Origin of the sequence: Streptomyces sp. NPDC000348 (assembly GCF_042898795.1) — a bacterium.
In the GTDB taxonomy this organism is placed as follows: domain Bacteria; phylum Actinomycetota; class Actinomycetes; order Streptomycetales; family Streptomycetaceae; genus Streptomyces.
Genome location: NZ_JBIAZD010000025.1, coordinates 1 through 83829, shown reverse-complemented (window position 1 = coordinate 83829; position 83829 = coordinate 1). Strand labels below are relative to the sequence as shown.

77 protein-coding genes and 7 pseudogenes are annotated in these 83829 nt (G+C 73.3%); 41 read left to right on the top strand and 43 right to left on the bottom strand.

Translation table 11 applies throughout. The features are described 5' to 3' along the window. Positions 1–358: 358 nt before the first annotated feature. From ACFY3N_RS33245 to ACFY3N_RS33235, 3 genes are all read left to right on the top strand, one after another. Positions 359–1132 carry a DoxX family protein gene (locus ACFY3N_RS33245; protein ID WP_390820531.1) on the top strand — a complete coding sequence of 258 codons (774 nt, stop codon included), beginning with the start codon at positions 359–361 and terminating at the stop codon, positions 1130–1132. Positions 1133–1193: 61 nt separating this feature from the next. Next, positions 1194–2369 carry an MBL fold metallo-hydrolase gene (locus ACFY3N_RS33240; RefSeq protein WP_390820530.1) on the top strand — a complete coding sequence of 392 codons (1176 nt, stop codon included), beginning with the start codon at positions 1194–1196 and terminating at the stop codon, positions 2367–2369. An 883-nt stretch (positions 2370–3252) separates the two neighbouring features. Next, entirely contained in the window at positions 3253–4788 is a 1536-nt protein-coding gene (locus tag ACFY3N_RS33235; protein WP_390820529.1) for a DUF1254 domain-containing protein, read from the top strand. A gap of 118 nt (positions 4789–4906) precedes the next feature. Here the strand turns inward: ACFY3N_RS33235 and ACFY3N_RS33230 are convergent. From ACFY3N_RS33230 to ACFY3N_RS33220, 3 genes and pseudogenes are all read right to left on the bottom strand, one after another. Further along, a pseudogene (locus tag ACFY3N_RS33230) lies at positions 4907–5175 on the bottom strand (hypothetical protein). Further along, the gene (locus tag ACFY3N_RS33225) at positions 5063–5491 is read right to left on the bottom strand and encodes a hypothetical protein (RefSeq protein WP_390820553.1); all 429 of its coding nucleotides are present in this window, start codon (positions 5489–5491) and stop codon (positions 5063–5065) included. The pseudogene ACFY3N_RS33230 and the gene ACFY3N_RS33225 overlap by 113 nt, the downstream one beginning before the upstream one ends. A 478-nt stretch (positions 5492–5969) precedes the next feature. Continuing rightward, positions 5970–6806 (bottom strand): universal stress protein, encoded by an 837-nt coding sequence (locus ACFY3N_RS33220; protein ID WP_390820528.1) that lies wholly within the window; start codon positions 6804–6806, stop codon positions 5970–5972. A 280-nt stretch (positions 6807–7086) separates the two neighbouring features. On the opposite strand from ACFY3N_RS33220, the gene ACFY3N_RS33215 reads away from it, so the two are divergent. Together ACFY3N_RS33215 and ACFY3N_RS33210 are read left to right on the top strand one after the other, a co-directional pair. Further along, entirely contained in the window at positions 7087–7557 is a 471-nt protein-coding gene (locus tag ACFY3N_RS33215) for a cation:proton antiporter regulatory subunit (RefSeq protein ID WP_390820527.1), read from the top strand. A gap of 4 nt (positions 7558–7561) precedes the next feature. Next, positions 7562–8809, top strand: a complete 1248-nt coding sequence (locus ACFY3N_RS33210; RefSeq protein ID WP_390820526.1) for a cation:proton antiporter — start codon at positions 7562–7564, stop codon at positions 8807–8809. A gap of 31 nt (positions 8810–8840) precedes the next feature. On the opposite strand, the pseudogene ACFY3N_RS33205 reads toward ACFY3N_RS33210, so the two are convergent. From ACFY3N_RS33205 to ACFY3N_RS33195, 3 genes and pseudogenes are all read right to left on the bottom strand, one after another. Beyond that, positions 8841–9926 (bottom strand): annotated as a pseudogene (locus ACFY3N_RS33205) (MerR family transcriptional regulator). A 162-nt stretch (positions 9927–10088) separates the two neighbouring features. Continuing rightward, positions 10089–10577 carry a hypothetical protein gene (locus tag ACFY3N_RS33200; RefSeq protein WP_390820525.1) on the bottom strand — a complete coding sequence of 163 codons (489 nt, stop codon included), beginning with the start codon at positions 10575–10577 and terminating at the stop codon, positions 10089–10091. A gap of 101 nt (positions 10578–10678) precedes the next feature. After that, the gene (locus ACFY3N_RS33195; RefSeq protein ID WP_390820524.1) at positions 10679–11077 is read right to left on the bottom strand and encodes a DUF5997 family protein; all 399 of its coding nucleotides are present in this window, start codon (positions 11075–11077) and stop codon (positions 10679–10681) included. Positions 11078–11135: 58 nt separating this feature from the next. Here ACFY3N_RS33195 and ACFY3N_RS33190 point away from each other — a divergent pair, with 58 nt between their 5' ends. Further along, entirely contained in the window at positions 11136–11909 is a 774-nt protein-coding gene (locus tag ACFY3N_RS33190) for a LysR family transcriptional regulator substrate-binding protein (protein WP_390820523.1), read from the top strand. 5 nt (positions 11910–11914) lie between these two features. On the opposite strand, the gene ACFY3N_RS33185 is transcribed toward ACFY3N_RS33190, so the two are convergent. From ACFY3N_RS33185 to ACFY3N_RS33170, 4 genes and pseudogenes are all read right to left on the bottom strand, one after another. Further along, on the bottom strand, positions 11915–12664 hold the full coding sequence (locus tag ACFY3N_RS33185) for a DUF4142 domain-containing protein (RefSeq protein WP_390820522.1): 750 nt from the start codon (positions 12662–12664) through the stop codon (positions 11915–11917). Positions 12665–12756: 92 nt separating this feature from the next. Further along, positions 12757–15566, bottom strand: a pseudogene (locus ACFY3N_RS33180) (beta-L-arabinofuranosidase domain-containing protein). Between the two features lie 137 nt (positions 15567–15703). Continuing rightward, positions 15704–16399: an HAD family hydrolase gene (locus ACFY3N_RS33175; protein ID WP_390820521.1), complete on the bottom strand. Its 696-nt coding sequence runs from the start codon at positions 16397–16399 to the stop codon at positions 15704–15706. A 20-nt stretch (positions 16400–16419) separates the two neighbouring features. Then, positions 16420–16896 (bottom strand): Lrp/AsnC family transcriptional regulator, encoded by a 477-nt coding sequence (locus tag ACFY3N_RS33170; protein WP_390820520.1) that lies wholly within the window; start codon positions 16894–16896, stop codon positions 16420–16422. A gap of 203 nt (positions 16897–17099) precedes the next feature. Here ACFY3N_RS33170 and ACFY3N_RS33165 point away from each other — a divergent pair, with 203 nt between their 5' ends. Beyond that, positions 17100–18587 carry an FUSC family protein gene (locus tag ACFY3N_RS33165; protein WP_390820519.1) on the top strand — a complete coding sequence of 496 codons (1488 nt, stop codon included), beginning with the start codon at positions 17100–17102 and terminating at the stop codon, positions 18585–18587. A 94-nt stretch (positions 18588–18681) separates the two neighbouring features. Beyond that, positions 18682–19722, top strand: a complete 1041-nt coding sequence (locus ACFY3N_RS33160; protein WP_390820518.1) for a lactonase family protein — start codon at positions 18682–18684, stop codon at positions 19720–19722. Between the two features lie 71 nt (positions 19723–19793). Here the strand turns inward: ACFY3N_RS33160 and ACFY3N_RS33155 are convergent, their stop codons facing one another. The 5 genes and pseudogenes from ACFY3N_RS33155 to ACFY3N_RS33135 all read right to left on the bottom strand — a co-directional run bounded on the left by ACFY3N_RS33155 (position 19794) and on the right by ACFY3N_RS33135 (position 25490). Then, positions 19794–20717, bottom strand: coding sequence for a sirohydrochlorin chelatase (locus tag ACFY3N_RS33155; RefSeq protein WP_390820517.1), 924 nt, complete (start codon positions 20715–20717; stop codon positions 19794–19796). An 84-nt stretch (positions 20718–20801) separates the two neighbouring features. Further along, positions 20802–21809 (bottom strand): N-acetylglucosamine kinase, encoded by a 1008-nt coding sequence (locus ACFY3N_RS33150; protein ID WP_390820516.1) that lies wholly within the window; start codon positions 21807–21809, stop codon positions 20802–20804. Continuing rightward, positions 21806–22483: a uracil-DNA glycosylase gene (locus ACFY3N_RS33145; RefSeq protein ID WP_390820515.1), complete on the bottom strand. Its 678-nt coding sequence runs from the start codon at positions 22481–22483 to the stop codon at positions 21806–21808. Before ACFY3N_RS33145 ends, ACFY3N_RS33150 begins: the two co-directional genes overlap by 4 nt. An 82-nt stretch (positions 22484–22565) precedes the next feature. Continuing rightward, positions 22566–23721, bottom strand: a pseudogene (locus ACFY3N_RS33140) (WD40/YVTN/BNR-like repeat-containing protein). 89 nt (positions 23722–23810) lie between these two features. Then, positions 23811–25490, bottom strand: coding sequence for an acyl-CoA dehydrogenase family protein (locus ACFY3N_RS33135; RefSeq protein ID WP_390820514.1), 1680 nt, complete (start codon positions 25488–25490; stop codon positions 23811–23813). Positions 25491–25562: 72 nt separating this feature from the next. Here ACFY3N_RS33135 and ACFY3N_RS33130 point away from each other — a divergent pair, with 72 nt between their 5' ends. Then, positions 25563–26321, top strand: a complete 759-nt coding sequence (locus ACFY3N_RS33130; RefSeq protein WP_390820513.1) for a PaaX family transcriptional regulator C-terminal domain-containing protein — start codon at positions 25563–25565, stop codon at positions 26319–26321. Between the two features lie 73 nt (positions 26322–26394). On the opposite strand, the gene ACFY3N_RS33125 is transcribed toward ACFY3N_RS33130, so the two are convergent. Together ACFY3N_RS33125 and ACFY3N_RS33120 are read right to left on the bottom strand one after the other, a co-directional pair. Next, the gene (locus ACFY3N_RS33125; protein WP_390820512.1) at positions 26395–27192 is read right to left on the bottom strand and encodes a pectate lyase; all 798 of its coding nucleotides are present in this window, start codon (positions 27190–27192) and stop codon (positions 26395–26397) included. A gap of 234 nt (positions 27193–27426) precedes the next feature. Continuing rightward, positions 27427–28506 (bottom strand): NADH:flavin oxidoreductase/NADH oxidase, encoded by a 1080-nt coding sequence (locus ACFY3N_RS33120; RefSeq protein WP_390820511.1) that lies wholly within the window; start codon positions 28504–28506, stop codon positions 27427–27429. Between the two features lie 124 nt (positions 28507–28630). On the opposite strand from ACFY3N_RS33120, the gene ACFY3N_RS33115 reads away from it, so the two are divergent. Continuing rightward, positions 28631–28990: an ArsR/SmtB family transcription factor gene (locus ACFY3N_RS33115; protein WP_390820510.1), complete on the top strand. Its 360-nt coding sequence runs from the start codon at positions 28631–28633 to the stop codon at positions 28988–28990. Between the two features lie 9 nt (positions 28991–28999). Here ACFY3N_RS33115 and ACFY3N_RS33110 read toward each other — a convergent pair whose 3' ends face one another. Then, on the bottom strand, positions 29000–30343 hold the full coding sequence (locus tag ACFY3N_RS33110; RefSeq protein WP_390820509.1) for an FAD-dependent oxidoreductase: 1344 nt from the start codon (positions 30341–30343) through the stop codon (positions 29000–29002). A 199-nt stretch (positions 30344–30542) separates the two neighbouring features. On the opposite strand from ACFY3N_RS33110, the gene ACFY3N_RS33105 reads away from it, so the two are divergent. After that, complete coding sequence (locus ACFY3N_RS33105) at positions 30543–31010, top strand: DUF6214 family protein (protein ID WP_390820508.1); 468 nt, start codon at positions 30543–30545, stop codon at positions 31008–31010. Positions 31011–31046: 36 nt separating this feature from the next. Here ACFY3N_RS33105 and ACFY3N_RS33100 read toward each other — a convergent pair whose 3' ends face one another. Continuing rightward, positions 31047–31709, bottom strand: a complete 663-nt coding sequence (locus ACFY3N_RS33100) for a DUF305 domain-containing protein (RefSeq protein WP_390820507.1) — start codon at positions 31707–31709, stop codon at positions 31047–31049. Between the two features lie 191 nt (positions 31710–31900). Here ACFY3N_RS33100 and ACFY3N_RS33095 point away from each other — a divergent pair, with 191 nt between their 5' ends. Beyond that, on the top strand, positions 31901–33403 hold the full coding sequence (locus ACFY3N_RS33095; RefSeq protein ID WP_390820506.1) for an LVIVD repeat-containing protein: 1503 nt from the start codon (positions 31901–31903) through the stop codon (positions 33401–33403). Here ACFY3N_RS33095 and ACFY3N_RS33090 read toward each other — a convergent pair. From ACFY3N_RS33090 to ACFY3N_RS33075, 4 genes are all read right to left on the bottom strand, one after another. Continuing rightward, complete coding sequence (locus ACFY3N_RS33090; protein WP_390820505.1) at positions 33391–34068, bottom strand: TetR/AcrR family transcriptional regulator; 678 nt, start codon at positions 34066–34068, stop codon at positions 33391–33393. The genes ACFY3N_RS33095 and ACFY3N_RS33090 overlap by 13 nt on opposite strands. Before the next feature lie 176 nt (positions 34069–34244). Continuing rightward, positions 34245–34925, bottom strand: coding sequence for a phosphatase PAP2 family protein (locus ACFY3N_RS33085; protein ID WP_390820504.1), 681 nt, complete (start codon positions 34923–34925; stop codon positions 34245–34247). Positions 34926–35167: 242 nt separating this feature from the next. Further along, complete coding sequence (locus tag ACFY3N_RS33080) at positions 35168–35539, bottom strand: MerR family transcriptional regulator (RefSeq protein WP_390820503.1); 372 nt, start codon at positions 35537–35539, stop codon at positions 35168–35170. A 26-nt stretch (positions 35540–35565) separates the two neighbouring features. Beyond that, positions 35566–36333 carry an SDR family NAD(P)-dependent oxidoreductase gene (locus tag ACFY3N_RS33075; protein ID WP_390820502.1) on the bottom strand — a complete coding sequence of 256 codons (768 nt, stop codon included), beginning with the start codon at positions 36331–36333 and terminating at the stop codon, positions 35566–35568. Positions 36334–36605: 272 nt separating this feature from the next. On the opposite strand from ACFY3N_RS33075, the gene ACFY3N_RS33070 reads away from it, so the two are divergent. Continuing rightward, positions 36606–37343, top strand: coding sequence for a dienelactone hydrolase family protein (locus ACFY3N_RS33070; protein WP_390820501.1), 738 nt, complete (start codon positions 36606–36608; stop codon positions 37341–37343). A 547-nt stretch (positions 37344–37890) separates the two neighbouring features. Here ACFY3N_RS33070 and ACFY3N_RS33065 read toward each other — a convergent pair. Both ACFY3N_RS33065 and ACFY3N_RS33060 read right to left on the bottom strand, forming a co-directional pair. Beyond that, positions 37891–38826 carry a M56 family metallopeptidase gene (locus ACFY3N_RS33065; RefSeq protein ID WP_390820500.1) on the bottom strand — a complete coding sequence of 312 codons (936 nt, stop codon included), beginning with the start codon at positions 38824–38826 and terminating at the stop codon, positions 37891–37893. Between the two features lie 104 nt (positions 38827–38930). Further along, complete coding sequence (locus tag ACFY3N_RS33060; RefSeq protein WP_390820499.1) at positions 38931–39479, bottom strand: DUF5134 domain-containing protein; 549 nt, start codon at positions 39477–39479, stop codon at positions 38931–38933. Between the two features lie 158 nt (positions 39480–39637). Between ACFY3N_RS33060 and ACFY3N_RS33055 the strand changes: the two genes are divergently transcribed. Further along, a complete protein-coding gene (locus ACFY3N_RS33055; protein WP_390820498.1) occupies positions 39638–41323 on the top strand; it encodes an FUSC family protein in 1686 nt (561 codons plus the stop codon). Continuing rightward, positions 41320–41901 carry a MarR family winged helix-turn-helix transcriptional regulator gene (locus ACFY3N_RS33050; protein WP_390820497.1) on the top strand — a complete coding sequence of 194 codons (582 nt, stop codon included), beginning with the start codon at positions 41320–41322 and terminating at the stop codon, positions 41899–41901. The genes ACFY3N_RS33055 and ACFY3N_RS33050 overlap by 4 nt, the downstream gene beginning before the upstream one ends. 217 nt (positions 41902–42118) lie before the next feature. Here the strand turns inward: ACFY3N_RS33050 and ACFY3N_RS33045 are convergent, their stop codons facing one another. Then, the gene (locus ACFY3N_RS33045) at positions 42119–42517 is read right to left on the bottom strand and encodes a VOC family protein (protein WP_390820496.1); all 399 of its coding nucleotides are present in this window, start codon (positions 42515–42517) and stop codon (positions 42119–42121) included. An 82-nt stretch (positions 42518–42599) separates the two neighbouring features. On the opposite strand from ACFY3N_RS33045, the gene ACFY3N_RS33040 reads away from it, so the two are divergent. Beyond that, positions 42600–43142, top strand: coding sequence for a GNAT family N-acetyltransferase (locus ACFY3N_RS33040; RefSeq protein WP_390820495.1), 543 nt, complete (start codon positions 42600–42602; stop codon positions 43140–43142). 4 nt (positions 43143–43146) lie between these two features. On the opposite strand, the gene ACFY3N_RS33035 is transcribed toward ACFY3N_RS33040, so the two are convergent. Continuing rightward, complete coding sequence (locus tag ACFY3N_RS33035; protein ID WP_390820494.1) at positions 43147–43830, bottom strand: glycerophosphodiester phosphodiesterase; 684 nt, start codon at positions 43828–43830, stop codon at positions 43147–43149. A 253-nt stretch (positions 43831–44083) separates the two neighbouring features. Here ACFY3N_RS33035 and ACFY3N_RS33030 point away from each other — a divergent pair, with 253 nt between their 5' ends. The 4 genes from ACFY3N_RS33030 to ACFY3N_RS33015 all read left to right on the top strand — a co-directional run bounded on the left by ACFY3N_RS33030 (position 44084) and on the right by ACFY3N_RS33015 (position 47981). Then, complete coding sequence (locus ACFY3N_RS33030; protein WP_390820493.1) at positions 44084–45481, top strand: DUF6421 family protein; 1398 nt, start codon at positions 44084–44086, stop codon at positions 45479–45481. Positions 45482–45519: 38 nt separating this feature from the next. Then, the gene (locus ACFY3N_RS33025) at positions 45520–46266 is read left to right on the top strand and encodes an SDR family NAD(P)-dependent oxidoreductase (RefSeq protein ID WP_390820492.1); all 747 of its coding nucleotides are present in this window, start codon (positions 45520–45522) and stop codon (positions 46264–46266) included. After that, complete coding sequence (locus tag ACFY3N_RS33020; protein ID WP_390820491.1) at positions 46263–47333, top strand: threonine aldolase family protein; 1071 nt, start codon at positions 46263–46265, stop codon at positions 47331–47333. The genes ACFY3N_RS33025 and ACFY3N_RS33020 overlap by 4 nt, the downstream gene beginning before the upstream one ends. 75 nt (positions 47334–47408) lie before the next feature. Then, the gene (locus ACFY3N_RS33015; protein ID WP_390820490.1) at positions 47409–47981 is read left to right on the top strand and encodes a transglutaminase family protein; all 573 of its coding nucleotides are present in this window, start codon (positions 47409–47411) and stop codon (positions 47979–47981) included. Between the two features lie 24 nt (positions 47982–48005). On the opposite strand, the gene ACFY3N_RS33010 is transcribed toward ACFY3N_RS33015, so the two are convergent. Then, a complete protein-coding gene (locus ACFY3N_RS33010) occupies positions 48006–48734 on the bottom strand; it encodes a lysophospholipid acyltransferase family protein (protein WP_390820489.1) in 729 nt (242 codons plus the stop codon). A 231-nt stretch (positions 48735–48965) separates the two neighbouring features. Between ACFY3N_RS33010 and ACFY3N_RS33005 the strand changes: the two genes are divergently transcribed. The 4 genes from ACFY3N_RS33005 (at position 48966) to ACFY3N_RS32990 (ending at position 52083) form a co-directional block, all read left to right on the top strand. Further along, on the top strand, positions 48966–49325 hold the full coding sequence (locus ACFY3N_RS33005; RefSeq protein ID WP_390820552.1) for a thioredoxin family protein: 360 nt from the start codon (positions 48966–48968) through the stop codon (positions 49323–49325). A gap of 217 nt (positions 49326–49542) precedes the next feature. Continuing rightward, a complete protein-coding gene (locus tag ACFY3N_RS33000; RefSeq protein WP_390820488.1) occupies positions 49543–50052 on the top strand; it encodes a flavin reductase family protein in 510 nt (169 codons plus the stop codon). Positions 50053–50270: 218 nt separating this feature from the next. Then, the gene (locus ACFY3N_RS32995) at positions 50271–51059 is read left to right on the top strand and encodes an electron transfer flavoprotein subunit beta/FixA family protein (RefSeq protein WP_390820487.1); all 789 of its coding nucleotides are present in this window, start codon (positions 50271–50273) and stop codon (positions 51057–51059) included. 61 nt (positions 51060–51120) lie between these two features. Further along, positions 51121–52083 (top strand): electron transfer flavoprotein subunit alpha/FixB family protein, encoded by a 963-nt coding sequence (locus tag ACFY3N_RS32990; protein ID WP_390820486.1) that lies wholly within the window; start codon positions 51121–51123, stop codon positions 52081–52083. 255 nt (positions 52084–52338) lie between these two features. Here ACFY3N_RS32990 and ACFY3N_RS32985 read toward each other — a convergent pair whose 3' ends face one another. Next, the gene (locus ACFY3N_RS32985) at positions 52339–53829 is read right to left on the bottom strand and encodes a hypothetical protein (protein ID WP_390820551.1); all 1491 of its coding nucleotides are present in this window, start codon (positions 53827–53829) and stop codon (positions 52339–52341) included. Between the two features lie 491 nt (positions 53830–54320). Between ACFY3N_RS32985 and ACFY3N_RS32980 the strand changes: the two genes are divergently transcribed. From ACFY3N_RS32980 to ACFY3N_RS32970, 3 genes are all read left to right on the top strand, one after another. Then, complete coding sequence (locus ACFY3N_RS32980) at positions 54321–55442, top strand: sensor histidine kinase (protein ID WP_390820485.1); 1122 nt, start codon at positions 54321–54323, stop codon at positions 55440–55442. Next, positions 55439–56101 (top strand): response regulator, encoded by a 663-nt coding sequence (locus ACFY3N_RS32975; RefSeq protein WP_390820484.1) that lies wholly within the window; start codon positions 55439–55441, stop codon positions 56099–56101. The genes ACFY3N_RS32980 and ACFY3N_RS32975 overlap by 4 nt, the downstream gene beginning before the upstream one ends. A 391-nt stretch (positions 56102–56492) precedes the next feature. Beyond that, positions 56493–57797: a DUF6986 family protein gene (locus ACFY3N_RS32970; protein ID WP_390820483.1), complete on the top strand. Its 1305-nt coding sequence runs from the start codon at positions 56493–56495 to the stop codon at positions 57795–57797. A gap of 191 nt (positions 57798–57988) precedes the next feature. Here the strand turns inward: ACFY3N_RS32970 and ACFY3N_RS32965 are convergent, their stop codons facing one another. Next, complete coding sequence (locus ACFY3N_RS32965; protein ID WP_390820482.1) at positions 57989–58804, bottom strand: hypothetical protein; 816 nt, start codon at positions 58802–58804, stop codon at positions 57989–57991. A gap of 9 nt (positions 58805–58813) precedes the next feature. Next, complete coding sequence (locus ACFY3N_RS32960; protein ID WP_390820481.1) at positions 58814–59908, bottom strand: LacI family DNA-binding transcriptional regulator; 1095 nt, start codon at positions 59906–59908, stop codon at positions 58814–58816. Between the two features lie 197 nt (positions 59909–60105). Between ACFY3N_RS32960 and ACFY3N_RS32955 the strand changes: the two genes are divergently transcribed. The 3 genes from ACFY3N_RS32955 (at position 60106) to ACFY3N_RS32945 (ending at position 62743) form a co-directional block, all read left to right on the top strand. After that, entirely contained in the window at positions 60106–61059 is a 954-nt protein-coding gene (locus tag ACFY3N_RS32955; protein WP_390820480.1) for an ROK family protein, read from the top strand. Between the two features lie 305 nt (positions 61060–61364). Continuing rightward, on the top strand, positions 61365–61556 hold the full coding sequence (locus tag ACFY3N_RS32950) for a hypothetical protein (protein ID WP_390820479.1): 192 nt from the start codon (positions 61365–61367) through the stop codon (positions 61554–61556). Positions 61557–61702: 146 nt separating this feature from the next. Next, the gene (locus tag ACFY3N_RS32945; RefSeq protein WP_390820478.1) at positions 61703–62743 is read left to right on the top strand and encodes an NUDIX domain-containing protein; all 1041 of its coding nucleotides are present in this window, start codon (positions 61703–61705) and stop codon (positions 62741–62743) included. 9 nt (positions 62744–62752) lie between these two features. On the opposite strand, the gene ACFY3N_RS32940 is transcribed toward ACFY3N_RS32945, so the two are convergent. Together ACFY3N_RS32940 and ACFY3N_RS32935 are read right to left on the bottom strand one after the other, a co-directional pair. After that, positions 62753–63517 (bottom strand): MBL fold metallo-hydrolase, encoded by a 765-nt coding sequence (locus tag ACFY3N_RS32940; protein WP_390820477.1) that lies wholly within the window; start codon positions 63515–63517, stop codon positions 62753–62755. 80 nt (positions 63518–63597) lie between these two features. After that, positions 63598–64959, bottom strand: a complete 1362-nt coding sequence (locus tag ACFY3N_RS32935; RefSeq protein ID WP_390820476.1) for a dipeptidase — start codon at positions 64957–64959, stop codon at positions 63598–63600. Positions 64960–65153: 194 nt separating this feature from the next. On the opposite strand from ACFY3N_RS32935, the gene ACFY3N_RS32930 reads away from it, so the two are divergent. Beyond that, entirely contained in the window at positions 65154–66386 is a 1233-nt protein-coding gene (locus ACFY3N_RS32930) for a geranylgeranyl reductase family protein (RefSeq protein ID WP_390820475.1), read from the top strand. Here ACFY3N_RS32930 and ACFY3N_RS32925 read toward each other — a convergent pair. Next, the gene (locus tag ACFY3N_RS32925; protein ID WP_390820474.1) at positions 66376–66831 is read right to left on the bottom strand and encodes a nitroreductase family deazaflavin-dependent oxidoreductase; all 456 of its coding nucleotides are present in this window, start codon (positions 66829–66831) and stop codon (positions 66376–66378) included. The genes ACFY3N_RS32930 and ACFY3N_RS32925 overlap by 11 nt on opposite strands. Before the next feature lie 196 nt (positions 66832–67027). On the opposite strand from ACFY3N_RS32925, the gene ACFY3N_RS32920 reads away from it, so the two are divergent. The 3 genes and pseudogenes from ACFY3N_RS32920 to ACFY3N_RS32910 all read left to right on the top strand — a co-directional run. Next, positions 67028–67780, top strand: coding sequence for a TetR/AcrR family transcriptional regulator (locus ACFY3N_RS32920; RefSeq protein WP_390820473.1), 753 nt, complete (start codon positions 67028–67030; stop codon positions 67778–67780). A 74-nt stretch (positions 67781–67854) separates the two neighbouring features. Further along, positions 67855–68199 (top strand): annotated as a pseudogene (locus ACFY3N_RS32915) (sensor histidine kinase); the annotation flags it as partial. Between the two features lie 65 nt (positions 68200–68264). Beyond that, positions 68265–68462 (top strand): annotated as a pseudogene (locus tag ACFY3N_RS32910) (response regulator transcription factor); the annotation flags it as partial. Here the strand turns inward: ACFY3N_RS32910 and ACFY3N_RS32905 are convergent. After that, positions 68423–68707 carry a DUF6332 family protein gene (locus ACFY3N_RS32905; RefSeq protein ID WP_390820550.1) on the bottom strand — a complete coding sequence of 95 codons (285 nt, stop codon included), beginning with the start codon at positions 68705–68707 and terminating at the stop codon, positions 68423–68425. The pseudogene ACFY3N_RS32910 and the gene ACFY3N_RS32905 sit on opposite strands and share 40 nt — an antisense overlap. A 387-nt stretch (positions 68708–69094) precedes the next feature. Here ACFY3N_RS32905 and ACFY3N_RS32900 point away from each other — a divergent pair, with 387 nt between their 5' ends. Further along, positions 69095–69490, top strand: a complete 396-nt coding sequence (locus ACFY3N_RS32900; protein ID WP_390820472.1) for a MarR family winged helix-turn-helix transcriptional regulator — start codon at positions 69095–69097, stop codon at positions 69488–69490. 19 nt (positions 69491–69509) lie between these two features. Here ACFY3N_RS32900 and ACFY3N_RS32895 read toward each other — a convergent pair whose 3' ends face one another. The 3 genes and pseudogenes from ACFY3N_RS32895 to ACFY3N_RS32885 all read right to left on the bottom strand — a co-directional run. Beyond that, positions 69510–70247, bottom strand: a complete 738-nt coding sequence (locus ACFY3N_RS32895) for a maleylpyruvate isomerase family mycothiol-dependent enzyme (protein WP_390820471.1) — start codon at positions 70245–70247, stop codon at positions 69510–69512. A 35-nt stretch (positions 70248–70282) separates the two neighbouring features. Then, positions 70283–71173, bottom strand: a complete 891-nt coding sequence (locus ACFY3N_RS32890) for an SDR family oxidoreductase (protein ID WP_390820470.1) — start codon at positions 71171–71173, stop codon at positions 70283–70285. Positions 71174–71423: 250 nt separating this feature from the next. Beyond that, a pseudogene (locus ACFY3N_RS32885) lies at positions 71424–71634 on the bottom strand (MFS transporter); the annotation flags it as partial. Positions 71635–71896: 262 nt separating this feature from the next. Between ACFY3N_RS32885 and ACFY3N_RS32880 the strand changes: the two are divergent. Continuing rightward, the gene (locus ACFY3N_RS32880; protein ID WP_390820469.1) at positions 71897–72685 is read left to right on the top strand and encodes a hypothetical protein; all 789 of its coding nucleotides are present in this window, start codon (positions 71897–71899) and stop codon (positions 72683–72685) included. Between the two features lie 174 nt (positions 72686–72859). Further along, complete coding sequence (locus ACFY3N_RS32875) at positions 72860–73501, top strand: class F sortase (RefSeq protein ID WP_390820468.1); 642 nt, start codon at positions 72860–72862, stop codon at positions 73499–73501. Between the two features lie 58 nt (positions 73502–73559). Here ACFY3N_RS32875 and ACFY3N_RS32870 read toward each other — a convergent pair whose 3' ends face one another. The 5 genes from ACFY3N_RS32870 to ACFY3N_RS32850 form a co-directional block, all read right to left on the bottom strand. Then, on the bottom strand, positions 73560–75197 hold the full coding sequence (locus tag ACFY3N_RS32870) for a cellulase family glycosylhydrolase (RefSeq protein WP_390820467.1): 1638 nt from the start codon (positions 75195–75197) through the stop codon (positions 73560–73562). A gap of 141 nt (positions 75198–75338) precedes the next feature. Beyond that, a complete protein-coding gene (locus ACFY3N_RS32865; RefSeq protein ID WP_390820466.1) occupies positions 75339–76448 on the bottom strand; it encodes a GDSL-type esterase/lipase family protein in 1110 nt (369 codons plus the stop codon). Between the two features lie 172 nt (positions 76449–76620). Then, positions 76621–78114 (bottom strand): tripartite tricarboxylate transporter permease, encoded by a 1494-nt coding sequence (locus ACFY3N_RS32860; RefSeq protein ID WP_390820465.1) that lies wholly within the window; start codon positions 78112–78114, stop codon positions 76621–76623. Between the two features lies 1 nt (position 78115). Beyond that, positions 78116–78655: a tripartite tricarboxylate transporter TctB family protein gene (locus ACFY3N_RS32855; RefSeq protein WP_390820464.1), complete on the bottom strand. Its 540-nt coding sequence runs from the start codon at positions 78653–78655 to the stop codon at positions 78116–78118. Further along, complete coding sequence (locus ACFY3N_RS32850; RefSeq protein WP_390820463.1) at positions 78652–79635, bottom strand: Bug family tripartite tricarboxylate transporter substrate binding protein; 984 nt, start codon at positions 79633–79635, stop codon at positions 78652–78654. Before ACFY3N_RS32850 ends, ACFY3N_RS32855 begins: the two co-directional genes overlap by 4 nt. 296 nt (positions 79636–79931) lie before the next feature. Here ACFY3N_RS32850 and ACFY3N_RS32845 point away from each other — a divergent pair, with 296 nt between their 5' ends. From ACFY3N_RS32845 to ACFY3N_RS32830, 4 genes are all read left to right on the top strand, one after another. Further along, the gene (locus ACFY3N_RS32845) at positions 79932–80687 is read left to right on the top strand and encodes a response regulator (protein ID WP_390820462.1); all 756 of its coding nucleotides are present in this window, start codon (positions 79932–79934) and stop codon (positions 80685–80687) included. 185 nt (positions 80688–80872) lie between these two features. Next, on the top strand, positions 80873–81985 hold the full coding sequence (locus ACFY3N_RS32840) for a Gfo/Idh/MocA family protein (protein WP_390820461.1): 1113 nt from the start codon (positions 80873–80875) through the stop codon (positions 81983–81985). After that, positions 81985–82929: a PmoA family protein gene (locus ACFY3N_RS32835; protein ID WP_390820460.1), complete on the top strand. Its 945-nt coding sequence runs from the start codon at positions 81985–81987 to the stop codon at positions 82927–82929. The genes ACFY3N_RS32840 and ACFY3N_RS32835 overlap by 1 nt, the downstream gene beginning before the upstream one ends. Continuing rightward, positions 82926–83645 (top strand): cupin, encoded by a 720-nt coding sequence (locus tag ACFY3N_RS32830; protein WP_390820549.1) that lies wholly within the window; start codon positions 82926–82928, stop codon positions 83643–83645. Before ACFY3N_RS32835 ends, ACFY3N_RS32830 begins: the two co-directional genes overlap by 4 nt. Positions 83646–83829: the final 184 nt, after the last annotated feature.

Below are 83829 nucleotides of genomic sequence, written 5' to 3'. Positions count from 1 at the left end.
GGGCGGCCCGGGTGTCCCCGGGGGGGCGCCCCCCCGGGGCGCCCCCCCCCCCGGGGGGGGGGGGGGGGGGGGGGGGGGGGGGGCGGCCCCCCCCCCCCCCCCCCGCGCCGGGGACAGACCACATGAGAGAAGAGTGGCGGCGCCCCATCCACCCCGTGGATGTCAGGCATCGGTACTTTCGATGATCCCGGGGATTCCGCTGGGCGGAGGCACACTGCACAGTGGCGCATACGTCACCGACCAGTGGGGTTCGCGACGGCACGCTGCCGTGTTCGCCAGGGCGCAGCCCCGGCTGCCGGGTTGCGCCGCCGACCGGCGGTGACGTACACACCCGTCACCTGTGCGAGAGGAATCCGTCATGCCCGCTTACCGGTCGGACAGCCTGAGGCGCGGCGTCGGTGTCGCCCCCGCCCACCGATTCCCGTCTGCCGCGCCAGTCGTCGCACGGCTCATCGCGGGAGCCGTCATGATGGTTCACGGCCTCGACAAACTCGTCGACGGACCGGCCGGGTTCGGCACGTTCCTGAGCGGTGAGGGTGTGCCCGTGCCGACCGTGACGGCATGGGCGGTCACGCTGGGGGAGACAGCCGGCGGGCTCTTCCTCGTCCTGGGGCTGCTGTCACGGTTGACCGCGCTGCTGCTGACGGTCCACCTGTGCCTGGCGATGGCGCTGGTCAACGCGGACACCGGGTTCATGACACCCCAGCAGGGGGCCGCGAGTGGTTCGGGGATCGAGTTCCCGCTCATGATGGTGGCGGCCTTCCTCGTTGTGCTGCTCGCCGGGCCGGGACCGCTCGCGCTCGACCGCGTTCTCGGTGTCGAGGCAGCCGTACCGGGTCGTCGCAGGCCCGCGTCCGACCGGCCGTCCGCAGTGCGCGCATCGGTCATCAGCGGCGCGATCGGGGGTGCGATCGGCGCGGTGATGAGCGCCCTGGTCAACTACCTGGCCGTCGGGCTGCCTTCCAGCGCCGGAGCGAACGCCGCCAACCACGCCGTGTCCGGACTGATCAGTGGCTTCCTCGCCGGGTTCCTCGGGCTGCTGACGCACCAGCGTCGCCACGGCCCCGAGGCGCGGCCCGCGGCCGGCGAAACCCCGCCCGCACCCGCCGCTTCGGTATTGCCCGAGATCTGACGGACGACCACCGAGAACCCTGTGCCAGACACTTCACGTCCTCTTAGGGAGAGACCCACCTGTGTGCCACGTTCTGAACCGAGCCGCTCAGCAGCCCGCACCGTCCGAGGGGCCCGGCCGTCGCCACCTCCTGAAGACGCTGGGCGCGGCCACGGCGGCCGGTGCGCTGCTGCCTCTGAGCTCCATCGGCACGGCAGCCGCAGCCTCACGCCGCCACCGCACCCGCCTCGTGCTGCTGGGCACGGCAGGCGGCCCGGCCTGGCTCGACGGCGGACGCTGCGGTGTCTCCAGCGCGGTTGTGTACGGGGACCGGGTCTACCTCGTCGATCTGGGACACGGCGCGATGCACCGGCTGGTGCAGAGCGGGCTCGGCGCCGGAGACGGGCTGGGGTCCGCCCTGTCACCCGTGCGCGGCATCTTCTTGACCCACCTGCACAGTGACCACGTCGCGGACTGGCCCGCGCTGTATGCCACGGGCCCCACGAACATCGTCGGCCGCGGCGACGACGCGATCCAGGTCTTCGGCCCGGGCGACCGCGGCGTACTGCCCGCCATGTTCCCTCCCGGTGCTCCCGCACCCGCCGTCTTCAACCCGGAGCGACCCACTCCAGGCATCTCCGCGATGACCGCCTACCTCGGGCAAGCCTTCGCCACCGACTTCAACGGACGATCAAGAGAGAGCGGCTTCACCCGCCCCGACGACCTGTTCTCCGTACACGACATAGACCTGGGCGGCGTCTGGACCGTCGACCCGGCTGGGAAGCCGCCGCGTCTCAAGGCGCCCCTGCCGCTCTGGGAGGACGGGGACGTCCGCGTCACCGCCACGCTGGTCGACCACGCCCCGACCGCCCCGGCCTTCGCCTTCCGCTTCGACACACCCGACGGATCGATCGTCTTCTCCGGCGACACCTGCGTCAGCGCCAACCTGATCGACCTGGCCCAGGACGCCGACGTTCTCGTCCATGAGGTGATCGACCCGCGATTCGTCGATCAACTCGTGGCCTCCCTGCCCGCATCCCAACGTGACGCCATGCGCGAGCACCTCCTCACCAGTCACACCACGATCGACCAAGTCGGACGGGACGTCGCCGAACCGGCCGGAGCCAGACAGTTGGTCCTCAACCATCTGGTCCCCGCCACGAATCCGGCCCGCCGCTGGAGAGCCGCGCAGCGCGGCTACTCCGGCAAACTCGTCGTGGGCGAGGACCTGCTCACCCTCGGTGTCGGACGGGCGTGACCGTGAACTCGTGGTGGTGAGGAACCAGGAAGGCGTCCCACGGCGCCCGACCACGTCGCATGCCCTTCGGCGGCCGGCCGAGGCTTTGAGAAGTTTCCGCCCTCACGGTGCGCCCATTCGCCTCGGCCGGGCAGGCCCGCTACGCCTCAGTGACCGGCCGTCTCTGGATTGCGGCGTACGCCCGACGCAGCGAGCAGAGCGCCGAGCCCACACCAGCATGGCGCTGTGGACGCCGTTCATGAACGTCTGGTGACTGTCCTCGACAACCGCCGACTTGAACGAGGCGGGCATGTAGCCGGATACCGGGGCGACGTCCAGGTCTACCGCGCCGTGCCTGAACCAGGCCGCGGGCCCGTCGCGGACGAGAACCGGAATGTCAAAGCCGTCTTGCCACCGAGAGGGCTTGGATCGCCAGCCGCTTCTCCCCGCGATGATCAACTATTCTCGGATTGCCTTAACGGAAGCTGGCGGACACGAACAAGGACAACCCCCGCCGCCAGGTGCGGTTGTCGTTCCTCGCGTGACGAGGATGCCGACTGTAGGCCTGCAGTCCGGCCGAACCAAACGGGTACGACACCCTCTGCACGCGACCCTCCGCCCGGATCGCCTCCACACCACGTGACCGACCCGTGAACACGCTGAGCGGCAGATCGGGGCCGTCGTGACCTACGAGCCCCATTTGCCGGTGTATGGACGTGGTGATCTACTCGAAGAGCAGGTGCTTGTTCGAGCACCGGCCCGGCAACCCCATGAAGCAGGGCGCGGAATGCCGCCGCGTGGCGCACCGGGAGGAGGCGGGACGCGTCGTCGACGATCGCCGGTTTCCCCAGTTCGCGTGGTGGCTGCAGACTGTGCCGTTCAGCCTCAGGAGAGGAACGCGGTGATGGCATCCTCAGCCGACAGCAACCATCCCGGGCGAGGTCTGCGCCACGATCTCGCCGCGGTGGCAGCCGGCATCGGCCAAGCGACGGTCGTCACCGGAAAGGCCACCGCGGCGGCCGTACGTCACCCGGGGGACACCATCGACCGCGTTCGGAAGGTGACGCGGGCCCTGCCCGTGGCGTGGCACTCGGTGAAGCCGGCGCTGACCGGCCGGGTGGACGACTGGCGCCGCGAGTACGCGTATACGTTGGGGGAGCAGGCCTTCATCTATGGCTTCCCCTACATCTACAACACAGAGCTCCGCCACCGTTGGGTGACCCAGAGGCCCGAGACGGAAACGACGCCCTACATGGCCGTCAACCACTTCTGGCATGCGAGCAGACTCTGGGACGTCTCGGACAGGGAGGGCGTGTCACCCAACATCGACACGCTGTATTCCTGGGCGTGGGTGGACCTGCGGGAAGAGCCCCTCGTTCTCTCGCATCCGGACATGGGCGCTCGCTACTTCACCTTCGAACTGGTCGCCTTCACCTCCGACAACTACGACTACGTGGGCATGCGGGCGACCGGATCGCAGGCCGGTGACTTCGCCCTCATCGGCCCGGGCTGGAGCGGGGACCTCCCGGAGGGCGTGCGCCGCACGGCGACCGCCCCCACCCCGTGGGTCCTGATCGTCGGGCGAACCCTCGTCGAGGGCGAGGAGGACCTCCCTGCCGTCCACGCGCTGCAGCAGCAGTACCGGCTGACACCGCTCCACCTGTTCGGCAAGGAGGGCGCCACGCTCCCGGAACGCCACGACGTACCGGTACCGGTCGACCCCGCCGAGGATCCGCTCGGTCCGTGGAAGACACTCAACGCGGCGCTGGCCGAGAACCCTCTGCCGAAGCACCACGATGTCCTGCTCCGGCAGTTCGCGGAGATCGGCATCGGCCCGGGGCTGGACGTCGAGGCACAGCCGGAGCCGGTGAAGGAGGGCCTGATCCGGGCCGCCGCCACTGCTGTGCCCATGCTCGAACAGCAGCTGCTCAGCGGCCAGTGGGCCGAGTTGGTCAACGGCTGGCGCTACCCTCACGGGGAGGTCGGGCACTACGGGGACGACTTTCTCAGGCGGGCCGCGGAGCAGTCCCTGGTGGGCATCGCCGTCAACGATCCCGAGGAAGCGGTTTACCTGACGGCCTTCACCGACGACGCCGGCGAGACGCTGACCACCGGTCGCTACGAGCTGCGCTTCGAGGCGGGGACGCTGCCCCCGATCGACGCGTTCTGGTCGCTGACCGCCTACGACGAGGACCGGAACCTGGTCCCGAACCCGATCAACCGGTACTCCGTCGGAGACCGCACCCGAGGGTTGGTCACAGACGATGACGGGGATTTGACCCTCTATCTGCAGCCGGACTCGCCGGGGCCGGAGCGGGAGTCCAACTGGCTGCCCACGCCGCAGCAGGGCATCTGGTACGCCGCGCTGCGCATGTACCTCCCGCGCCCCGAGGTCATCGACGCGCGATGGCAATGCCCGCCCATCAACCGCGTCGGTTGACGGAAGGCGGCCCATGGCCCGGAAGTTCCGCACCACCTCCCCGTGTCGGCGCGGAATGAGGGACTCACGTTGCTGATCACCGGGTGCCGGAGGCCCTTGGTACCGAACGACTCCTCCCTTACCTCCTGTGACGCCCACATACCTCCCGTGACGCCCACAGGGAACGGAACTCCTCACTGCGGCGGCTCAGGCCGGTGACGATCCGGGCCAGCCGCGCGTCACCGGGACGGCGTCCGGCGGAAGGCGCAAGAACCCCACGTTTCGGCAGGCCACGTCACCCCACCGCCGGTACAGTTCCCGCGCGGCGGCGTCCAGGAACACATGCCCGGCGAGGTTGAGCCGCCCGGCGGGCATCCGGCTCGGGTCGCCCACGGTGGCACGGGCCAGGTGGTTGGCGGCCAGGACGCCCACCGTGGGACTCAGGACGTAGGCCGGGACGGCCCCCGCCGCGGCCGGAGCCGCCGCGGCCCGTCCCGTACGGGTACCCCGTCCTCCGTGCCTGCGACCTCGAACGGGGGCCGGGTCGGCCGCGCTCCGCAGACCGCGGGCCCGGTGCGCGAGGTCGTGCAAGCTCCACACGCCCCGTCGCGTCGAGCCGCAGTGCGCGGTCCGGCGCGTCGAGCACGGCGTCAGAGGGGTTGCGGGCACGGCCCTGCTCGAGACGCGTGTAGTGGACGGCGCTGACTGCCGCGAGGTCGGCCACCTCTTCGCGGCGCAGTCCCGCGACCCGAGGCCGGTCGAGGACGGGGAGCCCGGCCTCCTCCGGCGTCACCCGGGAGCGCCGCGACTTCTCCCCGGTGTGCGCCCGTTGACACGGCGGTCGTCCTGTGCAGGCGGTCGCCTCGGTGGGGCGTACGCTGGGGTTGTCCCAACGGAGTTTGGCGGACACCAACCGCGACAACCCCGACCGCCGGGTGCGGCTGAGCTTCCTCGGCTGAGCCGGGCCCCCGCGGGCCGGAGAAGAGGGCTGTGCGGGTCCACCTGCACGGGGCGGCCGAGTCTTCTCCCGTCCGCACCGGACGGGCACCCGGTGTACCGAATGCCCCTGCCGGGGGGACGCGCGGGCGCACCGGGGTGCACGGGACTTCAGGCGCTCGCCTCCACGAAACGGGCGAGCCGGGCCGGCGCCGGGCGTGTGCCCGCGTCACCGTCGGCGGCGGGAACCGCACCGGGGGCGCCCCTCACTCCGGGCCGCGGACGACGGTGACGGGACAGTCGGCGTGGTACAGCAGCGCCTGGCTGACCGAACCGAGCAGCATCCCGGTGAAGCCGCCGTGGCCGCGGGCCCCGGAGACCACCAGTTGAGCTTCCCGGCTCGCGTCGAGCAGCGTGTGCCGCACCCGCGCCCGCTCCAGCCGCAGCTCCACGGCGACGCCGGGACGGGCGTCCCGGTGCCGCGCCACCGCCTCCTCCAGCAGCCGTTGGTGCCGCTCACGGAGCCGGTCGAGATCCACCACCACGTTCAGCGGATCGGCGGGACCCTCGTACGGCGTCGGCTCGCTCCAGGTGTTCCACACGTGCATCGCGACCAGCGGCACCCCGCGCAGCGCGGCCTCGGCGAAGGCGAACTCCGCCGCCGCGTCCCCGGCCGGCGAGCCGTCCGCGGCGAGGAGTACGGGGCCCCCGGGATCCGGACGGCCGCGGACCACCATCAGCGGACCGTGCCCGTGCGCGGCCAGCTGCACGACCGTCGAGCCCAGCAGCAGTTCCCCGAACCCACTGCGGCCCCGCCCGCCGACCACCGTCAGCACCGCGTGCCGCGACGCGCTCCGCAACACCGTCAGCGTCTCGCCGGACGCCACGGTCCGGGCGATCTCCAGCCCGGGTGCACGGTCGTGGGCACGCTGCTCGGCCTGCGCCAGCACACCGTGGATCATCGGTTCGAGGTCGGCCGGGCGGCTGAACGCGTGCACGATCCGCAGGCGCGCGTCGCGCAGCCGGGCCTCGTGCGCCGCGACGTCGACCGCGGCGAGACTGGACGGCGAACCGTCCACTCCTACGATCACCGTGTCGTTCACCACTCGCTCCCGTTCCCGGCGGTATATCCGGGTACCCGCCCGGGGCCGCCCGTACTCACCCTTCCGACCTGCGACGACACGGGCTCTCCGGACATCCTCGGCTCCGTCGCGCCCTCTGTCCATCCGTCGCAACACCCATGTTCCGGCCGAATGGCGGGATGGCACCATGGCCCTCGTGGGAGTGGATCACCCGTGCCGTCCGACGGCCCGGCCGACACCACATCCTCGGACGACATCGACAAGAGAACCGGGAAGGGGACGGGCTGTGCCTGCTCCACGGATGAGCGCCACGCCGCTGCCGGGCATCGGCGTGAAATACGACCTCACCACGCGTGAGCACGAGCACCTGTCCGTGATCGCGCACCGGGACGGTGCCCGCACGGTCAACGTCTACCGCTCCGACGACCCGGACGCCTGCGCCCGCTCGATGCGGCTGACCGTCGCCGAGTCGGCCGCGCTGATCGACGCGCTCATGCCCGCCCACCACAGCCCCAACCTGCTGCACACCACCGACCTGGGACTGGTCGCCGAGCGCATCGAACTGTCCGCCGTCTCCCACTGGAACGGCCGGCTGCTGGGCGACACCCGGATGCGCACCGACACCGGGGCCTCGATCGTGGCCGTGCTGCGGCGGGCCGGGGCGATCCCGTCCCCCGCGCCGGACTTCCGGCTGGCCGGCGGTGACACGCTGATCCTCATCGGCACCCGCGAGGGCATCGACGCCGCCGCCGAGATACTCGGTCGGGAGTGAGCGCGTGCACTCTTCCGCGATCTTCCTGATCGAGTTCGGCGCGATCATCCTCGGGCTCGGCCTGCTGGGACGCCTCGCCGGACGCCTCCGGTTCTCCCCGATCCCCCTCTATCTGCTGGCCGGCCTCGCCTTCGGCGAGGGCGGGCTGCTGCCGCTCGGCGCGAGCGAGGAGTTCGTCGCGATCGGCGCCGAGATCGGCGTCATCCTGCTGCTGCTCATGCTCGGCCTGGAGTACACGGCCAGCGACCTCGTCTCCAACCTCAAGACCCAGTACCCGGCCGGCCTCGTCGACATGGCGCTGAACGCACTGCCCGGCGCCGCCCTGGCCCTGCTGCTCGGCTGGGGCCCGGTCGCCGCGGTGGTGCTGGCCGGCGTCACCTGGATCTCCTCCTCCGGCGTCATCGCGAAGGTCCTCGGCGACCTCGGGCGGCTCGGCAACCGCGAGACCCCGGTCATCCTCAGCATCCTGGTGCTCGAGGACCTGGCCATGGCGGTCTACCTGCCGATCATCACCGCCCTGCTGGCCGGAGTCAGCCTCGCCGCGGGCAGCGTCACGCTGGCCATCGCGCTGGGCGTCGCCGGACTCGTGCTGTTCGTCGCCGTCCGCTACGGGCGGGTGATCTCCCGCTTCGTCTCCAGCGACGACCCGGAGAAGCTGCTGCTGGTCGTGCTGGGCCTGACCCTGCTCATCGCGGGACTCGCCCAGCAACTGCAGGTCTCGGCGGCCGTGGGCGCGTTCCTCGTCGGCATCGCCCTGTCCGGGGAGGTCGCCGAGGGCGCGCACAACCTGCTGGCGCCGCTGCGGGACCTGTTCGCCGCCGTGTTCTTCGTCTTCTTCGGACTGCACACCGACCCCCAGTCCATTCCGCCGGTGATCCTGCCCGCCCTCGCGCTCGCCGTCGTCACCGCGCTGACGAAGATCGCCACCGGCTACTGGGCCGCCCGCCGGGCCGGGATATCCCCCAAGGGCCGCTGGCGCGCGGGCGGCGCCCTGGTCGCCCGCGGCGAGTTCTCCATCGTCATCGCCGGACTCGCGGTCACCGCCGGCATCGAACCGGACCTCGGCCCGCTGGCCACGGCGTACGTCCTGGTCCTGGTCGTGCTGGGCCCGCTCACGGCCCGCTACACCGAGCCCGTCGCGCTGCGCCTGGCCGCCCGGCGCGCCGCGTCCGCCGGCGCCGTGCCCGCACGGGCCTCGGCGCCTGCCGCGGAGACGCTGGAACCGGTGGACGAGAGCCGGCCCGAACGCTGAGCCGGCCGACGCCCCCCACCGGCGCGAGAGGCTAGTCCTCCAGCCGCACCGGCATCAGGAGCGAGAACGTGTGCGCGTCGTCCGGCCGGCGGATCGCGAGGGGCGCCGTGGGGGCGCCGACCTCGAGGACCAGCCGGTCGCCGGCTCCGGCGGCGAGCGCCTCCAGCAGGAACGCGCGGTTCACGGCGACGAGATCCCGGCCGTCGGCACCGTCCCCGGCCAGGGCGACCGAGCCGTCCTCCGCCACCTCCAGCACGCTGAGGTCGCAGGACGTCCCGCCCTCTCCGCGCGCCTCGCCCGCGCGGACGGGGCCGGTGCGCAGCGCCTACCGGAAGGCCGGCACGTCCACCACGGCGCGCCGCCCCGCCGGGAGGCGGACCAGCCGCCGGTAGTCCGGGAAGTCGTGGCCGAGGCACCGGTCGGCCGTCTGCCGGTCCCCGGTCTCCAGGGTCACGCGGTCACCGTCCACGGCGAGCCGGACCTCTCCCTCGCCGTCCAGCAACGCCCGCATCGCGTCGGCGAGCGGAAGGGGCACGGTGACCTGGACACGGACCCCCTCGTGCCCCTCGGCGGCGACGCGCGCCACGGCCATCCGGTACCGGTCGGTGGCCACCAGGCGCAGCGCGTCGCCCTCGACGTCGAAGAGGATCCCGCCGAGCACCGGCAGCTCCGGATCGGTGCCGGCCGCGAACCGGACCGCGTCCAGCGCGGCGGCCAGCCCGGGTCCGGACAGGGACAGCCGTACGGGGGTGCCGGTGCGGAGCGAGGTCATGGGGTTCTCCCTGTGGTCGAGTAGGGCTCGGAGCGCGGAGAACTCGGCGCGGGCATCGGACAGCCCCTGCTCCAGCCGGCGCAGATGCGCCTGGAGCAGCTGCCGGACGAGATCGGTGTCGCCGCCCGCCCGGCCGGCCAGCACCAGCCGGATGTCCGCCAGCGGCATCCCGGCCCGGCGCAGCCGGGCCAGCAGCCGGGCCTCGTCCAGCTGCCCGGGGGCGTACCAGCGGTAGCCGCTGACCGGATCCACCCGGTCGGGGACCAGGACACCGGCACGGTCGTAGAACCGCAGGGCACTCACGCCCAGCCCGCTGTCCCGGGCCAGCTCACCGATGCTGCGCATCTCGCTCTCCACGCCCGCCACCCTGACCCCTCGACAAGGTCGAGGGTCAATCCCGGCCCGCCCCGCCCGGCAACGGCTGTCCGGCGGGAGCCGTAGGGGTGACGCCTTCCCCCGCCCCGGTCCCCCTGCCGCGGCCGCCCGCCGAGGAGATCCGCGGGGGACTCACCAGCCCTCCGGACCCGCCGGCTCCGCGCCGGCCGGCGCCAGCACGGCGAGCGTGCCGGTCGCCCCGCGCAGCGCCCGTTCGAGCGGGCCGGGGGAGTGCAGGGTGCCGGTGCCGTCCGGCGGGACCAGCCACTCCAGACGCCCGGCCGGGCGGTACGGCGGCGGTACGGCGACCCAGGACCCCCGCCCCACGTGCCGCACCCCGAAACCGACCCACTCGCTGACCGGGTCGGGCGGCAGGAAGAACCCCACCCTGCGGGCCGTGACGTCCACCAGCGTGGGTCCGGGCACCTTCAGGGGGTCGCGCCACAGGATGTCCAGGGCGAGCAGCCCGAGGCGGTCGGGCACGCTCAGCACGTCCCAGTACCGGCCCGCCGCGAGCAGCGCCGTGCCCTTTCCGTGGTCCCACTCGCGCTTGCACTCCTGTGGGTCCGTGGCCGCCGCGGCCAGCCACTCGACGGCTTGCTTCCACATGGCGCTGTGCATGTCCCACCCCGGGCACGGTCGGCTGCGCCGTTGCGGGCGCGTGCGGTACGGACATGCTGGTGGATATTTCTATCCGCCGGAAGGGTGGCGCGGGCTGGCGTTTAGGGGGTGTCGTCGCCTTCCGCGCGCTCCGCGTTCCGCTTCCTGATCCGGGCCGCCTCCTTGCGGACCTCGGCCTGGGTGGCGCGCTCCCGCTCCAGCCACTCGGGGCGCTCCTCCTTCAGCGCCTCGATCTGCTCGGTGGTGAGGGCCTCGGTGACCCCGCCGCGCGCGAGGCCGGCGATGGACACGCCCAGCTTCGCCGCGACCACCGGGCGGGGGTGGGGGCCGTCGCGCCGCAGGTCCCGCAGCCACTGCGGCGGGTCCGCCTGGAGCGCGTCGAGCTCGGCGCGTGAGACGACACCGTCCCGGAAGTCGGCGGGGGTGGCGTCGAGGTACACACCCAGCTTCTTCGCCGCGGTCGCGGGCTTCATCGTCTGGGTGCTCTGGTGCTGCGTCATGGAGTCCAGGGTATCGAGCGTGTGCACGGCCCCCGACCACGGCCGGTAACCTGGCCAGGTGACAGGCTCGGAAGTGTCCCCCCCGTTCCGGCTCGTGTACGTACCCGGGGTGATGCCCGACAAATGGGTGCGCATCTGGAACGAGCGGCTGCCCGGCGTCCCGCTGACCCTCACCCAGGTCCCCGCCGGGGCGGCGCAGGGCCTGCTGCTGAGCGGTGACGCCGACGCGGGCCTCGTCCGGCTGCCCGTCGACCGTACGGTCCTCAGCGCCATCCCCCTCTACACCGAGCAGACGGTCGTCGTGGTGCCCAAGGACCACCTCGTCACGGCGGCCGACACGGTGTCCCCCGAGGACCTGGCCGACGACATCGTGCTGTACCCCCTGGACGACGTCCTCGCCTGGGAGAGCCTGCCCGGGCGGCCCGCGCTGGAACGCCCCGCCACCACCGCCGACGCGATCGAGCTCGTCGCGGCCGGGATCGGCGTGCTCGTGGTGCCGCTGTCGCTCGCCCGGCTGCACCACCGCAAGGACCTCACCCACCGGCCGCTCGAACAGGCACCCGAGTCGAGCGTGGCGCTGTCCTGGCCCGAGGCGGCGACGACGGACCGGGTCGAGGACCTCATCGGGATCGTCCGCGGACGGACCGTCAACAGCACCCGCGGCCGCAGGCAGCAGCCCGCACCGGAGAAGAAGCCCGCACCGGAGAAGAAGCCCGAACGCGCCGCCCGGCGGCAGCAGCCGGCCGGCGGATCGGCCGGCCGCAGCCGCCGGGGAGGCACCGGCGGCACGACGAAGAGCCCGCGGCGGGGCAAGCCCCGCCGCAGGTCATGACCCGGCTACCCGACCGTCGGCGACGGTGACGGCGCCGGGGACGCCGTGTTGAGGTCCTCCAGCCCCTTGGGGATCTCCAGCACGAGGACCGGCGCACCCGCCTGCGGAGCCGGCGGGGTCACCTGCTCCTGCGGCATCTTCGGCGGGCTGGTCTGCTGGAAGTTGACCTGCTCGTGATTGACCAGCCCCGTCTTCTCCAGCACCGTGATGTGGTCGAGCACCGTGTCGTTGGCCTGGTCGGCCAGCTGCCGCACGAGGGTGTTCCTGGTGTTGGCCCGGATGTTGGCGATGGCGGGGAAGATCTGCCCGTGCGTCACGCGCATGATGTTCACCGCCGTGGAGTCGAACTCCTTGCCACTGGCGGACTTCACGGTCTCCACGAACCCCTGCTGCTGCGGCGAGGCCTGGTTCGGCAGCGTGATGCCGAGATCCAGGGAGATCTTGCGGCAGGACGCGTCGAGCCGGCCGTGGCCGACGACCAGGTGCTCGCCCGCCTCCTTCATCTCCGGCGTCGTCCCCCGCTCCATCGCCAGCAGCCCCAGCGGGTGCTCCCACAGCCCCGCCGCGCGCACCTTCACCACGAAGTCGCGGTCCGCCTCGGTCAGCGGGCCGTAGTTCGTGTTGGCCACCACCCGGTCCTGCTTGGTCGACGTGTTCTGTACGCCCAGCATGGTGGGATAGGCGAGCGCGGTGAGGGTGAGGACCATGGCTCCGCCCACGAACGCGGTTCCTGCCGTGCTGCGCGAGATGCGCATCGTGCCTCCTGGGATGTGAACGGCCCAACAGCAGGAAGTACGGACGCCGGGCGCGGGACAATCACCGTTCGGGGAAGAATTTCCGGCCGGTGTCAGCGGGCGTAGGTGGCCTTCCGCGCCGTGCTCACCACCTTGTCGCCGTCGGCGCGGCTCAGCAGGCCGGCTTCCACCCAGGCGTCCGCGGTGGACCGCACCCGTGTCACCAGCGCTCCCTTGTCCCGGAAGGGCGCCCCGGCCCAGATCTCGTCGAGCAGGGTCGTACCGTCGCTCCGGGCGGGGTTGGCGACGCCGGAGTCCGACGTGCCGAAGATCACACGTGGTTCCGAGCGCCGGACGTAGGCGTGGGTCGGGTCCTCGGTCCCCTCCGCGAAGGGCGCCAGCTCGACGCCGTCCAGGGTGTAGTGCAGGGGTCTGCCCGCGACCGGCGTGAGGGAGGGCAGCAGATCGCCGGAGAGGCCGGCGTTGCGGTACAGCCCCAGCCGCACCGCGTCCGGCCCCGGCCGGCGGGCGACCAGGTTGACCGGGCCGTGGAACAGGGCCTGCAGCGTGGGGTCGTCGAGGGCCCGCTCCACCCGCAGCCGGAAGGGCACGGAGATCCGTACGGTGTCGCCGTCGCGCCAGGTCCGCGCGACCTCGAAGTAGCGGCCGGGGACCGGAGTGCCGGGCACGGCCCGCCCGTTGACGGTCACCCGGAAGCCCGCGGTCGCCCAGGACGGCACCCGCAGCAGCAGCGTGAAGGCGGCCCGGCCGCCGCCGACGGTGAGCGTGCTGCCCTGTTCCTCCGGATAGCGGGTGGTCTGCGTGACCGTGACGCCCTTCTCCGCCCAGGTCAGCCGGGAGGCGCTGTAGAGGTTGACGTACAGGGCGCTCCCGTCGGCCCGCGCGAAGTACACCGAGTCCTGGTACTTCGTGGCGCTCTCCATGCCGGTGCCCTCGCAGCAGGTCGTCCCCTGCTTGGGCGTGTAGTCGCGCACATGACCGGGCGTCAGGCCGATGAAGTAGGTGACGAGCGGCTTCTCCGCGTCCGGCCGGTCCTGTTTGGAGCCGAGCACCTGGTTGAACAGGGCCCGCTCGTAGTAGTCCATGTACGCCGGATCCTGCTCGTGGAAGAACAGCGTCCGGCTCAGCTTGAGCATGTTGTACGCGCAGCAGGACTCGGCGGTGGTCTCGGTGATCGTGCCCGCGATCGCGTCGCGGGCCCTCCAGAACTCGCCGCTGCTGGTGCCGCCGATCGCGTACATGCGGTGGGGTACGACCATGCCCCAGAAGTTCTTCGCGGCCGTGAGGTAGCGCTGCTCGCCCGTCTCGTCGTGCAGCCGCACCAGGCCGGTGAAGATCGGGATGTGCTGGTTGGCGTGCAGCCCGTCGAGGACGTCGGTGCCGGCGGCGCAGGCGTCGATCAGCCGGTCCAGGTCGAACAACCTGGCGAGGGCGAGGTGCTCGGCCCGCCCGGTGACCGCGTGCAGGTCGCAGACCGCCTCGACGACACCGCCGAACTCCCCGCTGGAGAACAGCCCCCACATCCGCTGCAGGGTGGCCGCCGGCAGCACGGACAGCCGCGCGTGCATCCAGTCGCACATGCCGGACGCCAGATCGAGCGCCCGGCCGTCGTCCGTGGCGAGATACGCGTCCAGCAGCCCTCTGAGGATCTTGTGCGCGGTGTAGTACGGCGCCCACACCCGGGTGTAGTCGCTGCGGGTCATCGACTCCAGCTCGATGAACTGCGTCTCCGGGTACGCGGCGAGGAAGCCCGGATGGCTGGGCGCGCCCCAGGTGCGGCGCAGGGTGGCGTCGAGACCCCGGCCGGAGGCGTCCGCGAAGCCGGCCCCGGCCGTCTCGTCGAAGGCGTACGACGCCAGGTCGCCCCGGCCGGCGTGTCGGCGGCCCGGCGGCTCCCCAGGTCGGCGACCTCGGCGGCGGTCAGCGCCCGCGCGTAGACGTTGACGTCCTCGAACGCGCCCGCGAAGACCGGATCGGCGGGGAAGTGGGAGCGCCCCAGCCAGGTGCCCGTGAGGGCGCCGAGCGCGGCCGGGGTCAGGGTGATGCCCGTGCTCCGGGCCACGGCGGTGCCGTCGACGTAGAGGGTGCCGGTGCCGTCGGAGAGGGTCACGGCCAGATGGCTCCACTCGCCGACCGGCAGCGGCGCGGTGCCGTCGAGGCCCTGCTCGCCGCCCGGCCCCGAGACGGTGACGGCGAACCGCGGCACCCCGTTCGCGTTGCGGGCGGCCAGGTACAGGTAGCGGGTGGTGTCGTCGCCGAAGTCGAAGATCCTGGCCCAGGCGGCGTCGTGGGCCGGCCGCACCCACGCGGACAGGGTGAGCGCCGGGGCGCCGGCGAGAACGGCCGCCGGAAGGTCCACGTACTGGTACGAGCCGCGCACGGTCTCCGCCGCGCGGCCGAACCGTCCCTCGACGCTCAGCACGGCCGGGTCGCGCCGCAGCGCCTCCCGCACCTCGGTCAGGGCTCCGACCACGGTGGCGATCCGGTCCGCGAAGACCTGCTCGCCGGTGCCGCGGTACGCCTGCGCCAGCATGGTCAGGAAATGGCCGGTGTAGTGGCCGCGCAGATTGCCGTTGGCCTCCCCGTCCAGCCCTTCCCAGCCGCCGGGCGCGACCGCGCCCCGGGTGGGCAGGCCGGCGTTGGCGCGGAAGACCTGGAGCAGCCGGTGCACGTCGTAGCCGCGGGCGTGGTCGAGCATCAACCGCTGTTTGTCGGCGAAGACGCCCGGTCCGAGCGTCACGTCCTCCAGCCCGAAGGGCCGTACGGTCCACGCCGCCGGCGGGCCGGAAGCGGCGGCCGGCGCGCCGGGTGCGGCGACGGCGGGCCCGGTGGCCGCGGCGGAGCCCGCGGTCGCCGTCAGGGCGGCCCGGAAGAGGGTTCGTCTGGAGAGGGGCGGTGCCATGGATGCTCCTCTGTTCGATATAGCGAACGTCGTACGAACAATCGGCCAGACGATAGGGAGGAGGCGGGAGGGCGTCAACGGTTCGGGAGCGATCGCTTCCGGACGTTCGCCGGGGACGCGCGGACGGCGGGCGCCGGTCAGGGGCGCCGGGCGGAGTCCGTCAGCCAGGCGCGCGCGGCCCGCGCCGTGAACTCCTCCTGCCCGCCGCGCAGCAGCAGGCCGGCGGTGGCGAACCCGGGGGTGTCGGCCTGCGCGGTGATGTAGGGGACCGCGATGCAGCGCATCCCGGCCGCGTGCGCGGCGGCGACGCCCGGGGCCGCGTCCTCGACCACCACGCAGTCGGCCGGGTCCGCGCCGAGCCTGCGGGCCGCCTCCAGGAAGATGTCGGGGGCCGGCTTGCCGCGTGCGACCTCGTCGGCCGACACGACCGTGCGCAGACACCCGTCCAGGCCCGTGCCGGCCAGGATCGCCCCGATCGCCTCGGGCGAGGAGCCGGACGCCACGGCCATCGGCACCCCCTCGGCCGCCAGCAGCTCGACGAACGCCCGCATCTGCGGGTACACCCGCGTCGAGGCGCCGGCCAGCAGCAGGTAGTGGCGGTTCTTGACCGCGAGCAGTTCCTCCGGCGGGGCGGACAGGCCGTACCGCTCGCGCCAGTCGGCGATCGTCTCCCGGGTGCTGATCCCGACGTAGCGCTCGTGCTCGGCCCAGGAGAAGTCCGGCACGCCGTATTCGGCGAGGGTCCGCCGGCCCGCCTCGTAGTAGTTCGGCTCGCTGTCCACGAGCGTTCCGTCGAGATCGAAGATGACCGAGAGGGTACCGGGCGCGTCCATGGGGTCCAGGATGGCAGGGCTCACTTCCGTGCCGTGCGGCCGATCGACTCCACGAGCGGCAGCAGCCGGTGCGGGACGCGTTCGCGCAGCGCCACCTCGCTGCGGGTGCGGACCACTCCGGGCAGGCTGATCAGCTTCTGGATCACGTCCTCCAGGTGCGCGTTGTCGCGCGCCACGACCCGGGTCAGCAGATCGCCGCCGCCCGTGATGGAGAACGCCTCGACGATCTCCGGCACGGCGGCCAGCGCGTCGCCCACCTCGTCCAGATGTCCCTGGGTGACCTCGATGTGCACGAACGCCAGTACCGGATGGCCCAGCGCGGCGGGGGAGAGGGCGGGGCCGGTGCCGGTGATCACGCCCTCGCGCTCCATGCGGTCCAGGCGGGCCTGCAGGGTGCCGCGGGCGACCCCGAGGATCCGGGCGTACTCCCGCACGCTGGTGCGCGGCTGTTCCAGCAGCAGCCGCAGGATGCGGGTGTCGAGCTCGTCCACGGTCATGAGGTCCCACGTCCCCGCGTCGGCCATTGGCACCTCGGTGGCCGTAGGAATGCCGAGAACACTGTACCAATGGCCCACTTCCGCAAGAGGCTGTTGAGCCACTGGTGGAACAGATGCTGATATGGAGGTGTCGATGGCGCTGCGAACCCCGCGGCGCCTTTTTCGTGCCACCGCGCACACCGGCGAATCCCAGGGGGCGATAAGTGCTGAAGAAGGTGTTCACGGCTCCGGACCCGGGCCGGACGCGGCTGCGTTTCGCGGCGCGGGCCGTGCTCGGCATCGGTCTGGCCGTCGTCGTCTGCGGTCTGGCCGGGCACTCGCTCACCGGTGCCGTCACCGGTGGGCTCGCCGCGCTGCTCGCCCTGTTCACCGTCACCGACGCCACCGTCCGCGGACAGGCCGTCACCACGGCGCTGCTGCCCGTCGTCGGCCTGCCGGTGCTCGCCGCCGCGGCCGTGCTGCACGACCACCCGGTCGCCCGCGACCTCACCTTCCTCGCCGTGGTCGGACTCGGCGTGTACGCGCGGCGCTGTGGCCCGCGCGGCCACAGCCTCGGCGTCTTCGGGTTCATGACCTACTTCGTGGCGCAGTTCCTGCACGCGGGGACCGCCCAGCTGCCCGAGCTGTACGCCTCCGTCCTGCTGTCCGTGCTCGCCGCGGCCACGGTGCGCTTCGGGCTGTGGTGCTACGAGCGCCGGCTGCCCCCGGCCGTCGTGCCGGCGCCGCCCGGCGGCACCGGGCTGGCCCGCGTGACCACCCGCCAGGCGGTCCAGGCGACCGCGGGCGCGGGCTTCGCCCTGGTCGTGGGCCAGCTGGTGTCCGGGCAGCGCTGGTACTGGGCCGTCGGCGCCACCTGGTGGGTCTTCGTCAACACCACCTCGCGCGGCGAGACCCTGGTGCGCGGCTTCCGGCGGGTGCTCGGCACCGTCATCGGCATCGGGCTCGCGCTGTTCGTCGCCGTCCCCGCGCACGGGGACGGGCCTGTGACCGCGCTGGTCGTCGCCGCCGCCGTCTTCGGCATCTTCTACACGGCCGCCGTGTCCTACACCTGGATGATGCTCTGGGTGACGGTGCTCGCCGCCATGCTCTACGGCCTGCTGGGCGTGCTCACCCCCGGTCTGCTGGCGCTCCGGCTCGCGGAGACCGCCGTCGGCGCGCTCGGCGCCGTGCTGGCGGTGGCGTTCGTCCTGCCCGTGACCACGCACAGCATCACCGACACCTGGATCCAGCGGGCCCTGCGCTGCGTCCACGCGTGCACCGCCCGTACGGCCGCACGGCTGGCCGGGACCGCGGACGCCGACCCGGCGCCGATGGTGACGGAGCTGGAACAGCTGCTCGCCCGGGTGCGGCTCTCGGTCGCCCCGCTGGTGCATCCGCTGAACCCCATGCGCGGCCGCAAGCGGCGCGCCCGGCGGGTGCTCGCCCTGCTCGACGACTGCGCCCGGGAGATCCGGGGCCTCGTCGCCGTCGCCGCCGACCCGGAGGCCTCGCACGACGCCCGGCTGGCCGCCGCCTGCTGGCGCGTCGAGGCCGCCGTCCAGGCGCTCACCGAGGGCCGGGACATCGCCGTACGGACCTCCCCGGCCGGGACGGAACCCGCCCTGGCCCACCTGCACGGTCTGGAACGCGCCCTCGCCGAGCTGGCCGTGCCGCTGCGGGCGCCGTCCGGCTCCCCGCTGGTCGGGGCCTGACCCGCGCGGACGCACCGGACGGGCGTGCGGTCTAGACCTTGCGTGGTCCGCTGCTACTGTCACCCCGGTCGGCATCGGGTGAGAGGGGACAGTCGTGGCGGACGGCGGGCGGCGGGCGTTCATCGGGTCGTTCACGGCGGCGGGAGGGCCGGGCATCGTCACCGCGGCCATCGCCCCCGGCAGCGGCGCACTGACCGTCCTGAGCACCGTGAACGCCGTACCCGACCCCTCCTGCCTGGCCCTGTCGCCCGACGGCCGCATGCTGTACGCGGTCAGCGAGACGGCCGAGGGCGCCGTGGCCGCGTTCCGCGTGACCGCGGACGGGCCGCAGCCCGCCGGGCGCCGGGTGCGGGTGGACGGCGGCGGACCGACCCACCTCAGCCTCTTCGCCGGACACGTCCTCACCGCGAACTACGGCTCCGGCAGCGTCAGCGCCGTCCCCGTCCGCCCGGACGGGGGCCTCGCGCCGGTGTCCGGGGTGTTCCGGCACAGCGGCTCGGGTCCCCATCCGCAGCGCCAGCGGGGCCCGCACCCCCACCAGGTGCAGCCCGACCCGAGCGGCCGCTGGGTGGTCGGTGTCGACCTCGGCACGGACTCGGTGCGGGTCTGCACCCTGGCCGGCGGCGTGCTCGCACCGCACCGGGAGATCGCCCTGCGCCCGGGCTCGGGCCCGCGGCACCTGGCCTTCCACCCGGACGGGTCGTGCGCGTACGTCCTCAACGAGCTCAGCCCCACCCTGGTGGTCTGCCGCTGGGACGCCGCCGACGGCACGCTCGGGCCGCTCGCCGAGATCCCGGTCCTGCCCGGCGCCCCGGCCGGCGACGCCTATCCGTCCGGGGTGGCCGTCTCCCCCGACGGCCGCTTCGTGTGGACCGCCACCCGAGGCGAGGACGTCCTGTCGGTGTTCGCGGCCGAGGGGGAGGGCACGATGCTGACCCCGCTCACCACGGTCCCCTGCGGCGGTCACTGGCCCCGCGCGATCACCGAGTCCGACGGCGTCCTGTACGTCGCCAACGAGCGCTCCGGGGACGTGACCTGGTTCGCGCTCGACCCGGACACGGGAGTGCCGCGGCGCGCCGGCTCCGTCCCGGTGACCGCGGCCTCCTGCGTGGTCACCGGCCGGCCGGGAGCCTGAAGGGGGACGACGAAGGGCCCGCTCCGTGAACCGGAACGGGCCCTTTCGGCGTCCTGCGCGAGCCGGCCGGGTCAGTGGGCCGGGGTGCTCTGCGCCTGCTGCGGGGCGATGCCCAGCGCGGTCGTGTACTTGGCCAGCGCCAGCTTGCCGATCGCCGGGTACGGGCCGAGCGCCTCGGCGGCGGAGCAGCCCGCCTCCTTCGCGGCCTCCTCGATCAGGCTCGCGTCGATCTCCGGGCCGATCAGGTACGGCGCGAGCGCCAGCTGCTGCGAACCGGAATCCCGCAGCTGCTCGGCCACGGAGGAGATGGAACCCTCCTGGTCCAGGGCCGCCGCCATCACCGGCACGGCGAGGCGCGCGGCGAGCAGCATGCCGGTGATCCCGGCCGCCTGCACGGCCTCGTCACCGCCCACGGAGGCCAGGATGATGCCGTCCGCCGCGGTCGCCACGGTGAACAGGCGGGCACGGTCGGCGCGGGCCAGACCGGCCTCGGAGAGCCGCACGTGCAGCGCCTCGGCGAGCAGCGGGTGCGGGCCCAGCACATCGGTCAGCTCGGCGGCGACCCGGCTGTCCATCACGGCCTGGCGGACCTGGCGCAGCAGCGAGCCGTCCGGACCGGCGAGCAGCGGCACGACGACGGCGACGGGGCCGTCGGGCTCCTTGACGTCCATGCCGGCGGCGCGGGCCTGCTCGAAGCGGGCGGTGCGCTCCTCGGCCGCGTACGTGAGGACGGACCGCAGCGTCGGGAATTCCTCGTTGTCGCCGTCGAGGTAGCCGATCCGGGCGTCCAGGCCGGGCAGCTCGGAACGGGCGATGCTCACGACCTCTTCGGCGAGTGAGCGGGTGGCACTACTGGGCGTACCCGGCACGGCGAGGACGAGCGCGGGCGCGCCCTCGGGAGCCACCAGGGGTTCGGGACGGCGGTGCCGTCCGGGCTGGCGGGGGCGCGGCATTCGTACGGGCAGGCCGGACGCGGGCCCAGTGGGGGTGCTCATGCTGCCGCATGTTAGTGGTTTCCCGGGCTCCCCTGTTCGGGGAGGGTGCAGGTGAGCGGTATCCGTCCGGTTTTGTCTGATGAGTCATGTACGGACGTCGGCCGCGGAGGTGACCTCCCCACCTGCCGGGCTCGTCATGTACAGCATCTTCTCGTCCTCCGGAAGGGTGAACGAGCCGGCGATGAGGTCCTCCGCGATGCGGACCGCCCCGTGCAGGGGGTCCCCTTCGGCCGCGATCCGCCGCGCCCCCGGCAGCCGCTCGGCCAGCTCCTCGTCCAGGGGGTCGAGCAGCGCGGCACCCATCCGGAACAGGCCTCCGGTGAGACCGACCACCGGTGCGTCCGCCGCCGGGCACACGGCCGCGGCGGAGTCGGCCATGTGCCGGGCCGCGGCCCGCAGCACCCCCACGGCGACGGGGTCGCCGCCGGCCGCGCACTCGCCCACCCGGGGCGCGAAGGAGGCGAGCACGGCCGGCCGGTCGGTCCGCGGATACAGCCGCCCGGGCAGTCCGGCCGCCGGACCGAACAGGTCCTCGGCGCTCGCCAGCAGCCGCGCGGAGCCGCCCCGCCGCCCGTCGTGCGCGCGCAGCGCCGCCTCCAGTCCCGCCCGTCCGATCCAGGCACCGCCGCCGCAGTCGCCGAGCAGGTGCCCCCAGCCGTCCGCCCGGCGCCAGCCGGTCAGGTCGGTGCCGATCGCGATCAGGCCCGTACCGGCGGCGATCACCGCACCGGGCCGCGGCCCGAGCGCACCGACGTACGCGGTGACGGCGTCCGCGGCCAGCGCCGCCCGCCGTACGCCCAGCTCACGACGGAGCGCGCCCGGCAGCTCCGCGCGCAGCGCGTCCCCCAGGCCGGCCAGCCCGGCCGCCCCGACGACGGCCACCTCCAGCCGCTCGATCCCGGCCTCGGCACACAGGGCCCGCGCCATCGGCACCAGCCGCTCCATGAAGTGCCCCGGGTCGATGCCCCGCTCACCGGTCCGTACCGGTTCCCCCGAAGCGGCCCGCGCCGGCGCACCGTGTCCGCCGGCTCCGACGGCCACCCGCAGACCGGAGCCCCCGGAGTCCACGGCGAGGAAACCGGGCCCGGTCACGGCAGGCGCCAGTCCACCGGTTGGCCGCCCTGACGGATCAGCAGGTCGTTGGCCCGGCTGAACGGGCGGGAGCCGAAGAAGCCGCGGTCGGCCGACATCGGTGACGGATGGGCCGACTCCACCGCGGGCAGATCGCCCAGCAGCGGACGGCAGTTGCGGGCGTCCCGCCCCCACAGGATGGAGACCAGGGGCTTGCCCCGGCCGGCCAGCGCCCGTATCGCCTGCTCGGTGACCTCCTCCCAGCCCTTGCCGCGGTGGGCGCCCGGCTTGCGCGGGGCCGTCGTCAGCGCCCTGTTGAGCAGCAGTACGCCCTGCCGGGTCCACGGCGTGAGATCACCGCTCGACGGCTGGGGCAGCCCCAGGTCGGTGTTCAGCTCCCGGAAGATGTTGATGAGGCTGCCCGGCAGCGGCCGCACCTCGGGCGCGACCGAGAACGACAGTCCCACCGCGTGCCCCGGGGTGGGGTACGGGTCCTGCCCGACGATCAGGACGCGTACCTCGTCGAAGGGCTGCTGGAAGGCCCGCAGGACGTTCGCTCCGGCCGGAAGGTAGGTGCGTCCCGCGGCGATCTCCGCGCGCAGGAAGTCCCCCATTCCGGCGACCCGTTCGGCCACCGGCTCCAGGGCCTTCGCCCAGCCCGCTTCGACGATTTCATTCAAGGGTCGTGGTGCCACGGGCGTCACCCTACTGCCGCGACGGCCGCGGGGATCAACCCCTGGCCGGGACCGGACGGGATCCTCGTACGGCTCATGGGGCTCATGCGACGACCGCCGCCCGTACGCACAGCACGTCCGGCAGATGCGACGCCAACCGCCGCCAGCCGTCGCCGTCGTCGGCGGACGCGTACACCTCGCCGTTGCGGTTGCCGAAGTAGACGCCCGCCGGGTCCGCTCCGTCGTGACACATCGCGTCGCGCAGCACCGTGCCGTAGTGGTCCTCCCGCGGCAGTCCCGCCGTGAGCGGCTCCCAGCTCCCGCCCGCGTCCGTGGTCCGGTAGACCCGGCAGCGCCGGCCGGCCGGTACCCGGTCGGAGTCGGCGTTGATCGGGAACACGTACGCCGTGCCGCCGCGGTGGGGGTGCGCCACGACCGCGAAGCCGAACGTCGACGGCAGGCCCTCGCCGATGTCCGTCCAGCTCCCGCCCGCGTCGTCGCTGCGGTAGACCCCCCAGTGGTTCTGCAGGTACAGCCGGTCCGGGTCGGCCGCGTCCCGGGCGACCTTGTGCACGCACTGCCCGAACTCCGGGTTCGGGTCCGGCAGGAACACCGCGGACACCCCCGAGTTGGACGGAGACCAGCTCGCGCCGCCGTCCAGGGTGCGGAACACGCCCGCGGCGGAGACGGCCACCGTCACGGCCCGCGGGTCACGGGCGTCGGTCAGCACCGTGTGCAGTCCCTCACCGCCGCCGCCCGGCACCCACTTCGCACGCGTGGGGTGCTCCCACAGCGGCCGGACCAGCTCGAAGGTCTCCCCGCGGTCCTCCGAGCGGTACAGCGCGGCCGGTTCCGTCCCCGCGTACACCACGTCCGGTTCGGCCTCGGACGGGTGCAACTGCCAGACCCGCTCCAGCGAGGCCCCGGTGTCCTTGGGGAACTTGACGGCGGGCCGGGCCGGTTCGGTCCAGCTGCGCCCCAGGTCGTCGGAGTGGAACACCGACGGGCCCCAGTGCGCGCTGTCCCCGCCGGCCAGCAGCCGCGGGCTCCCGCCGCGGGTGTCGACGGCGACCGAGTACACGGCCTGCGCGTTGAAGTGGGGATTCTCGTCGAACGCCCAGGAGCCACCTCGCCGACGGCCGATGAACAGGCCCTTGCGGGTGCCCACGGCGAGCAGTACCTCGGTCATGCCGACCACCTCCGCGACGTCTTCGTCGACGTCCTCGTTCCAGGACACCGGCCAGTCTGCACCCCACCACTGACAGTCACCCCCGGACCGGCTTCGTCGCAGGCCGGGCCCGGTGCCGTCGCGTACGGGGAGGACCGTGCGCGGTGACCCGCCGGCGGGTCAGCAGCCGTCCGGCAGCGCGCGGCCGAGGACCGCGTCCACCCCGGCCGCCGCGGGCAGCGTGCCGAAGGCGTGCCCCCAGTCGCCGCCCAGCCGGGTCGCGCAGAAGGCGTCGGCGACCGCGGGCGGGGCGTGCCGGACGAGGAGGGAGCCCTGGAGGGTCAGGGCCATCCGCTCCACCAGCCGCCGGGCGCCCGCCTGCGACCCCTCGGCCAGCCGGTCCTTCAGCCCGGCCACGGCCGCGTCCAGCCGGGCGTCCGCCCCGCGGGTCAGGGCGAGCTCGTCGAAGAACGCCTGCGCGGTGGCCGGGTCCCGGCCGAGCGCCCGCAGCACGTCGAGCGCGTTGACGTTCCCCGAACCCTCCCAGACCGACAGCAGCGGGGCCTCGCGGTAGTGCCGGGGCATGCCCGACTCCTCGACGTAACCGTTGCCGCCCAGGCACTCCAGGGCCTCGGCGGTGAAGGCCGGACCCCGCTTGGTGACCCAGTACTTGCCGGCCGCGGTCGCGATCCGGCGGAACGCGGCCTCCCCGGCGTCCCCGCGCACCGCGCGGTCGGCCGCTCCGGCCAGGCGCAGGGTGAGGGCCGTGGCGGCCTCGGACTCCAGGGCCAGATCGGCCAGGACATTGCGCATCAGCGGCTGGTCCACCAGCCGCGCCCCGAACGCGCTGCGGTGGCGCACATGGTGCCCCGCCTCCACGAGCGTCTTGCGCATCAGCGCCGCCGACATCATCACGCAGTCCAGCCGGGTGCAGTTGACCATCTCGACGATGGTTTTCACGCCCTGCCCCTCGGGGCCGACCAGCCAGGCCACCGTCCCGTCGAACTCGGGCTCGCAGGAGGCGTTGGAGCGGTTGCCCAGTTTCTCCTTCAGCCGCTGGATGCGGAACGGGTTGCGCGTGCCGTCGGGCAGCACGCGTGGCACCAGGAAGCACGACAGACCGCCCGGGGCCTGCGCCAGGACCAGGAACACGTCGCACATCGGCGCCGACGTGAACCACTTGTGCCCGCGCAGGGTGTACACGCCCGGCTCGGCGGACGGAGCGGCCGACGTGGTGTTCGTCCGGACGTCGGAGCCGCCCTGCTTCTCGGTCATCCCCATGCCGGCCAGCAGTCCGCGCTTCCCGGCCGGCGCGCGCAGCCCCGGCTCGTACTCCCTGCCGGTCAGCCCCGGCTCGTACGCCTTCGCCAGCTCAGGCTGCCGCCGCAGCGCCGGAACGGCCGCGTACGTCATGGACGTCGGGCAGCCGTGCCCCGCCTCGGTGTGCCCCCACACCAGTCCCTTGGCGGTGCGGACGACATGGGCGCCGGGACGGTCGTCGGCCCAGGGCGCGGCGGCCAGCCCCTCGGCGACGGCCGCGCGCATCAGGTGGTGCCAGCTCGGGTGGAACTCCACCTCGTCGACGCGGTGCCCGTACCGGTCGTGGGTGCGCAGTTCGGGCTCGTGGCGGTTGGCCTGATCGCTCCACTCCTGCACCTGCGCGCTGCCGGCCCGCCTGCCGAGCCGGCGCAGCTCCTCCTCGGCCCAGCCGGCGCCCTCCCGCCGCAGGCCCTCCAGCAGGGCGGTGTCGTCGGAGGCGTCGTAGGGGGTCAGCGGAGGTGGCTGATTGGTGACGTCGTGCGTGGCGCCGCCGTGCGCGCCGGAGTCCTGCCGCGGCTCGTCCGCGAGTGGGGTGGCCATGACGTGAGTGTTGCACTTTCCATGCAGTCGCAGCAATCGCGCAACGCGATCGGCGCCGTAGAGTACGGACCCATGCGGAGGAACGACCCGGCGGTACCGGACGCCCCCCGGCCGCGCCCGCTGTCCGCGCGGTCGGTCGTGCTGAGCCTGCTGCTCGGTGCGCACCCGCCGGAGCTGTCGGCGAGGGAGCTCGGGCGGCTCCTGGAGGGCTTCGACGTCGGCGGGTCGACGCTCCGCGCGGCGCTCAGCCGAATGGTCGCCGCCGGTGACCTGCGGCGCACGGACGCCGGCTACCGCCTCAGCGACCGGCTGCTCGAACGCCGGCGCCGCCAGGACGAGTCCGTCGAGCCGCGCACGCGCGCGTGGGACGGCGACTGGGAGCTGGTGGTGGTCACCGCGACCGGCAGGGGGCCCGCCGAACGCGCGGACCTGCGCACCCGGCTGGCCGTGCTCCGGCTCGCCGAACTGCGTGAGGGGGTGTGGCTGCGTCCCGCCAATCTGGAGCGCCGCCTGCCCGCGGCACTCGACGAGGTGGCCGAGTGCTGCACGGCCCGCCCCGGCCGGCCCGCCCGCGAGCTCGCGGCGCGTCTGTGGCCGCTGGACGCCTGGTCCGGCGCGGCCCGCGCGCTCCTCGGCCACGTCGACCGTGCCACCCGCCCCGCCGAGCGGCTCGCCGCGTTCGCCGCCGTGGTGCGCCATCTGCTCGCCGATCCCGTCCTGCCCCCCGGCCTGCTGCCCGCCGACTGGCCGGGCGACGCGCTGCGGTCCGCCTACGCCGGGTACCGGCGGGAGCTGGCCGGGGAGGTGCGTTCCCGCGTGGACGGCGCGTGAAGGCGCGCGGGGGCCGGTCGGCCGTACGGGGCGCCGCGCGGGACGCCTCGTACGGCCGATGCCCGTGGGGGGCCTACCGGTAGGTGATGTCGGACGACGCGTACTTGCAGTACGTGCTGTCGGGGCCCGAGCCGTTGCTGCTCGGCTCGTCGCCGTCGTCGTTGCCGATGTACTTCTGGCAGGGGACGATCTTCTTGCTGCTGTCCCCGATGATCGTGATGTTCCGCAGGGTCGCGCTGTCGCCGTAGTTGGTGTTGATGCCGGCGAGCCTGCTGCCCTTCCAGGTCACCTCGATGGTGTTGAGGTTGATCGTCCGCTTGTACTGCGTGGAGCAGTTGCCGCAGGAGCGCACGAAGGTGCCGAAGTTCTGGACCGCGAAGTTCGACACGTTCAGGGTTCCGGCCCCGTTGAACTGGAACACCTTGTCGCTGGCTTCCTTGGCGCCGCCGCCGCTGACGGTGTAGACCGACCCGGACGACGTGCCCTTGAACGTGGCGGCGTCCTCGCCGACGTCCTCCCACCAGACGTTCTGCAGCGTGCAGGAGCCCTTGCAGTGGATGCCGTCGGCCGCGGGGGCGCCCAGGATGACGTTCTTCAGGACCGCGCCGTTCGCCAGTTCCAGGATCGGGCCCTGGTCCTCGTCCTGGCTGCCGGAGCCCAGGTCGCCGGTGCCGTACAGGCGCTTCATCCCGTAGTCCTTGGTGCCGGACACGGCGATGGTGGAGGAGACGCCCTGGCTGCCGTTCGCGGTCGGCCAGGTGGCGGCGCTCGCCGGGGACGTGCCGGTGGTCATGGCCATGCCAACCGAGAGGCCCAGGGTGGCGAGTGCGCCCGTCAGCGCGCGGGCGCGTGGTCGTTTCGCGGAAGTCATGTCGTTCCTTCTGTCGTGTGTGGGGGTGTGAGCCATGTATGTGAACGACGTTCGAGGTGGTGCGCAGAGGACCCGACCGATTGACGTGAGCGGGTCACTCCGTTGAACGGAAGGTATGGGGCAAGCGCTTTCTAGTCAACGTCTCGCGCGCATCACATTCGGCCAGGAAAGGCCGACGCCGGCGACCCGGGGCGCGAGGGGCGCCCCGGGCCGCCGGCGCGGCGGCGAACGGACTCAGACCGAGCGGTGGTACTGGTCCGGCACATGGACCTCGCCGCCCAGTTCACGGGCCGCGTGCCGGGCCCACGAGGGGTTGCGGAGCAGCTCGCGGCCGAGGAACACCGCGTCCGCCTCGCCGTTGGCCACGATCTTCTCCGCCTGCTCGGCGTCGGTGATCAGCCCCACGGCGGCGACCGGCATCGGCGTCTCCTCGCGCACCCGCGCGGCGAAGGGGACCTGGTAGCCGGGCCCGGCCGGGATGCGGACGCCGGAGGCGTTGCCGCCGGTGGAGACGTCGAGCAGGTCGATGCCGTGGGCGTGCAGTTCGGAGGCGAAGCGGACGGTGTCGTCCGGGGTCCAGCCGGCCCCCTCCAGCCACTCCGTGGCCGAAATCCGGAAGAACAGCGGCTTGTCGTCCGGCCACTCCTCGCGCACGGCGTCGACCACCTCGAGCGCGAACCGCGTCCGGTTCTCGTACGAGCCGCCGTAGGCGTCGGTGCGGTGGTTGGAGTGTGGGGACAGGAACTCGTTGATCAGGTAGCCGTGGGCGCCGTGGATCTCGGCGATCTCGAACCCGGCGGCGAGCGCACGGCGCGCGGCGGCGCGGAACTGTTCGACGATCTCACCGATCCGGTCGACGGACAGCCGGTCCGGCACCGGGTGCCGCTCGTCGAAGGCGACGGCGCTCGGAGCCACCGGCTGCCAGCCGTGGGCGTCCGGTCCGACCGGTGCGCCGCCCTTCCAGGGCCGCTCGGTCGACGCCTTGCGTCCGGCGTGCGCGAGCTGGACGCCGGGGACGGTGCCCTGCGACGCGAGGAAGCGGGTGATCCGGCGGAACGCCTCCACCTGGGCGTCGTTCCAGATGCCGAGGTCGTACGGCGAGATCCGGCCCTCCGGCGACACGGCGGTGGCCTCCACGACGATCAGTCCCGTGCCGCCGGCCGCACGGGCCGCGTAGTGCGCGAAGTGCCAGTCGTCGGGCGCGCCGGCCCCGGGCCCCTCGGGCGCGGCCGAGTACTGGCACATCGGAGGCATCCACACCCGGTTGGGGATGGTCACGTCGCGCAGGGTGTACGGCTGGAACAGCGTGCTCACGATGGGCTCCATTCGGCGGGGGCCGGGACGGGTGCGACTCGTACGATAGACATCGTAGTACGGAGGATGTCAAAATACGATGGCCCTCGTACCATGGGGGTTCCCGGACCGAATGTGAGCCGCCGTGACGACCGCCTCCCCCGTCCCCAGCAGCCGCGACCTGCCGCACCCGGCGCGCGAGGAGATCCGGCTGGAGGGCGTGCTGCACGCGCTCTCCGACCCCATGCGGCTGCGCATCGTCCGCGAACTCGCCGCCAAGGGCGTCGAGCTGACCTGCTCGCAGTTCGACCTGCCGGTCACCAAGTCCACCACCACGCACCACTTCCGGGTGCTGCGCGAGAGCGGCCTGATCCGGCAGGCCTACGAGGGCACCGCCAAGATGAACGGCCTGCGCCGGGCCGACCTGGACGACCTCTTCCCGGGCCTCCTCGACTGCCTCCTCACCGCGGCCGCCCGCCAGGCCGGCCGCCACGCCGAGACCTGACCGGTCCGCTCACGGGACGGCCGTGCGCGCCGCCGCGAGCAGGGATTCCCAGTCGGGGAGTTTGACGACGCCCCGGCCCAGGGAGGCGCCCAGTTCCGCCTCGGCGCGTTCGATCGCCCGCCAGCCCGTCCATCCGACCGGTTCGACGCCCTCGGCCCGCAGCGCCGCCAGCGGGTCGCCGGGCAGCTCGCGGTCCGTGAGGAAGGGCGCGTCCCGCAGCAGGGAGGTCACCGTCTCCTTCGCGCAGGGCCGGTTCGTGCCGATGACGCCCGTCGGGCCCCGTTTGATCCAGCCCGCCACGTACTCGCCCGGAGCGACCGCGCCCTCCCGCAGCACCCGCCCCGCGAGATGCGGGACCGTGCCGCCGGCCGCGTCGAACGGCAGCCCTTCCAGCGGCACCCCGCGATACCCCACCGAGCGCAGCACCAGCTGCGCCTCGATGTCCTCGAACCGCCCCGTGCCCGTGACGCCACCGCGTCCGTCCGGCACCGTCCGCTCGAAACGCACCGCGCCGACCCCGCCCTCCCGGGCGATCAGTTCGGCCGGACGGAGGAAGAAGCGCAGACGGATCAGCCGCCGGGCGCCCGGCACCGGCGCCCCGGCCCAGCCGCGCAGCACCTCCACGTTGCGGCGCTGCGGGGCGGGCAGCGCGGACGGGTCCGTGTACGCCGGGTCCCGCGCGGCCTCGGCCGGGTCCACGGCGACCCCGGTGTCCGGCAGGGTCCCCAGCTCGCGCAGCTCCTTGGTGGTGAAGCGGGCCTGGGACGGGCCGCGCCGGCCCACCATGTGGATGCGGTCCACCCGGCTCGCCGCGAGCGCGGTCAGGGCCGCGTGCGGCATGTCGGTCGGGCGCAGCTCCGTCGCGCCCCGGGCCAGCATGCGCGTCACGTCCACGGCGACGTTCCCCACCCCGATGACCACCGCCGACCGCACCCCGCGCAGGAAACCGCCGTCGGCGGCGTCCGGATGCGCGCTGTACCAGGACACGAACTCCGTCGCCGACCAGCTGCCCGGCAGTTCCTCGCCCGGGATGCCCAGCCGCCGGTCCGCGGCGGCGCCCACGCAGTACACCACCGCGTGGTACAGCTCCCGCAGCCGTGCGACCGGCACCCCGCCCGGTCCGACCGGCACCCCGCCGAGGAAGCGCACGCGCTCGTGCTCCAGGACCGCGCGGAGGGTGCTCTGCAGGGACTTGATCTTCTCGTGGTCCGGTGCCACGCCGTAGCGGACCAGGCCGTACGGACACGGCAGCCGGTCCAGGACGTCCACGCGCACCCGGGCGTCCTGCTGGACGAGGCTCTGGGCGGTGTAGCACCCGCTCGGCCCGGAACCGATGACGGCGACACGCAGCACGGCGGGACTCCTCACCCGGGGGATCGACGGGAGATCGCTGATGTCTCCAGCATGGCACCGTCCGCGATCCGCTGACAGGGTGCCGTCCGCCGCCCGGGGTGCGTGTTCTATGGAGGGAAACTGATCACACGGTTACGTTGCGTGCGTGCTTGAGGCATCTTTTCTTCATCTTTCCGATCGCTCTCCGGTGGAGGGCGCGGTGTCCGTGTGGCCCGCGTGGGAGGTACGGGAGGGGGAGCGGGCGACGCGGTGGCTCCACGTGCGGCTGGACTTCGGCGACGGGGCCCGCATCGACGCGCTGGCGACGGTGTGCGAGGGGTGGGTCTGCGTCGAGGACGTACGGGCCCGGCCCGCGCTGGCCCTGGAGGACCTCGCCCTGTTCGCCGACTGGATCGAGGGGCCGCTGGCCCGGGCCTGCGGCGCCGAGGCCGAGCCGGATCCCGGGGGCGAGGCCGGTGCGGGCGCGCACCGGGAGCGGCCCGCCCGGCCGAAGGGACCGGCGGAGCACGGTCTCGTGGCACGGGCGTACCGCGCGGCGCAGGAGCGGGGAGCCGATCCGGTCCTCGCCGTGATGAACGAGACCGGCTACAGCAGGCGCGGGGCGCTCAGGCTCATCGGCCGGACGCGTGACGCGGGGCTGCTGCCCGCACGGCACGTCCGGCGCTGAGCGTCCCGCGGTTCCCCCGGCCCGCCCCGCGCGCCGTCACATCAGGTCGCGCATCCGGTTGATCTCGCTGGTCTGCTGGGCCACCACGTCGTCCGCCATCTCCTCCATCCGGATGTTGTTGCCCTGTCCCTTCAGGTCGGTGGCCATGGTGATCGCCCCCTGGTGGTGCGTGATCATCAGGGTGAGGAAGAGCTGGTCGAAGGCCGTGCCGTCGGCCGCGCGCAACTGCTTCAGCTGGGCCTGTGTGGCCATTCCGGGCATCGTCGCGTGGTCGTGCCCGTGCCCGTCGTCCCGCTCCGCCCTGCCGTGGCTCTTCAGCCAGCCCTTCATCGCCTCGATCTCCGGCTGCTGCGCGGCGGCGATGCGCTCGGCCAGCTTGACGATCTTCGACGACCCGGCGCGGTCCGGCACCAGCCCGGTCATCTCCAGGGCCTGCGCGTGGTGCTGGATCATCATCCGCGCGTAGGACACGTCCGCGGAGTTGGGGGAGTCGTCCTCCACGCGCTGCCGTCGGGCCTCCTCGGCCGACAGGGTCCGGTTGGCCTCCCCCGGCCCACCCGGCGCGATGACCGAAGGCCCGCTCCCGGCGGCCGACCCGGTCCCGTCGGTACCGGAGTCGCAGCCCACGAGCCCGAGTACGGCCAGGGCGGTCAGCCCGGCCGCGGCGACGGACACGCGTGACGCACGGCGGTAGTGCACAAGGACCTCCTGTGGGTGGCAGGTTGCAAGACACCTCGTGAGTGCCGACGACCGTCCTAGCACGCTTCCGCGCGACAGTGATCAAAAAACTTTATTGCAAGTGTGTTGCCCCCTATTGGTATGTGCATGTCGACGACGATACTGCCGGTGCGAAAACCGTTCCGAGGCGAACGGAACCAGGGAGGAAAACAGTGATCCTGTTGAGCGTTTCCCGAACCCGGCGCAGACGCCTGGGAGTTGCCGCGGCGGCAGGCGGACTGCTGGCCGCGCTGCTCACCGCCGCGCCGGCCGCGGCGATCCCCGACCCCGGGGACTCGCCGGCCGCCGAGAAGAAGGTCTCGCGCAGCGACCAGGCCGAGGCGCGCGAGGCCATACAGAGCGGCGAGATACCCGGCCAGGACGAGATCGTCCACTCCGACAACATCCGGCACGTGGCCCACGTCCCCAAGGACGCGCTGCCCGGCACCAACTCGGACCTGGCCTTCCAGGGCCGGTACGCCTTCGCCGGCAACTACGACGGCTTCCGCATCTTCGACATCAGCGACCCGAAGGCGCCGAAGACGGTCGCCCAGGTGCTGTGCCCCGGCTCGCAGAACGACATCTCCGTCTCCGGCGACCTGCTGTTCCTGTCCACCGACTCCTCGCGCAGCGACAGCAGTTGCAACAGCACCACGCAGCCGGCGACCGAGAAGTCCTCGTGGGAGGGCATGAAGGTCTTCGACATCAGCGACAAGCGGAACCCCCGCTATGTCGCCGCCGTCGAGACCGCCTGCGGCTCGCACACCCACACGCTGGTGCCCGAGCGCAAGAACGTCTACGTCTACGTCTCGTCGTACTCGCCGAACGCGGCCTACCCCGACTGCCAGCCGCCGCACGACGGCATCTCGGTGATCAAGGTGCCGCGCAAGGCCCCGCACGAGGCGGCGCTGGTCGGCTTCCCGGTGCTGTTCCCGGGTGAGGGCCCGGACGGCGGCGGCAACCCCGGCGCGCCCACCAACCCGGGTGTCTCCAAGACCACCGGCTGCCACGACATCACCGTGCTGCCGTCGAAGGACCTGGCCGCCGGCGCCTGCATGGGCGACGGCATCCTGTTCTCCATCAAGGACCCCGAGCGGCCCAAGGTGATCGACCGGGTGCAGGACAACGTCAACTTCGCGTTCTGGCACTCGGCGACCTTCAACCAGAAGGCGAACAAGGTCGTCTTCACCGACGAACTGGGCGGCGGTGGCGGCGCCACCTGCAACGCGGAGATCGGCCCGAACCGCGGCGCGGACGGCATCTACGACATCGTCGGCAAGGGCGACCGGCAGAAGCTGGTCTTCCGCAGCTACTTCAAGATCCCCCGCCACCAGGCGGACACCGAGAACTGCGTGGCCCACAACGGCTCGCTGATCCCGGTCAAGGGCAAGGACCTGATGGTCCAGGCCTGGTACCAGGGCGGCGTCTCCGTCTGGGACTTCACCGACTCCTCGAAGCCCAAGGAGATCGCCTACTTCGAGCGCGGTCCGCTGAGCACGGAGCAACTCGTCACCGGCGGCTCCTGGTCGGCGTACTACTACAACGGCTACATCTACTCGAACGACATCGCCAAGGGCTTCGACGTCCTGAGGATCGACGACCGGCGCACGGACCCGGCCGGCCGGGTCCACCTGCGTGAGCTCAACGTGCAGACCCAGCCGGACTACTTCGACTGAGCGTCCGGCCCCGTCGCGAAGAACCGGGCGATGTCCGGCCGGCCCTTCCGGCACGTCCCGCCGGGCACCTCGGTGTCCGGCGGGACGCCCATCTCCCAGTCGAGCCGGTAACGTTTGAACAGCTCCGCGCGCAGCACCGGGACCGGCATGGGCGCGCCCGGCATCAGGGCCGCGTACACGGCGCCCATCAGCAGGGCGCGCAGCATCGGGTAGTCCGCGTCGACGTCGTGGGAGCCGTGCCGGGCGACGGTGTCGCTCAGCAGCTCGGCCAGCCGTCGCTGTTCGGGGCAGGGCAGGAAACCCTCGGCCTGCAGCAGTCCGGCCATGTGCTGGCGCATCAGGAGCGGCCGGTCCCGCGCCAGGCCCAGGATCGCGTCGATGGCCCGTGCCATCCGCTCCCGGCCGTCCTCGGTGTGCGGCTCCCGCTCCAGGGCCTCCTCCAGGGTGCGGTGCATCAGCCGGTGCACCGCGGACTGCACGAGCTGGCGCTTTCCCGGGAAGTAGTACGACACCAGGCCCCGCGCGGAGCCCGCCCGGTCGGCGATGTCGCCCAGCGTCGTCGCCTCGTACCCGTGCTCGTCGACCAACTCCACGGCGGCGTGCAGAAGTCGCTCCTTCGAACGCCTCCGCAACTCTTCATTGACCAGGGCGCTGCGCGGGGACATGCTGGACTCCTGCGTTGACTGGCTGCCAGCCAACTATACTCAGCGCGTCCGGAAATGCCCCTTGGCGGGCTTTTCCGGGTTGCCGTCCACCTCGGGCGACGCGGGGGATCGTCCGAGGTGGACGGTCTTGTGCGCAGCGGAAGTAGCCTCGGGCTACCGGCTCGCGGCGCCCGGACTCACCGGCCCGCCGGGCACCGCCGCCGGTGGACCAGCACGGCCACCGCCACGACCAGGGCGCCGATCAGCCAGCCGCCGAGGACGTCCGTGGGCCAGTGGACGCCGAGCCAGACCCGGGTGAGGCCGACGCCGGTCACCGAGAGGACCGCCACGACGAGCGCCGCGCGCCACAGGAGGCGGCCCACCCCGTGACGGTGCAGCAGCCACAGCAGCAGGCTGCAGACGACCGTCGCGGTCATGGCGTGCCCCGACGGGAACGCCGCGTAGTGCGCGGAGTCCACCGGGTCGGGCCAGACCGGGCGGGCGCGGTCCAGCGCGGCCTTCAGCCCCTGCTGCACCACCGTTCCGACGGCGACCGTGAGCACCAGCCAGAGCGCCGACCAGGGGGCCGCGTACCGCCGGACGAGCAGCGCCGCCGCCACACCGCACAGCACCCGCATCGTCCAGGGGTCCCAGACCCAGTCCGTCAGGATGCGGGACGCCTGTGTCACCCCCCGCTCCTCGACCGCCCAGCGATGCGTGGTCCGGGCGATGTCGGAGTCCAGCTCGAGCAGCGGGCGCCACTCGACGCCGACGAGCGTCAGCAGCAGCGCCGAGCACAGCGCGAGCACTCCGGTGGACAGGGTGGCCGGGCGGTGCTCCGGTGGCCTGGGCGGGGATTCGGTGTGGGGGGTGTGCATGAGGCGATCCTCGCCGAACGCCGGTGTCCGGGGCCAGTACCCCGCCCCCCGCCGGGCCTTTCCGGGCGCGCGGCGGCCCCTTTCCCGAGCGTGCGCCGCCCCTTCCGGGGGTCTGACGCTGGCGACCTCGCGTAATCGCGAGTCGCGTATTCCTTGGCCGGTGAGGGCTCGTGGTCACCGTGAGCGGCCGTGGGGAGCGCAGCGACTCCAGGTTCCTCCGGCTTCTGCGACGAGGCGGGCGGTCAGGCCACTGGGCGGATCCGGCCACCGGTTGCCTGTCGCAACGCGGCCTCCAGCCGGTCGCGGGCCTCGGTCTGGGCAGCGATCCGTTCGTCGAGGACCGCCAGCCGTTCCAACGCGACCCGCAGGCCCTTGTCCGAGGGCGGTGCGGCGGCCACATCGCCGTCCAGGCACGGCAGGAACACCCGCACGTCGTCCAGGGTGAGCCCGGCGACCAGCAGGCAGCGGATGTTGCGGACCCGCACCACCGCCCGCTCGTCGTAGATGCGGTAGCCGTTGGGGGCCCGCCGCGAGGAGATCAGTCCGGCCTGCTCGTAGTGCCGCAGCGCACGGGCGGTCGTCCCGGTCGCCCGGGCCAGCTCACCGATCCGCACCCATCCCACCTCCCGGGCCACTCCTATCACGCCACGACCGCTCCGCCGTCGACGGGGAGTACCACTCCGGTGACGAACGACGCGGCCGGCGCGGCGAGCTGGGTGACTGCCCAGGCCACCTCCTCGGGGCGACCGATCCGGGCCAGTGGGGTGTGCGCCAGCTGCCACTCCCGCACCGCTGCCATCCGCTCCGGCGTCAGGCCCTGGTGCTCGCCGATGGGGGTGTCGATCGCGCCGGGGGCGACCGCCACCACCCGAATCCTGCGGGGTGCCAGCTCGACCGCCCAGCTGCGGGTCAGCAGCTCCAGAGCGGTCTTGGTAGCCGCATAGACCGAGCTGCCGGGCCAGGCCCGCTGCCCCACCGACGTACTGACGTTGACGATCACCCCGCCCGACTTCTCCAGGAGTGGCAGCGCGACCTGGGCCAGCAGGATGGGGGCGACGAGGTTGGTGGCAAGCTGAGCTGTGATCATCTCCGGCGTCAGCGTGCCGAGGGCGCCGCTGCGCACGATGCCTGCGTTGTTGACCAGCACGTCCAGCCGGCCGTGTGTCTCCAGCACGGCCCGGATGATCCGCTCCGGCTCGCCCTCGGCGGTGATGTCGGCGGCCAGCGGCGTGATCCGGTCGTGCCTGGCCGCGGTCTCCTCGAGGGGCTCGGCCCGCCGCCCGATCGCGACCACGTGGGCGCCCTCGGCGGCGAAGGCGCGGGCGACGGCCCGGCCGATCCCGGTGCCGGCTCCGGTGACGGCGACGATCCTGCTGCTCTGCGGTGCGGTGCTGTTCATGCCGGTCATCGTGCAACCCTGCCGCCAGCGGCAAGGTCAAGCAGCGCCTGACGGACGGCAGCCACCGCCGGTGGTCACCGGGGGGCACAGCGACGCCGGGTTCCTCCGGCCTCTTCGGCCAACACCGTGGTCCGGGCAGGGATCCGACAGCGCCGCCGTGGGAACGGGGGTTGTGACGGCTCTTGTGAGCCCTCGCCGTATGTCAGGGGGACACCCGCGCTGTTCTGCCAGTGGCAGAACACCGGCCGGACCGGGCTCGGCGATCACTACAGTCCGGTCTCGTGACGACGATTACGACGTGTACGGTCGAGTACCCGGCCGACGGTTTGACGATGATCGGGCACTTCGCGCTCCCGGCCGGTGTCGACCGCCGGCCCGCGGTGCTGCTCGGACCGGAGGGCATGGGGCTCAGCGACGTCGAGCGCCGCCGGGCCGATGCTCTCGCCGAGCTGGGATACGTAGCGCTGGCCTTCGACCTCCACGGCGGACGCTACTTGGGTGACCCCGAGGAGATGCTGGCCCGTTGCATGCCACTGCTCGCCGATCCCGACCGGATGCGGGGCATCGGCCATGCGGCGCTCGACGTGTTGCGCACCGAACCGCGGACCGACCCCGACCGGATCGCCGCCGTCGGTTACGGCACCGGGGGCGCCATCGCGCTGGAACTCGGGCGTGATGGCGTCGGACTGCGCGCGATCGGGACAGTCAACGCAACCACCACGGGCCGACCGGGCGAGGCGGCACGCATCCGCTGCCCGGTGTGGGCCGGGGTCGGGTCGGAAGACCCGATCATGCCGCCCGCGCAACGGAACGCGTTCGCCGCAGAGATGCAGGCAGCGGGCGTCGACTGGCGCCTCACGGTCTACGGCGGCGCCTTGCACGCCTTCCACCACCCGCCGGTCGACCACCCCGCAGTCCCCGGCGTCGGCTACCACCCACGGCACGCGCAGCGCGCCTGGCGCGACGTCGTCGACCTGCTCGCCGAGTGCCTGCCCGTGACGGAGGGCCTGGGGGCGTGACCCGGGTAAGCACGCCGGCGCCGGGCCTGGTCGGCGTCGCACACTGACCGTCCCCTCCCCTCAAGTCCGCACGGCAGAAACGCATTCGGGCGGATGCCCGATCGCGGAGACGCGTTCGCAACGGCCGCAGTGAATGCCTGATTCACTGCGGCGGAGCCCCTGCCGTGATCACCGCGACCTGCGGCGGGCCACTCCGGCAGCCGGGGCGAGGTGTACGCATGTACTGCGGCAGTGCCGGAAGGGCGGGGCAGCGTGACGATCGAACCGGCGACCGAACGCGGGAGCAGGGGGCGCACTGCGATTGCCGCACGCCCGGTTCGTGCCCCTGTCCGCCACGCCTCCGTCCGCTCCCCGGAGCGATGCGCACGGCCCGGCGTCGACGCGGTCGCCCGGCGCGTCGCCGAACGCGACCCCGCTGCGCGTCGCCGCACGTAGAGCCGGGCGGATCGAGGCTTCAAGATCATCCCGTTGCCCCTTTGGGGCGTATCCCGGTCACACCCCTTCCGGGGCCTTCGGCCGCACCGGGCGCCGTCCTGGCGGTCGCGGGTCAGCCGAGCGCCCGCAGCCCCGGCGCGAACGCCACCAGGACCGGCACCACCGGAACCAGCGACGCCACCGCCGTGAGCCGCAGTCGGCGCCAGGCGGTGAGCCGGTCCGGGGGAGTGAGCAGCCGGCGCACCCGGGCCGGGACATGGGCCTGCGGGGCCGGACAGGGGCCGAACACGCCGCGGTGCTCGTTGAGTTCCACCAGTGCGAGGGCCGTGGTCAGCCGGCCGAACCGGCGGGACGCCATGTCGTCGGCGGCGAGTTCGACCAGCCGGTGCATCTCGTCGCGGAACGCCGCGAACACCGGAACCTGCGGGAAACCGCCCGCCAGCGCGGAGGAGCAGTGCAGCAGCCAGTCGTGCCGGGCCTGCGCGTGCCCCTGCTCGTGGGCGAGGACGGCGTCCAGCTGCCGGCCCCTCAGCCGGCGCAGCGCGGCCGTGGTGACGACCAGCCGGGGCGGGGCACCGGGCAGCCACCAGGCGTCGGGCCGCTCGCCCTCCAGCACCACGAGCCGGTCGGCGCCCGGCTGCTCCCCGGGCAGCAGCGGGGCCCGCACCCGCAGTTCGGCGCGGCGCGTCCGGCGCCGGGCGCGGGCCCGTACGACCTCCCGGACCAGCATCACCGCGCTCCACAGCCCGCCGCACGCCAGCGCCACCGCGGTGGTCTGCGCCCAGAGCCCGGCCGTGCCGAGCGCGTACGCCTCCACGACCGCACCGGGCGCGGTGGCGAAGACATGGCCGCCCACCGCCCGCCAGGCGGCCGCCGCGCTGAACGTCATCGACAGCGCGCAGCACAGCAGCACCGCCGCGATCACGCACTGCCACGCCCACAGCGCCACCACCGGTTCACGGTCCGGCCAGTCGGCCCGGGCGAGCAGCCGGGGACCCAGGACAGCGGTCAGGACGCCGAACAGCAGCAGTGCCGCGGGGAGGGCCATGCGTGCAGCCTATGAGCGCGGACAGCCCGAGGACACGGACGAACGGCCCGAAGTGACGCAGCCAACGGTCCCGCACCGTCGTCGCCGCACCGTGCGCCCCGCCCTCACATCGTCAGCAGCATCGCCACCATCGCGATCCCCATGGACAGCCGGCAGACCCGCGCCAGCTCCGGCCGGTCGCCCCAGCCGGCGTCCCGGCCGCTCCCCGCCACGGCGGCCGCGGGCACCAGCCGTACGCCGGTGGCGAGCACGTACACGACGAAGTAGAGCAGCAGGGCCCCGGTCAGCAGGGGTGTGCCCGAGCCGCCGTGCCCGTGCCCCTGCCCGGTGGCGGCTGCCATGGTCACCGCCATGTACACCATCGCCCCCGCGCCCACCAGATGGTGCAGATGGCGCGCGCCGGCGCGGGCCGCCCGCAGCGCGTGCAGCCCGGCCGCGCCGAACACCACCGCGAGGGCCGGCCAGGCCCACGCCGGCGGGGTGAACGCCGTCGCGGGCACGGCCATCACGGCCATGCCGAAGCCCATCAGCGCCTCGCCGCCCGCGGCACGGCGCTGCTCCACCACACGGCTGCGCATGCGCAGCAGACAGTAGGCGCCGGCCGCCGCGCAGAGCGCGACCAGCAGCCAGCCGGACGACGCCGGTCCGTGCACCCGAACCTCCCCCTCGAACCGTTCGGTGGTCGGTCATGGCATGCCCGGTCCCGGCGGCGGACACCCGAGCGCACAGGAGTGCGAGGGGAGCGTCCGGGGGAGTGCGGCAGGCCGGCATATATGATTCACGAGTAAAATACCTGCTAACCTTATTCTTCATGAGCAGTGCGACCCCCACCCCCACCGCCCCGCGGGCGGCCCGGCGCCTTCCGCTCGCCGCCGCGCTGCGCCTCGGGCGGCCCTCCGACATCTGGTTCAAGCCGGCCCTCAGCGTGGTCGCCGCCGTCGCCCCGCCCAGCCTGCTCCTGGCGGCCCTCGGCCGGCTCGACCTGGCGATGTACACCATGGCGGGATCGTTGTGCGCCCTCTACGCGCACAACCGCCCGTACGCCGCCCGGGCCAGGGTGCTGGCCTGGGTGGTGCTCGGCATGCTCGGCGGCCTCGCCGTGTCCCTGGTCGCCGCCTCCCTCACCGAGAACGCCGTGGTCCTGGTCACCGTCGGCGCCGTCCTGGCCGCCGTGCAGAAGGCGCTGTGCGACGCCACCCGGGTGGGCCCGCCCGGCCCCGTGATCCTCACCTTCGTCAGCTCCGCCTCACTGTTCGTGCCGCAGACCTTCGGACAGGTCCCCGGCCATCTCGCGCTCGCCGCCGTGGCCGGCGCCTGGGCCTACCTGGTGGGCATGGCGCCCGCGCCGCTCCGGCCGCACGGCCCCGAACGCCGCGCCACCGCCCAGGCGCTGAACGCCGCCGCCGCGTACGCCGGGACCGGCGGCACCGGCGACGACCGCACCGGGGCCCGCGCCGCCGCCTACGCCGCCGTGCAGGCCGCCTGGCAGTCCCTGCTCTCCACCGGCGACCGGCCCTCCGCCACCCGCCGCGCGCTCGAGCGGCTCGTCGTCCGCGCGGAAGTCGCGCTCGCCGCGCCCGCCGACGCCGACCCCGTGCGCCTGCGCGCCTGGGCCGGTGCACTGCGCGGCACCGGCGCCGTCCCGCGCACCGAGGACGCCCGCGCGGACGCCGGCGAACTCCTCGGCGTGGCCGCCGAGCGCGCCACCCCGCCACGCCCCCTGTGGGCCGGGCTCGGCCCCCTCACCCCGATCGCCGTCCGCACCGCCCTCGGCTGCGCGCTCGCCGGGTACGCCTCCCTCGCCCTCGGCATCGGCCGCCCCTACTGGGCCGTGGTCACCGCGGCCTCGCTCTACCAGGCCAACGTCACCCTCACCTGGAACCGGGCCGTCCAGCGCGTCGTCGGCAACCTCGCCGGCGTGCTGCTCTTCGCCGCCGTCGTCCCCGTCGCCCACCTCGGCCCGCTCGCCCTCGTCCTCTGCTGCCTGCTGTTCAACTTCGGCGCCGAGGCGCTCATCGGCCGCAACTACTGGCTCGGCACCGTCTGCGTGACCCCGCTCGCGCTGCTCGTCACCGAGTTCGCCGGCTACCAGCGACCCGGCGACCTGATCACCGAGCGCGCGGTGGACACCGTGGTCGGCGCCCTGGTCGGCTTCGCCGCCGCCGTGGCCGTCACCAACCGGCGGGCGGGCGACCGCGTGGAGCGGGCGCTCACCACGGCCGACCGGGCCCGCGAACACGCCGCGCGCCTCCTGGCCGGGCCCCGGCCGGCCCCCGCCGCCCTGGACGCCGCCCGCCGTGACCTCGCCGCCGCCCTGGTCGACCTGCGGGCCACCGCCGACGCCGCGGCCGGCGAGTGGTGGCAGCGCGCGCCGGCCCAGGAGCGGGTCGTGCTCGCCGAGCAGTCGGGACACCGTACGCTCGCGGCGACGGTACGACGCCAGGGGCTGCTCCCGGACCCCGGCACGGGCACGAACACGGAGGACGTACGGCCATGACGGCGACCGAAGGACCAGCGGCGGCCGGCGGCGAGGGACCGGAGACGGCCGACGGGGACGTGCCCGGCCGCTCGCGGGGCGACACCGTCGCCGCCGTCGTCCGGCAGTGGCGGGCCGTCCACCCCGGCCTCGACACCGGCCCCATGGAGGTCATCGGCCGCATCAACCGCTGTGCCGCCCTCCTCCAGCAGGCGGAGGACGCCCCGCTGCGCCGCGCCGGGCTGACCCGCCCGGAGTTCGACCTGCTGGGCGCGCTGCGCCGCACCGGCCACGAGCTGACGCCCAGCGAGCTGGCCCGCGAGACCTTCTCCTCCGGCGCCGCCGTCACCAAGCGCCTCAAGCAGCTCACCGAACGCGGACTGGTGGAACGCCGCGGCGACACCCGCGACCGCCGGGTCGCCCACGTCCGCCTCACCGACTCCGGACGCGACCTGGTCGACGGCATCCTGCCCGCACAGCTCGCCTACGAGACCGCCGTGCTGTCGGGTCTGGGCGGCCCGGAACTCGGCGAGCTCGCCGCCCTGCTCGGCGAGTTGCTCGGCCAGCTGGAAGGACGCCTGGGCGCGCTGCGGGCGTGACGGCCGCGGGTCCCCCGCTCACCTCTCGTCCGCCGCCCGGCGCACTCCGGACACCGCCCCCCGCGCATCGGGGAGCGCGACGACGCGCGGGCCCTCAGGACGCGGGGACGGGCTCCGCCGGCACCGTGCGCTCCACCGGCGCGGACCGGCTCACGGCGCTCCCCTCCGCCCCCTCGCCACGCCGGGCCCGGCCGTCCGGCGCGGGCGTGCGCCGCCCTCAGATGCCGGGCCGGTACCGCAGCGGGTGTCCGGCCGGGACCTCGACCAGCACGATCGGTGTGCCGTCCGGGTCCGCGATCCACATCTCGATCAGGCCCCACGGCTCCTGCACCGGAGGACGGACGACGTCGACGCCCGCGTCCGCCAGTTCCTCGTGCGCGGCCGCGACGTCCTCGACCTGGAGCCACAGCCGTACGTCCGGGGACGCCGCCGAGGAGGGGTCCGCGCGGCCCGAGAGCTCCAGGAACCCCCCGCCGAGGAAGTAGACGGTGCCGCGTTCCGGACCGGTGCCGAACTCGCGGTGGACGGCGAGGCCCAGCCGCTCCCCGTAGAAGGCGCGGGAGCGGTCGGGGTCGGTGGGGCGGAGCAGGACGCGGCTGCTCAGTACGTGCACCATGCGGCCGAGCGTAGCGGCCGGGTTACCCTCGTTCCCGCCCGAATCACGCCGGAAGGCGCCCAGACGAACCGGAGACGTGCCCATGGAATCCGCCACCGACACCGCACTGACCTTCCGCGACGCGACCGACGCCGATGTGGACGTCCTCGTCGCGCTGATCGAGTCGGCGTACCGGGGCGAGTCCAGCCGGACCGGGTGGACCACCGAGGCGGACATCCTCCAGGGGCAGCGGACCGATCCGGAGGGTGTGCTGGAGGTCATCAAGTCGCCGGACAGCCGGCTGCTCACGGTGGAGCGCCGGGGCCGCGTCGTGGCCTGCTGCCAGCTGGAGCACCGCGGCGCGTACGCCTACTTCGGGATGTTCGCGGTCAGCCCCGCCCTCCAGGGCGCCGGACTCGGCAGGACGATCATCGCGGAGGCGGAGCGCCGGGCCCGCGAGACCTGGGGCGTGGGCGAGATGCACATGACGGTGATCTCCGTGCGGGAGGACCTGATCGCCTGGTACGAGCGGCGCGGCTACCGCCGTACGGGGAAGACGACGCCCTTTCCCTACGGCGACGAGCGCTTCGGCATTCCGCTCCGTGACGACCTGCGGTTCGAGCTGCTGGTGAAGGAACTGGTCTGACGGCTCATGCCGTGAAGCGGCCGGTGCGCTTGATCTCCGGGTAGTCGGTGGTGGCGCCGTCGAGCCCCAGGGCCCGTACCAGCCTCAGGTGGTCCTGGGTGTTCACCACCCAGCCGATGATCCTCAGCTCGGCCTCCCGCGCCCGCTCGACGATCTCCAGGGTGAGCCGGCGGATGTTGAGGCAGACGGTCGAGGCGCCGGCCCCGACCGCCCGGTCCACGACGTCGGTGCCGTAGCGGCTCGCGATGAGGGCCGTACGCGCCCCGGGAACCAGGCGGGCGGTCTCCGCGATCGCCTCGTCGTGGAACGAGGACACCTCGACCCGGCCGGCCAGGTCCCGTTCGTTCATCACCCCGGCCAGCGCCCGCGCCGCGCGGACGTCCTTGATCTCGGCCTGCAGAGGCGTCCGGACGGCGTCGAGCACCTCCTCGAAGAGGGGAATCCGCTCGCCCCGCCCGGCGTCCAGGGCGCGCAGCTCGGCGAGGTTCTTGTCGGCGATCGCGCCCGTGCCGTCCGTGGTGCGGTCCACCTCCGTGTCGTGCATGACGACGAGCGCGCCGTCCTTGCTCAGATGCAGATCGAGTTCGATGACGTCGAGGCCCGCCTCCTGGGCGGCGACGAAGGACCGGAGGGTGTTCTCGGGCTCGACACCCATCACTCCGCGGTGACCGATGGTGAGGAAGTTCAAGGTCCGACTCGCTTCCGTCGACGGCGGCGGGGGGCCGCGTCCCTACGGCCCTTCTGGACCGTATCGCCTGTGCCCGCCGCGTCCAGAGGCTGCACCCGGATCGCAGGCACCGTCGCCCACCCTGGTGTCTCACAGGAAAAAATGCGGTGAGAGCGGGGGTGGGGCAGGATAATTTCCTGAGGTGCCCCTTGCTGGGAGAAACCTCGTATGTATACGGTCTCCTTACGCGAGGTTCTCCCGTGGAGGATGGGATATGACGGAAATTCTTGTGCAGGTGGGTACCGAAGAGCAGGTTCCTTCGGTGACCAGGGTGGTGGAGCACCCGGCGTGGCCCGTGCTCAAGGATGCCGTGGAGCGGATCCGGCCCTGGCAGTCCAAGGACGGCTCGATCGACTTCGACGCCGACGGTGCCCCGGACCGCGCCGACGCCGAGCGCGCGGTGCGCACCGTGATCGGTGCCGTCGAGGAGCTCTCCCCGCTGCTCCCGCACGACCGCGCCTACCACGAGGCGCTCGCCGCGGACCTGGGCCGCTGGGCCGAGGGCGGCTTCGAGGTGCCGGACTTCCTCGACTCGCTGCTGGCCTTCCAGCCGGCCGCGAGCCGCGCGGACGGCCTCCAGCACCTGGTCGTCTTCCCGATGTACACCCAGAACGGCAACCCGGACCGCAATCTCGAGGCGGTCGTGCTGCGCATGGTCTGGCCCGACTGGCTGGCCGAGCTGGAGCGCACCCGCTACGACAACCCGCTGTTCTGCGGCATCACCTTCGAGGACTTCACCTCGGGCTACGACACCAACTCCGCGGTCCTCTTCCCGGAGACCATCGCGGTGCGCGAGGCCCCGGAGCGGTTCTCCTGGGGCGGCATCTTCTGCGACCGCGAGGCCGCCCGATTCCGCCGCGTCACCGAGGCCGCCGTGAACATCCTGGGCCTGGAGCTGCCCGAGGACGTCGCCGCCATGGTGCACGACCAGAAGCGCTGCGAAGAGGCGTTCGTGCTCTGGGACATGGTCCACGACCGCACCCACAGCCACGGCGACCTGCCGTTCGACCCATTCATGATCAAGCAGCGCCAGCCGTTCTGGATGTACGGCCTGGAGGAGCTGCGCTGCGACCTCACCGCCTTCAAGGAGGCCGTGAAGCTGGCCGGCGACGGTGTCCCGCAGGCCCGTGACGTGCAGGTCGCGGTGCTCTTCGACCGCATGTTCCGCTTCCCGGTCACCGGTGAGCGCGTGCGCAACTACGACGGCCTCGGCGGCCAGCTGCTCTTCGCCTACCTGCACAAGCACGACGTCGTCCGCTGGACCGACAACAAGCTCTCCATCGACTGGGAGCGCGCCCCGCAGGTCACCAACCGGCTGTGCGCCGAGATCGAGACGCTGTACCGCGACGGCATCGACCGCCCCAAGCTCGTCCACTGGTTCGCCGGGTACGAGCTGGTCTCCACCTACCTCCCCCCGCACCCGGGCTCCACGTGGGCCAAGGGTCCCGACGCCCTCGACCTGACGCTGCCGCCGCGGAAACTCGTCGATGACGTGCTTCCGGACGAGTTTCCGCTGAGCATGTTCTATGAGGCCCTGTCCAAGAAGCTGAAGAACGTGATCGCCTCCACCAAGGGCATCACGGCGGACGGTGCCGAGCGGGTCGCCGCGTGAGCGATCGCGAGTCCACAACTGCTCGGGAGGCGAGGACCATGGGGAACGGGGCGCTCGACGGAGCGGTGATCGCGGTGGCCGGCGCGGGGGGACCCGCGGGCCGGGCGGCACTGCTCAGGTTGGCCGAGGCGGGAGCGGTCGTCGTCGGCTCGGACAACGACCCGGAGCGGCTGGCGGAGGCCGTGGACGCGGCGCGCTACGCGCACGGCGGCGCCACCGTCACCGGCGACACGGTCGACCTGCTGGACCTGGACTCCACCCGTGACTGGGCCGCCCGGATCGAGAAGGAGTTCGGCCGGGTCGACGGACTGGTCCACCTCGTCGGGGGCTGGCGCGGCAGCGAGACCTTCACCAAGACCAGCCTGGACGACTGGGACTTCCTGGAGCTGCTGCTGGTGCGCACCGTGCAGCACACCACCCTCGCCTTCCACGAGGCGCTCCAGCGCAGCGACCGTGGCCGGTACGTCCTGATCAGCGCGGCCGGCGCCAGCAGGCCCACCGCGGGCAACGCCGCGTACGCCGCGGCCAAGGCCGCCGCCGAGGCGTGGACGCTGGCCATGGGCGACTACTTCCGCAAGGCCGGGGGCGATCAGGGGCCGACGTCGGCGGCTGCGATCCTGGTGGTGAAGGCGTTGGTGCACGACGCGATGCGCGCCGACCGCCCCCACGCGAAGTTCGCGGGCTTCACGGACGTCAAGGAACTGGCCGAGGCCATCGCCGGAGTCTGGGACAAGCCCGCCACGGAAGTGAACGGAAACCGTCTGTGGCTGACCGAGAAGCCGTGAACCCACCCAGGACCGACGCGCGTCGTCATCACGACCCGGACGTCCGCGGTTTCGCCAGCGACAACTACGCCGGGGCCCACCCGGAGGTGCTCGCCGCCCTGGCCCTGGCCAACGGCGGGCACCAGGTCGCGTACGGCGAGGACGTGTACACCGAGAACCTCCAGCGGGTGATCCGCAGCCACTTCGGCCCCACGGCCGAGGCGTTCCCCGTCTTCAACGGCACCGGCGCCAACGTCGTCGCGCTCCAGGCGGTCACCGACCGCTGGGGTGCGGTGATCTGCGCCGAGAGCGCCCACATCAACGTGGACGAGGGCGGCGCCCCGGAGCGGGTCGGTGGGATCAAGCTGCTCACCGTGCCCACTCCGGACGGCAAGCTCACCCCCGAGCTGATCGACCGCCAGGCGTACGGCTGGGAGGACGAGCACCGGGCGATGCCCCAGGTGGTCTCCCTCACCCAGGCCACCGAGCTGGGCACGGTGTACACCCCGGACGAGATCCGGGCCATCTGCGAGCACGCCCATGCGCACGGCATGAAGGTGCACGTCGACGGCTCCCGGCTGGCCAACGCCGCCGCCGCGCTGAACGTGCCGATGCGCGCCTTCACCAACGCGGTCGGCGTCGACCTGCTCTCGCTGGGCGGCACCAAGAACGGCGCCCTGTTCGGCGAGGCGGTCGTGGTGCTGAACCCGGACGGCATCCGGCACCTGAAGCACCTGCGCAAGCTGTCCATGCAGCTGGCGTCCAAGATGCGCTTCGTCTCGGTGCAGCTGGAGGCGCTGCTCGCCCGAGACCTGTGGCTGCGCAACGCCCGGCACGCCAACGAGATGGCCCAGCGGCTGGCCGAGGGCGTGCGTGCCGTGCACGGTGTGGAGATCCTCCACCCGGTGCAGGCCAACGCGGTCTTCGCGCGGCTCCCGCACGAGGTGGGCGAGCGCCTGCAGAAGCGGTTCCGCTTCTACTTCTGGGACGAGGCGGCGGGCGACGTCCGCTGGATGTGCGCCTTCGACACCACCGAGGACGACGTGGACACGTTCGTGGCGGCCCTCAAGGAGGAGGCGGCCCGCTAGCAGCGCATGCATAGGTATGCGGTCGACAGGAAATGTATTGACTCCCGGTCGACCGCATACCTATGCTCTGGCGACATGCAGCTGATCCAGCAAAACCCGGACCTCTCCGCCTATCTCGCCGCCGACGAGGCGATCGACCACCACCATCCGCTGGTCCGCGAGACCGCGGCACGCCTCACCGCCGGGGTGGCCGACTCGTATGAATATGCGCGGGCGGCCTTCGAGTTCGTGCGGGACACCATCCCGCACTCCCAGGACTCCGGCGATCCCCGGGTCACCTGGCGCGCCTCCGACGTCCTGGAGCAGGGAACCGGCGTCTGCTACGCCAAGGCCCACGCGCTGACCGCGCTGCTGCGGGCCGAGGACATCCCGACCGCCCTCTGCTACCAGAACCTCGGCGTCGTGCACGGCCTGGTCGCCGTACGGTTCAGGGGTGCCTGGCACCGGCAGGACCCGCGGGGCAACAAGCCCGGAGTGGACGCCCGGTTCTCCCTGGACGGCGAGCGGCTGGCCTTCACCCCCGACCCGGCGTCCGGGGAGGAGGACCACCCGGTCCTGTACGCCGCACCGCACCCGGTCGTACTGGACGCACTCCGGGCCGCTTCCGACCGGCCGCACCTGTGGCGGACGCTTCCCACCGCACTCTGAGTCCGGGGCGGCCGGCCGGTGGCGTCAGTGTGCCTCGGCCTGCCGGACCTGCTCCGGGGTCGGGGCCGTGCCGCCGAGGTGGGCCGGCATCCACCAGGTGTCGTCCGGACCCTTGGGGCGCACCGGGTAGGCGCGCTGCGCCGCCTCCAGCAGCTCCTGCACACGCTCGCGCAGCTGCCGGGTGATCGCGCCCGCGTACTTGTCCCTGGACGCCTCGATCGCCTCGCCCACGCGGATGGTGATCGGGGTGTGGCTGCGCCCGAAGTTGCGCGGGTGGCCCTTGGTCCACAGGCGCTGCGTGCCCCACACCGCCATCGGGACCAACGGCACGCCGGCCTCCTGCGCCAGGCGCGCGGCACCCGACTTGAAGCTCTTCAGGGTGAACGACTGCGAGATCGTCGCCTCCGGGAAGACGCCCACGATCTCCCCCGACCGCAGCGACCGCAGCGCGTGCTCGTACGCCGCCTCGCCCTGCTCGCGGTCCACCGGAATGTGCTTCATGCCGCGCATCAGCGGACCGGAGATCCGGTGCCGGAAGACCGACTCCTTCGCCATGAAGCGGACGAGCCGCTTCTGGGGGAGCGCCGCCAGGCCGTTGAAGACGAAGTCCAGGTAGCTGATGTGATTGCTCACCAGTACGGCGCCGCCCGAGCGCGGTATGTTCTCCGACCCCTGACAGTCGATCTTGAGGTCCCACACCTTGAACAGGGTGCGGGCGAAACCGACGACGGGCCGGTAGACGAGGTCTGCCATGGGCGGGTCGGAACCCTTCCTTCTCTGCCTGGGAAGGAAGCTCCCAGTCGAAGTTACGGAGCCGTAGGTTTACGGCTTGTCGCAGATGCTGCCCGAAGAACGGCCGGTGGACCAGCCCTGGCGCCCGGTGGCGGCGAGATTCTCGTCACGTCCCCTTGATCCACCTCGGGCTTTGCGCGTCCGGACGGGAATGTCCGCGGCCCCGGGGGCGCTGGAAGCCGTTGACAGCGGATCCACGGCGGGAGCGGGCGAGTGCGGGAGCGGGACGGCGGACGACGGTTCACGGCGGGGGAACCATGGGCCGGACCGGAGGAGCGGCTGGGGGAGCGCGCCACCCTGGTGCAGTTCTCCAGCGCCTTCTGCGCGCCCTGCCGGGCGACCCGGCGGGTGCTCGCCGAGGTGGCCGCGCTGGTGCCGGGCGTGGTCCACGTGGAGATCGACGCCGAGGCCCATCTGGACCTCGTGCGCCGTCTGGAGATCGTGAGGACGCCGACGGTGCTGGTCCTCGACGCCGCCGGCCGGATCGTGCGGCGCGCGACCGGACAGCCGCGCAAGGCCGATGTGATCGCCGCGCTCGGGGAGGCCGTGTGAGGGCCGGCCGGGCCGCGGTGGGGCGGCTCCCACATCGCGGGACCGACTTGACTGTGCATGCCACCCGTCGTCAGCCTGGCCCCATGCCTTCGGAACCCCTTCGCCCCCGGCGGGTACCCGGCCGCCCGGCGGCCGCCGTCCGCGCCGCGCGTGTGCGCCGACCGGGCCGGTGAGCAGCCGCGAGCCCGTTCGTCCCCCCACGCAGAAGGACGGTTTCATGACGGCCACGTCCGACCTGGGCACCGCCCGGCCCGCCTCGCCCGAACTGCTGCGCTCCGTCTTCCGCCGGCACGCGGCGGGCGTCGCCGTGATCACCGCGCGCGGTCGCCGCGGTCCGGTCGGCTTCACCGCCACCTCCCTCGCCTCCGTCTCCGCCGAGCCCCCGATGCTCTCCTTCGCCGTCGGCACCGGGAGCTCGAGCTGGCCGGCGATCGCGACGGGCGACCACGTCGGCGTGCACGTCCTCGGGGAGCACCAGCAGGAGCTGGCGGCGACCTTCGCGCGCAGCGGCGCCGACCGCTTCGGTCCGGCCACCGCCTGGCGGGAGGGGCCGAAGGGGGTTCCGGTGCTGGACGACGTGCCGGCCTGGACGGTGTGCAAGGTGGTGGCCCGGGTGCCCGCCGGCGACCACCGGATCGTGGTCGCAGAGGTGCTGCTCGGCGACCCCGACGGCCACGGCCGCCCGCTCCTCTACCACCAGGGACGCTTCAACGGCCTGCGCGACTGAGGCGGGGTTCCGCCTGGTCGCGGTCCCCTCGAGTTCCGGTTACGCTGCGTTGCGAAGGTCACAGTTCAAAGCGCTTGCTTAGCGGGAAAGAACTGGATGTACTGACGAGTAATATTCCGGTCGGAGCGCGGGCCGCCCCGACCGGGACCGCCCTCTTCAGGCGCCTATGCTGCCTGGAGGCAGCCAGCCAGAAATGACGATGCAGTAGGAGAGCCGGCGTGAGCTTGAGGATCGTTGTCACCGTGAAGTACGTGCCCGACGCCACTGGCGACCGGCACTTCGCCGATGACCTGACCGTCGACCGGGACGACGTGGACGGTCTGCTCTCCGAACTGGACGAGTACGCGGTCGAGCAGGCGCTGCAGATCTCGGAGAACTCCGACGACGACGTGGAGATCACCGTGCTGACGGTGGGCCCGGAGGACGCCAAGGACGCCCTGCGCAAGGCGCTGTCCATGGGCGCCGACAAGGCGATCCACGTCGAGGACGACGACCTGCACGGCACCGACGCCATCGGCACCTCCCTGGTCCTGGCCAAGGCGGTCGAGAAGGCCGGCTACGACCTGGTGATCTCCGGCATGGCCTCCACCGACGGCACCATGGGCGTGGTGCCGGCGCTGCTCGCGGAGCGCCTGGGCGTGCCGCAGGTGACCCTGCTGTCCGAGGTGTCCGTCGAGGACGGGGTCGTGAAGGGCCGCCGCGACGGCGACACCGCCTCCGAGCAGCTCGAGGCCTCCCTCCCGGCCGTCGTGTCGGTCACCGACCAGTCGGGTGAGGCGCGCTACCCGTCCTTCAAGGGCATCATGGCGGCCAAGAAGAAGCCGGTTCAGTCCTGGGACCTGTCCGACCTCGACATCGACGAGGACGAGGTCGGCCTGGAGAACGCCTACACGGTCGTCGAGTCGGCGGCCGAGCGTCCCGCCCGCACCGCGGGCACGATCGTCAAGGACGAGGGCGAGGGCGGCAAGCAGCTCGCCGCCTTCCTCGCGGAGCGAAAGTTCGTCTGAGCCACCAGGCTCCGCTCGCTTCCCGCCCCTCACACCTCGCAAGCAGGAGAGAAGAAGTCCCATGGCTGAAGTTCTCGTCTACGTCGACCACGTGGACGGCGCCGTCCGCAAGCCCACCCTGGAGCTGCTGACCCTGGCCCGCCGCATCGGTGAGCCGGTCGCCGTCGCGCTGGGAGGCGGCGCCGCCGACACCGCCGCCGCGCTCGCCGAGCACGGCGCGGTGAAGGTCCTCACCCACGAGGCCGCCGAGTACGCCGACTACCTGGTCGTGCCGAAGGTCGACGCCCTCCAGGCCGCGGTCGCCGCGGTCTCCCCGGCCGCCGTCCTGGTCCCCTCCTCCACCGAGGGCAAGGAGATCGCCGCCCGCCTGGCGCTGCGCCTGGGCTCCGGCGTCATCACCGACGCCGTCGACCTGGAGGCCGGCGACTCCGGCCCGGTGGCCACCCAGTCGGTGTTCGCCGCCTCCTACACCACCAAGTCCCGCGTCTCCAAGGGCACCCCGGTCATCACGGTCAAGCCGAACTCGGCCGCCGTGGAGGCCGCCCCGGCCGCCGGTGCGGTCGAGGCCCTGTCCGTGACCTTCTCCGCCGCGGCGACCGGCACCAAGGTGACCGGCCGTACGCCGCGCGAGTCGACGGGCCGTCCGGAGCTGACCGAGGCCGCGATCGTGGTCTCCGGCGGCCGCGGTGTCAACGGCGCGGAGAACTTCGGACTCATCGAGGCGCTCGCCGACTCGCTCGGCGCGGCCGTCGGCGCCTCGCGCGCCGCCGTCGACGCCGGCTGGTACCCGCACACCAACCAGGTCGGCCAGACCGGCAAGAGCGTCTCCCCGCAGCTGTACATCGCCTCCGGCATCTCCGGCGCGATCCAGCACCGGGCCGGCATGCAGACCTCAAAGACCATCGTGGCCGTCAACAAGGACGCCGAGGCCCCGATCTTCGACCTGGTCGACTACGGCGTCGTCGGCGACCTGTTCGACGTCGTGCCCCAGCTCACCGAGGAGATCAAGGCCCGCAAGGGCTGATCACCCGAGCCGTACGAGGCCCCCGCGACCGCACCGGTCGCGGGGGCCTCGGCGCGTCAGAGGGCCGGGGAGGCCCGGACCGGCAGGGGGCCGCTCGGGAACCGGCCGTCCACCGCGAAGGCCGCCCACCGCCACAGGCGACGTCCGGGAGGCAAGCCGTCCCCGACCCACCGCCGTCCGCGGCGGGGCGGCACCGCGGACCGGGCTCCGGCCGGAGAGGAACGGCCGTGCCGTCGGCCGCCGCGGCGGAGCCGGTCAGCGGCTGTTGCCCGGGCGGTGGACGCTGAGGTCGCCGTAGGCCGACAGAGCGGCGGCCGGGTCACCGGGTTCGTGCCGCAGGGTGGCGTCCAGGAAGGCGAGCGTGGCTGCGGCGACGACGCGCGGGCTCCTGGTGCGGCCCAGGGAGCCGACCAACGAGGGCACCGGCGGCAGGTACAGGGGGCCGTCCATGAAGGTGAGGTGCGCGGCGCCGGGGATGGTGAGCCGGTAGCTCGTCGCACTGTTGAGCCCGAGGGCCCTGATGAGGCGGGGCACGTAGCGCGGGTCGGTGCCGGGGGTGATGGCCTGGGTGAGCGCGAGCGTCGGCTGGTGGAGGGAGGGGGAGGTGGGGCCGTGAGGGTAGCCGTCCAGATCGATGACGGCGTCGAACCGGCGGTCCTGCCGGGCTGCCTGCAGGGCGGCGGCACCCCCCATGGAGTGGCCGGTGACCGCGGCTCGGCCGGTGTCCAGGCGTCCGGTCAGCGGGCCGGTGATCCCCCCTCGGTCCAGCCGGCCCAGCTGGGTGAGGACGAAGCTGAGGTCGGCGGCCCGAACAGCCGTCCAGCCGGCCGCCAGCCTGTCGTCCTCGTCCCGGTCGCCGGTGGAGGCGGTCCTGGTGTGAATCGTCCGGCCGTCGGTGAGGACGACGGCGGCGGAGTCGTACGGGTGGTCGAGGGCGGCGACCACATAGCCGTGGCCGGCCAGTTCCTCCGCCCAGGCGGTGTTCTGGGTACGCACTCCGCCCGACCCGGGGGAGAACAGCACGACCGGGAACCGTCCGCCCCCACCGGCCACCGGGGCGTCGAAGACCGAATGCGTGCGGGCACGCGGGACGCCGTCTACCAGGAAGCCGGGCAGGCCGACCTGGCGGGCGAGGGCATCGGAAACGGTGCGCGCCTCGTGCTCCGTGCGTCCGAGGTACCGGGCCCGCTCCGCGCCTGCGGGGCTCTTCCGCGCGGGATACCAGAACTGGACCACGACCGTGCGCCGGTCGTGCGGATCGGCGGTGAAGCTCTCGGGACGGCGTGGGTCGGTCCACTGCACCACGCGGGTGCCGACCGCGAAACGGCCCGACGGCTCGGGGAACACGGGCACGGGAAAGGCCCAGGCGGCCGACGGGCCCATGGCGATCAGACCGAGGCAGGCCACCGACCCCGGCAACGCCAGCCACCCCCGGGCCCGCCACGCCGGCCGGCCGGTACCTCGTCGCATCAGGGGAGAGACGGCGAACGGCAGCACGAGGGCGGCGGCCGCCAGTACCGGCAGCATCTGCCAGCGGATCCCCACCACACTCAGCACGATCGCGGACGGCACGAGAACCGCCCCCGCCGCGATCGTGACGCGTGGGCGGACAGCGGGGGGAAACCAGCGCGCCACCACCAGCGCGACGGCACCCGGCAGCACAAGGAATTCCAGGGGGGACATGTACAGCCCCGCGATGATCTCGGTCACCCGGCCATCCTCGGCGCGTGGCACGCGCTGCCACATCGGTCCCGGGTCGCCCTCGCGTGCCACCGGAGTCGCAGTCCGTGGCATGTCCCCCGTGCGACCGGAGTCGCAATCGAGCACGCCGGGTCGGCGGCCGCCTTTGCGACCGCGGGAGTAGCGGGACTCCTCCTGCGGTCGTATCCCGGCACGACGCCGTCAGACGGTGGACTCATGCGCTTCGCGGGCCCGCGGTCTACCGTGATCAGGGCCGCGGTACACGCCGGGGAGCGGGGCGCGCGCTCTCCGCACCCGACCGGCTCCGGCCGTACGCGGTGGTGGCCCCGGCCGGGGCCACCAGGACGCTGAATCGACGGGGACACGTGATGACCGAGGCGGCTGCGGAGCCGGGTAGTGCCCACCCGGTGCGCCACCGGGACCGCGTGCGGCGGACGAGGACAGCCGCGGGGCTGAAGGGGTACGCCGACCCGGCCTCCGGGCGAGCGGCGCGACGGGGGAGAGCCGTCCGGCGCCGGGGCCTCCGGCCGCCGCCCATGGTGGGGGACTCGCTGCTGCCGGCGCTGCTCCTGCTCAACGTCATGACCACGCGCGCCCCGCGGGAGCTGCCGGTGGCCGTGGCCCTCACCGCCGCCCTCGCCCTGCCCCTGGTGTGGCGGCGCCGGGCCCCGCTCACGGTGTTCGGCGCCGTGGCGGCCGCGGCCTTCGTCCAGTGGCTGATGGACGTCCAGCTGCCGGCGGACATCGCCTTGCTGGTGGCGCTCTACACGGCGGCCGCGAACTCGGGACGGCGCGGCACGCTCGTCGCCGGTGCCGTCGTGGAGGCCGGGGCCCTGCTGGCCTGTCTGCGCTGGGCGGCGGAAGGCATGTTCCCGACCCTCTTCGTCGCGGTGACCGCGACGGTCGTCGCCGCCGCCGTCCTGGGTGTGAACGTGCGGACCACGCGCGCCTACCTCGCGGCCGTGGAGGAACGGGCCGCACGCCTGGAGCAACAGCGGGACCAGCAGGCGCGACTGGCCGTCGCCGAGGAGAGGACACGTATCACCCGGGAGATGCACGACATCGTCACCCACAACCTGTCCGTCATGGTCGCGCTCACCGACGCCGCCGTCCACGCGCAGCACCGGTCGCCCGACAAGGCCACCACCGCGATGCTCCGGATCTCCGAGACGGGCCGGCAGGCCCTGGCCGACATGCGGCGCTCGTTGGGCATCCTGCGGACCGACGAACCGGACGCGGAGCGCCACCCGTTGCCCGGCATCGCACAACTGGAGACCCTCGCCGACCAGATGCGCGCCGCCGGGCTGCCGACCCGCGTCGAGGTCCAGGGCGGCCACACCCACATACCCGCCACCGCACAACTGACCGTCTACCGCCTGGTACAGGAAGCCTTGACCAACACCCTCAAGCACACACCCACAGGCACACACGCGACGGTCCGGGTGCTGTGCTCGACCGGGACCGTCGCGGTGGACGTCACCGACAGCGGCCCCTGCCCGCCGCTCCCCGGCGCCACACCCTCCGGCCACGGCATCCCCGGCATGCGCGAGCGCGCGGCCGCCTACGGGGGGACGTTGCGGGCCGGACCGCTCCCGGGCGGCGGCTGGGGAGTCCGTACCCGCCTCCTCCTCGGCAGCGGCGGAGCGGCGACCGCATGACGATCCGCATCCTGATCGCCGACGACGAAGCGCTGCTCCGGATGGCCTTCGGCACGGTCCTGGAGGCCCAGCCCGACATGGCACCGGTCGGCGAAGCCGCGGACGGCGTCCAGGCCGTACGCCTCGCCCGGGAACTGCGACCCGACGTCGTCCTCATGGACGTCCGGATGCCCGGGACCGACGGGATCGAGGCGACCCGGCAGGTCATCCGGATCTCCCCGCGGAGCAGGGTGCTGATCCTCACCACCTTCGACCTCGATGAATACGCCTTCGCCGGACTCAACGCCGGAGCCTCGGGCTTCCTGCTGAAAAACACCAGGCCCGAGGAACTGTTCACCGCGATACGCAGTGTGGCCGAGGGCGACGCGGTGGTCTCCCCGCGGGTCACCCGCCGTCTGCTGGAGAACTTCCGCCCGCACCTTCCCGGCGGCGGCAGCGCCGACCGCGACGAGCGGCTGAACCGGCTCAGCGCCCGTGAGCGCGAGGTGCTCATCCAGGTGGGCCGCGGCCTGTCCAACACCGAGATCGCGGCCACCCTGCACCTCGCGGAGGCGACCGTGAAGTCCCACCTGGGGCGAATCCTGCACAAGCTCGAACTCCGCGACCGGATACAAGCCGTGATCCTCGCCCACGAGAGCCGCCTCGTCCACCCGGCGTGACGCCGCCGCCCGGAGCCGACGGCGATGTCCTCAGCCCCCGGCGTCACCAGCGCCGCACGAGCGTCCGACGTGACTGTCACGACCGGCGCGGGCGGAACGACATGGCCTCCGGCGGACGCCCCGGGCGCCCGTCCGCCGGGGCCGGCTTCGGGGACAGTGCTGTACCGGACACCGGAAGGGCCACCGAAGCGGCGGGCGCGCTCTTCCGTCCCGGACGGCGCGCGACACCGCCGCGAGTCGGCACGGACGAACGGTGCCGGAGGAACGCGACCGTGACGGGACGGCGGAGCGGACCGGATGACGGGCCGGTGTTGACCGGCGGGAAGGAGGCCCGATAACTTCGTTCAACGGATTGTTGATTCCGTATGGCGGAATTTCGGGAGGGTGCGGGATGGGCCAGGAGCAGCAGGAGCGGGTGGCGACCAGTCTCGCGGGTACCCTCACCCAGGAGATCGGCGCCTCCCTCGCGCCGGTCGACGCCGAACTGGAGCGCCGCTACCCCGGGGACCCCGGCACCCGCCAGCCCGTCCACACCGTCTACGTCCCCGGTGACGCCTTCGCCGCCGACACCCTCCGCACCTGGGGCGACCGGGCCCTCGCCGCGCTCGACGAGCACGCCCCCGACGCCGCCTCCCTCGCCGCCGTCCTCGGGCTCGACGGCGACCTGGCCGAGGACGTCCACGGCCGCGTCCGCGCCAAGCTGGAACGCGAGCCGGTGGAGGACCTGCGCGTCGACTTCGAGGACGGCTACGGCAACCGCCCCGACGCCGAGGAGGACGAGGCCGCGGCCCGCGCGGCCCGGCTCGTCGCCGAGGCGTACCGCGACGGCACCGCGGCCCCGTACACGGGCATCCGCGTCAAGTGCATGGAGGCCGCCGTCCGCGACCGGGGCATCCGCACCCTCGACATCTTCCTCACCGGCCTGGCGGAGGCCGGAGGACTGCCCGACGGGCTGGTCCTGACCCTGCCCAAGGTCACGTATCCCGAGCAGGTCGCCGCCATGGCCCGCCTCCTCGGCGCCTTCGAGGAGGCGCGCGGTCTCGAGCCCGGCCGGATCGGCTTCGAGATCCAGATCGAGACCAGCCAGGCCATCCTCGCCGCCGACGGCACCGCCACCGTCGCCCGCATGATCCAGGCCGCCGGGGGCCGCGCCACCGGCCTGCACTACGGCACCTTCGACTACAGCGCCTGCCTCGGCGTCTCCGCCGCGCACCAGGCGAGCGACCATCCGGCCGCCGACCACGCCAAGGCCGTCATGCAGGTCGCCGCCGCGGGCACCGGAGTGCGCCTCTCCGACGGCTCCACCAACGTCCTGCCCGTCGGCCCGACCGAGAAGGTCCACGACGCCTGGCGGCTGCACTACGGCCTCACCCGCCGCGCCCTCGCCCGCGCCTACTACCAGGGCTGGGACATGCACCCCGGCCACCTCCCCACCCGTTACGCGGCCGTCTTCGCCTTCTACCGCGAGGGCTTCGCGCAGGCCGCCACCCGTCTCGCCCGGTACGCCGACCGGGCCGGCGGCGACGTCATGGACGAGCCCGCCACCGCCAGGGCCCTCGCCGGACACCTGCTGCGCGGCCTGGACTGCGGCGCCCTGGACGCCGCCGAGGTGGCACGCCTGACCTCCCTGTCCCGCGCCGGCCTGGAGGGCTTCGCCTCGCCCCGGCGGGGTGGCCCCACGGCCCCCACGCGGTAGCCCGGGGCACCCGCCCGCCCCACTCGGCGCGTGCCGATGGACCTCCCCCGGGCCCCGGTCCGAGGAGGGGCGAGGGAACGGCCGACGCCGGGGCGGCGCGCTCCACGACGCCGGCCGCGCTCTGCGAAGTGTCCGAGCGCCGGCCGGGCGACCCGTTGCGCCGGGAACCCGGGACGCCCCGCCCCGGCCCGTCACCCGTGCCCCCGCCCCGGAAGCGGCGCCGACGACGCGCCGGTGCCCGGACCTCCGTACCGCCGGGGCCCCGCGTACCGCTCCAAACCGCAGGCCGTCACCAGCTTCTCCCGCGCGAACAGCCGGGTGCCCCGCGCGCACAGCCGGAGGTCGGCGCGGGCCCGCGCGCAGAACTCCTCGGGGGAGGCGCCGAACAGCTCCCGCAGCCCGGGCACGTTCACGAGCAGATCGGTGAGCAGCGCCCGCTGGCCCGGATGGGCGCGCGGGACGCCGGTGCCGTCGTGCAGCACGCCGTGGCGGTTGAGGTACGCGTACGCGCCGGGGAGCGTGGAGCCGTCGGCGAGCTCGAGACGCACCTCGGACGCGGGCAGCCAGGCGCGGCGGAAGTTGCCGTCCGGCCGCGGTGCGCCCTCGCTCGCGTCGATCGCCGCGAGCTGCTGGGCGTCGAGCCAGAGGACGAACAGCTCCCGCACCGTCCCCGGGGCGCGGACCGGCGAGTGGGACACATAGCCCATACGGCTGACGTGCGCCGAGACGCCGATGCCGACGCCGGTCACCCGCGCCCGCACCATCGGCACCGGTGTGACGAGCCCGGACTCGGCCATCTTGTGCCGCAGCTGGCCGGGACAGGCGTTGGAACCGACCGCGAGCACGGGCGCGCGGTCCTCGTACACCAGGCGGTCCAGCGGCAGCAGCCGGTCCCCGTTCAGCAGCCCCGAATCCCGCGGCCACGCCCCCGGGTACAGCAGCGGGTGCTCGCGCGGCGCCTTCTCCAGCCCCAGCGCCCGCAGCGTGCGGTCCTCCTCCACCGGCACCGCCCGCCGCTAGTCCGCCGGGGGCAGCTCGCCGGAGCCGCGGGTGATCAGCCGGGTGGGGAGTTCGATCCGCTCCGGGGCGAGCAGGGTGCCGTCCAGCTGGCGGAACAGCCGCTCGGCCGCGGTCCGGCCGAGGGCCGCCGCGTCCTGGGCGACGACCGTGACGCCGGGCTGGAGCAGATCGGCGAGCTCGATGTCGTCGAAACCGACCAGGGCGACCCGGCGCGTGTGTCCGGCCAGCACCCGGATCACGGTGACCGTCACCCGGTTGTTGCCGGTGAAGATCGCGGTGACCGGATCCGGGCCGGAGAGCATCTCCTCGGCCGCCCGGCGCACCCGCTCCGGGCCGGTGACTCCCAGCGACATCCAGGAGTCCGCCACCGTTATCCCCGCGTCCTCCATGGCGGTCCGGTAGCCGCGCAGCCGCTCGGCCGCGGTGTGGATGCGGGGCATGTCACCGATGAAGCCGATCCTGCGGTGACCGTGCGCGATCAGGTGGCTCACGCCGTCGTGGGCGCCGCCGAAGTTGTCCGACACGACGACGTCCACGTCGATGTGCCCGGCCGGGCGGTCCACGAAGACGGTGGCGACGCCCGCCTTGATCTCCGGCTCCAGATAGCGGTGGTCGTCGCCGGCCGGGATCACCACCAGCCCGTCCACCCGCCGGGCGCACAGCGCCAGCACCAGCTCCTGCTCACGGTCGGCGTCCTCCGCGCTGGAGCCGTTGATCAGCAGGGCGCCGTGCGCACGGGCCACCTCCTCCACCGCCCGGCTCAGCGGCCCGTAGAACGGGTCCGCGAGATCCTCCAGGACCAGACCGATGCTGGCGGTGCGGCCCTTGCGCAGCACCCGTGCGCTGTCGTTGCGGCGGAAGCCGAGCGCCTCGATCGCCTCCTGGACGCGGCGCTCCGTCTCCGGCGTGACGCCGGGCTCGCCGTTGACCACCCGGGAGACCGTCTTGAGTCCGACCCCGGCGCGCGCGGCCACGTCCTTCATCGTCGGACGGTTGCCGTAACGGGTCCCGGGGATGCGGTCGGTGCGGCGGGTCGTCTCCGGCACGGTGCGGTGTCCTGTCCTGTCGGCCACGGGGATGCGTAGGTCCATGGGGTTGTATGAGGATGTGGCGTCGAGCATAGAGCCTGGACAACGTTGTCAGGCTCGGGGACACTGTCCCACGCGCGCTTAGGCCCGCACCTCGCCGCACGGCCGGGCCGCTGCTCGTGCCCCCATGTGTTGCCTCGTGGTCGCACATGGTCGTTCTCGGCGGTTTTCTGATGTTTCAACGGGGAGATCCGACACTGATGCACACCGACCTCGTGGCCGCGCTCGACATCGGCGGCACCAAGATCGCCGGCGCACTCGTGGACCGCCGGGGCCGGATCCTGGTCCGCGCCCAGCGGCCGACGCCCGCGCAGGAGAGCGGTGAGACCGTGATGCGGGCGGTCGGGGCGGTGCTCGGTGAGCTCACCGCGTCCCCGCTGTGGCACCGCGCCGGCGCGGTGGGCATCGGCAGCGCCGGCCCCGTGGACGCCTCCGCCGGCACGGTGAGCCCGGTCAACGTGCCCGGCTGGCGCGGCTACCCGCTCGTCGCCCGGGTCCGGGACGCGGCCGGGGGGCTGCCGGTGGAGCTGATCGGCGACGGGGTGGCGATCACGGCCGCCGAACACTGGCAGGGCGCCGCCCGCGGTCACGACAACGCGCTGTGCATGGTCGTCTCGACCGGGGTCGGCGGCGGCCTGGTGCTCGGCGGCCGGCTGCACCCCGGGCCCACCGGCAACGCGGGCCACATCGGTCACATCAGCGTGGATCTCGACGGCGACCCGTGCCCGTGCGGTTCGCGCGGCTGCGTGGAGCGCATCGCGAGCGGCCCCAACATCGCCCGCCGCGCCCTGGACGACGGCTGGCGTCCCGGCCCGGACGGCGACACCTCCGCCGCCGCGGTGGCCGCCGCCGCCCGGGCCGGCGACCCGGTGGCCGTGGCGTCCTTCGAACGGGCGGCCAGGGCGCTGGCCGCCGGGATCGCGGCCACCGCGACACTCGTCGAGATCGACATCGCCGTGATCGGCGGGGGCGTGGGCAAGGCGGGCGAGGTCCTCTTCGCCCCCCTCCGCAGGGCCCTCACCGAGTACGCCACCCTGTCCTTCGTCCAGCGCCTCGTCGTGACCCCGGCCCGGATGGGCACGGACGCGGGCCTGGTGGGCGCGGCGGCGGCAGCGCTGGCAGGCAGGACGGACACGGCGGTGGCGGGAGTCTGAGGGCCGGGTCCGGGTGTCCGGGCCGGGCGCGCGTGTCCTCGGTGCGCGGCCGGGGTGCGCGTGTCCGGGGCCTGCGTCCGGGCGCCGGAGTCGTGGGCGGGGCGCGGGAACCTTCCGGCTCGGGCGCGGGTGTCGTGACGTCCGGCCGCCGGTGGTCCGCTGTCCGCCGCCGGCCGCTCCCGGCCGGCCGCCGGCGCCCGGGGCTCCGTGGTGCGTCCCGTCCGTGCGCGGCGCCGTGCCGGCCGCCCGGGCGGGCCCGGGAACACGTGCGTGACCCCGGGCCCGTTCCGGCCGTTGAGGCGGGTATGAAGAAGCGCAGCATGCTGGCCATCGCCTCCCTCGCCACCGGCTTCGTCGTCGCGGCCGTCACCCCGTCGCACGCGGCCGCCGACGGCGTCGCCCCGCTCGACGTCGACAACGCCCTCAGCACCCTCGACCGGACCGTCGCCGAGAACAACACCCTGGACCTGGACATCGACCGGGGCGACAGGGCCTGACGGGCCCCGCGGCACGACCGTACGGCGCCGGTGCCCCCTGCACGACAGGGGCACCGGCGCCCTTCTCGTGCGTTCTCAACCGAATCTGGTTTCCGTGGCAGGGTGGAGCGGGCAAGCCACAGGGGGCCAACAGAAGAGGGGGAAACGTGATCGTCTGGGTCAACGGCGCGTTCGGTGCGGGAAAGACCACCACCGCGCGCGAACTGATCGAGCTGATCCCGAACAGCACGCTCTTCGACCCCGAGGTCATCGGCGGAGCACTGGACCGGCTGCTTCCGCCCAAACGCCTCGCCGAGGTCGGCGACTTCCAGGAACTCCCGATCTGGCGACGACTCGTGATCGACACGGCGGCCGCGATGCTCGCCGAGCTCGGCGGGACCCTCGTGGTCCCCATGACCTTGCTGCGCCAGGAGTACCGCGACGAGATCTTCGGCGGGCTCGCCGCCCGCCGGATCCCGGTCCGGCATGTCCTCCTCGCCCCGGCGGAAACGATCCTGCGTGAACGCATAGCCCGCCGCGAGGTCCCGGCGGACCTCCCCGACGGCGAGATACGCGTCCGGCAATGGTCCTACGACCACATCGAGCCGTACAAGGCGGCCCTCGCCGCCTGGCTCACCGCCGACGCCTACCCGGTCGACAGCGGAACCCTCAGCCCCTACGAGACCGCCCTGCGGATAGCCGGGGCGGTCGGGAGCGGGGAGGTGCCGCCCTGCGACATCGTGCAGACGCCCGAACCCACCGCCGAGACGGTCGCCGCCGGTGTGCTGCTCTTCGACGAGCAGGACCGGGTCCTGCTCGTCGACCCGACCTACAAACCGGGCTGGGAGTTCCCGGGCGGGGTCGTGGAACGCGGTGAGGCCCCCGCGCGTGCGGGCATGCGCGAGGTCGCCGAGGAGACCGGGATCCGCCTCGACGACGTACCGGCGCTCCTCGTCGTCGACTGGGAGCCGCCCGCGCCGCCCGGATTCGGCGGCCTGCGGCTGCTCTTCGACGGCGGCCGTCTCGACTCCGCGGAGGCCGGACGCCTCCTGCTGCCCGGACCGGAACTGCGCGGCTGGCGCTTCGCCTCCGAGGCCGAGGCCGCCGACCTGCTGCCCCCGGTCCGCTACGAGCGGCTGCGGCGGGCACTGCGGGCCCGGGAACGCGGTAAGGCGATGTACCTGGAGGCCGGGGTGCCGGTCGGCTGAGGCCGCCGGTCAGTCCGGGACCCGGTCCGCTCCGTCGGCTTCCGCCGCGCCTCTGTCCGCCCGGTCCGCTGCCGCACGCAGTGCCCGGGCCGCGCGCCCGGTCACCGGCTCGCCGTGGCCGAAGCAGGCCACCTCCGCGTCGAGAGCGGCCAGTCGGTGACAGGCGGTGAGGACCTGCCGCCCGTCGAGGTTGAACACACCCGGCATCACGGTGCCGTCCACGGGCGAGGCGGCCACCGTGTCGCCGGTGAACAGCACGCCGTACCGGGGCAGATGCAGCGCGACACTGCCGAGCGTGTGCCCCGGCACGTGCACGACGTGCGCCCCGCCGCCCACGTCGAGAACGTCGCCGTCCGACAACTCCACGACCCTGGCCGGGCGTTCGAAGTCTCCCGGAGGCAGGAGCCGCGCCGCCCGCTCGTGCAGGGGCCGCTCCCACTCCTCGAGCACCGGGGGCGGGCCCGGAACCTCACCGCGTACGTGCGGTGCGTCCAGCCGGTGGGCCAGCACCTCGGCACCGGTGAGCGCCGCCACCTCGGCCGCCCCGCCGGCGTGATCCTCGTGGAAGTGGGTGAGCACGACGCGGCGTACGTCCCGCGGGTGCCGGCCGAGCGCGGTCACGGCCTCGGCGATCGCCGCCCCGGAACCCGCCGGCCCCGCGTCGACCAGCGTCAGCCCCTCCTCGCGCCCTTCCCCGCCGTCGCGCCAGAGGTACGCCTGACCGACGGGGAAGCGCAGGAGATGGAGGCGGGGCCGGAGCTCTACGACGTCCATGGGACGACCGTAGGGCGAAGCACCCGCCCGCGGACGGGGGCTCTGCCGTCAGCAGAGCGGCGGACCGCCCCTCTTCGGCGTCAGTTCGCGCCGGACGCGTAGTTGCGCAGGAACAGCGCCTCCGCGACCGACAGCCGCTCGAGCTCGTCGGGGGACACGCTCTCGTTCACCGCGTGGATCTGCGCCTCCGGCTCGCTCAGGCCGATGAGCAGGATCTCCGCCTTCGGGTAGAGGGCGGCGAGGGTGTTGCACAGCGGGATCGAACCGCCCTGACCCGCGTACTGCATCTCCTGGCCCGGGTACGCCACCGCCATCGCGTCGGCCATGGCCCGGTAGGCCGGGCTGGTGGTGTCCGCGCGGAACGCCTGCCCCTGGCCGATCTGCTCGGTGCTCACCCGCGCGCCCCACGGCGTGTGCGACTCCAGGTGCGCCCTGAGCAGCCCGGTCGCCCCGGCCGCGTCGACGCCCGGCGGCACCCGCAGGCTGATCAGCGCGCGGGCGCTCGACTGCACCGACGGCGTGGCGCCGACCACCGGCGGGCAGTCGATGCCGAGCACGGTGACCGCCGGGCGCGCCCAGACGCGGTCTGCGACCGTGCCGGAACCGATCAGCTCCACACCGTCCAGCACCTTGGCGTCCTTGCGGAACCGCTCGTCCTCGTACTGGAGTCCGTCCCAGGTCCCGTCGCCGGCCAGCCCGTCGACGGTGGTGCTGCCGTCCTCGGCGCGCAGCGAGTCCAGTACCCGCACCAGGGCGGCCAGCGCGTCGGGCGCGGCCCCGCCGAACTGGCCGGAGTGCAGATTGCCCTCCAGGGTGTCGATCCGCACGCGGACGAGCGTCATGCCGCGCAGGGTGGAGGTGACCGTCGGCAGACCGGCACGGAAGTTGCCCGCGTCGCCGATCACGACGGTGTCGGCCGTCAGCAGGTCGGGGTGGTCCTCGGCGTACCGCTCCAGGCCGCCGGTGCCCTGTTCCTCCGAGCCCTCGACGATCACCTTGACGTGCACGGGGACACCGCCGTCGGCCTTCAGCGCCCGCAGCGCCAGCAGGTGCATGATCACGCCGCCCTTGCAGTCGGCGGCGCCGCGCCCGTACCAGCGGCCGTCGCGCTCGGTCAGCTCGAAGGGCGGGGTGGCCCAGCCGGACTCGTCCAGCGGCGGCTGCACGTCGTAGTGCGCGTACAGCAGTACGGTCTTGGCGCCCTCCGGGCCCGGCAGGAAGCCGTACACCGACTGCGTGCCGTCCGGGGTGTCGAGCAGCGCCACGTCCTGGAGCCCCTCGGCGGTGAGCGCGTCGGCGATCCAGCGGGCGGCGCCCTCGCTCTCCTCACGCGGGAACTGGTCGAAGTCGGCCACCGACTTGAAGGCCACCAGCTCGGTGAGCTCCTCCTTCGCCCTGGGCATCAGCGAGGCGACGGTCACGGCGACCGGATTCGACGACATGGGCACGCTCCTTGTGGGTGCGACGTTGTACTGCTGCGTACTTCTTTGTACGAGATGATCGTGCGGTGTGCGTGAGGACCCGGGTACGGGTCAATCACGCCGCCGATCCTCCCACAGCGAGCCTCGGTGACCGCCGCCGTAGGATGCGGGAGGACAGGAGCGGCAGGCGGCTGGATCGGGAGCAGTAGACCATCGTGAGCAGCGAGAACTCTTCGGCGGACGACGTACAGCAGGTGTGGGACGTCGTCGTGGTGGGCGCGGGACCCGCGGGGGCCTCGGCCGCCTACGCGGCGGCGGTCGCGGGACGGCGCGTGCTGTTGCTGGAGAAGGCGGAGCTGCCGCGCTACAAAACGTGCGGCGGCGGCATCATCGGCCCCTCCCGCGACTCGCTCCCGCCCGGCTTCGAGCTTCCGTTCAAGGACCGGGTGCACGCGGTGACGTTCTCCCACAACGGCCGCTTCAGCCGCACCCGCCGCTCCCGGCAGATGCTGTTCGGGCTGATCAACCGGCCCGAGTTCGACCAGCAACTCGTGGAGCACGCGCAGAAGGCGGGCGCCGAGCTGCGCACCGGCGTCGCCGTGCAGCGGGTGGAGCAGCACGGCTCGGCCGTACCGGACCGGCGCACGGTCGCCGTCGTCCTGCAGGGCGGCGGGACCGTGCTCGCACGGGCCGTGGTGGGCGCGGACGGCAGCGCCGGCCGCATAGGGGCCCACGTCGGCGTCAAGCTGGACCAGGTCGACCTCGGACTGGAGGCGGAGATCCCGGTGCCGGAGACGGTCGCCGAGGACTGGAAGGGGCGGGTGCTCATCGACTGGGGCCCGATGCCCGGCAGTTACGGCTGGGTCTTCCCCAAGGGGGACACGCTCACCGTCGGTGTGATCTCGCGGCGCGGTGAAGGCGCCGCGACCAAGCGCTACTTGGAGGACTTCATCGGGCGGCTCGGCCTCGCCGGCTTCGAACCGAGCATCTCCTCCGGCCACTTGACCCGCTGCCGCGCCGACGACTCGCCGCTGTCGCGCGGCCGGGTGCTGGTGTGCGGGGACGCGGCGGGGCTGCTGGAGCCGTGGACCCGCGAGGGCATCTCCTTCGCGTTGCGCTCGGGCCGGCTCGCGGGGGAGTGGGCGGTGCGCATCGCCGAGGCGCACGACGCCGTGGACGCCCGTCGGCAGGCGCTGAACTACGCCTTCGCCGTCAAGGCGGGACTCGGTGTGGAGATGGGCGTCGGCAAGCGGATGCTGGCCGCGTTCGAACGGCGTCCGGGGGTGTTCCACGCGGTCCTCACCGGCTTCCGCCCGGCCTGGAAGGCGTTCAAGGACATCACGCAGGGCTCGACGACGCTCGGTGAGCTGGTCCGCACCCACCCGTTGGCCCACCGCGCGCTGATGGCGCTGGACCGGCGCCCCGCGGGCGACGAGGTCAGCTCCTGACCACGATCCGGAAGACCGGGTGGTCGTGGGCGGCCGCGGCGATCTCCTCGTCGGAGGACCGGGCGGTGATCCCCTGGAAGTACTGGTTCACCTCCCAGCCCCACTTCTCCAGGTAGGTCCGCAGGATGGGGAGCTTCTCCTCGTCGGGAAGCTCCACGGCGGTGAAGGCGCGGACCTTGCGCCCCACCCGCAGTTCCCCGCCACCGGCGGCGCGCATGTTGCGCACCCACTGGGAGTGGCCGCGTGCCGACACCAGGTACTGCCCGCCGTCGTGGGTGTGCGGGTTGACCGGGATGCGCTGCATCCGCCCGCTCTTGCGGCCGCGGACGGACATCTCCGCAGTTCCGGCGAGGCTGACGCCGTGCCGGGCCAGCCAGCCGATGACGCTGTTCAGCCGGATGGTCAGGGGGCTGCCCTTGCGGTAGTACGGCGCTGACGACGACATCGGTGACCCCCAGGTCGGAGCAGTAGTGAGAGCGCTGCTCCGTTTTGTGAGCACTGCTCTCGCGGTGTGTCCTCAGTCTGCGTGACGTCCGGGCGGCAAAGCAAGAGCACTGCTCTCATTTGCGTGCGCCGATCTCGATTGTGTTCACCGCTCTTGTTTGTGTTCGCTGCTCTGGATTCGTGGAACACTGGTCCGCATGAGCAGCCCCGCACACGGCGCCCGTGCCCGGGCCAGGATCGAAGTCACCGCGGCCATCAAGGAAGAGGCCCGCAGACAGCTGGCCGAGGAGGGCGCGGCCAAGCTCTCGCTGCGGGCCGTCGCCCGTGAGCTGGGCATGGCCTCCTCCGCGCTCTACCGCTACTTCCCCAGCCGTGACGACCTGCTGACCGCGCTCATCATCGACGCCTACGACTCCCTCGGCGCGGCGGTCGAAGCGGCCCGGGACGCGGCCGCCGGCCTCGGACCGGTGCGGCGCTGGACCGCCGTGTGCGAGGGCGCGCGCGGCTGGGCGCTCGGGCACCCGCACGAGTACGCGCTGATCTACGGAACGCCCGTGCCCGGCTACTCCGCGCCCGAGACGACCATCCCGGCCGCCGCCCGCGCCGCTCACGTCCTCATCGGCATCCTCCGCGACGCGCACCAGGGCCTCGGCCTCGCCAAGCCCCCGCTGCCGGCCGAGCTGAGGCCCGAGGCCGTGCGCATGGCCGCCGACCTCGCCCCCGACCTGCCGCCCGAGGTGGTGGCGACGATGGTCGCCGCCTGGGCCCAGCTGTTCGGGCTGATCGGGTTCGAGCTGTTCGGGCAGTTCAACCGGGTGGTGGAGGACCGCGACACGTTCTTCCGCCACGCGGTGGGGCAACTCGCGCACACCGTGGGCCTGGTGTACCCGCAGCAGGGACCCGCGGGCGGGCCGGGCGGGCCGGGCGGGCCCGCCGCCGGGACGTCGTAGGAGGCCGGGCGGACGGGCGTACTTCGCCGGGAGTACGCGTGACCACCGCATCGGGCCGACGTCGCACCGGGCGCCTCTACGCCGGGGCCGGATATCCGTACGGACCGGTGTTCCTCACCGTCGCCGTCGCCTGCTTCGGCGCGGTCGTCTCGGGGTACCGGTATGCCGCATGGGCGGCGGTGGCGACTCTCTGGGCGGGGCACGTACTGATCGCCCACGTCCTGTTCCGATGGCTGCCGCCCTCCGGCGACCGGGCCGCCTCCTGGACCCAGGAGATCGTGATCGCCGCCTGGGTGGTGGCGCTCGTGGCGGTGTCGGAACTGGCCCGGACCCGCCGTGAACAGGGGGCGCGGGAGCGGGCCGAACGGGCCCGGGCGGCGCGGCGGCGCGCGGACGAGGAGCGGCTGCGGATCGAACGGGGCGAGGGGCGGCTGCGGCTGCGTGTCGACGACGACGGGCCCGCCACCGGCGCCGACGCGGGCGGCAGCGGGAGCGGGAGGTCATGGCCCTGGTCGGCATCGGCCTGTCCAACGAGGAGATCGCCCGCCGGCTGGTCGTCAGCCCGCTCACCGCCAAGACCCACGTCAGCCGCACCATGGGGAAGCCGGTCGCCCGCGACCGGGCCCAGCTGGTGGTGCCGGCCTACGAGTCGGGTCTGGTGCGGCCCGGCTGGCTGGGCTGAGCCGCCCGCCGGAACCGGACCAGCACGGCCACCGTGCGGACGGCGAACAGCACGGCCGCGAGCAGCGCTCCGGTGTGGCGCAGCACCGTCTCGAAGGCGCCCGGCAGCTCGAAGAGCAGTACCGGCCCCGCCACGGCCCCCAGGACGACCGCCGCCGCGAACGCCGCGCTGCACAGCGCGTATCCGATCTCGACGGTGATCGCGTCCCGCTCGGCCTGGCTCCGCCGTCCCCCGCGCCCCGTCACGTCCGCCCCCTGGATCCGGTCACCCGAGGAGTGAAACAGGCGTGCGCCCCGGAGGGCAAGGAACCCGGCCGGGGCGCGCGCACCGGGGACGGCCCCCTGGCCGCGGGCGCCGGCGCGCTCCGCCTCCGTCGCCCGGACGGTGGGCTCGGCCACGACCGCGGAGCGGCCGTCGTCGGCCCGGCGGCTGCCGTGCGGTCCCGTGAGCGTGACGAGCGGGCCGGTGCAGGGGACGAGCGGGCCGGTGCGGGGGACGACGGCCGTCCTCGCGGCGCGGAGCACCGGCGGGCGCGCCCCGCGGCCGGGGCCCGGCGTCCGCCGGGGACGGGGCGGCGAACGCAGGGGCCGTGCCCGGGAGACGTGCGTGCGCATGCCTGCTACGGTGCGCCCATGGCGGCGAAGCAGGCCGAACAGGCGCTCGTGGAACGGTGGCGGGAGGTGCTCGCGCTGCATGCGCGCACCCAGTGCGAGATCGACCGCGCCCTGCACGAACACGGCTTGTGCGCCAGCGACTTCGAGGTGCTCGACATCCTCGCGCAGGATTTCGGGCCGGGCGGCTGCTCCTACCGTGTCCAGGAGATCTCCGAGCACGTCCATCTGAGCCAGAGCGCGCTGTCCCGGCTGGTCGCCCGGCTGGAGAAGGAGGGTCTCGCCGAGCGCGGGACGTGCCCGGAGGACCGGCGGGGGGTGCGGGTGTCGCTCACGGAGAAGGGGCGCGCGCTGCACGGCGAGGTACTGCCGGTGCAGCGCGCGGTGCTGGCCCGGATGCTCTCCGACGCCGGGTGACGGGGCCGGCGAGGGGCTCTCAGACGACGGCGGACCTCTCCCGCCACAGCGCGGCGAGCTCCGGATCACCCGAGACCGCCGGCACCGGCGCCCGGTTCCACAGCGCGAGGTACAACTGATCGGCGGGTCCGGCCAGTTCGCACTCCGCGTCCCCGGACGCGTCCCGGACGGTCACCGGCGGCTCCTGGGACAGCCGTACGGTCCACACCGCGTCCGCGTCGGTCGCGCGCACCCGCAGGACCCGGGGCGCCCGGGTGCGCACCCGGCTCCTGGGCCGCGCGTGGAACCCGCGCAGCAGCTCGTCGACGCCGTCCACGGCGAAATCCGTGGCGATCGGCGAGGGCGTGCCGCCGCGTGCCGACTCGGCGTCGAACCGGTGGACGGTCGTCTCGTGCGCCTGCCGGCGGGCCCAGAACGCGAGCGCGGAGGGCGGACCGGGCAGAAAGGTGAAGCACTCCACGTCGGGCGCCGCGCCGGCCAGGGTGTCCACCAGGCGGCGGTGACCTTCGCGGTACCAGGCCATGAGCCCGGCGCCGTCCAGCGCGGGGTGTTCGCCCATCGGGCGCGGCGCGGTGTGCCCGTCCGCGACGAAGGCCGCGGCCCACCGGTGCACCGCACCGGTGTGCCGGACCAGGTCCCGCGTACGCCACCCCGGGCAGGCCGGGACGACGGCGTCCGTGCCCGCCCGCTCCGCGGCGTCGGCCAGCAACCGGCCTTCTTCCTCCAGCGTTTCCAGGAACCGGGAAGTGTCCGTCATGGGCAGGAGTCTGCCGTACGGACGCCCGCCGGGTCCTACGGAAGCGGGGTCCCGCCGGTCGCGTTGACGATCTCCGCGGTGATGTACGACGCCTCCTGCGAGGCGAGGAAGACATACGCCGGGGCCATCTCGGCCGGCTGGGCCGGACGCCCGATGGGCGCCTGCTTGCCGAACTCCGTGGTGTCCGGCAGGGTCGCCGGGATCAGCGGCGTCCACACCGGCCCCGGAGCCACGGCGTTGACCCGGATGCCCCGCTCGATCAGCATCTGCGCCAGCCCCTGGGTGAACGTGACGATGGCGCCCTTCGTGGTCGCGTAGTCCAGCAGGTGCGGGCTCGGCTTGTAGGCCTGCACGGAGGCCGAGTTGATGATGCTTCCGCCCTCCCGCATGTGCGGCACGGCCAGCTTGCACAGCCAGAACATGCCGTACAGGTTGGTCCGCATCACGCGGTCGAACTGCTCGGTGGAGATCGCCTCGATGCCGTCGGGCTGCGACATCTGGTACGCCGCGTTGTTCACCAGGACGTCGATCCGGCCGAACTCCGACACCGCGCGGTCGATCAGCGCCCGGCAGTTCTCCTCCTCCCGCACGTCGCACGTCACGGGCACGGCCCGCCGCCCGGCCTCCTCCACCCATCGCACGGTCTCGGCGGCGTCGTCCTTCTCGCTCTCCAGGTACGTGAAGACCACGTCGGCGCCCTCGCGGGCGAACGCCAGGGCTACCGCCCGGCCGATCCCCGAGTCCCCGCCCGTGATCACGGCGATGCGGTCCGCCAGCCGGCCGCTGCCCCGGTAGGAGTCCTCCCCGTGGTCCGGCGGCGGATCCATGGGGCCGGTCCATCCGGGGTGCGGCTGGTCCTGGGAGGGGAAGTCGGGGGTCGGGTGCTGCTCGACGGGATTCTGCTGTTCGGTCACGGTCTCTCCCATGTCCGTGGAGGGGCGGTCGCGTGGTCGGCCCCCGCCGGCCGATGACCGGCGGACGCCGGCACCCGGGTACCCCGGCACCGCGCATCCGATCCGTCCCGTCCCACCGCCCCGCGGGGCCGGGGGACCGCACGGAATCAGTCCGCGTGCACGTGACGGGTCGCGATGGCGGTGGCCACCGCCGCCAGTACCGCCATGCCGGTCAGCGCGGCCGGGAGACTGAACCGGTCCGCCATGAAGCCGATCGCGGGCGGGCCGAGGAGCATGCCGCCCAGGCTGAACGCGGCGTGGAAGCCGGGTATGACGGGCCGCCCCAGCGCGGCCACCAGGTCGACGGCGGCACTGTTGAAGGCGACGTTGATCCCGCCGTACGCCGCGCCGAACAGCAGCAGCACGACGCCGAGCGCGAGGACGGAACGGGTCAGCGGGGGCAGCGCGACGCCGAGGCAGAGCAGCACCGCGCAGAACCCGGCACCGCACTGTGCGAACGGATTTTGTTTATTGTCGGCACAAAGTCAGGTCGGGGGGCGGCGCGGCCCGGGGCAAGGGAGGCCGTGAAGGGGTGGCCGCGGCCGGTGTGCCGCCGGATGAGTGGAGGCGTTAACCCGTGTGAACGCCCCGGATGGTGGGACCGGGTGCCATGACCGAGCGTGGATCATGCCGGAGCCCGGGACATCCGTGCTGACGAGGAGTCAGCTGCCCGGCCTCCCGTGGAAGGACTCTCAGATGCGCTCTGCCCGCATGCTGCTCGCCACCGCGACGGCCACGGCGGCCCTCGCCATCGCCGCGCCCGTAGCCTACGCCGACCACTCGGGCGACGGGGGGCATGACGATTCCTCCTACAGCAAGGAGTACGAGAAGGAGAGCAAGGAGTCGGAGAAGGAGAGCAAGGAGTACGAGGAGGAGAGCAAGGAGTCGGAGAAGGAGAGCAAGGAGTACGAGGAGGAGAGCAAGGAGTCGGAGAAGGACGGCGAGTACGCCAAGCCGCACGGCGGCATGCACACCGGCGGCGGGGCCCTGGCCGTCGTGAACGACAAGGACAGCGAGTACGAGAAGGACGGCGAGCACGCCAAGGACAGCGAGTCCGAGAAGAAGGACGGCGAGTACGAGAAGGACGGCGAGCACGCCAAGGACAGCGAGTCCGAGAAGGACAGCGAGTCCGAGAAGGAGAGCAAGGAGTACGAGAAGGACGGCGAGTACACCAAGCCGCACGGCGGCATGCACACGGGCGGCGGGGCCCTGGCCGCCGTGAACGAAGAGGACTGGGGCACCGCCAAGGACCCGAAGTACGACCCGGAGACGTACAAGGAGAAGGACGACTCGCAGAGCGAGAAGTCCTACGGCGGCAAGCAGGACAAGGAGTGGAACAAGGAGAAGCCGCACGGCGGCATGCACACCGGCGGCGGCGGGCTCGCCGGGCCCGGCGTCACCACGGGCGGCCTGGCCGCACTGGCGGTTCTCGGCACCGGCGCCTACGCGCTGCGCCGCAAGAAGGCCGCCGGGAGCGTGGCCTGAGCCATGCCCGGCGCCATAACGGGGCCGTCGTGCGTGCCTCGCACGTCATGACGGCCCCGCTCGTCCGTCCGTGTGCCGTGTCCGAATGAGGTGGTCCCCCCGATGCCGGCCAGTCCCCCTTCCCCCCTCGAAACCGATCAGGCGCCGCCGGAGCGGCGGAGGCTGCGCGCCGTCATGACAGCGGTCTTCTGGAGCGGAGCGGGCCTGCTGCTCGCCACGACCCTGATGGGCGGCGGGGAAGACCCTCCCGACGACGCCCACGGACCGCGCGCGGCATCCGCGGTCTCCGCCGCGCCGTCCACCCCCGCCGCGAGCGCCCCGGCCGCCGGCGAGCCCGCCACCCGCGAACCGGCGGCCGGGGCCCTGCCACGGTCCGAGCCGATCCGGCTGCTCATCCCCGACATCGACGTCGACGCCCCCTTCACCGACCTCGCCATCGGCAGCAAGGGCCGGCTCGATCCGCCGCCGGCGCACAACACCAACCTGGTCGGCTGGTACGCCGAGGGCGTCTCCCCGGGCGAACGCGGTACGGCGATCATCGCCGGGCACGTGGACACCGCGACGTCCCCGGCCGTGTTCGCGCGGCTCGGCGAACTCGACAAGGGCGACCGTTTCCGGGTGCTGCGCGCCGACGGCAGCAAGGCGACGTTCGTGGTGGACGAGGCGGAGTCCTTCGAGAAGGACGACTTCCCCGACGAGCGCGTGTACGCCGACACCCCCGACGCCCAGGTGCGGCTCATCACCTGCGCCGGGGACTACGACCACGCCGCCAAGGACTACACCGAGAACCTGGTGGTCTTCGCCCACCTGGTCTGAGCCGGCCGGGACGGCGGACTGCCCGGAAGGGGGAGGGAGCCTTCCGGGCAGCGGTCCGTCAGACCACGGAGCAGTTCACGCCGTTGAGGCTGAACGCCGTGGGACTGGGGTTCGCGCCGGTCCGCGAGGCCGTGAAGCCGAGGCCGACCGAGCCGGACGCGGGGATCGACGCGGTGTACGAGGCGGAGGTGACGCTGACCTCGGAACCGCTCTGCGCCGGCGTACCGCCCCACATGTGGGTGATGCGCTGGTCGGCGGGGAAGGTCCAGCGCAGCGTCCAGCCGTTCACCGCGGAGCCGCCCGTGTTGCGGACGGTGACCTCGCCCTGGAACCCGCCGGGCCACTCGCCCGTCACCCGGTAGCCGATCGCGCAGGCACCCGTCGTGCCGCCGGAGGACGTGGTCACGGTCACCGTGGCGGAGCGCTGCGAGCGGTTGCCGGCCGCGTCCCGGGCGTAGACGGCGAAGGTGTAGGCCGTGTCCGGGGTGAGTCCGGTGACGGTGGCGGAGGTGCCGGCCGTCGTGGTGACGACGCTCTCCGCACCGCCGCTGATCCGCACGACGTCGTAGCCCGTGACACCGCTCGCGTCGGTGGCCGCGCCCCAGGTGAGGGTCGCGGACGAGGAGGTCACCGCCGAGGCGCTCGGGGTGCCGGGAGCGGTCGGGGCCGTGGTGTCGCCGCCGGAGCCGGACCCGTAGACCGCGGCCTCCTCGGACGTGGCGGCGATGCCGTCGGCGCCGTCGAAGAGGCGCTCACCCCAGCTGGTCGGCTGGTTCGGGTCGAAGTTCGTGACCATGTCGAGGTACTCGACGCCGCCGCCGTTGCCGCTCCAGGACCACCCGAGGTAGCCGAGACCGAGCTGCCGGGTGACGGCCAGGATGGTGTCCTCGTCGGGGTTGCCGTCGGAGTGGTTGTGTCCGAACTCCCCCACCACGATGGGGAGTTTCGCCGAGACGAAGCGGCCCAGGTAGTCGTTGATCTCGGCGGCGGTGTCGAAGACGCCGTACATGTGGATGGAGAACACGGTGTTGGCGTCCGGGTCGGCGGCGAAGACCGAGGCGGCGTTGTCACGCATGGTGAACGCCCAGTCCTGGCCCCAGTTGGGTGCGTCGACCATGAGCGTGTGGTCGAAGCCGGCGTCGCGCAGCTTCTGGATCGCGGCCTTGGTGTCGGCCGTCCAGGCCGTGTAACCGGTGTTGCCGTACGGCTCGTTGCCGATGTTGACGATGACGTGGTCCTCCTGGCCGGCCAGGGCGCTTCGGACGCTGATCCAGTAGTCGGCGGCGCGGGAGAGGGTGACCGCTCCGCTCTGCTCGCCGTAACCGGTGGTGTCGTGCACCTCCAGGACGCAGATCAGCCGGTTCTGCTTGCACTGCGCGACGACGTCTCCCACGTCGGCGGCGTCGTTGCGGGTCCAGCGGTCGCCGCTGGAGAGGACGACGCGCACGGTGTTGGCGCCCTTGGCCTTGATGTGCGCCAGTGAGCCGAGCCGGTCGGCGTACCAGGTGTGCGCGTGGTTGACGCCGCGCATCACGAAGTCGTTCCCGGACGCCTCGAGGAGGCGGCCGTTCTCGACGCGGAAACCGGTGGGCGCCGCGTGCGCCGGAGTGGTGGAGGCGAGGAGCGGGAGGAGGAGTCCCAGGAGGGCGGCGAGAAGGCCGACGGCTCGTGGGGAGGCGGGCGTACGGGGTCTCATGGCGGCTCCAGTGGGTGCGGTCGGCTGTGCGTGCTGTCCCTGTGTCCGTGCTGTGCGGCGGTACGTGCCGGGGGCGAGGGGTGACGGCACGCCGGGGTGTGCCGTGCGTGACGAGGTGGCCCGGGCCGGATCGTCCGGGTGTCAGGAGGTGGCCGTGCAGGTGACGGTCGCCGCCGGGGCGGAAGAGGTTGCCGGAGCGGTGGCGATGAGGCCGAAGGAGGCGCTCGCACCGGGGGCGAGGGCCCCGTTCCAGCTCGCGTTGGTAACGGTGGCCGTGCCGTCGGCGGCCGTGCCGAGGGTGCCGTTCCAGACCTGGCCGACACGGGCGCCGTCGCTCGGTACGACCGTCACCCTCCAGCCCGTGACGGGGGCGGCGGAGGTGTTGCGTACCGTCACCTCGGCCTGGTAGCCGCCCTGCCAGGTGGAGACCGCCCGGAAGGACGCGGTGCAGGTGGCGTCGCCGGGGACGCCCGGGTCATCGGGGTCGCCGGGGACGCCCGCCTCCAGCAGTGCGGCCAGGGCCGGGAACCAGCGTGCGGCGATCTTCTCGTTGCCGGCGTCGTTCGGGTGGACGCCGTCGTAGGTGTCGGTGGCCGTGTCGAAACCCGTCCACTGGTCGACCACGGTCACCGGGGAGCGGCCGGTGCCCGCCGCCGCGGCCCACGCGGGGATCCGGGCGTTGAGGTCGACCACGCGCTGGGCGCAGGCGGCGCAGGTGCCGGGGTTCATCGGGATGATCCGGGCGACGAGGATCCGCATGTCCGGGTTGGACTCCCGCATCTGACCCACGAGCTTCGTGTAGGCGGCGAGGATGCGGTCGGGGGAGACGCTGCTCCAGACGTCGTTCGTGCCGAAGTGCATGACAACGATGTCCGGCAATGTCGCCGCCAGTCGTGCGGGAAGCAGGTTCTGGTCCGCCACGTTGGTGACCAGTTCGCCGCCGTGTCCTTCGTTGTCCCCGTCGTGTGCCACGCCGCAGCCCTGCGCGGGCAGGGTGCCGACGAAGTCGATGTCCGTGTGCCCGGCGTCCAGCAGCCGGTTCCACAGCAGGGCCCGCCAGCAGCCCGGCGACCCGGTGATGGAGTCGCCCAGCGGCATGACGCGCACCGGGTCGGCCGCGGCGGCTTCACCGGCGGTGGCCGGTGAAGCCGCCGCGGCCGGCGTGGGGGCCGGGTCGAGGGGGAGGAGCAGGACGGCCAGCAGGCCGAGGAGCGGAAGCGTGCGTAAGCGGAGGAGGCGGGTGTCGCGCATGGTTTCCCCTTCCCTGGATGAGGTGGGAGCGCTCCCATGCCGTCATCAAGCCACTATTGTCATTCACGCGTCAAGAGGCTGGACGGATTACGGCCCCGGCGCCGCAGGGTCCGTACGCCGTCGGGGCGTGGCCTCCGCGTGCCGCGCCCCGACCGGCGAATCCCGCGTTCGATCAGGTCCCGGCGCCCTTGCGGGGCAGCGCCCTGCGCACCAGCGGCCAGGCCGGCAGCAGCACGACGACCGCGTAGACGGTCACCGAGAACGGCGTGTCGACCAGACCCGTGACGCTGCCGTCGCTGATCTGCAGGGCGCGGCGCAGCTGCTGTTCGGCGGCCGGGCCGAGGACGACACCGATGACGGCGGGCAGCACCGGCAGTCCGTACCGCCGCATTCCGAAGCCGATCAGGCCGATCACCAGCAGGATCACCAGGTCGATCACCTCGCCGCCGACCGCGTACGCGCCCACCGCCGCGAAGAACATGATCCCGGCGTAGAGGTACGGCCGCGGGATGCGCAGCAGCTTCGCCCACACCGGGGCCAGCGGCAGGTTGAGGGCGAGCAGCAGCACCATGCCGACGAACAGCGAGGCGATCAGGCCCCACACCAGGTCGGGTTCGCGTTCGAACAGCAGTGGGCCGGGCTGGATGCCGTACTGCTGGAACGCGGCCAGCATCACCGCCGCGACCGCCGTGGTCGGCAGGCCCAGGGTCAGCATGGACACCAACGTGCCCGCCGCCGAGGCCGACGCCGCCGACTCCGGACCCGCCACGCCCTCGATGGCGCCCTTGCCCCACTCGTCCTTGTGCTTCGACAGCCGCTTCTCCGTGACGTACGACAGGAAGGTCGGGATCTCCGCCCCGCCCGCCGGGATCGCGCCGAACGGGAAGCCGATGAACGGGCCGCGCGCCCATGACTTCCAGGTGCGCCGCACATCGGCGCGGCCCAGCCACGGCCGGCCCACCGGGATCGGGTCCGGCGGCCTGCGCCGCAGATGCGCCGCGACCCACAGCGCCTCACCGATCGCGAACAGGCCCACCGCGACGATCACCACGTCGACGCCGTCGGCGAGTTGCAGCGAGCCGAACGTCAGCCGCTGCTGGCCGGTCATCTGGTCCAGGCCCACCAGGCCGATCGTCAGACCGATCAGCAGCGAGGCCATGCCCCGGATCCGGGACGAACCCAGCACCGACGTCACGGCGATGAACGCCAGCACCATGATGGCGAAGTAGTCCGGGGCGCCGATGTCCACGGCCAGGTCCGCGACCGTCGGGGCCAGCGCCACCAGCAGGACCGTGCCGACCATGCCGCCCGCGAAGTGCCCGATGGCGGCGGCCGCGAGGGCCTGCGCGCCGCGCCCCGACTTGGCCATGGGGTTGCCCTCCATGGCCGCGACCACCGCCGCGCTCTCCCCGGGCGTGTTCAGCAGGATCGAGGTCGTCGAACCGCCGAACATCGCGCCGTAGTAGATCCCGGCGAACATGATGAACGCACCGGTCGGCTCGAGTCCGTACGTCACCGGCAGCAGCAGCGCCACCGCCATCGCCGGACCGATGCCGGGCAGCACCCCGATCGCGGTGCCGAGCAGCACGCCCACGGCGGCCCAGAGCAGATTGAGCGGGGTGAGGGCCGTACCGAAGCCGTCCATGAGGGAGTTGAGGGCGTTCATGTCACAGGACTCCCATCAGCGGACCGCCGGGCAGCGGCACTCCGAGCAGGTTGTTGAACACGGCGTAGGTGACGAAGGAGATCACCGCCGCGATCAGCGGATCGCGGTCGTGCCTGCGGCTGCCGAGCGCGAAGGCGGCGCCCCAGAAGAGCAGCGCGCCCGCGACCGGGAAGCCGAGCGGCTCGATCAGGACGGCGGTGCCGAGGAACACCCCGGCCAGCAGCAGCACCGTGCGCCAGTCGGCGGGTTCGGACAGGTCGACGTCCTCGCCGGTCTCGGCCCGGCCCCGGCCGCCGCGCAGGACGTCCACCGCCAGCAGGGCGGCGACGACGAGCAGGCCGGCGCCGACGGCGACCGGCACGGTCCTCGGGCCGACGGGCCCGCGCTGGGCGATGTCGACGTCCATGGTGAGCGCGTCGGTCAGGACGAGCACACCGAGCGCCAGCAGCAGTACGCAGACGCCGAGTTCGGAGTGGTCGCGGAGCCAGGAGCGCCGTTCGGCGGCGGGCGCCGGGGTCGTGCCGGCGGTCGGTGTCGTCACAGTCCGAGCTCCTTCAGCACCGAGACCACGCGCTTGTCCTCGGCTTCGAGGAACGCCCCGAACTCCTCGCCGGTCAGGAAGGCGTCGTCCCAGCCGTTGCGCTTCAGCGACTCCCGCCACTCGTCCGAGTCGTGCAGCCCCCGCACCAGGCGGACGAGCTTGCCGCGCTCGGCGTCGGTGAGGCCGGGCGGGGCGACGATGCCGCGCCAGTTGGTGAAACTCACGTCGTAGCCCGCCTCCTGGAGGGTCGGGGCGTCGAGGCCGGCGACCCGTTCCGGGCCGGTGACCGCGAGCAGGCGCAGCTCACCGGACTTGATCTGGTCGAGGTACTCACCGACACCGGAGACGCCGAAGGCGACCTTGTCGCCGAGGATCGAGGCGAGCAGTTCGCCGCCGCCGTCGAAGGGGATGTAGTTGACCTGCTTCGGCGGGATCCCGGCGGCCCGCGCCATCAGCATCGGCGCGAGGTGGTCGGGGCCGCCGGGGGAGGACCCGCCGCCCACCGGGAGCCTGCCGGGGTCCTCCTTCCAGGCGCGGATCAGGTCGTCGACCGTCCGGTACGGGGAGTCCTTCCCGACCACGACGACGTCCTGCTCCTCGGTGAGCCGGGCGATCGGAGTGGTGTCCGCGAGGGTCTTCGGCGCGTCGTTGGAGCGGACGGCGCCGACCACGCCCAGCCCCATCGACATGGCGAGCTTGCCGTTGCCGTGCTCGCTCACCAGCCGGCTCAGGCCGACGGTGCCGCCGGCGCCGGGCAGGTTGAACACCTCGACGGTGTGGGTGAGCCCGGCGTCCTCGGCGTTCTTCGCGGCCGTGCGGGCCGTGATGTCGTAGCCGCCGCCGGGCGAGTTGGGAACCATGAAGCGCAGGCCCGGGATCTGCGTGCCGGTCTCGGTGCCGCTGCCGGTCGTGAGCAGCGGCGGGCCCACGAGTACGAGCACGGCGGCCCCGAGCAGGGCGAGGGGTGTGCGTAGGCGCACGAGTGCCACCACCTGTCGGTCGGGTCGTCTGGGGTCGCGCCAGGCCCTGCGGGGGAGGGTGACGCGGGCCACATGGTGCCCGCGCGCCGGCGGGCTGTCGCGCTTGCGGAACCAATGGAGGTTGTGGTCATTGCGTCAGCGGAGCACCGTCAGTGGCGCACGTCTCTTTCCCCGGCCGCAGGTGGGGGCCATGATGGCGGCTCCGGCGCCGCGCCTCGTCGTGTCCGCCGGGGCGACGGCCGCCGACCAGGGGGTCCCGGTCACCTCATGGACGCGGTGGCGGAAGGAGCGAGACGATGGACAGCGGTCGGGGCGATCGCCCGGCGCCCGCGACGGTCGACGCGATCGACGTGCTCGTGGTCGACGACGACTTCCGGGTGGCACGGGTGCACCGTGCCTACGTCGAACGCCTCGACGTGTTCCGGGTCGTGGGGGTCGCCGGGACGGGTGAGCAGGCGATCGCCGCCGTGGACGAACTCCGTCCCGATCTGGTGCTGCTCGATCTGTATCTGCCCGATCTCTTCGGCCTTGACGTCATCCCCCGGCTGCGCACCGCCGGGCACGACTGCGACGTGATGGTCATCAGCGCCGCCCGCGAGGCGGACGCGGTGCGTGGCGCGGTCCGGCACGGCGTCGTCGACTACCTGCTCAAGCCGTTCGACTTCGAGGACCTGCGGGGACGTCTGGAGCGCTACGCCGGTCGGCGCGGCCGGCTGCTCGACACGGTGGTGCGCGGTCAGGCGGACGTCGACCGGGTGCTGGCCGGTGCGGCGGGGCCGGCGTCCCCGGTGCTGCCCAAGGGCATGAGCGCGGAGACCGCCGGTCTGGTCGAGCGCACCCTGCGCGGGACCGCCGGAACCCTGTCGGCCACCGAGTGCGCCGCTCTGACCGGGGTCTCCCGGGTCAGCGCCCGCCGGTACCTGGAGTACTTCCACACCGTGGGCATCGTGGAGGTGTCCTTGCGGTACGGGGCGACGGGGCGGCCCGAGCGGCGGTACCGGTTCCTGGGGCAGGGCGGAGGGCTGCGGTCGGGGGGCGGGGCGCGGGCGTAGGGGGCGGTTCGGGGGCGGAGCGCGGGCGCGGGCGCGGTTCCAGGGGCCGGGTTCTGGTTTCGGCCGGTCTCGAATACAGGGCATGGGGTTGTCCCCGCCTGCGGGCGGGCCTAGGGTCGGCGGTGAGGGAAAGCGCTTTCTAGAGTTTTCCGGTCCGCCTTCGTCGTCGTTCCGAGGAGCGCCGCATGTCCTTGTCCCCCGTCCGCCGCCGTGTCGCCGTCGTCGGCACCGGTGCGATCGTCAGCGGCGGCCATCTGCCCGCACTGCGCTCCCACGCCGACCGCACCGAACTGGTCGCCGCCGTCGACGTGGACCAGGGCCGGCTCGACGCCTTCCGCGCGTCCGCGGGGGAGCAGGTCGCCGGGTTCACCTCGATGGGCGCGATGCTGGACGCCGTACGGCCGGACCTGGTGCTGATCGGGACCCCGCCGTCGCTCCACCGGGAGCAGACGGTGGCCGCGCTCAAGGCCGGCGCCTGGGTGCTGTGCGAGAAGCCGCTGTGCCTGTCGCTCGCCGAGTACGACGACATCGCGGCCGCGGAGGAGGCATCGGGGGCGTACGCGTCCGTGATCTTCCAGCACCGCTACGGCTCGGGCGCCGTCCACGCCCGTGAGCTGATCCGCAGCGGTGAGCTGGGCGCCCCGCTGGTCGCGCACTGCCAGACCACCTGGCACCGGGACGCCGCGTACTACTCCGTGCCCTGGCGCGGACGCTGGGCCACCGAGGGCGGCGGGCCCACCATGGGCCACGGCATCCACCAGTACGACCTGCTGCTGCACCTGCTGGGGGAGTGGGAGGAGATACGGGCCATGGCGGCGCGCCTCGTCCACGACACCGAGAGCGAGGACGTCTCCACCGCCCTGGTCCGCTTCCGCGACGGCGCGCTCGCGACCGTCGTCAACAGCGTGCTCTCGCCCGACGAGGTGAGCCGGATCCGCGTCGACTGCGCGGACGCGACGGTCGAACTCACCCACCTGTACGGGCACGTCAACGACGACTGGACCTACACCCCGGCCCGGCACGTCGCCGCCGAGCGTGCCGCCGCCTGGCGTGCGCCCGCGCAGGACGTGCCCAGTTCGCACACGGCGCAGCTGGGCACCCTCCTCGACGCCTACGACGCCGGTGTACGACCGCCGGGGAGCGGGGCGGAGGCGCGGAGCACGCTCGAGTTCGCCGCCGCCCTGTACAAGGCCGCGTTCACCGGGCTGCCGGTGCGGGCCGGGGAGATCGGCCCCGGTGACCCGTTCCATGCGGCCATGCACGGTGGCCACTCCGACTGGGCGCCCGAGGAGCACTGATGGACATCCGCGTCACTCATGAGATCGGTGATGCCGTGGTGGTGACGACCGCGGGAGGTACGGAGATCCTGCGGTACGTCTACCGGCCCGACCCCGAGGCGTTCGAGTCCCGGAAGCCGTATGCCCATCCGGTGCGGACGCTGGGCGGGCGCACGGTCACCGGGTACCGGCCGAACGACCACCGCTGGCACAAGGGGCTGCAGATGACGGCCAGTCATCTGTCGGGGCAGAACTTCTGGGGCGGCAACTCGTATGTGCACGGGCGGGGTTACCTGCCTCTGCCCGAGCGTGTCGGGTCGATGCGGCACGACGGGTTCTCCGGGTTCGCCGTGGGGGACGGGCGGCTCGATCTCGTCGAGGAGCTCACCTGGGTGGAGAACGGCGGGGGTGAGTGGGCGCGGGAGGAGCGCGGGCTGAGCGTCCACTCGGTCGACGAGTCGGTCGGGGCGTGGGTGCTCGACTGGTCGATCCGGTTGAGCAATGTGCGGGATGTCGATTTGGTGTTCGGGTCTCCTACCACTGCGGGGCGGGAGCTGGCCGGGTACACCGGGTTGCAGTGGCGGGGGGCTCGGGACTTCACCGGGGGGACGGTCTTCGGGGCCGGAGCCGGGGCTGGGGTCGAGGCCGGGGCCGGGGCCGGGGAGATCATGGGGACGCAGGGGCCGTGGCTCGCCTTCACCGCCGAGCACGATGAGGTGGACGCCCGCTCCACGCTGGTCTTCGCGCACGCGCCCGAGAATCTCGACGAGAGGACCGCCGTGCATCCGTCGCACTGGTTCGTGCGCTCGGAGCCCATTCCGTCGGTCGCGTTCTCCTGGGCGTTCTTCGAGGAGTTCGCGTTGCCGCCGGGAGAGTCCTTCTCGTACCGCTACCGGATCGTGGTCGCGGACGGGGCGTGGGACCGGGAGCGGGTGGGATCGTATCTGGACGGGCTGCCGTGGTGAGCGGGTGCGACGCGCCGCTGCCGGGGGCCGTGGGGCTGTCGCACGTGAGCGCGTACGAGTGGGAGGCCGCGGACGGCGTGTGCGGGGGGAGTCCGCATCTGCATACGGTGTGCACGGAGGCGTACGTCGTCACCGGGGGCCGGGGCGCCGTGCAGACGCTCGGTTCCGACGGGTACCGGGACATCGCGCTGGAGGCGGGGACGGTCGCCTGGTTCACGCCGGGGACCGTGCACCGGATGGTGCAGGGCGGGGGGCTGCGGGTCACGGTGCTGATGCAGAACAGCGGGCTGCCCGAGGCCGGGGACGCGGTGTTCACGTTTCCGCCCGAGGTGCTGGCCGACCCCGAGCGCTACGCCGCGGCGGCGGTGCTTCCGTCCGGGGCGGGGCCGGCGGTGGAGGCGGCGGCGCGGCGGCGGAGGGACCTCGCGGTCGAGGGCTATCTCGTGCTGCGTGAGGCGCTGGTGGGGGGTGACGACGGGCCGTACCGGGAGTTCCGGCGTGCGGCGGCCCGGCTGGTGCGGGACCGGGTGCCGGTGTGGCGGGAGCTGTGGCGGTCCGGTGCCCTGGCCGCCGCCGAGCGGACGGGGGCTCAGTTGTCCGCGCTGGCCGCGGGCGACTGGGCGCACCTCGAAGAGGCGGCGGCGTATGAGACCGTGCCCGGTCGGCGGGGTGGCTTCGGCATGTGTGGCCGACGGGACGAGTACACGGTGCCGTGACCGTGCCTGCGGCGCGGGTGGGATGCGCGTGGCGCCTGGGGCCGGTGGGTGGGTCGGGGCCGGGTCGGGGGGGGGGGGGCGGGGGGCGGCGCCGGGGGGGGGGGTTGGCGGGGGGGGGGGGGCGGGGCCGCCCCCCCCCGCCGGCGGGCCCCCCCCAAACGAAGAACACCCCACATAAAAACCA

What these genes read in the sequence shown, in the direction of transcription:
- ACFY3N_RS32970 (WP_390820483.1), top strand. Translation starts at nt 56,493, where the DNA reads ATGGGCCAGGAGCAGCAGGAGCGGGTGGCGACCAGTCTCGCGGGTACC.
- ACFY3N_RS33050 (WP_390820497.1), top strand. Translation starts at nt 41,320, where the DNA reads ATGACGGCGACCGAAGGACCAGCGGCGGCCGGCGGCGAGGGACCGGAG.
- ACFY3N_RS32940 (WP_390820477.1), bottom strand. Translation starts at nt 63,517, where the DNA reads ATGGACGTCGTAGAGCTCCGGCCCCGCCTCCATCTCCTGCGCTTCCCC.
- ACFY3N_RS32880 (WP_390820469.1), top strand. Translation starts at nt 71,897, where the DNA reads ATGCGCTCTGCCCGCATGCTGCTCGCCACCGCGACGGCCACGGCGGCC.
- ACFY3N_RS32975 (WP_390820484.1), top strand. Translation starts at nt 55,439, where the DNA reads ATGACGATCCGCATCCTGATCGCCGACGACGAAGCGCTGCTCCGGATG.
- ACFY3N_RS33195 (WP_390820524.1), bottom strand. Translation starts at nt 11,077, where the DNA reads ATGACGCAGCACCAGAGCACCCAGACGATGAAGCCCGCGACCGCGGCG.
- ACFY3N_RS33085 (WP_390820504.1), bottom strand. Translation starts at nt 34,925, where the DNA reads ATGCACACCCCCCACACCGAATCCCCGCCCAGGCCACCGGAGCACCGC.
- ACFY3N_RS32920 (WP_390820473.1), top strand. Translation starts at nt 67,028, where the DNA reads ATGAGCAGCCCCGCACACGGCGCCCGTGCCCGGGCCAGGATCGAAGTC.
- ACFY3N_RS32900 (WP_390820472.1), top strand. Translation starts at nt 69,095, where the DNA reads ATGGCGGCGAAGCAGGCCGAACAGGCGCTCGTGGAACGGTGGCGGGAG.
- ACFY3N_RS33065 (WP_390820500.1), bottom strand. Translation starts at nt 38,826, where the DNA reads ATGGCCCTCCCCGCGGCACTGCTGCTGTTCGGCGTCCTGACCGCTGTC.
- ACFY3N_RS32875 (WP_390820468.1), top strand. Translation starts at nt 72,860, where the DNA reads ATGACAGCGGTCTTCTGGAGCGGAGCGGGCCTGCTGCTCGCCACGACC.
- ACFY3N_RS33175 (WP_390820521.1), bottom strand. Translation starts at nt 16,399, where the DNA reads ATGGACGCGCCCGGTACCCTCTCGGTCATCTTCGATCTCGACGGAACG.
- ACFY3N_RS33185 (WP_390820522.1), bottom strand. Translation starts at nt 12,664, where the DNA reads ATGCGCATCTCGCGCAGCACGGCAGGAACCGCGTTCGTGGGCGGAGCC.
- ACFY3N_RS32840 (WP_390820461.1), top strand. Translation starts at nt 80,873, where the DNA reads ATGTCCTTGTCCCCCGTCCGCCGCCGTGTCGCCGTCGTCGGCACCGGT.
- ACFY3N_RS32835 (WP_390820460.1), top strand. Translation starts at nt 81,985, where the DNA reads ATGGACATCCGCGTCACTCATGAGATCGGTGATGCCGTGGTGGTGACG.
- ACFY3N_RS33245 (WP_390820531.1), top strand. Translation starts at nt 359, where the DNA reads ATGCCCGCTTACCGGTCGGACAGCCTGAGGCGCGGCGTCGGTGTCGCC.
- ACFY3N_RS33055 (WP_390820498.1), top strand. Translation starts at nt 39,638, where the DNA reads ATGAGCAGTGCGACCCCCACCCCCACCGCCCCGCGGGCGGCCCGGCGC.
- ACFY3N_RS33025 (WP_390820492.1), top strand. Translation starts at nt 45,520, where the DNA reads ATGGGGAACGGGGCGCTCGACGGAGCGGTGATCGCGGTGGCCGGCGCG.
- ACFY3N_RS33090 (WP_390820505.1), bottom strand. Translation starts at nt 34,068, where the DNA reads ATGTCCCCGCGCAGCGCCCTGGTCAATGAAGAGTTGCGGAGGCGTTCG.
- ACFY3N_RS32890 (WP_390820470.1), bottom strand. Translation starts at nt 71,173, where the DNA reads ATGGGAGAGACCGTGACCGAACAGCAGAATCCCGTCGAGCAGCACCCG.
- ACFY3N_RS32870 (WP_390820467.1), bottom strand. Translation starts at nt 75,197, where the DNA reads ATGAGACCCCGTACGCCCGCCTCCCCACGAGCCGTCGGCCTTCTCGCC.
- ACFY3N_RS33040 (WP_390820495.1), top strand. Translation starts at nt 42,600, where the DNA reads ATGGAATCCGCCACCGACACCGCACTGACCTTCCGCGACGCGACCGAC.
- ACFY3N_RS32990 (WP_390820486.1), top strand. Translation starts at nt 51,121, where the DNA reads ATGGCTGAAGTTCTCGTCTACGTCGACCACGTGGACGGCGCCGTCCGC.
- ACFY3N_RS33135 (WP_390820514.1), bottom strand. Translation starts at nt 25,490, where the DNA reads ATGGCCACCCCACTCGCGGACGAGCCGCGGCAGGACTCCGGCGCGCAC.
- ACFY3N_RS33125 (WP_390820512.1), bottom strand. Translation starts at nt 27,192, where the DNA reads ATGACTTCCGCGAAACGACCACGCGCCCGCGCGCTGACGGGCGCACTC.
- ACFY3N_RS32895 (WP_390820471.1), bottom strand. Translation starts at nt 70,247, where the DNA reads ATGACGGACACTTCCCGGTTCCTGGAAACGCTGGAGGAAGAAGGCCGG.
- ACFY3N_RS32925 (WP_390820474.1), bottom strand. Translation starts at nt 66,831, where the DNA reads ATGTCGTCGTCAGCGCCGTACTACCGCAAGGGCAGCCCCCTGACCATC.
- ACFY3N_RS33075 (WP_390820502.1), bottom strand. Translation starts at nt 36,333, where the DNA reads ATGACCGGCATGAACAGCACCGCACCGCAGAGCAGCAGGATCGTCGCC.
- ACFY3N_RS33215 (WP_390820527.1), top strand. Translation starts at nt 7,087, where the DNA reads ATGAGCGCCACGCCGCTGCCGGGCATCGGCGTGAAATACGACCTCACC.
- ACFY3N_RS33030 (WP_390820493.1), top strand. Translation starts at nt 44,084, where the DNA reads ATGACGGAAATTCTTGTGCAGGTGGGTACCGAAGAGCAGGTTCCTTCG.
- ACFY3N_RS33045 (WP_390820496.1), bottom strand. Translation starts at nt 42,517, where the DNA reads ATGGTGCACGTACTGAGCAGCCGCGTCCTGCTCCGCCCCACCGACCCC.
- ACFY3N_RS33010 (WP_390820489.1), bottom strand. Translation starts at nt 48,734, where the DNA reads ATGGCAGACCTCGTCTACCGGCCCGTCGTCGGTTTCGCCCGCACCCTG.
- ACFY3N_RS32960 (WP_390820481.1), bottom strand. Translation starts at nt 59,908, where the DNA reads ATGGACCTACGCATCCCCGTGGCCGACAGGACAGGACACCGCACCGTG.
- ACFY3N_RS32985 (WP_390820551.1), bottom strand. Translation starts at nt 53,829, where the DNA reads ATGTGGCAGCGCGTGCCACGCGCCGAGGATGGCCGGGTGACCGAGATC.
- ACFY3N_RS33000 (WP_390820488.1), top strand. Translation starts at nt 49,543, where the DNA reads ATGACGGCCACGTCCGACCTGGGCACCGCCCGGCCCGCCTCGCCCGAA.
- ACFY3N_RS32935 (WP_390820476.1), bottom strand. Translation starts at nt 64,959, where the DNA reads ATGTCGTCGAATCCGGTCGCCGTGACCGTCGCCTCGCTGATGCCCAGG.
- ACFY3N_RS32955 (WP_390820480.1), top strand. Translation starts at nt 60,106, where the DNA reads ATGCACACCGACCTCGTGGCCGCGCTCGACATCGGCGGCACCAAGATC.
- ACFY3N_RS32950 (WP_390820479.1), top strand. Translation starts at nt 61,365, where the DNA reads ATGAAGAAGCGCAGCATGCTGGCCATCGCCTCCCTCGCCACCGGCTTC.
- ACFY3N_RS33200 (WP_390820525.1), bottom strand. Translation starts at nt 10,577, where the DNA reads ATGCACAGCGCCATGTGGAAGCAAGCCGTCGAGTGGCTGGCCGCGGCG.
- ACFY3N_RS32845 (WP_390820462.1), top strand. Translation starts at nt 79,932, where the DNA reads ATGGACAGCGGTCGGGGCGATCGCCCGGCGCCCGCGACGGTCGACGCG.
- ACFY3N_RS33015 (WP_390820490.1), top strand. Translation starts at nt 47,409, where the DNA reads ATGCAGCTGATCCAGCAAAACCCGGACCTCTCCGCCTATCTCGCCGCC.
- ACFY3N_RS32980 (WP_390820485.1), top strand. Translation starts at nt 54,321, where the DNA reads ATGGTGGGGGACTCGCTGCTGCCGGCGCTGCTCCTGCTCAACGTCATG.
- ACFY3N_RS32860 (WP_390820465.1), bottom strand. Translation starts at nt 78,114, where the DNA reads ATGAACGCCCTCAACTCCCTCATGGACGGCTTCGGTACGGCCCTCACC.
- ACFY3N_RS33130 (WP_390820513.1), top strand. Translation starts at nt 25,563, where the DNA reads ATGCGGAGGAACGACCCGGCGGTACCGGACGCCCCCCGGCCGCGCCCG.
- ACFY3N_RS33235 (WP_390820529.1), top strand. Translation starts at nt 3,253, where the DNA reads ATGGCATCCTCAGCCGACAGCAACCATCCCGGGCGAGGTCTGCGCCAC.
- ACFY3N_RS32865 (WP_390820466.1), bottom strand. Translation starts at nt 76,448, where the DNA reads ATGCGCGACACCCGCCTCCTCCGCTTACGCACGCTTCCGCTCCTCGGC.
- ACFY3N_RS33170 (WP_390820520.1), bottom strand. Translation starts at nt 16,896, where the DNA reads ATGACCGTGGACGAGCTCGACACCCGCATCCTGCGGCTGCTGCTGGAA.
- ACFY3N_RS33155 (WP_390820517.1), bottom strand. Translation starts at nt 20,717, where the DNA reads ATGAGCACCCCCACTGGGCCCGCGTCCGGCCTGCCCGTACGAATGCCG.